Here is a 114,583-nt window from a genome sequence, read left to right as displayed (position 1 = left end):
GACCCGGCATTGGCCGCCCGGATGATCAAAGTTGCGAATAGTGCCTTTATGGGCCGCTCGATCAAAGTTTCTACGCTGAATCAGGCAGTAACGCGAATTGGCCTAAGCCAAATCCGCAATATTGCTATTGCCATGGCACTAGAGCAGGTGTTTGTGTCTAAACATAAACAAGTGCAGCAACAACTGGATGCATTGTGGCAAAGCAGTGTGCAGGTGGCTAGCATCGCTGTAGCCTGTTTGTCGTACTACAATAGCCGTGAGGCGCGTACCGGTTTAAATAAAGACGTACTGACATTAATGGCATTGGTGCACAATATTGGCGCTTTGCCTATAGTTGCCGAGGCAGAGCGGCAGGAAGCATTACTCGGCGATCCGCGTTTTTTACTGCACCTTGCAACCAGTTTATCTACAGAGGTCAGCCTTAGGATCATGTATGCCTGGGCTTTTGCTGAACCATTTCAGCAGGTGGCATCAAGCTGGCAGAAATTGCAGCCGGATAAACCAGGGCCGGGCTATACCGATTTTATCCGTTTAGCAGTAATTGCCAGAGATGGCTATGCAGATAAAGAACTACAGCAGCGTTTATTGCGTTATTACATGACGATGCAGATGGTGCCACAGCAAGATTTTATGCAACACCCTGATATACAAGCGGTATACCAGGATGTGCGTGCTGTTTTCAGTTAAGCTGAGTTTGCTTATTCAGCCGTGCCAAGTTGTTGGCTGATACTCAGTAAGGCCTTATTCAGCGCAGCAGCCATTAACATAAGGTCGGCATCCAGCCTTGCTGTCAGATCTTCCCAGCCCAGTTCGTCGTTCTGGCTGGTTAGCAAATCATGGAATTTAATCCGTTTTATTGCACCGTCATCAGTTATCTGCACCGACAAACCTTCGCTTTGTTCCAGGCTGATACTGGTTACCAGTTTATCCTGTAAGTGGCTTTGCACTTCATCAGCAGTTAGCAGATGGTTGCTGAATTTTACCTTGGCACCTTCTTCATCGGGCGCTTTTAGCTCAGCATCACTGCCCTGGACAAAACCTTGTGGCAATGCCTGATTTTGCAGCCACAGCTGTAAACTAGCATTTAGTTTATGGTTATCAAGCCAGGGTAGTGCAGGCAGTGAGCCCAGTGCTTTACGCAGTAAAGCCAGCACATCTTCTGCTTTGCTGGCACTGCTGGTGTTGATCACCAGCCACTGATTTTGCGGATCATAATAGCCCTGAGTTAAAGATGAGCGGCTAAACGCTCTTGGCAACAAGCTTAGTTGCAATTCTTCTTTCAGGCTTTGTTTTTCTTTACGGCTGAGTGGCCGGCCTTTTTCCTGCTCCATAGCTTCCAGCTTAGGTTGCATTTCTTCATTAATTACAGCTGCCGGCAGTATTTTCTCCTGCCGTTTTACCGCAAAAAACACTAAGTGATCACACTGATGGCAGTATTGTTTAATACTATGGTGCAATGGAAAACTAAACCCTGTTCTGACCGCTTCCTGCGCGGTTAGCGGGGTAAATTTGAATTCAGTAAGGGCTTGCTCCCACTCAGCAACATCAGTACTGAGTGGTGCACTTAGCTTATAAACACGAACATTCTTAAACCACATAATTCACTCTAAACAATAAATCCGGAGCGGCAGTATAACGTGGATCAGCCTGACATTTTCAGGTTTTTTGGAAAGCAGATATGGTAGTGCAAACCTTTGCCTGGCTCACTGCTGACCTGAATACTTCCGCCTAACGTCTGGCGTACCAGGTTATAAGTGATATGGGTGCCAAGGCCGCTGCCGCCTTGATCACGTTTGGTGGTAAAGAAAGGATGAAACAGTTTTTCCAGTTGCTCCGGGGCCAGGCCTTTACCGTCGTCGCTGTACTTAATGTCTACGTTGTCGTCTTCGTCCAGCACGGTAATACGGATCAGGCCATTGTCCATATCTTCAAAGCCATGGATCAGTGAATTCATCAGCAAGTTGGTAAAAATTTGCGAAATAGCACCCGCCGGACAATTGAGCATAATATTGTCCGGGCAGTTTACTTCAATATGGTGATGGGTCTTTTTAAAATTAGGCTGCAAAGAGCGGATAACTTCGTGCAGATATTCGGCCAGATTTATCGTCCGAATGGCTTCGCTGGTTTGATCTACGGCAATTTGCTTAAAGCTGGCAATCAGCTCAGATGCGCGGATCAGGTTTGATTGCAGCAGTTCAGAGCCTTGCTTGGCTTCTTCAATAAAATGCTCCAGCGCTTTGGGCGACAAGGTTTTATCATGATAGGCCTGCTCCAGCGCATGAATTTTCTCAGCCAGAAAGCTGGTTGCGGTAACACCAATGCCAACAGGGGTATTCACTTCATGGGTAATGCCGGCAACCAGGCCACCGAGTGCGGCCATTTTCTCCGATTGCACCAGCCTATCCTGCGCCTGTTTTAAATCATCAACAATTTTTTCCAGCTCGGTTTGCTTACCGCGTAGCGCATCTTCAGTATGACGGCGACGTTCTATTTCTTCACGCAGGCTTTGTTGCTTTACTTCAAGCTCTTGTTTTTGTTGCTGCAAATCCATCATAGCCTGGCTCAGGCCAGAGGTTTTACGCGCAACTTCCTGCTCTAACATCAGGTTTTGCTGATCCAGCTTTTCATTTGACAGCATCAGCTGTTTTTGCGTGGTTTCCAACTGATGTTTGTAGTCTTGTACCCGGCCAATTAAGCGGTTAAAGGCATCGGCCATGACACTTAATTCTGAAGTGTCGCCATGTTGTATTTCGACTTTGGCGCCATCGAGCTGATCCAGCTCTAAATCTTCAATTTGTTGAGTCAACTCTGTCAGAGGCACGGTGAGCTGCCGGCGAAACGCCAGTAAAAACAAGATAATAAGGAAAGTGGTTTTGAGCATGGCATTGCCAATCAGGAAATAAATACCCACTTTTATCCTGTCTATCACCACGGCCCGGCTTGAGAATAGCGTGACGTCGCCTACCTGGGTTGCCCGGCCGGAAAACTCAAAAATAAGCGGGAAAGTATAGCCAAAAATACCGGATTGTTGTTCGGTAAGGCGCACGCCCTCCCTGACCAGCTGGGTGCTGAAACGCTCCTGTATATCAATATAACGGCCCAGTTGGGTGATTACTGCGCCGCTGTCATCGCGCACTATAATGCCTTCTATTGCCGGTATGGCCAGTAAACCATCGGCAATAATCAGTGCCTGCTGGGTATTCAGCTCCCATATTGCGCGTGTAAGGCTACCCGAGAAGGTTTGTTGCAAGGTTTCAAGTTCGCCGTTGATATGATTCTTAGTATTAAAATACTCCGCAACAATTTGTCCCAGTGTTACTACAAATGTCAGGATAAAATAAACTGACAACACCTTAGTCAGGAGCTTACGGGATAAGCTTTTATGTTGCATGAATTAACCTTGAGTAACGAAACATTATTAGTATTATACCGCTACCATAACCAATAACCTGAACTTTGAAAATAGCATTACTGTGGGATACGGTTAGTTGTTACAGCTTGTGTCAGCTATTTATAGCTCAGATATTGCTTTATAGCGGCACCCTGTATATATTTTTTAACCTGTTTACGCCAAATTCATTATAATAATACAGGCTGCTGTAAATGGCTTTAACTGCACTTATTTGTGATGATTCCCTGCTTGCCCGGAATCAGCTGAAGAAATCTCTGCCATCGGTTTTTGATGCCGACATTATTACCGCCAGTAACGGGGTAGAAGCACTTTCTATTCTCAGAGCACGCGAAGTCGGGCTGGTATTTCTTGATTTGACGATGCCGGAGCTTGACGGTGTAGGGGTGCTTGAAGCTATCAAAGCTGATGCAATGGACTGCCTGGTTATTGTGGTATCTGCCGATATTCAGCCGGAAATGCAAAAGCGTGTCATGGAACTTGGCGCGCTGGCGTTTGTACAAAAGCCTGCTACCGCCGATAAACTTGCTGATGTTATGCACAAGTACGGTTTGATATGACAGAACTGCATTTCACCGATGTGCAGCGTGATTGCCTACAGGAGTTAGTTAATGTTGCCATGGGGCAGGCCAGTGACAAGCTGGCGCGCTACCTGGGCACTTTTGTACATTTGCAGGTGCCGGCTATTGCTCTGGTAGAAGCCGCCCTGTTATCACAGCATTTTGCCAGCCGCTATCAGCAGCAAAGCGCAACACTGGTGAGCCTGGGGTTTTTTGGTGATCAGGGCCTGCGCGGTGAAACCATTATGCTGTACCAGCTGGCGAATGTCGGGGTTATTGCCCAGTTGCTGGGTTACAGCGATGACGCGGTTTCTGAGGCAGAAATGCTGACCGATATCAGCTCGGTGCTGACAACCACCTTTCTAAGCGGGCTCGCAGAGCAACTGGAAAACAGTTTTTCTTATGCCGCCCCGCGTATTTTATCCAGCCGCGATCAGTATTTTGCTGACAAACTGGCTTACACTGCTGAGCAGTGGCAACTGGCGCTGCAGGTAGATATCCGCTATCAGTTAACCGACTACAGTTTTAACTGCGACATGATTCTGCTTATTCCCGGAGAAGCGGTACTGCGGTTGCGCCAGACGCTGGATAACATTCTGGCAGATTTCTGATGCAACTGGACTGGCTACTGCAACCTTTACTGACTCAGCTTAATACCGGTGTGCTGGTATTGGATGCGCAATACCGGGTAGTATTTTTTAATCAGTTTATTGCCCGCCGTGCCGACGTAGATTTGGCTAAAGTGCAGGGCAACTTGCTGGAAGATGTTTTTGCTGATTTACCTCTGGCCTGGCTGCGGCGCAAACTGGATAGCGTATTGCATTTGCAGGTTCCGGCGTTCAGTAGTTGGGAGCAGCGGCAGTACATTATTAAATTAGCCCATCTGCGCCCTCTTAGCAGCGACAGCCAGTACATGGCGCAGAACTGCAGCATGTTACCTCTGACTGCACCGGATGGCGTATCGCGCTACATTTGCTTGCTTATTGAGGATGCCACCGACGCTTATGTATATCAGCAGCAATTACAGCAAAGCGTAATACAGCTCGAACATGCCAATCGCACCGATGGTTTAACCGGCGTGTATAACCGTCGTTACTGGCAGCAGCAGCTGGGGTATGAAATTCAGCGTGCCGGGCGTTATCAGCATCCGTTATCTTTGTTGTTATTCGATCTGGATAAATTTAAAGATCTTAATGATCAATATGGCCATCAGGGCGGCGATTTTGTGCTGGTCGAGTTATCACGACTGATTGGTTCATTGCTACGGGATACCGACCTATTTGGCCGTTATGGCGGCGAGGAATTTGGCATTATATTGCCCGAGACAGGCATGACTGGTGCATTGCAGGTGGCTAACCGCATTTGCGACACCGTTGCCCGGCATAAAATGCTGTATAACCAGCAGACACTCAAAGCCACTATCAGTATTGGTGTGGCGTGTTATTTTGCACAGAGTGTTGATGAGCTGATCCAGCGCGCCGATACCGCGCTGTATTGCGCCAAACGACAGGGGCGCAACAGGGCTGTTGCCTACCAGCCAGAGCTTGAAGGTTACCTGAAAAAGGTAAAATAGCCGGTGTTAAAAATTAGCCGTTGACAGACGTCTACAAGTCTGTGCATAGTGAAGCCATGAAAATAAAAACCACTACACTCACCACCATTATTATTACCACCAACCCTTCGGGGTAGGAGGTCGGCGGTGTGTTGTCTGTAGAAAAGACCCGTGACCTCAAATGTCACGGGTCTTTTTTTTGGCTCTGTTGTGCAGGGCTGTTACCGAATAAACCAAGTATCGCGATAACTGACAATAACAGTAAATTAAGCGAAGGAGTTTAAAATGAGGGTGCTCAAGTTTGGCGGATCGTCACTGGCGTCAGTAAGCCGTTTTGCCGGAGTCGCACAGATAGTGCAGCAGCAAACAACAATAGACAGTATTTGTCTGGTGTTATCGGCGCCACAAGGCGTAACCAATACGCTGGTTGAGCTGACCGATTTGGCTTATCTGGGATCGGATTTCAGCCCGCTGTTACAACAATTGCAACAGCGTTATCAAACGCTGGCCAATGAAGCACTGGCGTTATTTCCAACAGCAGAGCTAAGCGGTTTAAATGATGTTATTAGCCGGCAGCACGAACAGCTGCAGGCTCAGCTTACCGGTATTCAGTTACTCAGGCATTGTCCGGACCATATTAAGGCGCAAATTCTGGGGCTGGGTGAGCAATTCAGCGTTGCTCTGATGACAGCGTTACTCACTGCTAAGCAGGTGCAAACGGTTGCACTGGATGGCGTGAAACTGGTTAAAAGCAGTGGTGATTATTTAAATGCCACGGCAGATATTGCCGCATCAGAGCTGACGTTACAGCACGCTATCGCCAGCCAGAGCGCACAGGTGTATGTGATTGCCGGTTTTGTATCCAGTAATGCCCAGGGCGAAACCTGTTTGCTGGGGCGCAACGGCTCAGATTACTCCGGCGCTATTGTTGCTGCCAGTATCCGCGCCAGCGCCTGCGAGATTTGGACCGACGTAGATGGTGTATACAGCGCCGATCCACGCCAGGTTAAAAATGCCAAGTTAATTGATAAATTGTCTTACGACGAAGCCATGGAACTATCGTACTTCGGCGCCAAGGTACTGCATCCGAAAACCATAGGCCCGCTGGCACGGTACAATATTGCCTGTTTTATCAAAAACACCCTTAATCCGTCAGCTCCTGGCACCTGCATTGATAATAACGGCGAAGGTGACGCCCTGGTTAAAGGCATTTCCAGCCTTGAGCATCTGGCACTGGTCACGGTATCCGGCCCGGGTTTAAAAGGCGTGGTGGGGATGGCCAGCCGGGTATTTGCCTCTATGGCGCGGGCACAGATTTCTGTCAGCCTGATCACCCAGTCATCATCAGAATTTAGTATCAGCTTTTGTGTCCCGCAGTTACATTTAACGGCGGCAAAAAATGCCCTGCAACAGGAATTTGAATTAGAACTGCAAACCGGTTTACTGCGCCCGCTGAGTATTTTGTCTGATATGGCAATTGTTAGCCTGGTAGGTGATGGTATGCGCCAGCACCGCGGTGTAGCAGCGAAGTTTTTTGCTTCCTTGGCGCAGGCGCGGGTTAATGTAGTGGCCATAGCACAGGACAGCAGCGAACGTTCTATTTCTGCGGTTATTGAGCAGGCCGCCTGCAAAAATGCCGTAAAAGTGTGCCATGAAAACTTTTTCAGCCATATCCCCAGTATTGATGTGTTTCTGGTCGGCTGTGGTGTGGTGGGTAGCGAACTGCTGCAACAAATTCAGCGCCAACAAGCCTTTTTACATAGTCGCCAGGTTAAGGTAACGGTGTACGGTATTGCCAATAGCAAGGCGGTATTGTTGCACAGTGACGGCATTGATTTATCGCAGTGGCAACCTCAGCTGGCTGAGGCTAAACAGGCGTTTTCTCTGGATACGCTAAACCAGTTTGCCCAGCAACATCATCTGACAAATCCGGTACTGGTAGATTGCACCAGCTCAGAGCAGGTTGCGGCGCAATATGCCGATTTTATTGCCGCGGGCTTTCATGTGGTCACACCGAATAAAAAAGCCAACACCGCCTCTTATGCTTATTACCAGCAACTGCGACAGCTGGCGCAGCAACATCGGCGCCGGTTTTTGTATGAAACTACAGTGGGCGCCGGTTTACCGGTTATTGATACCTTACAGGGGTTGCTTAATGCCGGTGACGAATTACTCGCCTTTGAAGGTATTTTGTCAGGGTCGTTATCTTACATTTTTGGTGAATTGGAAGCCGGCGTCAGCCTGTCTGAGGTTACTAAAAAAGCCCGTTCAATGGGCTTCACCGAGCCGGATCCACGCGATGATCTATCCGGCATGGATGTCGCGCGCAAGCTGTTAATTCTGGCGCGTGAAGCCGGTATGGCGCTGGAGCTGAGCGATGTTGAGGTAGAATCGGTATTGCCGGCAGATTTCGCTGCCGGGGCCTGCACAGATGATTTTATCGCCAGCTTACCGCAGCTTGATGACAGCTTTGCCAAACGTATTGAGGCTGCTAAAGCCGAGGGTAAAGTGCTCAGGTATATTGGTGAAATTGCAGACGGCAAGTGCCGGGTAGCCATTAAAGCGTTGGTGGCAGATCATCCGTTGGCTAAGGTAAAGGATGGCGAAAATGCGCTGGCTATTCATACCCGCTATTACCAGCCTATTCCGTTTGTACTGCGTGGTTATGGCGCAGGTGCGGCGGTAACATCGGCAGGCGTATTCAGCGATATTATGCGCACCCTCGGCTGGCAACAACAGGTGTAATAACGATGCAGCAGTTTTCTTATTTAAAGCGTTATTACGCCCCGGCCTCTACCGGTAATTTCTCGGTGGGTTTTGACTTGTTAGGTGCGGCTTTTGAGCCGGTAAACGGCGAATTGTTTGGCGATGTACTGGATATCTGCGCTGAGCAGGCAGAGCTGAGCTTAGAAATTGTTGGCCGTTATCTGCATCAGTTACCGGCAAATAGTACAGATAATCTGGTACTCAGCTGCTTTTATGCTTTTGAACAAAAGCTGGGCCGCACCTTGCCGCGCCTGGCGCTGCGGTTGCATAAAAACCTGCCGGTGGGCAGTGGCCTGGGCTCCAGCGCCTGTTCGATAGTGGTGGCGTGTTATGCCTTTAATGATTACTTTGGTAAACCACTATCTGAGGCCGAATTGCTGCAGCTGATGGCGCAAGCTGAAGGCGGTGTCAGTGGCAGTGTGCATTATGATAATGTCGCGCCATCTTATTTTGGGGGCCTGCAACTGATGTTGCCGCAAAGTCCGCATATTTGCCGTACTTTGCCCTGGTTTGAGCATTGGCGGGTGGTACTGAGTTACCCCGGCACGGTGTTATCGACCAAAGCGGCGCGCGCGGTGTTGCCGCAGCAGTTAAGTTTGTCGCACAGTATTGCTTTTGCCGGTATGTTAGGCCGTTTCGTCAGTGCGCTGTATGCCGGTGATGAAGCTGACGCTGCTGCGGCGCTGCAAGATCTGGTAGCAGAACCGGCCCGCACACCGCTTATACCAGAGCTGCCCCCGCTCAGAGCCGCTTTAATGGCAAAAGGGATTTTGCATGTGGGTATCTCAGGGGCTGGCCCCACCTTATTTGCATTGTGCCGCAATGAAGCGCAGGCTCAGCTTGCCGCTGACTATTTATCACGGCATTATGAAAAGAATCAGGACGCGACCACGCAAATTTGTCGCTTATCATTGGCTGGCGCACGGACGCTGTAGGAAAGAATAATGATGTTAACGAATATTAAGATACCTGCCGAGCAGGTGAGTTTTTTACAGGCAGTACGCCAGGGGTTGGGGCAGCAGCAAGGCTTATTTTTCCCTACCAGCTGGCCTAAACTGGATATTGATAAACTGCTTGGCATGTCACTGGTAGAGCGCAGCAGTGCTATTTTGCAGGCGTTAATTGGTGACGAGCTAAGCCAGGCAGAAGTCACGCAGATGGTTAGCAGTGCTTTTACCTTTCCTGCGCCACTGGTGCCGGTAACCGACGATGTAAGTTGCCTGGAGCTATTTCACGGCCCGACTCTGGCATTTAAAGATTTTGGCGGCCGTTTTATGGCTCAGGCACTGGCAAAGGCGCAAGGCGGCAAGAAAACCACCATTGTTACCGCAACGTCAGGTGACACCGGTGCTGCCGTGGCGCATGCATTTTATCGTCAACCCGGGGTGCAGGTGGTGATTTTATTCCCCAAAGGCAAAATCAGCCCGTTACAGGAAAAGCTGTTTACCACCCTGGGTGAAAATATTACCACGCTGGCGGTAGAGGGCGATTTTGATCAGTGTCAGGCACTGGTAAAACAGGTGTTTGATCACCAGGCATTGGTAGAAAAACTCAGTATTAATTCGGCTAACTCGATTAATATCAGCCGCTTATTCGCCCAAATCTGTTACTACTTTGAAGCGGTAGCACAGGTGCCTGCCGATAAACGTGACCAGATAGTTATTGCTGTGCCCAGTGGTAACTTTGGTAATTTAACCGCCGGTTTAATTGCCAAGACGCTGGGTTTGCCCATTAAGCGTATGGTTGCAGCGACTAATGCTAATGACACAGTACCGCGCTATTGGCGCAGTGGTAACTGGCAGCCGAAAACGACCGTTGCCACACTGTCAAATGCAATGGATGTAGCCGCACCGAATAACTGGCCAAGGGTAGAGGCGTTACTGGCACAAGGCGTAATTAACCGCACAGATATTGAAGCGGTAATGGTAGATGAAGACGACACCGTGTTTGGTGTACGGCAGTTGTCACAGCTTGGCTATTTAAGCGAGCCGCATGCTGCGGTGGCTTTTAAGGCGCTAAAGCGCAGCTTGCAGGCAGGCGAGTACGGTATTTTCCTCGGTACTGCTCACCCGGCTAAGTTTAAAGAACAGGTAGAGAATATTCTCGGTACTCCTATAGCGTTACCGGAAGTGCTGGCGCGCTGTGCCTCAGAGCAGGGGCTGAGCAAAGACATTCCGGCAGATTTTGCCGTGCTGCAGCAAGAGCTGTTAAAACTGGAGCAAGCCTGATGCCGTGGCAGCAGTTATTGGGGCAGGAGAAAACCCAGCCCTATTTTATAGAGACGCTGGAGCAGGTAAAGCTGGCGCGTCAGGCCGGGCAGGTAATATATCCGCCTGAAAGTGATGTGTTTAATGCCTTTAAGTTAACCGGGTTGGACAACCTGAAAGTGGTGATCCTGGGGCAGGATCCTTATCACGGGCCGAATCAGGCGCATGGTCTGGCATTTTCTGTACGCCAGGGCGTGCGGGTGCCACCATCACTGCAAAATATGTATAAAGAACTGGCACTGGAGTATGCCGATTTTCAGATCCCGCAGCATGGCTGTCTGGAAAGCTGGGCCCGCCAGGGAGTATTGTTGCTTAATACTGTGCTGACTGTAGTGGCAACTCAGCCTAATTCACACCGCCATTTAGGCTGGGAGCAATTTACCGATAAGGTTATTGCCCAAATCAGCGCACAGTGTCAGGGTATCGTATTTCTGCTTTGGGGCTCGCATGCGCAGAAAAAGGGCCGCCTGATCGACCGGCAACGCCATTTTGTGCTGGAAGCACCGCATCCGTCACCGCTGTCTGCTCATCGCGGCTTTCTTGGCTGTGGCCACTTCAAACAGGCAAATGAGCTATTGGTTAAGCAGGGTAAAACCCCAATTAACTGGCAGGTGTAACCTGGCCCAAAAGCAAAAAACGCCCGCTGCTGCCAGCGGGCGTTTTTTTACAATTCGATATCAGCCAGTTCAGGTTCAATGGTCCAGTCAATATCGCTCAGCTCCCTTTTCAGGCGCTGGCGCTCTTTGAGCTGTTCAATTTCACGCCATTTACGCTTTACTGCACGCGGTTTAGCAGCTGGGCGCTCCAACATATTCAGTAAGTCTTCGAAGCTTTCCATAGTTTGGCCTCTCTGATAGTTGTTGTTCAATAGTTGTTGTTATTTTCAACAAATGATTTACCACATTTTGCATCAAAATAAAACAACTAAGTGACAAGACTATGACAGGCCCGCACTATTTACCTTACTTATGTTGAGAGAATGCCGCTATTAACGCCTGGGTTGAACTGTCCAGTTTACTGGCATCAGAGCCGCTTAACGCCTGATAAATAGGGCCGGACAGCTGTTTACCCAGTTCCACGCCCCACTGATCAAACGAATTAAGGCGCCATATTACACCCTGACAGAATACTTTATGTTCATACAACGCGATTAAAGCGCCAACATAATATGGCGATAATTCCGGCAGCAGCAGGGTATTGCTGGGTTTATTGCCAGGCGATACTTTATGCGGCGCTAACTCTGCAGCCTGTTGGGCAGTCATACCTGCTGCCAGGCATTCGTCTGTGGCTTCCTGCAGTGTTTTACCCTGCATTAATGCCTGCGTCTGGGCAAAACAATGCGCCGCCAAACGCTGGTGATGATCGGTTAAACTATGCGCCGGTTTCAGTGGCAAAATAAAATCGGCAGGCACAGCTAACGCGCTTTGGTGCAATAACTGATGGTACGCATGCTGACCATTGGTACCGGCATCGCCCCAAATTACCGGCGCGGTAGCGTCAGTTAATGGCTGGCCGTTAATATCAACGCTCTTGCCATTAGATTCCATGTCCAGCTGTTGCACATAAGAGGGCAGTAAGCGCAGATAATGGCTGTACGGCAGTAAAGCCTGTGCCTGACAACCAAAGCCATTGATATACCAAATGCCCAGCAGTGCCAGCGTCAGCGGCATATTCTCGGCCTGCGGGGCGTTGATAAAATGCTCGTCCATTGCTTCAGCGCCTTTAAGCAACTGAGCAAAATGCTCGTTGCCAATCATCAGTGCTACCGGCAAGCCTATAGCCGACCACAGCGAGTAACGTCCGCCTACCCAATCCCACATCGGCAGAATATTTTGCTCGACAATACCAAACTCTGCTGCAGCGGCAATGTTAGACGACGTCGCCCAGAAATGCCGGGCAATAGCTGCGGCATCTGCGCCATTGTCTTTAAACCATTGGCGTACAGCCAGCGCATTTTGTTTGGTTTCTTCAGTACCAAAGGATTTAGACGCAACAAACACCAGGGTAGTGGCCGGGTCGAGGTTTTTCACCACATCCGATACCACTGCGCCATCGATATTACCGGCGAAATGCAGTTTAACCGGGCTGCAATGATAAGGCGTTAATGCCTCTACTGCCATTTGCGGGCCAAGTAATGAACCGCCAATGCCAACCCAAATCAAATCGGTTATGGCTTTGCCGCTGTAACCTTTGTATTCACCCTGGTGTAACTGGCTGACCAGCGCTGTCATTCTGGCGCGGCAATCGGCGATGGCGGCGCCGATATCTTCGCCATCAAGCTCAAGCCCTTGCACATCCGTTTTGCGTAGCATGGTATGCCATACCGTGCGTTGCTCGGTGTTGTTAATTTTGTCGCCGGCCAGCATCGCCTGCAGCACCGCATTAATATTACTTTGTGCGGCCAGTTGCTGCAGCGCCTGCCAGCTTTGGTCATCAATCAGGTTTTTCGAGTAATCCAGGGTAATGCCACAAGCTTTGGTGCTAAAGCGGCTGGCCCGGCCGGGATCGGTATTAAACGCCTGCCGTAACGAAATGTGTTTTGCTGCCAGCTGTTTAAGACCAGACAATGCGGAACCTGACATACTCTACTCCCCTGAAAATTATGTGATTAAAGTGCCTGCTGGATCAGTTGCTCCAGCTTACGTTGGTCAATAGCAAATTTACGGATACCTTCTGCCAGCTTTTCTGTCGCCATAGCATCTTCATTCAATGCCCAGCGGAACTGGCTTTGGCTCAGTTGCTCCGGTGCAGAGCGGGTGGCACCGGTATCGGTTAAATGCACGGTCAGCTCGCCTTGTTGTTGGCTCAGTTCGGCCAGTAAGCCGGGGCTAATGGTTAAGCGGTCACAACCGGCCAGGGCTAATACTTCACCCACGTTACGGAAACTGGCGCCCATCACCACAGTTTTAAAACCATGCTGTTTATAGAAGCGGTAAATTTCCCGTACTGATACTACGCCCGGATCGGTTTCAGCAGTGTAATCCTGTCCGGTGCTGGCTTTGTACCAATCCAGAATGCGGCCAACAAAAGGCGAAATTAAATAGACACCGGCTTCAGCGCAGGCGCGGGCCTGAGCCATATGAAACAGCAGTGTCAGGTTACATTGAATACCTTCCTGCTCTAACTGGCGTGCAGCCTGAATACCTTCCCAGGTAGAGGCAATTTTTATCAGAATGCGATCAGTGCCTATGCCGTTTTCTTTGTACAGCGCAACCAATTGGCGGGCTTTGGCTATGGTAGCATCAGTATCAAAAGACAAACGAGCATCCACTTCGGTCGATACCCGGCCTGGCACCAGCTTACTGATAGCAGTACCGATATCGACGGCAAATTTGTCTGATGCCAGGCTAAGCTGCGCTTCAGCTGAGCTGGTTTTGCTTTTGGCGTAGGCTACAGCACCGGCTAATACAGGTTTGGCAAACTCCAGCTGACTGGCATTTAACAATAAGCTGGGATTAGTGGTAGCATCTACCGGACGGAACTGCTCAATGGCTGTCAGGTCGCCGCTGTCTACAACTACAGTGGTAACCGCTTTTAACTGGGTAAGTAAGTCGCTCATATTGTTTTATTACCGTATTTTTGATCACATTCTAGTGATGTAGCGTTTAATAAGCAATTAATGTAGGAATATTACAACAAAGTTCGGTGCTAACCGGATTTTAACTACATTAGCGTTGCGTGACGTAAAGTAAGTTACTATATTGCCTGTTTTTGTCGGGCTTAAAAGGCCATATTTTGTTTCAGTGTAAATTAGCACAGGATCTCAATGATCTTCCAAGCCAGCTTTTATAAAAGTAAAAAACTTCTGTTAATCGAAGACTGTGAGCCTGTGCGTGCCTCTATTAAGGGCATGTTACAGCAAATAGGTTTCGACGATATTACCGCTGTTGCTGATGCTATGCAGGCTATTTCTCCGGCCAGACGGCACAGCTTCGACTTTGTTCTGGCTGATTTTAATCTGGGCGACGGTAAAGACGCGCTGCAACTGTTTAACGAACTTTCTGCACTGGGGGCTATTAAAACCGCCTGTTGTTTTGTCCTGATGAGCTCTGAACCTCAACGTTTACCGGTGTTTGGCGTACTGCAAGGCACACCGGATCACTTTGTGTTAAAGCCGTTCTCCTATCTAGAGCTGGAAAAACGGCTGGCCAAAGCCTGGCAAAACCGCACCGCACTGCGCAAAGTGTACCAGGCCATCAAGCAGGCCGATCTGGCTAACGCCTTGCTGGAGCTGGATGAGGCGATAAAAGCCGGTTCTGCGAACCCCTTGCAGGCCTTGCGCTTAAAAGGCGAACTGCTGCTGGCACAAGGCGAATATAACGCCGCAGCACAGCTGTACAGTAAAATTCAGCAACAACGCGATTTTAGCTGGGCCAGGCTTGGTGCTGCCGCCACCATGGTAAAACTGCAGCAATGGGACAATGCTGAGCAGTTATTGCTACAACTGGCGGAGCAGGACGATATTCGCCCGGAGGCTGTAGAGTGGCTGGCACGGTGTTATTTATTGCAGGCCGACTTAGCCAAAGCACAGGAACAATTAACCGAGTTGCTGAAACTACAACCTACCAATATGGCTGCACATTACGCCCTGGCAGATGTATTACAGCTTAATGGCCAGCAGGAAGATAGCAGCAGATATTTACAAAAATTAATTCAGCAGTTTCGTTTTTCAGCTTTCGACGCGCCCGAGTGCTATTTACAATTAAGCCGCTTATTGCTGGAACAGGCGCAGTTCACTGAGTTGGGTGCCTTTAGTGCTGCACTGAAAAAAAGCAGTGAAGCACTGGCTAATATGCCGCAAAAGCTGGCCACAGATATTATAGAACCCGAAGTGGCAGTACTGCGTGCGCGCATTAGTTTATTGCAAGGCAATGTGGCTGATGCCAAACAGCAATTAAACCTTGTTACCGTTGCCAGCAAACCGGTACATGTTGCCGCCGAGCTGGACAAAGCCCGTCTGGCTTTTGCTCTGGGCGATACTAAACAGGCTGAAGCGCATCTTGCGCTGTTAAAAAGTGCCGATTTTGCTGCTGATGATCTGTCGGGTTGTTGTCAGCGTTTATTAGCCAAACAAGCTCTACTGCGTGAAACAGAACTTAAAGCGCAACTGCGTGATTTAAACCAGACTGGTATGGACGCTGCGCAAAAAGGCAATGTAAAAGTGGCACTGGTTAAATTACGCCAGGCGTTTTTACTGATGCCCTGTAACGCCGGGCTGGCACTTAACCTGCTGCAGGTATTAAGCCAGCTGCCAGCGCACAAAGCCTTGTTGCCGTTGGCTAAAGCCGTGCTCAGTGCGCTGGAAAACACCGCATTAACCAGTGCAAACCAGCAGCGGCTGGCTCAGCTACTGCCGCAGTTGCCGGAGCTGTACGTTGATTAACAAAGGTTCTATTAATAGTGCTTGAATAATATCGGAATTATCTATGTTGTTGCTTGTATCTCCTGCAAAGGATCTTGATTTTCAGCCATTGGCAGAGCCACTGCCGGTTACCCAGCCAGACATGTTGGCGCAAAGCCAGCAACTGGCAGAGATCTGTAAAACCCTGACGCCGGCTGATTTATCGTCGTTAATGCATATCAGCGATAAACTGGCGGGGTTAAACGCTGCCCGTTTTGCGCAGTGGCAATTGCCTTTTACAGAAAAAAATGCCAAAGCAGCCTTATTCGCCTTTAACGGTGATGTGTATCAGGGGCTGGACGCTGCCAGCTTAACGGCAGACGATATTGCCTTTGCCCAGCAGCACCTGCGCATTTTAAGTGGCTTGTATGGCGTGCTCAGGCCGCTGGATTTAATGCAGCCTTACCGGCTGGAAATGGGCACCAAACTGGCCAATCCAAACGGTAAAGACTTATATGCGTTTTGGCAAAACAGCATTACAGAGCAGCTAAACCAGCAGTTAGATAAACTGCAAAGCGATGTAGTGGTAAACCTGGCGTCGCAGGAATACTTTAAGGCAGTAAAACCTAAGTTGCTGCAGGGCTGTTTAATTACGCCGGTATTTAAAGATTTTAAAAACGGCCAGTACAAAATTATCAGCTTTTTTGCCAAAAAAGCCCGCGGCTTAATGGCGCGTTATATTATTCAGCAGCGTTTAACCGCGGCAGAGCAGTTAAAAGGCTTTAATCTGGCAGGCTATGGTTACAGCGCTGAACACTCTACGGCCAACGAACTGGTATTTTTACGTCATAGCGCAGAATAGTTTTATCTGCGCAACCAGCCGGTTCTGCTGACTGATTCAACATTACCTTCAGCCGTTTTTTTGTTACAATGCCGCTCTTTGCCGGTAGCGGCTTTGCAGTGGTGTAACAGATGAAATTTCCCGGCCTGCGTAAAATTAAACATTATTTCCCGGTATCCCAGCCCAAGCCTCAGTTGCCCAGCTTTGAAGTACGGCCAGAGCTGGATACCTATATCGTTGGCCTGGATCAAACCATTGTGGATGTGGTCGCCAGCGTTAGCGATGAATTTCTGCAAAAGTATAATATCCGCAAAGGCTTATCTAATCTGGTAGAACACGGCAAAGCTAATTTAATTTATCAGGAGTTGGTGGCGCAGCAGGCCATATCGGATCATTTCGCTGGCGGTACTATTGGCAATACCATCCACAATTATTCCGTACTGGCTGATGATAAATCGGTGTTGCTGGGCGTCATGTCAGCCAATATTGCGCTGGGATCTCCGGCATATCACTATGTTTGTCATACCAGCTCGAAAGTGGATATGAACCATTTACAGGGCGTGGCCGGTGATATTGGTCGGGGTATTACCATGATAACGCCGGACGGCGAGCGTACCTTTGTTATCGACCCCAGCGATATGGATGAGCTAAGCCCGGATTACATTCCTACTGATATTATCGCCGGAGCCGCGGCTTTTGTGGTGAGTGCTTACCCGCTGCGTGCCACAGATCAGCCGATTCAGCAGGCGATGTTTAAAGCCCTGCAGGATGCCAAAGCGCATAATGTGCCGGTGGTGATGAGCCTGGGCACCCGGCATTTGGTAGAAGAAAATCGCGAGCAAATTCTTAGCACTATTAAAGATTACGTTAATGTGCTGGCAATGAACGAACTGGAAGCTGAAGCCTTAACCGGCTGTGCCGATCCGCTGAAAGCCGCCGAAGCGATATTGGATCACACTGATATGGTGCTGATCACCGCCGGGCCGGAAGGGTTATACCTGTGTGGCCACACCGACGATAATGTAAAGCGTGAAAGCAGTAACCCGATAAAATCGGCCAGCCTGGCCGATTTTAACCAGTATGAATTCAGCCGGCCGATGTTGCATGCGAACTGTGACAAGCCACTGAAAGTGTATTCGCATATTGATCCGTATTTAGGCGGGCCGGAGCGGATTAAAAACACTAACGGCGCCGGTGATGGCGCGCTGTCAGCTATTTTGCATGATATGGCGGCGAATCATTTTCATAAGCAGGTGCAGCCGTTATCCGGCAAGCATGAGCAGCCGTATCTGGCGTATTCATCTTTCGCACAAATTTGTAAGTATGCTAACCGGGTAAGTTATGAAATTCTGGTGCAAAACGCGCCGCGCTTGTCCAAGGGCCTGCCGGAGCGTGAAGATAGCCTGGAAGAAGCTTACTGGGAGAGATGATAGCTGGTGCGCAACGCGCTAAGCTGGTGTCCCGATAGCGCAGCCACAGAGTGTCTGAGCAAGCCATGGATGGCTTGCGAGTTGCTGTGGCGAGCATAGCGGGATTTCCAGCTTAGAAGTTCAGTAGTAAGAGGATCCGCATTACTCACACCGACACGCCGTAAATACTTCCCTGTAGGCTCGATTATAAACTTCATCCTTGCTGGGGAACAGCTGTGCTGGCCTGCAACGGTCGGCTTAGAGTAATCCGAATCCTCTACTGGTCAGCATTAACTTTGAAACACACTTTCCAGCAAACGGAAGGTACCGGCATCGGCATCCAGCTCAACGCGGCCACCCACCGGCACAATAAACTGCTGGCGGATGTGGCCAATCATGGCGCCGCGGTATGCCGGTATATTCAGCGGTTTAATATGGTCTTCAAAAATCTGGTCCATCGTTAGCCAGCCATAACCACCGCTGGGGCGGCATGCAGTGCATTCCCCGAAAATAAAACCGGCTATTTTATCCAGCGCGCCCATCAGTTTTAGTGTGCTAAGCATACGGTCGATGCGGTAGGGGGCTTCTTCTACATCTTCTAAAAATAAAATTTTACCGGTGAAATCAGGTAAATAAGGCGAGCCTGCCAGTGCGGTTAGTACCGTAAGATTCCCCCCAACCAGCTCGCCCTGAACTTTACCACCGGTAATGGTTACGGTGCGGTTTTGCCGTGCTACCAGCTCGTCTTTGGCGTCCAGCACATTTTGGTACTGCATTAATTCGCGATCGAAAAATACCCGCTGAAACTGATCGGCATTAAAGCTGTTCCAGCTGCCGGTGCCGTTCGGGCCATGGAAACTGATTAAACCGGTCTGGGCATGAATGGCATTGTGCAGCGCGGTAATGTCTGAATAACCCAGTAAAACCTTGGGGTTGTTGCGAATAAGCTTGTAATCCAGCAGGGGCAATAACCGTGCGGCACCCGAGCCACCGCGCAGGCAAATAATAGCTTTTACTTCTTTGTCGGCAAACATGGCGTTAATATCGCTGGCGCGCTCAGCGTCGGTACCGGCCAAATGGCCACGGCGCGCGGCAAGGTGTTTGCCGGTTTTTACCTTAAAACCAAGCGCCTGCATCACCTCTTGGGCAATTTGTAAATCCAGGGCTTCATCGGTGGCTTTAGAGGGGCTAACCAGGGCGACGGTATCGCCTTTGTTTAATGCCAGTGGTAACAGGCGTTTGTTATTACCGCCTGCAGGGGCGGCCATTACGCTGCTGCAACCGGCCAGCGGTAACAGGGCGGCGGTCAGGGCACAGCTTTTTATAAATTGTCTTTTGTCCATTAAGCAACTCCACTGGCTATCAATTCACTGGGCTAATAATTTATTCAAACTACCAATAGCAGCTTAACTAAATAATTCCAAGATTGCACAGCAAAAATGCGATAGCCGCCGCTGTTTTTGCGAGCGGCGGTTGCCGGTGGTTAAGCTTATTTTTTCGTGTTTTTAGCGGCTTTTTTCGCTGCGGCCTTGGTGGGCTTTTTCTTTTTCACCGGCACTTTGGCTTCTTTGTTTTTCGGCCGCAGCGCTTCTATCACGCGGCGCTTTAGTTTTTGCTCTACATAGCGTTCTACTTTGGCCAATATGGCCATATCGTGCGCTTCAATCAGCGATATCGCCGTGCCTTTTTTACCGGCGCGGCCGGTGCGGCCAATGCGGTGCAGGTATACGTCGGCACTGCGCGGCATATCAAAGTTAATTACATGGCTTACATCGTCAATATCCAGGCCGCGGGCGGCAATATCGGTTGCCAGTAAAATATTAACCCGGCCAGAGCTGAAACGCTCAACTGCCTGCATGCGTTTATCCTGTGGCATTTCGCCCTGTAACCAGCCGCAGCGCAAACCGGCGGTTTCCAGCTGGCCGGTTAAGCTGGCCAGGCGCTCACGGGTTTTAATAAATACGATGGTTTTGGTCACATCCGGCTGTTTTAGCAGATGAATAAGCAGTGCCAGTTTATGCTGGGCGTCATCAGCTAAATGTACCCATTGCAGAATTTTAGCGTTTTCTTTACGCGATGGTATGGCTTCAACCCGCTCGGGCTCTTTTAACGCACGTGCGGCAAAACGTTCTAAATTAACGCCTTCCAGCGTGGCAGAGAATAAAAACGTCTGCCTGCGGCGGCGCGCCTCCAGCACTATGCGGTTCATCTCGCCGATAAAGCCCATATCCAGCATGCGGTCGGCTTCATCCAGAATCAGCAGTTCTACTTCATCGGCCTGAAAGCTTTCTTCGTCCAGGTATTCAGTTAACCGGCCGGGCGTGGCGATAAGAATATCGTTGTTTTTTTCCAGCGTATCTTTATGGCTGCCGTAGTTAATACCACCGGTGATTACACCGACATTAAGCTCGGTAAACTGGGTAAAATGCTTAAACTCGTCGTATACCTGATACGCCAGCTCGCGGGTTGGTGTCATAACCAGCACGCGGGCAAAGCCAGGGTCTTTGCGGCCAAAGTCGAGCAGGTACTGAATGGCAGGCAACACAAACGCCAGCGTTTTACCGGTGCCGGTAGGGGCGCTGGCCAGTAAGTCTTTACCTTCCAGTGCCAATGGGATCGCCATTTCCTGGATCAGCGTGGGCGCCTCGAAACCGCGCATACTGATGGCGCGGTTAATATCATCGTCCAGTTGAAAATCTGCGAATGTTGTCATCTTGTCCTCAGCATTGTTGCCTGCCCGGTGACACTGCGCCCGATTCGCCGTAAACTGGCGGCGGAGGTGCTGATGTCGGCCGGATTTCAATGTAAAAAATTCTATGTAGCTCATGATCGGTGCGCGATGAAAGTAGGCACCGACGGTTTATTGCTTGGCGCCTGGGCACCTGTGCCTGCAGCGGGCAATATTCTGGATATTGGCAGCGGCAGTGGCCTTATCAGCCTGATGCTGGCACAGCGCAGCAACGGGGCTTTACCCATTACCGCAATTGAACTGGACCCCGACGCCGCAGAGCAAGCCTGCGAAAATGTGGCACTTAGCTGCTGGCCCGACACTATACGGCTGATAAAGGGCGATATTCTAACGTATCAGCCCGGTGAACGTTACCGTTTAATTGTGTCTAACCCACCTTTTTTTCAGCAGGCGCTGGGCGCTAAGGATGCCAAACGGCATCAGGCACGGCATACCGACAGTTTGCCCTTTGGCGCTTTATTGCAAAAGGCGGCTGAGTTGTTGCACAGCGAAGGTGTTTTTGCGCTTATCTTACCGCTTAGTAGTGCACAAAGCCTGTTAGCACTGGCACAGGCGCAAGGCTGGTTTGTGCCGCAATATTGTGCGGTGCGCAGCAACGACACTAAGCCGGTGCAGCGGGTGCTGTTGTGCTTAAGCCGTTACCCGGCAGATACTGAATACAGCAGCCTGACTATTCGTCAGTCGGGTCATCAGTCAGGTCATCAGGCCGATGGTGGTTACAGCGCACAATACAAAGCATTATTAAAAGATTTTTATCTGAAGTTTTAGCCGCGTTTATCTAAAGCTGGCTGGCAATTTCCTGCAAAATCTGGCTTACCCAGTCATTTAAACGGGCGTCGGTTAAGTCGTACTGGTTTTCATCGTCCAGCGCCAGGCCATAAAACAGCTCACCGTCTGCTGTTAGCGCTTTAGAGGCAATAAAGTCGTAACCGGCGGTGGGCCAGTAACCAATGCGCTGCGGGTTTTGTGGCGCTATGGCGTCGTGCAGCATACCCACGGCATCAATAAACCATTCGGCGTAGCCCAGTTGGTCGCCCATGCCGTAAATGGCCACAATTTTGCCGCTTAAATCTACGCCGCTGATGTCGTCCCAGTGCGCTTCCCAGTCTTCCTGAATTTCGCCAAAATCCCAGGTCGATAAGCCAAGAATTAAAATATCGTAGTCGGCCATTTTGCTTAATGGCACCTGCTTGATATTGTGCAGATCTATTGTGTCGGCACCAATTAATGCCTGAATTTTCTCTGCAACCATTTCGGTATAGCAGGTGGTAGAGCCATAAAATAAACCGATTTTCATGTCTGTCTTATTACACCATAACGCCAACAGTAAAGACGCGCAGTGTAGCAGAATAGCAGCACCGGCAAAATCCCGGCTTTGCCTGCACTGTGCTATGCGCTAACATAACGGCAGTATTACAGGCGGAATGCCATGTCAAAAACAGTATCAGAAACCATGTCAGAAACTGCGCAACCCCAGGCGGCCGATTTACAGCTTATCAGTGCCTTTCTTGATCAGCTGTGGCTGGATAAAGGCGTCAGTGAACATACGCTTAGTGCCTATGGCACCGATTTAAAAAAGTTTGCCGCTTTTATCGCCGGGCAAAACCAGCAGTTGCTCAGCACCGACAGCATGTTGGTAAACCGCTATCTGGCGCAGCGTTATGACAAACAGTACAGCCCGCGCAGTACCTCACGCGCGCTGAGCAGTTTGCGCCGTTTTTACGCTTATGCGCATCAAAGCGGCAAAATTGCCAACAACCCGCTTACGCAGCTGTTAAACCCGAAACTGGGCCGCAGCCTGCCTAAAAGTTTGTCAGAGCAAGATGTAGATGCCCTGCTAAATGCGCCTGATTTAACTGACCTTATTCAGTTTCGCGATAAAGCCATGCTCGAGCTGTTGTACGCCAGCGGTTTGCGGGTTTCTGAATTAGTGGGCTTGTCGATGCAACAACTTAACCTGCAGCACGGTCTGGTAAGGGTAGTGGGTAAAGGCCAGAAAGAGCGGCTGGTGCCGATGGGCGAAGAAGCCGCGCACTGGCTGACACGCTATTTACGCGAAGCGCGGGTACAGTTGCTCGGCGGCCAGATGCTGGATGTGGTATTTCCAAGCAATCGTGCACAGCAGATGACGCGGCAAACCTTCTGGCACCGTATTAAGTTTTATGCCAAAGTAGCGCACATTCAGGCCGAGCTGTCGCCGCATACATTGCGCCACGCTTTTGCCACCCATTTACTGAACCATGGCGCAGATTTGCGTGTAGTACAAATGTTGCTGGGCCACAGCGACTTATCTACCACACAAATTTATACCCATGTCGCGCAGGCAAGGTTACAAAGCCTGCATCAGCAACATCACCCGCGCGGTTAGGCGCAGAACAGGAAACAGTATGAACAAGTTTGTATCAGCGTTATGTAGCCTTGGATTTATTGCAGCAGCCAGTGCGCAAAGCAGCGATATTGATGCCCAGCACAATCAGGTGAAGCAGCAGTTTGCTATGCTGAATTTATCGGTAAATGCCATCTCTGAGGCACCACTGGACGGCCTGTTGCAGGTATTTACCAATAAAGGCCTGTTTTTTACCTCAAAAGATGGCCAGTATTTTATTGAAGGTAACATTTATGACTTAACCAACAAAGTGCTGGTTAACGACGAGCAAATGCGGCCTTATATTCAGCAACAGGTGGCGGCAAATAAAAGCGGCACTATTGAATACAAAGCCAAAAAGGAAAAATACGTCATTAACGTATTTACCGATCCCAGCTGTGGCTATTGCCGCAAATTACACAACGAGATGAAGGATTATAACGATGCCGGTATTACAGTACGTTATATGGCATTTCCGCGGGGCGGCCTGACATCTGAAACCTATCTGCAAATGCAGCATATCTGGTGTACAAAAGACAGCCGGGGCGCGATGAACGCTGCAAAAGACGGTAAGAATGTTAAACCCGCTATGTGTAATAATCCGGTGAAAACTCAGTACGAATTAGGCCAGTCTTTTGGCATTAACGGTACACCGGCCATTATTTTACCCAGCGGCCGTTTAATTCCGGGCTATCAGCCTGCCAAGGCGCTGTTAGCCCAACTGCAGGCGGAATAACAACCGCCTATGTCTGCAGTAAACCGCTTTATTCAACGCCGGGTAATGCCCGGCGTATTACCTGACTTACCTGATAACACCCACCCCGTGCTTAAGCAGCTGTATGCCTGTCGCGGGGTAGTGCATTCCAATGAGCTTGAACGTGGCGCCGGCCGCTTATTGCCGTTTCAACAGCTAAAAGGTATTGATGCAGCCACAGCGTTATTAATTGAAGCCCTGCAACAACAGCAACATTTAGTCATTGTCGGCGATTTTGATGCCGACGGCGCCACCAGCACTGCGGTTCTGATCAGTGGCTTGCGCGCTTTTGGCTTTAAATCACTGGAATATCTGGTGCCTAACCGCTTTGAATACGGCTACGGTTTAACCCCCGAAATGGCCGAGCTGGCAGTAGCGCAGGGCGCCGAGCTGATAGTTACCGTGGATAATGGCATATCCGCCCTTGAAGGCGTGGCACTGGCAAAAAAAGCCGGCGTTAAAGTGCTGGTAACCGACCATCATCTGGCTGGCAACGAATTACCCAATGCTGATGCTATTGTAAACCCGAATCAGCCAGGCTGTAGTTTTCCCAGCAAAGCGCTGGCGGGCGTTGGTGTCGCTTTTTATCTGCTGCTGGCACTGCGTGCTGCACTGCGTGAGCAAAACTATTTCACCGAACGGCAGCTTAGCGAACCCAACTTAGCTGAGCTACTGGATTTAGTCGCGCTGGGCACAGTTGCTGATGTGGTGCCACTGGACAGCAATAACCGTATTTTGGTACATCAGGGCTTAATGCGTATTCGCAGCGGCAAATGCCGCCCCGGTATTCAGGCACTGATTGATGTTGCCAACCGCAGCGCAACCAAGCTGACCGCCAGCGACTTTGGCTTTGCCTTAGCGCCACGGTTAAATGCTGCTGGCCGGCTGGATGATATGTCGCTGGGTATAAGCTGCCTGCTGGCAAATGATTTGGGGTTGGCACGTCAGTACGCCGCTGAGCTGGACAGCCTGAATGTAGAGCGCCGTGCCATCGAGCAAAGCATGCAACTGGAAGCGCAGGCGTTTTTAAGCCAACTGTCATTTGATGGCGCCGAACTGCCGGAAGCCCTGTGTTTATACCGGCACGACTGGCATCAGGGCGTAATTGGGATTTTAGCCGGGCGCATTAAAGAGCAGTTTCACCGGCCAACTATAGTGTTTGCCCAGGGCGATGAGGGCGAGCTTAAAGGCTCGGCACGCTCGATAAGCGGCCTGCATATTCGCGATTTGCTGGAAGAAATTTCCAGCCACTATCCTGGCTTAATTAAAAAATTTGGTGGCCATGCCATGGCGGCAGGTTTAACCATCAGTGCAGATCGTTTAGATACGTTTAAACTGGCGCTGAGCTTAACGGCAAAAAAACACCTGACAGCAGAGCAGCTTACAGCAGTGATCTATAGCGATGGCGAGCTGCCTGCAGACTGCTTTGATATTGGCTTTGCCCAATTGCTGCAAAACGCCGGCCCTTGGGGCCAGGCCTTTCCCGAGCCGGTATTTGATGGCGAATTTAACCTGATCAGCCAAAAGATGCTGGCGGATCGCCATTTGAAAATGATGCTGCAAACAGCTGGTGGCAAGCTGGTCGATGCCATCTGGTTTAATGCCGACAACAAAGCCTGGCCTGATGTAAATGTGCAAAAAGTACAATTGGCCTATCAGCTGGATATTAATGAGTACCGTGACAAGCAAAGTTTGCAGTTAATCGTGCGGCATATGATTGCAGTTTGACCGGCTACAGCAAAAGCCTTGCTGTAACCCCTGCGCCCTGCTAAACCTTAAGCTGAATATAAGGAAATTGCTCGGGGCGTAGTAATGGACTCCACTTCAGCTGCAACGCAAACCTCTGCTGCTACTGCTGCACGGCAAGGGCCGCAATTGCTCGCACTGCAGGCCAGAATACTGGCCTCACCGTTGTTATTTTCCAGTGACACCAACCTGGCATGGCAATTTCTGACTAAACAAATCAGTAAGACATTGTACGCAGACCGCGTCAGTATCTGGCTATTTAGCCAAAGCGATGTACTACAGTGCACTGACTTATATCAATACCAGCTTAACAGCCACAGCAGCGGCGTGTGTTTGCAGCGCAGTAACTACCCGAAGTACTTCAATGCCTTAAAGCAACATGCGCTGATTGCTGCGCCGGATGCAGCCAGCCATCCCGCGACGGCCGAGTTTAACGACGGCTACTTGCAAAGTACCGGCATTCGTTCAATGTTAGATGCTGTTATCCAGTCTGAATACGGGTTTGGCGGCGTGATCTGTGTCGAGCAGGTGAGCGAACAACGCAGTTGGTCGGTAGATGAGCAACATTTTATTGCTGCTATGGCATCAATGGCCAGCACCGTACATACCTTTAGCCGGCACGTGCAGTTGCAGCGTGAATATCAGTTGGTGTTGGAGCGGCAAGAGATGGCCAGCCGCAATGCCCGCATTGGTTTTTGGGAAGCGAATATCAGTAGTGGTGAGCTGTGGTGGTCGCCGATGGTGTATGACATCTTTGGCGTTGACCCAAAGCTGTTTTCTCCCAGCGTCGAGCTGTTTTATCAGTTGGTACACCCGGATGACAGGGCCATGGTGCAGCAGAGTGAGCAACAGGCACAGCTGCTGGGTGAACAGAATGTAGTACATCGTATAGTGCTGCCGGATGGTCGTTTGCGCTGGGTACATGAAGTGGCAAAGTGGACTACGCCGCAGGGCAGCGCACCCGCGCGGCTGATTGGCTCAGTGCAAGATGTTACTCAGCAGCAGCAAACCAGTGGCGAACTGCAGCAGTTCTTTTTACTGTCACGCGATATTCTCTGTATTGCCAACCAGCAGAATTATTTTGAACGGGTTAACACAGCTTTTAGCCGGATAACCGGGTATAGCGAGGCTGAACTGCTAAGCCGGCCTTTTACTGATTTTATCCACCCTGACGATCTAACCAGTACCGATGCTGAAGTGACAGAGCAACAACAAGGCAGAGTAACGTCCGGCTTTTGCAACCGCTACCAGCATAAAGATGGCCATTATGTCACCTTGCAGTGGTCTTCAGTGCTCGACCCTGTCACCGGCAAGTTATATGCCTCGGCGCAGGATATTACCGAGCGTTTGCAGTTAGAGCGGATAAAAAACGAGTTTGTCTCTACGGTAAGCCATGAGCTGCGTACGCCTTTAACGTCGATTAACGGCGCCTTAGCACTGGTTAATTCCGGCTGTGTCGGCACCTTACCTCCTCAGGCCTTGCAGTTGCTTCAACTGGCTAACAATAACTGCCAGCGCCTTACCAGTTTGATAGACGATTTACTGGATATCGAAAAGTTATCTGCCGGTATGATGCAAATTGTGCTACAACCGCAGCCGGTGTTGACCATGGTGCAGCAAAGTGTGGTTGATAACAGCCCGTACGGTAGGGACAGGAATATTCAGCTACAACTGCACAGTACCGGTTGTGATGAGCAGCTGTTAATTAATGTCGACAGCCTGCGTTTTGCTCAGGTAATGGCTAATTTACTATCCAATGCTATTAAGTTTTCACCTGATGCTGCGACCGTAGAGGTAAAGATTGAGCAGCATCAGCAGCAGGTACGGATCAGTGTTACGGATATTGGGCCGGGCATAGCTGATGCTTTTAAAGCGGCAATTTTTCAGCGCTTTTCGCAGGCCGACAGCAGCGATACCCGGCAAAAAGGTGGTACCGGGCTGGGGTTGGCGTTGTCAAAACAACTGACAGAATCTATGCAAGGCAGTATTGGTTTTAGCTCCAGCACAGGCGCAGGTGCCTGTTTTTATATTGATTTTCCGCTCTGGTCAGGCAAAGCTGAAGCAGGTGACTGAGGTAAACTAAACCAGAACAGGCTGCCGCCTTCTTCTGTTACACGGTAGCCAACCTCGCCACCCAAACGGGTGACAATACGTTTTACGATAGATAAGCCTAAACCATGGCCATCGGCACTTTGTGGCGAGAAGCGCTGGAAAGTACTGAACAAGCCTGCCTGCTGCTGTGCACTGAGCGGCACGCCGTTGTCGCGGATCCAGAAGATCACCATACCGTCCTGCGTAGTATCAGCACTTAGCCGGATAACCGGTGGCTGGCCGCCGTATTTAATTGCGTTAGACAGGTAGTTTACCCAGACTTCTTCTACCCACTGCGGATAACCGGTTGCTATCGGCCAACTGCTGGGCACTTCGATAGCGGCCTGATGTTGGCGGGCAAAGTTTTCTAAGCGCTGCTGCGCGTTGCTGACCAATAGCGCCATATCCAGTGGTTGCAGTGTGACATTTTGTTGTTCGCGCATGCTGGCTAATAACAACAGGGCATTGATAATGTCATTCATTTTGCGGGAGGTGGTATCAATGGTGGTCAGGGCAGCATGTTTTTGCTCTTCGGACAGCTCGATAAAAGTAGCGTTGAGCAAGCGGCTCATACCTATCAGACTGGTTAACGGATGTTTTAAATCGTGTGCCACGGTATGGGCATAGGCATCAAGCTCTTCATTTTGTCTGGCTAACTCTGCCGATTGCTGTTGCAGTAAACTGTTTTTATGCTGCAAATCGGTGGTACGCCGTGCCACCTGCTGCTCTAACTGAGCGGTATTGTTGTTTAGCTGCAGTTCTATTTCATTGCGTCTGGCCAGTTCATGCTTAATGCGATGTTGCAGCCGGTTAATGGCGTCGACTACCTGGTCCAGCTCGTCGTGCCGTACCGGCCGTTTTAATTGCAGCGGTTGCTCCAGCCGGTTCAGGTCCAGGTGGCTGGCAAATTGCGCCATAGCGCGTAGGTGGCGGCTGACCGCAAAGCGAAAAATAAGTAGCATCAGCCCCGTGCTGAGTAATAAGGCACTGACCGTAACCAGAGCAATATTGCGGCTTTGCTGCCATAGTTGTTGCACAATGTCATCGGCCATTAACTGTACCTGCAGTGTCCCGACCGGGTGTTGCTCACCATCTATCTGATAGTAAATCGGGTAATGTTTACTAGCCAGTGGGGCGCTGAACTGCGGATGTTGCCGATTGATCTGTTGGTGTAATTCATCTTTCAGGCTGACTGCACCGACATGCTCCAGTTGGGCAATGCCGTCCAGCAAGGTATGAATACGGTGGATATCAACCTCCCACAGGCCGGCAGCCAGGCTTGGCAGATAGCTTTTTTCAATATTGTCAAACTGCTGCTGTACGGTGGTCATTTCATGGCGGTATAGGCTGTAACTTAAACCGGCTGTCAGTAAGGTCGACAGCAGCAAAGCTGCCAGCACCATAGTAATCACCACTCTGGTAGCCAGGTGATGGCGTAGCGGCTGGGAGGGTAAACTGTAGGGCATTAGTATCCAAGCTCCGGGTTAAACCACAGGTTGTCATCCTGCAGTGGCGTATCCGGGTGCAAAAACGGATTATCAAGGCGGATAACCCGGCGTTTGGCTAGCTCAGCCTGTGCAATAGTGCCGGCGAAATGCTGCAGAAATAACTGCCGCATGCTGCCATCGTGCAGAGCAGAGCGCAGGCCTTGTTCAATCGCCTGGGCCAGCTGCGGTCGGTTGGGGTTAACAAAATAATACAGCGGTGCCGGGTAATACAGCACCAGATGGTCTGCGATAGCCAAATGGTGCCCGGCCTTTGTTTGCAACTCAGACTGTATTTCGCTTATCGACCTGGGGAAATAATCTGCCCGACCCAGCTGCAACATGGTAAACATGCCAGCGTAATGTGTGCTTGGTATAACATTAAATTGATTATGCTGCAGTATCTGCAGATCAGGCCAGTCGTGGCCTTGTACAGCGCGCAGTGCTTGTAATTGCTCAGCAGTGGTAATGCCGGCAAAACGGCCGGCATCTTGCTGGCGGATCAACAGCAAACGCCAGCCCAATAAACCGCGGTCTATCGGGATCCGCACCGGCAGCAGCTTTTGCTCACGTTCTGCTGACGCAAAGGTCCATACCACATCCATACCATTACCGTTTTCCAACTGACGCAAAGTCCGCCACTGCGCCTGGTCGCGTTTACTTGGTTCCGGTTTGTAATGGCTGGCGGATTTCTCCAGCGCCAAATGCAGTAAGGCTATCGGATAATGGCCGCGGGGGTCGTCCAGCATGGTAGCAGGCCAGGAGTAAATCACCGGCTCGGCAGCACAGCGCAGGGCGCTAATCAGCATTATGAAGAACAGATACTGCTGTATGGTGGGGTAGGAGCGCAATATACCGTGTCCCTGCAGTGCTTTTGCCAAACAGCATAGCGGCTTAACTCTGTTGCGGGCAAGTTAACCGCGGCAAATTCCGGTGGAATTTACCGCGCTGGAAAAATCCGCTACAGATGGCTGCACTGCCAGCGATAAATTTGCTACAATCCACGCCTATTTTTTCTCCCTATATTCAAGGTTACGGCTAACAGCATGTTTGAAGTTAATCCGGTGTACAACAGCATTAAAGATCTTACTGAACGCACTAACGTGCTTCGGGGGTATCTTTGACTACGATGGCAAAAAAGAACGCTTAGAAGAAGTCTCACGCGAGCTGGAAGATTCGGCTATCTGGAATACGCCGGATAAAGCTCAGGCGCTGGGTAAAGAGCGTTCGGCACTGGAACAGGTGGTTGGCACCATTGACAAGCTAGATCGCGGCCTGGAAGACGTAGCCGGCCTGGTAGAGCTGGCGGTAGAGGCCGATGATGAAGAAACGTTTGAAGAAGCCAAAACCGAACTGGCCGATTTAGACAAACAGCTGAGCCTGCTGGAATTTCGCCGCATGTTCTCCGGCAAAAACGATCAAAACCACTGCTATCTGGATATCCAGTCTGGCTCTGGCGGCACTGAAGCGCAGGACTGGGCCAGTATTTTAATGCGTATGTACCTGCGCTGGGGTGAAGATAAAGGCTTTAAACCTGAGCTGTATGAAGTAACAGACGGTGATGTGGCCGGCATTAAAGGCTGTACCATTAAATTTACCGGCGAGTATGCTTACGGCTGGCTGCGCACCGAAACCGGTGTACACCGCCTGGTACGTAAAAGCCCGTTCGATTCCGGCAACCGCCGCCATACCTCGTTTGCTTCGGTGTTTGTCTCGCCGGAAATTGACGACGATATTGAAATTGATATCAACCCGGCCGATTTACGTATTGATACCTACCGCGCCTCGGGTGCCGGTGGTCAGCACGTTAACCGTACCGACTCTGCCGTGCGTATTACTCACTTACCCACCAATATCGTGGTGCAGTGTCAGAATGACCGCTCGCAACATAAAAACCGCGACAATGCTTATAAGCAATTGCGCGCCAAGTTGTACGAGTTTGAGCTGCAAAAACAGAATGCCGAAAAACAAGCACTGGAAGATACCAAGTCGGATATTGGCTGGGGCAGCCAGATCCGCTCTTATGTGCTGGATGACTCGCGCATTAAAGACTTACGCACCGGTATCGAAACCCGTAACACCCAATCGGTGTTAGATGGCGATCTGGACAAATTTATTGAAGCTAGCTTAAAAGCCGGCCTGTAATGTTTACTTTAACTTTCTCTCTCAATCAGGAAACGCACTATGTCTGACCAACAGCAACCACAAGAAGAAATTCAGGACGTAAATAAACTGATTGCTGAGCGCAAACATAAGCTGGCCGCACTGCGTGAAGATGGCTTTATGTTTCCGAACGATTTTCGCCGTGACAGCATCTCAAGTGAGGTAATTGCCAAGTACGATCACTTAACTAAAGAAGAGCTCGAAGCGCAGAACATTACTGTAAGCCTGGGCGGCCGTATTATGACACGCCGTATTATGGGTAAAGCCAGTTTTACCACCATTGCCGATATGGGTGGCAAAATTCAGCTGTACGTCGCACGCGACAGCCTGGCCGAAGGCGTGTACAACGACCAGTTTAAAAAGTGGGATTTAGGCGACATTATCGGCGCTACCGGGCATTTATTTAAAACCCAGACCGGCGAGCTAACGGTGTGGCTAAGCGATATCCGCCTGCTGACCAAGGCGCTGCGCCCGTTGCCGGATAAATTCCACGGCTTAACCGATAACGAAGCGCGTTACCGCCAGCGTTATCTGGACCTTATTTCCAACGAGCAGTCACGCCATACCTTTTTAGTGCGCAGCAAAACTGTGGCTTACATCCGTCGCTTTTTTAACGACGAAGGCTTTTTGGAAGTTGAAACGCCGATGCTGCAAGCTATTCCCGGCGGTGCTTCAGCACGGCCGTTTGAAACGCACCACAATGCACTGGATATGCAGATGTTTTTGCGTATCGCGCCCGAGCTGTATTTAAAGCGCCTGGTAGTTGGCGGCTTTGAAAAAGTATTCGAGCTTAACCGTAACTTCCGTAACGAGGGCGTGTCCACGCGCCACAACCCGGAATTTACCATGCTGGAGTTCTACTGGGCCTACGCCGATTACAACGACTTAATGGACTTAACCGAAAAGTTATTCCGCGGCTTAGCGCAGCATGTATTGGGCAGCACTGAAGTGCCGTATCAGGGCGAAGTGTTCGACTTTGGCAAACCGTTTGCGCGAATGTCGGTGACTGAGTCTATTTTGCATTACAACCCGGACCTGACCAAAGCGCATCTGGAAACGCGTGAAGCAGTAGCCGAGCTGGCTAAATCACTGGGTATTGAAGTAAAAGCCAACTATGGCCATGGCCGTATTTTAATGGAAGTGTTTGACGAGCTGGTAGAAACCAAGCTGCGCCATCCAACCTTTATTACCGAATACCCGGCTGAAGTGTCACCACTGGCACGCCGTAATGACCATAACCCGGAAATTACTGACCGCTTTGAATTCTTTATCGGTGGCCGCGAGCTGGGCAACGGCTTTAGCGAGTTAAACGATGCTGAAGATCAGGCCGAGCGCTTCCGTGAGCAGGTAGCACAAAAAGACGCCGGTGATGATGAAGCCATGTTTTACGATGAAGACTTCGTTACCGCGCTGGAGCACGGTTTACCACCAACAGCAGGCCAGGGCATCGGTATCGACCGCCTGGTAATGCTACTGGCCGACGCTGCGTCAATCCGCGACGTTATCCTGTTCCCGCATATGCGTTTGCACCACGAAAAGTAAAACTCCCTTACTGAAAAAGCCAGGCTCCGGTCTGGCTTTTTACCTTCTAATACCCTGTAAAGATTACTGATAGTGGGTAACTTCTACAGTTTGTACTGCTGTTTTTCTGCTTATAAAAATAACAAAAATTTAATAAGTACCTGTTTTTATTATTCTATTCTATACTGGTATGGCCATTGCATTTACCTTACTGGCATATTGCAGCATTTTGCTGCTTTCCTCGTGTTAACCAAGGAGACATATTATGGCTATTTCACAAAATGCAACAGCCCAGGCTACAGGTACTACCAATAGTGGTTTAAATTCACCGGTGACAGAAAGAGCCAGTGAAGCCGCGCATCATGCAGTCGATGCTATGGCAATAAAAGCGGCAGCGGCAGAAGATACGCTGCGTAAAACAGCGGCCAGCTCGCAGGAAACCCTGGCACATAAGCAAGAAGAGATTAAACAGCAACTGCAAACAACTTACAGCAAAACGCATGAGTTAGCGGCCCAAAACCCGTTGGCAACTGCTGGTATTGCTTTCGTTGCCGGTATGCTGGTAACTGTTTTGCTACGTCGCTCTTAAGGTTGCCGCATGCAAAATCGCGAAGCTTCTGGGGCGCCTTCAGGGGCGCCAGACCAAGCTGCTGAGCAACAGCAGGCCGCATCAGAGCAAGCTAAGCAGAAAAAGCCGCTCGTCGAACAAACGTTAGACCAACTGGCAGAAATGGCAGCGCTGGGTTTGTCGGTGAAGCAGCGTTATATTGGCCAGGTAAAACTGGCCGGTAAAACGGCTAAAGCTGAATGGCAGTTAACCGCGCGCAGCCTGACTATTGCTGCAGCACTGGTGGTATGTTTTGGCGCTGGCATAATTTTGCTTTGGTGCAGCATTTTGCTGTTGCTGGGTTATTTGTTATTTCAACTTATCAGCTCAATTTTAATTACCGCAGCGGCGTTATTGTTATTGCAGTTTGCCCTGTTGTTCTGGTGTTGGCGTAGTTTGAGCCATCTGTTGTCTCAGGTGGGTTTTTCACATACCTGGCAGCAATGTCGCCGGTTATTTTTTGTGTCTGAAGAGGAAGACAAAGATGCTGATTGATCAGTTACTGATAGAGCAGCGGCTGAAAGTAGCAGATTTGGCAGAGCAAGGGCGACAGCAACAAAAGCTGCTGCAGGCAGAAAACTGGCTGCTTGGCCAGCGCGCTAAATCTTTTATCGGTTCCGCGCCCGGCCTGATGCTTAGCTTCAGTGCAGGGTGCTTATTTCAACTGCGACATAACAGCGCGGTAAAACTCCTGCGCAGTGCTGTTGGCTTTCGCTGGGTAGCGCAGTGGTTTTAACAGCATTTTATGGCTGAAGCACCGTTAAGCCCAACCAGGTTGCGACACCACGCCTCTACTAATGCAATGAAGCTGTTAGCTGCATTAGCACTTGCCTACACCTTTTACTTTTGCCGAAGTCTTATTTTGCCGTTATTACTGGCTGGCCTTGTAGCGTTATTTGCCAGCCCGGTTGTGCGCATCCTAAACAATAAATTTAAAGTACCCAGAGCGCTGTCAGCTGCACTGGTATTGATTTTATTGGTAATGCTGGTGGGTTACAGCATCAGTTTATTATATGAGCCTGCGTCACAATGGCTGCAACGTCTGCCACTGCTGGGTATCAAGCTTGCCGAGCACGTTGAAGGTATGACTGATTCTTTTGATGCATTAAAAGATAATGTGTTGCCAGGCGGCTCGTCCAAAGAGTCGTTGAAAAATGCTATGGGTTCAGGTTTATTACCGGTATTGTCGATAATGGCAGCAGCAACGGCGACGATGTTATTTCAGCTGGCCGCCATTTTGATGCTAACGTACTTTTTTCTGGTATTTGGCGATACCCTGCTGCGCAATATGGTGCGGGCGCGGCCCTCACTTAATGCGAAGAAGAATCTGCTGTCGATGTTTCATACCATCCGTGATGATATCTCGCGTTATGTGCTGGTAGTTAGCGCCATCAATATTCTGCTGGGTTTAACTACTGCAGTTGTGTTTTATCTGCTAGACGTGCCAGACCCTCTGTTGTGGGGCGCGTTGGCTGCCATTCTTAATTATGCACCTTATCTTGGCCCTTTTTTATTAACTGTATTACTTACCGGTGTGGGGTTTATTGAGTATCAGCAACTAAGCCAGATTTTGCTGTTGCCAGGCGTGTTTTTGCTGCTGAATATAATTGAATCACAGCTTATTACACCGCTAGTGCTGGGAAAGCGGTTTAATATGAACCCACTGCTGGTGGTGATCTGGATGTTTATCTGGGGCTGGATCTGGGGCGCTGTCGGTGTATTGATCGCCATTCCACTGCTGGTATGCCTGAAAATAATTGCCGGCCATCTGGATATAGCGCCAAACTGGTTAATACTGCTGGACGATAAAACCGTTAGCTAGTACCTCTGTAATACTCATACGCCACTACATAAAATTCCTGCCTGTCTAAAAACACCATAGTAACTGTTTGAAATTAAACAGCTTAATTTTTATGCAATTTTCTTTATGGCAACGGCTTGCTTTTATACTGTGTGCCACCTAGTATTGTGCTGTGTGTCGCACAGTATGTGGTGCACAGTATAGGAAGCAAAGGTTATGACAACTGCACAACTGGATAAAATGCGGCTGGAACTGCGCCGTGGTGTGCTGGTGCTGGCGGTGCTGGCATCATTAAAGCAGCCACATTATGGCTATTCATTGCGCAAGCAACTGCAGGATGGCGGCATTGATATTGACGAAGGCACCTTATACCCGCTGATCCGCCGTCTGGCCGAGCAAGGCCTGCTCGACAGCGAATGGCAGCAAGGGGAGGGGCGTGAGCGGCGCTACTATCAGTTATCAGAGCTGGGCACACAGTTGCTTAGCCAGCTTACTGACGAGTGGCAGCATCTTAATAATTCTCTGAGCAATTTACTGGGCACAGCATCACAGGAGACTAAATAATGGAACTGGTTAAGCGTTATATTGCTGCTGTGCAGCGTGAGTTACCCGAGACAAAACGCGACGAGATTGGCCGCGAGCTAAACGCCAATATTATGGATCAGCTGGATATGTTAGCTGAGCAGCAAGGCGGGCTGACCGACACCGATATTGCCGCAGTATTAAAGCAAATGGGCCACCCGCGCACAGTAGCGCAGCAGTTTGTACCGCCACAGCCGCTGATTAGCCCGGGCTATATGGCGCTGTATAAAAACACCTTGTTTATGGTGCTGGGTATTTTGTTTTTGCTACAGGTGGTCGACAGCACCTCAGCCTGGCTAAGTAGCCAGATGAGCTTTTTGCTTTATATGAAAAGCTTAGCCAGCGGCTTTATGCAGGACTCACTGCTGGGCTTTACCAGCATTACCCTGGCATTTTGGTTGATGTCACGGCATGAACCCAAACAGCACAGCCGGTGCGAACAAAGCTGGCAGCCGGAACAATTACCAAAAGCCGGCCCACACTGGCAGCATATTTCACTGCAGGATATTTTTACTGACCTGGCAACCTATGTATTTTTACTGATCGTAATCTGGTATCCGCTATGGTTGTCGACGGAGCAGTTGGCCAACAGCCGCTTTTTGTTTACCGACAATGCGCATCAACTATTAAAATGGGCCAGCCCGCTTGCACTGCTTGGTATTGCAAGCAGCCTGTGGCAGTTGCGTAAGCGATTTTGGAGCCAAAGCATGTTGCTGGGCAATATTGTACTGAATGGCGCTTTTGCCGCAGTAATACTGCTGTTAGCTACCTTCAGCCCGCTATTAAAACTTGAGCCTGAAGTTTGGCAAGGTGTATTGCAGTTAGAGCAACTGGAACGTGCCGCCGTTACCGGTCTGGTAATTACCGCTATGTTTCCGCTGTGGGAAGTAGTGCGGGATATACTGCGGCTGAAAAAGTTAGGTTAAACCATGCCATGGCCGGCTGGAGGCGGCCTTTGGAGCGGGTGGCGGGAATCGAACCCGTGTCTAAAGCCTGGGAAGTAACGGGCATCAGTTGAGCTACATTGTTATAAGCAGTATGCTTGCAGTAAAGCAAAGCGGAGTATTCAGATGTTAAATATACAGATAGACAACCCTGTGTTGGAAGCAGATCTAAAGCAAGCATTTGGTGACAACCCACAATCTGTTGCCCGAGCTTTTGCTGAGTTTGTTCAGGCAAAGCGCATTAGTGATGATATTAAAGTGTCCGTTACTCAGCTAGAGCAAGGGCTGGCGATTAAATCTACCGATGTGTTTAGCAGCATTCGCGCTAAGTATGAATAAACCTGAGTTGGAGCGGGTGGCGGGAATCGAACCCGTGTCTAAAGCTTGGGAAGCTTTCGTTCTACCATTGAACTACACCCGCAGTGCACTACCGTGTAGAGCAGAGCGCTAAGTTACTGTACTGCTGGTGCAGCCGTCAACTACCGTAAAATACTTTTCTATTACCTGTTACGTTAAAGCCATTTTAGTTCATCATTTAATCTGTCTATTTCAACGTCAATTGCCCTGTGCTCATTGTGGCAGCCGCTTCATCAGAACTGGCGTGGCTTCGAAGTTGAACCGGCTGTGTTATTTCATCTCTGGAATAATCAGTTATCTGAGCATCTTCACTGCAGGGGATCTGGCTATAAGTGATAACGCTGTTTACAGTTGGCAACTATACTTTTAGCTGCATTATTGTCACACTGAAAACATCCGATATAAAAAGCATCAAGGGCGTTATATGCGTTTCATTTTAAGTATGTTGATAGGCCTGATGTCTTGCCTGACACATGCCACGCCACAATTTACTCAGGCGGAATGCCAGATGTTAAATGAGCAGCGGCTTGAGATACGCAGGCAGTTGCGCCAACCGTATAACCCTGATCATGGCCAGCAGTTGCAGGCGCGGCTAAAAGAGCTTGAGCAGTTGCTAAAACAACATTGCCGCAAGCCGGTTAAAAATCCGCCTGCAGTTGTGGCGCCGGTGCCGCAACCGTTACTGTAAAGCGGGCCAGGCCGATAAGCTGCTCTGATTCTGTTACCACCTCTACCTGCCATTTGCCTTCTGCATTGGCAGGGAAATTAAGCTTGTGGCTCCAGGCGCGATAACCGCTTGAACTAACGCCGGTGATATTCAGTTTAATGCGATCTACCTCTTTGCCATTGTGCAGCCAAACATGAAATATCTGTTCGTTAAGGCCGCGCGGCACTGTTACTGCGGTAAAACTATACAAACCTTGTTGCTGTAAATCGTAGCTGTTTACCTGGCTGATGCTGTCGCCGGGTTTACGTTGTTCGTAATCCATTTCGTGCGACAGGGTTATAGCATTAAGGCGCATAGCTGCTGGGGGTACCCAGCTGCGTAGCTGCCATAAACCGGCGCTAAGTATAGTAAGTAAACAAAGTAAAAAGGGTACCCGCCACCAGCGGCCACCCGGCATTATGGCGCCCAGGCTGGGTAAACTCAGCAGCACGGCAATACCCAGGGCGGCGGCCATGCTTTGGCTGGTGGTAAGTTGCATTAATACCGGCAGCACAATTAACAGTACAACAAACAAAGCAAAAGCATGGAACACCACAAACAGGGTGCGATGGGGGGCCAGCTTTTTGTAATACAGCGGATCTACTACAGAAACCAGCGCGCAAAAAATAATCAGGATGGTAAACGCCGCCTGGCCATGGTGCCAGCTGGTCACAGCAAGAAAAAACGGTAGGGCGAAAAACAGGCTTTCCTGGTGTACCGTTTGCAGCGCAAAACGCACCAGAATGGGTGATAGCACTATGCCAAAGCGTTGTTCTATGCGCTCGCGCAGCCAGTTGTCCAGCAACAACCACAACCAGCTAAGCAATAAAAATACAGCGATTAGCTGAGCCAGTGATTCTTTGCGCTCTACCAGAATATAACTGGCGACACCACCGGCAAAGGCCAGCACAGCCATCAGGCCTGGCCAGCGCTGCATAAAGGCTATGGTTTTGTGCATCAGGTTTATCGGCGATATCATTCGGGCAACAGCTCCATACTGCCCGCTGGGTGCGGCGCAAATACAACATCATTCAGGCGCTGTAGCATAAGCTGTTTAGCCCCCTTATTGCCAGCGCAGATTGGCTGGCAATTGCCTGATGCTGCGTGCGGCTGAGTTAAGGTTGATTAACCAGGCCTTTGCTTGTCATTAGTTGGGCAATTTCGGCTATGCTGGCCGGGTCGTCTATGGTTGACGGTACGCTGTACTCGCTTCCGTCTGCAATTTGCCGCAGCAGTTTACGTAAAATTTTGCCGCTGCGGGTTTTGGGCAGGCGTTTTACCACTATGGCTTTTTTAAAGCAGGCCAGAGCGCCAATTTCCTGCCGCACCATAGCTACCAGTTCGGCTTCAAGTATGGTTTCGTCAATCTCTACGCCGTTTTTCAGCAATACCAGCGCCAGCGGTTGCTGGCCTTTAATGGCCTCGTGAATACCAATAACACAGCATTCGGCAATGGCCGGATGGTTAGCAACAATTTGCTCCATTTCGCCGGTAGATAAGCGGTGCCCGGCAACGTTGATCACATCATCTGTGCGGCCCATAACAAACAGATAGCCGTCTTCATCAATATAGCCGCCATCACCGCTGGCGTAGTAGCCGGGGAAGCTATCCAGATAACCGGCAATAAAGCGCTCGTCGTTGCCCCAGATAGTGGTTAAACAGCCCGGTGGCAGTGGCAGTGCAATGGCGATAAAGCCTTGCTCATTAGCGCGCAGCACTTTGCCGCTGTCGTCCAGTATTTGCACGTTAAAGCCCGGCACCGGCACGGTAGCTGAACCGGGTTTGGCGTTCATTAATTCCAGCCCGGCCGGATTGGCAGCAATGGGCCAGCCGGTTTCAGTTTGCCACCAGTGATCAATAACCGGTTTTTGCAGTTTTTCGGCTACCCATTGGTAAGTGGCCGGGTCCAGCCGTTCACCGGCAACAAACACAGCGCGCAGGGCGGATAAATCATAGCGCTGCAGTGCTGCGTCGGGGTCTTCTTTGCGAATAGCCCGAAACGCCGTTGGTGCGGCAAATAAGATATTAACCTTATACTCGGCACATACGCGCCAGAAGGCACCGGCATCGGGGGTAAACACCGGTTTGCCTTCGTATAATATACTGGTGCAGCCGGCAATCAGTGGGCCGTACACAATATAAGAGTGGCCGACTACCCAGCCGACATCAGACGCAGCCCAAAATACATCGCCTGGTTTGGCGTTATACACCGCCTGCATACTGTAATTAAGAGCTGCGGCGTGGCCGCCGTTGTCGCGCACTACGCCTTTGGGCTTGCCGGTTGTGCCAGACGTATACAACACATACAACGGATCGGTGGCTTTTACCGGCACACAGGGCGCGCTTTCTGCTGCGGCCATGGCCTGGTGCCAGTCCAGATCGCGGCCGCTTTGCATAGTTGCCAGCAGTTGTGGCCGCTGATAAATAATGCAGTGCTGTGGTTTATGTTCTGCTTTGCTGATGGCGTCATCCAGCAGCGGTTTGTAGGCGATGAGTTTGCTGATTTCAATACCGCAGGATGCACTTACCACTACTTTGGGTTTGGCGTCGTCTATTCGCATAGCCAGTTCATGGGCTGAAAAACCGCCAAACACCACTGAATGCACGGCACCTAGCCGTGCAACCGCCAGCATGGCAATGGCAGCTTGGGGGATCATCGGCATATAAATAACTACGCGATCGCCTTTGCTAACACCCAGTGCTTTTAACACGCCGGCAAATTGGGCCACTTCATTGCGCAGTTCACGGTAGCTAAATTGCTGCTTGCTGTTGGTTACCGGTGAGTCGTAAATCAGGGCGGTTTGTTCGCCTCGGCCTTGCTCAATGTGGGTGTCCAGCGCCAGATAGGCAGTATTTAGCACGCCGTCGCTAAACCATTGATAATGATGTGCATCTTGTTGCTGTAAAATGCTGCGTGGCATTTTATACCAATTAAGCTTTGCTGCCTGCTGCTGCCAGAACGGTTCGGGGGCGTTAATGGCGCGTTGGTATTCGTTGTGATATGGGCTGTTGGCTGTGCTGGCCATGTTGGTATCCTTACGTCGGTAGTGGTAACGACAATGGCATTACTGTAGCTAAAAATTGCAGTTAACGAACTTAGACTTAAGGTGCATAGACTTTAGGCGTATACCACAAAGTGCTGTAGGTATTGGCTGTTAAACTTGTGTCACGGCGGTGCTTGTGGTCTGATCGGGGTATTAACGCAGCAACTTATAGCGACAGCATGGCAATTCAGATTTCAGCTAGTGTGGTTCTTAATGACAATGAACTGGAGTGGCAGTTTATTCGCTCCAGCGGCGCCGGTGGCCAGCATGTTAATAAGGTGTCTACTGCGGCGCAGCTTATTTTTGATATTAACGCCTCCAGCTTGCCGCAGTTTTATAAAGATAAGCTGCTGGCTAAGTCAGACCATCGTATTACGCAAAGCGGCAAAATTATTATTAAATGCCAGCAGAGCCGCAGCCAGGAGATGAACCGCGAGCAGGCATTAGCGCAGTTTATTGAGCTGGTGCAGTCAGCCGCCAGGGTGGCAAAAAAACGGGTTGCTACCAAAGCTACCTATGGCAGCCAACAGCGGCGGCTGGAACATAAAAAGCAGCGTGGTGCTACCAAGGCATTGCGCCAGGGGAAGCCGCAGATCTAGTGTGCAGAACGGTGATGGGGTTTATGCGCGAACCGGTTTGCCCACGCAAACGCGCCGTGAATACTTCCCTGTAGGCTCGATTCAGGCATCCATGCCTTCAACGGTTCGCTTAGGGCAAACCGGTTCTCGCTTCGCGGCAATTGTCGTCATTATTACAGTGCCCGGGCGCGGATACTTTTGCCTTTAATTTTACCTTGCTGGATCAGCTGCAGTGCCAGCTTTACGGCTGTACGTTTTACCGCGACAAAGCTCCAGACATCGTGCAGCTGAATTTTACCCAAGTCGTCATTGGTCAGCTGTTTGCTGGCTGTGAGGGCGCCAACAATGTCACCAGCACGGATTTTATGCTTTTTACCGCCATCCAGTTGCAGCGTGGCCATTAACGGCTTAGCCGGTTTTAACACGGCAATATCTACAGCCGGTAGCTCAGCTGCATCAATTTTAATACCTAAGCCATCTTCCAGCGGGAGCAGTTTGCCGGCATCACTGGCGGTAAATAAACTTAGTGCAATACCGCTTTGGCCTGCGCGGCCGGTACGGCCAATACGGTGGGTGTGGGTGTCGGCATCGTGCGCCAACTGGTAGTTAAATACCGCATCTACACTGCTGATATCCAAACCGCGGGCGGCGACATCGGTGGCAACTAAAATACAGGCGCTGCCATTGGCAAACTGCACCAGGGTTTGGTCACGATCTTTTTGCTCCATATCGCCATGCAATGCCAGTACGCTAAAACCAAACTGATGCAGGGCGTCGGCAACGTCTTGTGTTTCGCGCTTGGTATTACAAAACACCATGCTGCTTTGGCCCTGATACTGCAGTAATAAGCTACGCAGTGCACTTAAGCGGGCGTTGTTGTCGGCTACCTGAAAAAACTGCTGCTGTATGCTGCTGGTGCTGTGCTGCTCGGCTACTGTTACCTGCAACGGGTTGTTTAGCAGGCGCTCACTTAGCTTGGCAATAGCGCTAGGGTAGGTGGCGCTGAACAACAGTGTTTGGCGCTTAGCCGGCGCTTTAGCTATAACGTTATCTAAATCTGCCTGGAAGCCCATTTCCAGCATGCGGTCGGCTTCGTCCAGCACCAGCGTGGTTAAATCGTCCAGGTTTAGCCGGCCTTTGTCTAAATGATCAACCACCCGGCCCGGCGTGCCAACAATAATATGGGCGCCGTGCTCCAGTGAGCCGATTTGTGGGCCAATTGGCACGCCACCGCACAGGGTAAGAATTTTTATATTGTGAATACTGCGCGCCAGTTTACGCAGCTCTGCTGCGACCTGATCGGCCAGCTCACGCGTGGGGCACAATACCAGCGTTTGCACGCGAAAATACTTAACATCTAATTTGGCCAGCAGACCCAAACCAAAAGCAGCTGTTTTGCCTGAGCCGGTTTTAGCCTGGCCGATAACATCCTGCCCGGCCAGAATTGCCGGCAGTGCCTGTGCCTGAATGGCTGTCATGGCACTGTAGCCTAAATCGTTAAGATTACTGACTAGCGCCTCGGGTAAATTCAGGCTGGAAAAAGAGGTGTTGCTCATGCTGGTGCTCCGCAAAATAAAAAACTGCGGGCCTTGGCCTGCAAAAGGGGCGGCATTGTAGCAGAATGGTGCGGCTTTGCATTAGTTTGATGGTGAAAATTTCAGCAAGACGGTCACGCTTTGCCACGGTATACAGAGGTTAGGTTTTTGGCATTAAATCCAGTAAGGCGATCACAGTGGCTTCCACGCCCTTGGTTACCGCAGGTTGTGGGCTGATTTTAAACAGCGGGCTATGGTGGCTGGGTACTGCCGGGCCACCGGCTTTCTCGGCAGCAAAAGCTTCAGCCGGTGTGCCGCCAACTGCAAAGTAAGTGCTGGGGATATACGGCTTAGTGGTAAAAAACGGGAAGTCTTCTGCACCCATACCTAAGCGTCTGTAGTTCTCATCAAACACCGGCTCGCCCATTTTGGCCGCCCAGGCTTTTTTCAGCCGTTGTGTTAGCGGAATATCGTTCACGGTGGGTGGGGTAGGCTCATCGGTAATGCGTACTTCTGGCAGTTTATCTTCCGGTAAACCGGCAGCCCGGCCCAGGTTTTCGGCTACCCGTTTAATGGCAGCGATTAAATATTCCCGCGTCTCCCAGTTGTCGTTACGCACAGTTAGCTGTAAGTGGGCTTTATCGGAAATAATATTGTGTTTGGTGCCGCTGTGAAAGGCGCCTACGGTAATTAATGCCGGCTCCTTCGGGGCTATTTCACGGCTGACGATGGTTTGCAGCGCCAGCACAATTTGCGCGCCCAGCACTATAGGGTCTTTACCGCGGTGCGGGCTGGCGCCATGAGCACCCACGCCGTGCACAATAATGTCCACGCTGTCTACGCCAGAGTAGGGCGAGCCTTCTACTGCGACAATTTTGCCGGTTTCAATTTCAGAGGAAACATGAAACGCCAGCGCATAATCGGGCTGGCCAAAGCGGCCCCAGATATTGTCCTGCATCATGCCTTTGGCGCCGCCAACCCGTTCTTCTGCCGGTTGGCCCACCAGCATCAGGGTGCCTGACCATTGATCTTTCATCGCTGCCATGCGCCTTGCGGTACCTACCAGGCTGGTAATATGTACGTCGTGGCCACAGGCATGCATAACGTATACTTCATTGCCGTCCCAGTCGGTTTGTTTAGCTTTGGAGGCATAAGCCAGGCCGGATTTTTCTTCTACCGGCAAGCCATCCATATCGGCACGCATCATTACCAGCGGGCCGGGGCCGTTTTTCAGCATGGCTACCACACCGGTTTTGCCTACACCTTCGGTAACGTCAAACCCGGCATCACGCAGCTCTTTTGCCAGGCGCTTAGCGGTTTGGGTTTCCATATGTGACAGTTCAGGATTTTGGTGAAAGTGGGTGAACAGCGCGCCCAGATGTTGCTGGTAATCTTGCTGAATTTGTTCAGGTAAGGAGTTTGCGGCCGCAGCACTGAGGCTGCTAAGGCAAAGTAAACTGGCCAGAAGCGTTTTTTTCATTGTTATACCGCCGTTAAGTTTAAAGACATTATCAACTTAACGGCGTAACGAAAAAAACACCAGCCTTTGCGACCAACGGTAAAGGCTGAGCGGTATTAACCGGTTTCGGTTTTGCTCTCCAGCGATGGGGTATTACGCTCACCAGCTTCAGTTTTAGGCAGGCTAATGATCTGCTCGGTAGAGGTAGGCATGGTTTTACCAATAAAGCTGCCGCCGCGCTCAATGCTTAAATCGTCGCAATGGATCACGCCATGCGCTTTGCCTTGGGGCAGTATTTCTACCGTATTGGCAAAGCAATCGCCTTCAAATAAACCGTTAATAATCACTTTGTCGGCAGTAAGCTCGCCTTTTATGCGGCCGGTGCCACTGATCACTAAGGTTTTTTCGCTGACAATTTTACCCTCGACATAACCATCTACCTGCATATCGCAGCTTAGTCGGAGACTGCCGTTAACTGTGCATCCTTGTGCAACGACAGTTGTAACTGCGTGCTTGCTTTGGTTTCCAGCATGCTGACTAAAGAATCCCATTTAATGCTCCTTTCCTTCTCAAACACCAGATCGAAATTAGTGGCATCCCAGTCCATAAAGCTTTGTGGATTAAGTGCCCGATCAAGGAAATGTACTTCGTAATGTAAATGCGGTGCGGTAGATAAACCGGTATTGCCTGAGGTGGCGATTAGCTCGCCTTTATGTACAAAGTGGCCACTTTTTACTTTAAAAGAATCCAGGTGTGCATAAAGGGTTGAAAAACCAAAAGCATGGCGAATTTTTAACAGGTTGCCGTAGCCATGTTTATTAGACAGAACAACTTCAACCACGCCATCAGCCGGTGCATAAATAGGCGTGCCGCGGCTGGCGGATAAGTCTACCCCTTTATGGTGCTGTTGTTTGCCAATAATAGGGTGTTCGCGCACACCAAAGCGTGATGAGCGGCGTCTGAACTCCAGTGGCGAGCCATTGGGTACCAGTTGCAGCATGGCCTGGCGCGCTGCCGAGTTTACGCTGGCGGTATCAAGCCGGTTTTCTAAATTTTGCGGATATTGCTGTTCTAACCCCAGCGCCAGTTCAATTTCGCCAACCCGGCTGGTAACCAGCTGCATTTCATCCTGCTTAGCACTCAGTTCCAACTCAAGTTGCTGTTTGCTGTGATTAAGCGCATCAATCTCTGCGCGCAGGCTGGCGGCCTGTTCGGTAAGCGCTGTGCGCTGGTGCTGGCTTTTATCTACGGTGCGCAGCAGATAATCTATAACGGCTGCGGTAATGATCAGCCCAAACAGCATGGCCCACATAGCAATAACGGCATTGCGTTTAAACAGCTTGCTGACATTAAAATGGCGGGTCCCATTGATGGTTGAGACAGAAATGATAATACGATCTTTCATTCAGGCCGGTCGCTCTCAATGGAAAAAATTCTGACAGTCGGTAAAAATATGTGGCTTTGCGCTCAGTGTCAAGAATTTACTGCGGGTGCTAATGTGCTGTTACTAACCGGCAAAATGCTATTTGCCAAAGTTGGGGCTTGATCTGAAGTAAGTTTTTTGCCTTTAAGCAGGGTAAATGCTGAAGAAAAAAGTAACCGCTGTTGGCAGCAATTGCCGGCCTTTGCAGACCGGCTTTGGGGGCCGCTTAGTTAGTGGCCGGCGTGGCCATCTATGCCATGCACATGGCCGTGGCTGAGTTCTTCTTCGGTGGCATCACGTACCAGCAGTACTTCAACATCAAAGCTTAAATCGATACCAGATAACGGGTGGTTACCATCAACCACTACTTCATCTTCGGTTACTTCCAGCACGATAACCGATTGCTCACGTCCATCGGGGCCGGCGGCACGAAAACGCATGCCCACGGCAACGTCCATACCTTCAAACATCGATTTTGGTACGGCCTGCGTAAGTGCATCATGGCGTTCGCCATAAGCCTCGGCAGCTGCAATATCGGCTTTAAATTTGTCACCGGCGGCTTTGCCGGTTAACGCCTGCTCTAAACCCGGAATAAGTGAACCGTGGCCAAATAAGAAGACTAAAGGCTCGCCGCCAACGGAAGAGTCCAGTTCGTTACCCTGTGGATCGGTAACGGTGTAGTGCATGGCGACAACTTTGTCCTGAGATATGGTCATGAAAACCTCTTTAATTTAACGAGTAAGGTAACGGCACTATACGAAGTGCCGGGGCACTGTCGCTGCTAAGCCGTAATGAGTCTGCCGGTGTTATGTCGTTAGGTAATACCGCAATTAACCATAATTGGTTATGTATATTTGCGGCATTGACAACCTGGCCGCTCCGGCGCCAGTTCTCACCTAGTTGAATTTCTATATCAGTGCCTGCTTTTGGCACTTCGTCTGTGTCGGCTGTTAAAATATACGCGGCTCTTTTATTGCCGCCCCGGTATTTTAGCCGGGCTACTGTTTCCTGGCCGATATAACAGCCTTTGGTAAAACTAATGGCGTTCAGCGCCTGTAAGTTAAGCATTTGCGGCACAAATTCGCCAATTAAGCCCTGCTCCAGGTAACTAAAACCGTGCTGAATATGCCGAGCCAGCCAGACGTTTGGTGCAGCAAAGGGCAGTTTTTGCTGCATTAATTGTTGGGCTTCTGCTACCGGCATCAGCAGCATAAAATGATCAATTGCCAGCGCCAGCAGTAAGGCGCCATTATGCCGGGCCAGTTCACCGCGTTGCGGTAGCTTAAAGCCCAGTTGCGACACCAGTGTTGCTACGTTTTCGCCACCCAGACCAAATACGGCAAAGTGTTGCTGGCCCGCTTCGAAACTCACTTTAGAAAACACGCCAAATTTTTTCCACTGCGCGCCAGAGGCGTTAAGTTCGTCCCGAAAGGCAATGCTGATCAGCTGCTGCGCATGGCTGACCAGATAAAACTGCGACCACATTTTACCTTTAGCGTCACAGTGGGCACCGTGCAGAAAATTGTCATCGTTTAGCTGATCCAGATCGCAGGTGGTTTGGCCCTGCAAATATTTGCGGTTGTCGGGCCCGCTTATCAGCAGGCTTTCAAATGCCGGCAGTGGTGAAATAAAAGCGCCCTGAACCTGAGTGGATAATGCGGCGTATTGTTCTGCTGTTAACCAGGATGTGTGCATAGTGTGCCGTAGCGAAGCTCAGTATTAAAACGAATATTGCTATCATTGGGGGAAAGCCGGAAAAGCTCAACCCCGTTTGCTAATTTTTGTTAGAATCAGCCGCTGTCCTGTCGGGTTCGGTATACCAAAGCGCCTTTTGCAAAGCAAAACTATTTATAAAGGAAACATATGGCAGAGTTAATGATTAAACCAAGGTTACGCTGGGCGTGTCGTCGCGGCATGCTGGAGCTTGATGTATTGCTGGCACCTTTTGTTGAAGACGGTTACGATGCGCTGACACTGCAGCAAAAACAGGATTTTGAGCGTTTACTGGCGTGTGATGATCCAGACTTATTTTCCTGGTTTATGGGCCATGCCAAATCGTCTGATGCGGCTATTCAGGCGTTGATCCAGGTTATTCTGGATCGTGTCCGCGTATAACCTCAGCTTGTCGGCCAGCCGGTTGTGTCAGCGTGGCATGTTGCTGCTGGCGGCACTACCGGTGCTGGTATTGGCCGTTACGCCGCTGGAGATAACCGGTGTTATCCTGGTTGCTGCGGTATTACCGCTATTTTACTGGCACTGGTACGGTGTTTTGCAACAGTTACAACAAAGCGCGGCGCTAACCATAACGGACAATAACCAACTGCGCTGGTTTAACTCTAACTTACCGTCCGGCCGGTTATTGCCCGGCGGATTAGTTAGCCAGCATATGTTACGGCTGCAGTGGCAGGCCGATACCGATCAGCGCTGCTACCGTAAGTGGATTTTTGCCGATCAATGTTCTGAGGCGCAGTTTCGGGCGCTGGCCAGAGCCATCAGCCAGCAAAACTGGCAGTCTGGCGCTGGCGTATAGCTAACTTTAAACACTGGCTTTGGGCGTAAGTACAGTTGGCTTGCTGTCGGGCTGGGTGTCAGGGTAGTCCAGGTTGTAATGCAGGCCACGGCTTTCTTTACGCTGTAGTGCACAGCGGATAATCAGCTCGGCTACCTGCACCAGATTACGCAGCTCGAGTAAATTATGGCTGACACGGAAATGGCTGTAATACTCCTGAATTTCCCTCTGCAATAACTCTACCCGGTGCAGGGCACGCTCCAGCCGTTTGTTGGTGCGCACTATGCCAACGTAATCCCACATAAATAACCGCAGTTCATGCCAGTTGTGGGTAATCACCACTTCTTCGTCTGAATCGCTGACCCGGCTGTCATCCCATGGTGGCAATACCGGCAGCTCGCTGCTGCTATCGAGCTGCGCCAGTATATGGCTGGCCGCAGCCTGCGCAAACACCACGCATTCTAGCAGCGAATTACTTGCCATACGATTAGCGCCGTGTAAGCCGGTATAAGCAACTTCGCCAATGGCATACAGGTTGCTGATATCGGTTTGGCCATTTAAGTTAGTCATTACGCCACCGCAAGTGTAATGCGCGGCAGGTACTACCGGGATAGGCTGGCGGGTGATATCAATACCGACGCTTAAGCATTTGGCGTAAATGGTAGGGAAGTGCTCAATAACGAAGTCTTTCGGTTTATGGCTGATATCCAGATAAACACAGTTGGCGCCAAGGCGTTTCATTTCATAGTCGATAGCTCGGGCGACGATATCGCGCGGGGCTAATTCAGCGCGCTCGTCAAAATCCGGCATAAAGCGGCTGCCATCCGGCCGTTTTAAATAGGCACCTTCACCGCGCATGGCTTCGGTAATTAAAAAATTTGGCGCATCCGGATGATACAAACTGGTGGGGTGAAACTGGTTAAATTCCATATTAGCTACCCGGCAACCGGCGCGCCAGGCCATGGCAATACCGTCACCGCTGGCAACATCAGGGTTGCTGGTATACAGATACACTTTGCTGGCACCGCCGGTAGCCAGCGCAATAAAGCGGGCCCGCACCAGTTCAACTTTTGCTGCGTCTTTATTCCAGACATAGGCACCATAACAGCGCTTTGGCTCGCGGCCAATTTTACGGCCGTTAATTAAGTCGATGGCGTTGTAGTTTTCCAGCAGCTGAATGTTCGGATGGTTTTTTACCTGATCTACCAGGGTGATCTGTACGGCCTGCCCGGTGGCATCGGCAGCATGCAAAATTCGCCGGTGGCTGTGGCCACCTTCACGGGTCAGGTGATACTTCAGGCTGCCGTCTTCATCTTTATACTGATCAAACGGCACGCCCTGAGCAATCAGCCACTCCATCGCGACTTTGGCATTGCCTGCGGTAAACTGCACTGCGGCTTCGTCACACAAGCCGGCACCGGCAATCAGGGTATCGTCAACATGCGATGCAATACTGTCGTTTTCATCAAACACAGCAGCTATGCCACCCTGAGCATAGAGCGTAGAGCCTTCACGAAGCGGGCCTTTACTGAGTACCAGCACACTGGCTTTATCTGCCAGTTGCAGCGCCAGCGACAATCCGGCAGCACCGCTGCCGATAATTAATACATCACAGAGATATTCTTTTGCTTGCGTCATGCGATACACTTGCCATCAGTCAATGTCGGGCTATTGTAGCTTTTTTGCCAAACTTAGCAGAACTATTTCTGTGCATCCGAGTCATAGCAACACGCTAGACCAGCGCCAGTTAATAGAACGATTAGTATTACAGGGGATTAGCTCGGATATGAGCGAGCAAGAATTGGACTGGCAGATTGTCCAGCGTGTACAACAAGGTGATAAAGCGGCGTTTAATGTATTGGTGCGAAAATATCAGCACCGGATTGCGAACTTAATTTCCCGTTATGTCTCTAACCACGGAGACGTAGCAGATGTCGCGCAGGAAGCCTTTATTAAAGCGTACAGGGCTATCCCTGGGTTTCGTGGCGAAAGCGCGTTTTATACCTGGCTTTACCGTATTGCGGTAAACAGTGCAAAGAATTATCTGGTTGCTAATGGCCGTAAGCCACCGGCAACCGATGTTGATGCGGAAGATGCTGAATACTTTGAAGGCAGCGATGCATTAAAGGAACAAGATTCACCGGAAAAGTTGTTATTGTCCGATGAAATTCGTAATGTGGTGTTCAGCACCATTGAAAAATTGCCCGACGAACTTCGCACTGCTATTACGCTGCGTGAACTTGAAGGGTTAAGCTATGAAGAAATTGCGGAAGTAATGGGGTGCCCGATAGGCACCGTAAGAAGCCGTATCTTCCGGGCGCGTGAGGCAATTGATTTGCAGCTTAAGCCGTTAATAAGCTAGCAGTCAGGGCAAAAACCAGTAATTTTAAGACAGGAAACATTATGTCGTCAGAAAATCAGGATTGGCTCTCTGCTGCCAGTGATAACCAGCCACTGAGTAAAGCACAACTGGACAGTTTGCTTAATGATGCTCAGTTGCAACACCAGCTTGAACGCTATCACTTGATCGGTGCTGTATTACGTCGTGAACCGCAAAGCCCGATAACGGCTGATTTTGCAGACAACTTTGCTGCCCAGCTGGCTGATGAGCCGGTGTATCAGTTGCAATCTGATCGTAACCTGCTAAAACGGCTGCGCAATACTGTGTCAGTTGCTGCTAATGGCCGCTGGTTACAGCCGGTAGCCCAAGGTGCGGTAGCGGCGGGTGTCGCTTTAATGGCCGTGTTTGGTGTGCAGCAGTATCAGCAGTCACCACAGCAGGATGCCTTTGCGCCATTGCCGGTGTTACAAACCCAGCCGATAGCAGGTTTTGCCACGCCGGTAAGTTTAAGCCAGACCACAGTTAACGACCGTTTTGCCGAGCAGGAACAGCAGGCAATGCTGGAGCAGCAAAAACGCCTGCAGGCGCTGTTAAATGCGCACCGCCAACAGGTACGGGTGATGGAACACTCTCAGCAGGCTAAACAGACTGGCAACAACGCTGATGGAAAAGATCAAAACGAGCAACAATGATGCGATTCACTGGCTTTTGTAGTGCCATAGTGTTGGTTGTAGTATCCGGGCTGGTTCAGGCCGAGCCATCGGCGTGGGCCTTGTTCGACAAAGTACAAAATGCGGTAAAACAGTATAATTTTGATACCTCTTTTGTGGTGTTAAAGGGCAGTAAAGTAGACACTTACCGCTGGATACATGGCCGCACCGCTGAGCATGAAATTGAACACCTTATTCCGCTGGATACCAATGGCGTAGATATTCTGCGCCGCGATAACCAAATTTATTATCTGCTGACCGACCGGCCTGCTTTCGTCACTCAGGGCTCCAGTATTCCTGAATTACCGGCATTACTGTTTGAAGCAAAAGATAATATCAGCCGTTTATATAACGCCGTTGCCGGCAGCAGTTTGGTGATGTCTGGCCGCAGTGCGCAATTATTGCGTCTGACAGCTAAAGATGCCGGCCGGTACAGTTACTGGTTATGGCTGGATGATGAAACCGGTTTTCCGCTGCGTATCGACACCTTATCCGATCAGCAAACGGCACTGGAGCGCTGGCTGGTTACCCATATGCAAATTAGCCCTGAACTGCCAGAGAACTTAAATGCGCTGATGGCAGCAGAGTTGCCGCAACCGGCAGATACAGTAACCAAAGCCGCCCCCGAAGCCCGGCACAAACTGACCTGGTTGCCACAAGGCTACCAGCCAATTGTTGACCCGGCTGGCATACCACAGCTTGAAAACAGTTTGTTAAGCTATTGGCTGCTAACTGACGGTTTGCATCAGGTATCAGTTTTTGTGCAGAATTCTCAACAGTTGCCTACTCAGGCTTACCGCGATGGTGCCACGACTATTTACGTGCAAACCAGTAATCAGCTCGAAGTTACCGTTATCGGCCCTGTAAGTATTGAAACTGCCCGTCAGTTGGCAGCAGCAGTACACTGATGGTAGAAGAAATTGCTACTGTGGCGTTTTGTGAGGGCGACGGGGTTTGGCTAACCACCACGCCTGTTGCCAGTTGCAATGCCTGCAACGTCAGCGATGACTGCGGTACCGGCATAGTAGCTAAAACCCTGACACCGCGACAGCAACGTTTTTTTGTCCCTACCGCTTTATCATTATTACCCGGCGAACAGGTTAAAATTGGCCTGAATGAGCAAAGCCTGATTATGGCCGCGCTGATGGTATATTTATTACCCTTAGTGCTGCTATTGCTGCTGGCGCTGCTTGGCAATGCTGCGGGTTTAGCTGAAGGCTGGATTATGCTGCTGGCGCTGGGTGGTACCGCAAGCGGTTTTATGCTGGCCCGGCGTTACGGCCAGCAGCAGGAAAAACGTACCCAGATTGTTATCCTCGAAGTTCTGCCTTCCCTTGGTGTGCAACAGCACGCCGTGTCGTAACACTTTTGCCTGCAGGATAGCGCAGCGCTTTGAATAACACATAGCAAGCTGCCGCCGGATAGAGTACAATTCGCGCTAATTTTCGGAATAACCCGCGTCAGCGCAGGAGGTTGCGACTTGTCGTTATCGAGTTTGCTGCTTTGCGTTACGCCCACAGTTTTGCGGACAACATGCCTAAACTAAATCACATCAGAAACTTTTCTATTATTGCCCATATCGACCATGGTAAATCTACGCTGTCTGATCGTTTAATCCAGTACTGTGGCGGTTTATCTGATCGTGAAATGCAGCAACAGGTGCTGGATTCGATGGATCTCGAGCGTGAGCGCGGTATTACCATTAAAGCTCAGAGCGTTACGCTGTATTACCCGGCTGATGATGGCAACACCTACCAGTTAAACTTTATCGATACGCCTGGCCACGTTGACTTTACTTATGAAGTAAGCCGGTCACTGGCGGCCTGTGAAGGCGCATTACTGGTAGTAGACGCCGGCCAGGGCGTAGAAGCGCAAACGGTGGCAAATTGCTACACCGCGCTGGAAATGAATTTAGAAGTATTACCGGTACTGAATAAAATTGACTTGCCGCAGGCAGATCCAGACCGGGTAGCAGAAGAAATTGAAGATATTATCGGTATTGAAGCCATTGGGGCGGTGCAGTGTTCTGCCAAAACCGGCCTTGGCATAAAAGATGTGCTGGAAACTATCGTTAAGAAAATACCGCCACCGGAAGGTGAACCCGAGCAGCCAACCCAGGCGCTGATTATTGACTCCTGGTTTGATGCTTATCAGGGTGTGGTATCACTGGTACGGGTAAAACACGGCAGCATTAAAGCCAAAGATAAAATTAAAGTGATGTCTACCGGCCAAAGCTACGAAGTAGACAAAGTAGGCGTATTCAGCCCTAAAGCCACTAACACCGGCGAGTTAAAAACCGGTGAGGTAGGCTTTGTTATTGCCGGTATTAAAGAGATTAAAGGTGCGCCGGTAGGCGATACCTTAACCCTGGCAAAAAACAGTGCTGAAAAACCGCTGCCGGGTTTTAAACGTATTAAGCCGCAGGTTTATGCCGGGGTGTTCCCGGTGTCCAGTGACGATTACGAAGATTTCCGCGATGCGCTGGCCAAACTTAGCCTGAACGATTCGTCGCTGTTTTATGAGCCGGAAAACTCTGGCGCACTGGGCTTTGGTTTCCGCATTGGTTTCCTTGGCATGCTGCACATGGAAATTATTCAGGAACGCTTAGAGCGTGAGTACGACCTGGACCTTATCACCACAGCCCCTACCGTAGTGTACGAAGTGCTGAAAAAGAACGGTGAAACCGTGCTGGTAGACAACCCCAGTGCGTTACCAGCGGTAAACGATATTGATGAAATTCGCGAACCTATAGTAGAAGCGCATATTCTGGTGCCGCAAGAATACCTGGGTAACGTTATTACTCTGTGTATTGAAAAGCGCGGTGTACAAGTTAGCATGAGCTACCATGGCCGCCAGGTGGCGGTGGTGTACGAGCTGCCAATGGCTGAAGTCGTGATGGACTTCTTTGACAGGTTAAAATCAACCAGCCGTGGTTATGCTTCACTGGATTACAGCTTTAAGCGCTTCCAAACCTCGAACATGCAGCGGGTGGATATTTTGATCAACGGCGAGCGTGTAGATGCGCTGGCTATTATCAGCCACATCGATTTTGCCCAGGGCCGTGGCCGGCAACTGGCAGAAAAGTTAAAAGAGCTGATCCCGCGGCAGATGTTCGATATCGCTATTCAGGCGGCAATTGGTAACCATGTTATTGCCCGCACCACCATTAAGCAGATGCGTAAAAACGTATTGGCAAAATGCTATGGTGGTGACATCAGCCGGAAGAAAAAACTGCTGCAAAAGCAAAAAGAAGGTAAAAAACGCATGAAGCAGGTAGGTAATGTGGAAGTTCCACAGGAAGCCTTCCTCGCCATTCTGAAAGTGGGTAAATAAATAAGGGATTTACATGGCAGGTTATTTTGCAATCTTCCTGGTGTTATTGACACTGGCCAGTGGTTTAATCTGGTTACTGGATGCTTTGGTGCTGGCGCCAAAGCGTCAGCAAAAACTGGTTAACGCTCAAACCGCAGCTGGCGGTGAGTTGCCGCTTGAAGCCGGTGAAGAGCTACTCAAAGAGCCGCAACTGGTAGAAACAGCAAAATCTATTTTTCCTGTTATTGCCCTGATCACTATTTTCCGCTCTTTTATTTATGAGCCGTTTCAGATCCCGTCAGGCTCGATGATGCCAACCTTGCTGGTAGGTGACTTTATTCTGGTAGAGAAATTCTCTTACGATGTAAAAGACCCGGTATGGCGCAAAACGTTATACAGCAATAATAAGCCTCAGCGTGGCGATGTGGCGGTGTTTAAATACCCCGAGCAACCCACCATAGACTATATTAAACGGGTTATTGGCGTGCCGGGCGACAGAGTTATTTATCGCAATAAACAACTGTTTATTGAAAAAGCCTGTACCGGTGCAGAGCAGGCCGATTGTGGCAAGCTGGAAATGGTAGAGCTGAACCTGAAAAATGAGGGTGAGTTTTACCATGATCAAAGCCCGCAACGCCGTTACACCGAACAGCTTGGCAAAGTCACGCACGATATTCTGCAAACACCGGCACGGCGCGAGCATACCGAGTTTTTCTTTAAACAGCGCGGCACCGCAATTGACGAATTCGTAGTACCGGAAGGCCATTATTTTGTGCTGGGAGATAACCGCGATAACAGCCGTGACGGCCGTTTTTGGGGCTTTGTACCAGAGCATAACATGGTAGGCAAAGCGGTATTTATCTGGATGAGTTTTGAATTTAATGAAGACCCCAACAGCTGGTTACCGGGTTGGGTGCCAACGGGTGTGCGTTTTGACCGGCTTGGGCCTATTCACTAAGCCGTACAGGTAGCACTAAGAGACAAGCATGCAAAAATCGTTAACACCGCTGATGGCCCGTTTGGGCTATCAGTTTCAACAACCGGCGCTGCTGGAACAAGCATTAACCCACCGCAGCTGCAAAGGCCAGCACAATGAACGGCTGGAGTTTCTTGGTGACGCAATACTAAGCTTAGTGATTGCCGAAACCTTATACGATAACTTCCCCAAAGCACGCGAAGGCGATTTGACCCGCATGCGCGCCGCGCTGGTCAAGGGCGTCACGCTGGCTGAAATTGCGCAGGAGCTGCGGTTATCAGACCATTTGCGGCTTGGGCCGGGTGAGCTTAAAAGTGGTGGTTTTCGCCGCGAATCTATTTTAGCAGACACCGTTGAAGCTATTTTGGGCGCTATTTACCTCGATGCCGGTATGGCTGCCTGCAAAGAGCGCATTCTGCTGTGGTTTGGTTCGCGGCTTGACACTATTACACCAGGTGAGCAGAAAGACTCTAAAACTCTGTTGCAGGAATACCTGCAAGGGCTACGCTTAGCGTTACCGCTATACGATGTAATAGCAACCGCTGGCGAAGCGCATCAGCAAACCTTTACCGTGCGCTGCACCATAGCCGGCATGGCACCTTTTACCGCTACCGGCAGTTCACGCCGTAAGGCAGAGCAAGACGCCGCTCATATGGCGCTGGAAAAAATCAAGCATGACAGATAACACTCAAACGCCAACCTATGCTGCTTTGGTGGCGATTGTGGGCCGGCCTAATGTGGGTAAATCGACATTACTAAACAAGCTGGTAGGGCAAAAAGTAAGTATTACCTCAAAAAAGCCACAAACCACCCGCCATCGTATTGTGGGTATTGATACCCGTGACAATTACCAGACGGTGTATGTAGACACCCCGGGCCTGCACAGCGAAGAGAAACGCGCTATTAACCGGCTGATGAACAAGGCCGCCGCCAGCTCTATTTTGGATGTGGAGTTTGTGCTGTTTGTGGTGGAAGGCACCCGCTGGACCGACGATGATCAGATGGTGTTAAACCGGCTGATTGCGTCGAAAAAGCCGGTGATCCTGGTAGTAAATAAAGTTGATTTGTACCGCGATAAAGACACCCTGTTGCCACATTTACAATGGCTGGGCGCGCAACTGAACTTTGTTGACGTAGTGCCACTGTCGGCAGAAACCGGCGACAACGTTGAGGCGCTACGGGCCGTGGTACAACAGCATTTACCGCCATGTGAATTTTTCTTCCCGGATGATTATGTTACTGACCGCTCTATGCGGTTTATGGCAGCAGAAATTGTGCGGGAAAAACTGATGCGCTTCTTAGGCGACGAGTTACCTTACTCGGTGACAGTAGAAATTGAGCGCTTTAAGTGGGAAGAAAAGCACTATCACATAGCGGCGTTGGTGCTGGTAGAGCGCGAAAGCCAAAAGCGTATGGTTATTGGTAATAAAGGCGAACGGATAAAAACCATTGCCACTGAGGCCCGTATCGATATGGCTGCCATGCTGGAGCAGCCGGTATTTTTACAGGTATGGGTTAAAGTGAAATCTGGCTGGGCTGATGATGAGCGGGCCTTGCGTAGCCTGGGTTACGGCGAAGATTAAAGCGTTATGCACGCTGAGCTTTGGCCTGCTTTTATTTTGCACAGCCGCCAGTTTGGTGAAGACAAGCTGATTTTGCAGTTGTTGCTGCCAGAGCAAGGCCGTGTTTCTGCAGTGGTACGTAAACGACAAGGTAAGCAGCGCCTGGCATTACAGCCGTTTCAACAGTTTATGTTGCAGCTTAGCGGCCGCACTGAGCTAAAAACGGTAAAAAGCATAGATGAAGCCGCTGCCGCTTTTTTATTTAGCGGCAAGGTGCTATACAGCGGCATTTACCTCAATGAACTGGTATGCCGTTTGTGGCCGGATAACCTGGCGGCTGAGCAACTGTTTAATGTTTATCAGCACAGCCTGCAACAGCTTATGCTGGTGCAGCAGGGCAGCGCCGAGCTTGAACCCTGTTTACGTGAATTTGAATTTGCGCTGCTAACTGAGCTTGGCCAGCCGATAGACTGGCAGCAAGATGCGGATGGCAATCCACTGGAGGCAGCTTTGTGTTATCAGTGGCAACATGAGCAAGGTTTTGTGGTGGCGGCAAATGGCTTTAAAGCACAGCATTTATTAAATATTGGCAATGGCCAGTGGCAAAGCGCTGATACCCGGCGCTGTGCCAAACAGTTAAGCCGGCAAATTCTGGCACCTTTGCTTGGCAGTAAACCGCTGGCCAGCAGAGCGCTGTTTGAAGGCGGCTAATTTTTTATTTTTATCGTCCGGAGTCTGCTATGCATAACCCTGTTTTTCTTGGTGTAAATATTGACCACGTAGCCACGTTGCGTCAGGCCCGTGGCACCTATTACCCGGAGCCGGTGCATGCCGCCTTAATGGCAGAGCAGGCCGGTGCCGATGGCATTACTGTGCACCTGCGCGAAGATCGGCGGCATATTATTGACCGCGATGTGTTTGTACTGCGCCAAACCATTGCCACCCGGCTGAATTTTGAAATGGCGGTGACCGAGGAAATGTTAGCTATCGCTACTGAACTTAAGCCTCACTTTGCCTGTTTTGTGCCGGAAAAGCGCCAGGAGTTGACTACTGAAGGCGGGCTTGAAGTAGCGGGCCAGTTAGGCCGTATTACTGAAGCGGTTAGCCGGATGCATCAGCAGGATATTCTGGTGTCATTGTTTATTGATGCTGATCATCGTCAGATTGAAGCTGCCGCCAAAGCAGGTGCGCCTTATATTGAAATTCATACCGGCAAATATGCAGAAACCAAAGATGCCGCAGTGCAGGCTGCAGAGCTTGCGCGTATTCGTGAAGCGGCTGAGTTTGCTTCATCTTTAGGTTTAATTGTTAATGCCGGCCATGGTTTGCATTACCATAACGTACAGCCTATTGCGGCGATACCGCAAATGCATGAGCTGAACATTGGCCATGCCATTGTGGCCCGTGCAGTGTTCAGTGGCCTGGATGCTGCGGTGCGCGAAATGAAACGTTTAATGGTTGAGGCCCGCCGCTAAATGGCAATTGTTGGCCTGGGTACTGATATAGTTGAAATTGCCCGTATCGAGCAAAGCCTGGCCCGCAGCCCGGCACTGGTAAAGCGGGTACTGACAACAGACGAGCAGGCTATTTATGCCGGGTTGGCGGATAACCATCCGGCCAATGCTGCGCGTTATTTTGCCAAGCGCTTTGCCGCCAAAGAAGCTGCCGCCAAAGCGCTGGGTACCGGTATTGGCCGCGGAGTGTCGTTTCAGCATATCAGTATCAGCAATAATGCCGATGGTGCACCTAAACTGGCATTAACAGGTTATGCCAGCGAACTGGCTGCCACTATGGGTGTCAGCCATATCTGGTTATCTATTACCGATGAGCAGGCCTATGCCGCGGCAACCGTTATTCTGGAGCGGCAATAGCGCTATTACCAGTCAGGCCATTGCTGGCTTTCCTGCCACAGCGCCTGTAGTACGTCATCCAGTTCAAGCAACTCGGGTTCCAGTTCAGCCAGGCTTTTACCTTGCTTTAGCTGGGTTTCCAGCAGCTCAGCCAGGTTTTTTAGTCGTGGCACGCCGGTATAGCAGCATGCACCATGCAGTTTATGTACCTGTTGCAATACCTGGTTTTCATCATGTATCGTCAGTGCCTGCTGCAGTGCGTTGCGGGTTGGCGTAATGCTGGCTATCAGCATTTGCAACATCTCTTTCATTAAGTCGTGCTTGCCTGCTGCCCGTTCTATAGCGGTGGGCCAGTGTATCAGTTTGCTGTCAGGCCAAGCCGGTGTGGTGTGTAGTAAACGGCTGGCCGGGCAAAACTCCTGCAAGCTGCAGTGCAGCATGGTTTCATCCAGCGGTTTACTTAAAAATTCGTCAAAACCCAGTGTTAGTAAGCGGTCACGTTCGCCATCAGCGGCCTGTGCTGTCACGGCAATTACTGGTGTATGTTCGTTCAGCGAGCTTTGCCGGATGCGCTGGCAGGCAGTTACGCCATCCATTACCGGCATATTAATATCCATAAAAATAATATCGTAGGCATGCTGGGTGGCTTTGTGCCAGGCTTCGGCTCCGTCGCGGGCAGAATCAATATGATCGACCTGCTCAGCCAACAGGGTATTAATTAACTTCAGGTTGGCGTCGTTATCGTCTACGGTAAGCACTTTTAGGCTGACCTTTTTCTGTCTTGTTTGCGGTAATACCGTGCTGTATTGCTGCAAATAAGGCTGGGCCAGTGTCAGCGCCAGCTTGCGGATATGTGGTGGTTTAGACAAACAGGCATTTGCGCCTGAGCTAAGCAGCGTTTCGCGCAGGTGCGGTGACAGGGTATTAACCAGCAAATAAGTATTATCGCACTGGGGTTTTACCTGCTGGATCAGGTCCAGCACCTGATTCACCTGATTAATGGCAATAGTGCGGCCAATCAGGCCGATATCATAATGTTGCTGATGCGCCAGTGCTTGTTGCAGCTGGCCTTTGGTAGCGCAGGTGGTAACCTGCAACCCCCAGTGGTGTAGCAGGCTTAACGTGGCTTCACGTGAATGCTGCTGGGGTTCGAAATACAGCAGTTGTTTATTGTCCAGTACGTCCAGTGGCAGGCTGTCGGCAACCGACAAATGATGGCGCTGGCATTTAAGGGTAAACCAGAAGGTTGAGCCTTCGGCCTGTTTGCTTTCAAAGCCCAGGTTCCCGCCCATGGCCTGCACCAACCGCTGCGAGATCATCAGGCCCAGGCCTGAGCCGCTTTGGTGGCTGCGTGGATCTTTGCTGGTAAACCCCTGAAACAAGAGTTGTTGTTGCTCGGTGCTGATGCCGCGCCCGGTGTCCTGCACGGAGCAATGCAGAATAAGCTGGTCTTCATTGAGTAAGGTACCCGACACGCGAATCACAATACTGCCGTGATCGGTAAATTTAATAGCGTTCCCTGCGATGTTCATCAGTACCTGTACAAAACGTCCCGGATCTGCAATTAAATCGTCCGGGCAGTCTGGTTCAATCATCAGCACCAGCTCCAGATGCTTATCGAACGCATTGGCCGCCAGTAATTCAGTAGCGTCGTTCAGCACATCACGCAGTGAAAATGGCTCCGGATTAACAGATAAACGGCCTTCTTCCAGCTTGGAGAAGTCCAGCACGTCATTGACCAGATGCAGTAAACTATTGGCTGACTTTTGGATAGTGGTCAGGTAATCGTGCTGGCTGCTGGACAATTGGGTTTTCAGTAACTGACGGGTAAAACCAATAACCCCGTTTAGAGGCGTACGTAGTTCATGGCTCATTTTGGCTAAAAACTCAGATTTTTGCCGGTTTTCTTCCTGTGCTTTGCGTTTGGCAAAATCAAGCTGAATATTCTGTACTTCCAGTTGTTCCATACTTTGTTGCAAATCGCTGGTAACCTGCTCAATTTGCTGCTGCATATCCTGTTCCTGGCTGGCCAGAAAATTACCTAACTGGTTTAAACCCTGTTGCAGCTGGGCCAGCTCCTGTACCATAGCCATGCCACGCGGCGCGGTATTGCCACTGAGCAGTTGTTGCAAATGTGCCTGTAACTGACGCACGGGCCGGTGAATACAACGCAGTAAATACAATACCGGTATAGCCGCCAGCAGCAGACATGCCAGCAGCATCAGCAAAGCATTAAAGCGTACAGCCTGTTGTTGTAACTGCAACTGAGATTGCTGCAGCTGCACCAGCAGATAAGCGCTATCACGCGGTTGCCCCGGCAGGGTGCCTATGGCTAAAGGCTGGTATAGCAATAAACTGCTGCCATCAGATATCACCATATCAGTGTTGTTAAGCAAGGTTGGTGCTGCCAGCAATTGGTCCTTACTAAAATGCTGTGGATTGGTGCTGAAAATCAGTTCGTTGTCGCGGTTGATCAGGCTGATATTGCTAATCAGCGGGGAGTTTAGCCTGTGGCTGTTGTCCAGTAATTGTTGTAATGCCGCGGTGTTGCCACGGCTGAGTAAGTCATGGCTGCTAATAGCCAGTGGCAGGGCGATATGCCTGGCACGGTCTGTTAAAGAAAGTGCTAACTCATGATAGCGAACATAGCTAAAATAGCTGACGCAGAATACACTTACCAGTACAGCTGGCAGCAAACTGCAAAGCAGTAACCAGGAACGTAAACCTATTTTCGTCATCTATGCAGGCTGTTTAGTAAAGACTCTTGCTGCGATAATGACATAAGACGTTGCGCTTGCCTATAACCCGATAGAGAACCCATGCTTAACGTATATAAAGCCAAACCTAAAGCCAGTTTACTGGGCAAAACCTTTACCTTTCACATAGATGACAGCGATTATGAGGTACATGGCATCAGCAAGCATGAGCAAAAAATTGCTTTTGTCAGTGCTGCGCTACCGGGTGAAAAAGTACAGGCCAGGGTATTGGAAGATAAAGCCGGTTTTCTTAAAGCCAGTACAGTGAAAGTACTGCAGGCCTCAGCACTACGCATTACGCCGCCATGCCGTTTTGCGGTGCAATGTGGCGGGTGTCAGTTGCAGCATATCAGTATTAACAATCAGCGCGAGTTAAAACAGCAGGGTATTGATAAGCTTATTCGCCATCAAACCGGTTTGGTTAATCTGCCGTGGCAGCCTATGTTAACAGCAGCTGACAGCGGTTATCGCCGCCGCGCCCGCATTGGCATCTGGTATGACAAAAAACAGCGCCGTCTTAGCGTAGGCTTTCGCCAAAGTGCCGATAAGCAGATTGTGGCAGTAGATAACTGTATGGTGTTGTCACCAATGCTGGCGCCGGTATTTAAAGTATTAAATCAGGTGTTGAGCCAGCTTAAAGATCCCACTGCGATAACTCACGCCGAGGTGCTTGAAGCTGGCGGTAATGCTTTTGTGATACTGCGGCATATCAAGGCACTTACGGATGCCGAGCAACAGTTGTTTATTAATGCCTGGCCAGAGGCCGTTTGGCTGGGGGAAGCTGAGCCGGGGGCATTCAACTATTGGCAGCAGCCTGTGGTGCCGCAATATCAGTTGACCGAGCAACAGCTTAGCCTGCAATTTGCACCGGATGATTTTATTCAGGTAAATGCTGCACTAAATCAGCAAATGGTAACGCAAGCGCTGAACTGGCTGAATATCTCTGCCAATGACACTGTGCTGGACTTATATTCCGGTATTGGTAATTTTACTCTGGCACTGGCGCAGCGTGCCAAAACAGTGCGCGCAATAGAAGGTGTTGCCAAAATGGTGCAACAACTGGCAACCAATGCTAAGTTAAACGGTCTTAGCAACGTAGAAGCGTACCAGGCCGATTTACACCTGGCCTGGCCAAAAGCGCAGTGGAACAGGCCTGTGTATAACAAAGTATTGCTGGATCCGGCCAGAGCCGGTGCCCAGGGTGCCACAGAGCAGATAGTAAAGCTAAAACCGGCACAGATATTGTACGTGTCGTGCAATGCCGCCACCTTCGCCCGTGATGCCAGAGTATTGCTGCAAGGCGGCTACAAGCTGGATAAAATAGGTGGTGTTGATATGTTTGCGCATACCAGCCATCTTGAATTAATGGCGTTGTTCAGCCGGTAGTAAAAAAGAGGGAACAGCACATGGTTAGGGTTCGCCAGTCGCACAGCACTGATTATAACAGTGGTGAAACGCTGGAATGGTTATGCTCACTAGGGCTGACTGAGAAGAAAATCAGCAGCTTAATGACAGCTGCCGAATGGCTGAAGCAGCATCAGTTGGTAGAACCTATACTGGCTGTTCGCACCGGCTGGGAGATGGTAGAAATTCTGGCAGAGCTGCGCATGGACAGCGACTCTTTGCTGGCAGCTTTATTATTTCCGTTACTGGAGGCCGGGCTGGTCAGCCTTGAACAGCTGGAACCGGCATTTCCGTCTAATGTATTAACCATGCTGCGTGCAGTGCAGCAGATGGAGGCTATCCGTAGCATTCCTACCGGGCCTAATCAGAGTGTTAACCCGCAACAAGCCGATAATCTGCGCCGTATGTTGCTGGCAATGGTTGAAGATGTACGCGCGGTAGTCATTAAGTTGGCGGCGCAAATTTGTTACCTGCGTGAAGTAAAAAACGCCGACGAAGAAACCCGGGTACTGGCAGCCAAAGAAACCAATGCGATTTTCGCCCCGCTGGCCAACCGTTTAGGGATCGGCCAGATCAAATGGGAGCTGGAAGATTTCGCGTTTCGGTATTTGCATCCGCAATTGTACAAACAAATTGCCAGCTTGCTGGAAGAAAAGCGCCTTGACCGCGAACAGTATATGCAGGATTTTGTTGCTGCTGTGCGGCAGAAAATGGCAGATGCCAATCTGGCTGTAGAAGTGTACGGCCGGCCCAAACACATTTTCAGTATCTGGAAAAAGATGCAGAAAAAACAGCTGGCCTTTGACCAGCTATATGATATCCGCGCGGTACGTATTGTTACTGACAGAGTGCAGGATTGCTACGGTGCGCTGGGTATAGTGCATACCAGCTGGCGGCATTTGCCAAAAGAATTTGATGATTATATTGCCACGCCAAAACAAAACGGCTATCAGTCGATCCATACCGTAGTGCTGGGGCCGCAGGGCCGGGCGGTGGAAATACAGATCCGTACGCGGCAGATGCACGAAGATTCAGAGCTTGGCGTAGCGGCACACTGGCGCTACAAAGAAGGCGCGGTGAACGCCAAAGATGGCGCCAATGATGAGAAAATCGGCTGGCTGCGCAAATTACTGCAATGGCAGGAAGATGTGGTCGACAGCAGCGATTTAGCCGAAGAGCTGCGCAATCAGGTGATTGAAGATCGCGTCTATGTTTTTACCCCCAAAGGCGATATTGTCGATTTACCGATGGGCTCCACGCCGCTGGATTTTGCTTATTATGTGCATTCTAATGTAGGCCACCGCTGTATTGGTGCCAAGGTGTCCGGCCGTATTGTGCCTTTTACCTACCAGATGAAAACCGGCGATCAGGTAGAAATTCTTACCGGCCGTGAACCTAACCCCAGCCGCGACTGGTTAAACCCGCATTTGGGTTATTTAAAATCCAGCCGCGCCCGGTCAAAAGTGCAGTACTGGTTTCGCCTGCAAGACCGCGATAAAAACCTTGCCGCCGGCAAAGAGCTGCTTGATACCGAACTAACACGGCTGAATCTTGTGATGGAGTACCCGGCCAAAGTACTGACCCGGTTTAACGTCAACAGTATGGACGAGCTGTTGGTAGGCATTGGCGGTGGCGAAATTAAAGTCACCCAGGTAGTGCACTTTATTCAAAGCCAGTATGTAAAAGAAGAACCGGAAATTGATCCGCGCTTAATTACCAAACCGTTGCCTTCTACCAAAGCAAAAAGCGATGTAGTGGTGCAGGGGGTGGGTAACCTGCTGACGCATATGGCCGGTTGTTGCCATCCGCTGCCGGGCGATGCCATTATCGGCTATATAACGCAGGGCCGCGGTATCGCTATTCACCGCGACGATTGCGACCAGTTTAAAACCCTGCAGGACAGCCACCCAGAGCGGGTGGTAGATGCCACCTGGGGCGATAAATACGCCTCAGGCTATGAGGTGGATATCCGTATCGTGGCGCACGATCGCAACGGCTTACTACGCGATATCACCAGCATTTTGGCCAATGAAAAAGCCAACGTGACCAAAATGAGCAGCAGCTCGGATATTAAAGCGCAAACCGCGGTAATTAATATGACGATGGAGCTGTATAATCTCGACTCGCTGAATAAGTTATTAAGCAAAATCAGCCAGATAGATGATGTGGTAGAAGCCAAGCGCTTCCATCATTAATCCGTAGCAGTAAAAAATATAAAGAGATTAGCGTGTCAGATAATATAACCCGGTTATTAAGCATTATGAGCCGCTTGCGCGACCCGCAAAGCGGCTGCCCGTGGGATTTAAAACAAAGCTACGCCACTATAGTGCCGTACACCCTGGAAGAGGCTTACGAAGTGGCCGATGCCATAGCGCGTGAGAGCTTTGACGAGTTAAAAGATGAACTGGGCGATTTACTGTTTCAGGTGGTGTTTTACGCTCAAATGGCCAAAGAGGAAGGCCGCTTTGAATTTGATGATTGCGTCGCGGCGATTTGCGACAAACTGGAGCGGCGCCATCCGCATGTATTTGGCAACCCGGGGGCGGATGCTACTGATACCCTCAATGCAGACAAAGTGCTGCAAAACTGGGAAGCGCTAAAAAGTAATGAGCGTAAAGATAGCGGCCTGCATAGCGTGCTGGACAATATTCCGCAGGCAATGCCAGCGTTAAGCCGGGCTTACAAGCTGCAAAAACGCTGTGCGAATGTCGGTTTTGACTGGCCCGATGTTGAAGGCTGCTGGGATAAAGTAAAAGAAGAAATTCTTGAAGTAGAGCAAACCCAAGCCGGTAGCGCTGAGCTTAGCGAAGAGCTGGGCGATTTAATGTTCGCGCTGGTTAACGTGGTGCGTAAACATAAACTTGACCCCGAAGCGGTACTGCGCGCCGCCAACAGTAAATTTGAAACACGTTTTCGTGCAGTAGAACAGGCATTAGCCGCAGAAGGCAAAACACCGCAGCAATCTAACCTGGATGAAATGGAAGCGCTGTGGCAGCTGGTGAAGAAAAAGGCATAGTAATAACTAATAGCAAAAGGGCGCCGCTGACAGCAAAATGCGGCGCCCCACTTTAATTTAATTAACTGACTTCGTCAGGCTCGACAAAATCCGGGCTGGCGCTACGAACATGTTTATCGCGTAATTTACCCACTACAGAGCTGAGCTTACGTTGCAGTTTGTCTGCGGCGCCGCTAACCGCCTGGCCAACAGTAGCCGCATGCTCAGTAATCGCTACCGGATCCAGCCCTTCTGGGCGTGCTTCAAGTAAACACCGTTTATCGTTGCCGTCATGCTTGGTGTTGCCGTTTTCATCACTTAAATGCACTTCAATCCTGGTTACGTGCTCGGCAAAGCGGCTGAGTTTGTTGTGTAATGTATCGCGGACAAACTCAGCAAGGCGCTCGTCGGCCTGGATATGACGGTCTGTATTAATTTGAATTTGCATAGGCTACTCCTGTTGTTGACTCTGTGGCGGGATACATAACTTACAGACCCCGCCGGCGTCGAATGGTTTCCATCTGCTACTACTTATCTGGAGACTGTGAGCGGCACACTCAAGGGGAGGAGGCTAAAAATTTCTGTTGCAAGGCAATTGTTGGTTGAATGCAAATACAGTGAGAATCGGCTTGCTCTAAACCAACCGTTGCAGGCCAGGATGTGCTGACAAATTCGTCCGGAACGAATTTGAACAGCAAAGCTGGTCCGCAGGATAAACTTCATGGATGAAGTTTATAATCGAGCCCCCAGGGACGGGTTCACGGCGTGTTGGTGTGAGCAAACCGGTTCGTATCGGAGAAAGATAACTGACTAAATCACGTTAGCCAGCAGCTTTACGTTGAGTGCCGATGCGCGCTTTGCTATACTTTCCTCCCGTCCTGATACCAATTCTTGAACAGCCGTTGTACCCCAGTGTTTATGCACCGGGCGCTTGGTGTTTTTCTGTTTTGGTATTCATCTATTGATTAACATTGTCTCAGGGGTCTCATGACTACAAGATATATCTTTGTGACGGGTGGCGTGGTTTCCTCCTTAGGTAAAGGCATTGCTGCGGCATCACTGGCAGCTATTCTGGAAGCGCGTGGCCTTAAGGTCACCATCCTCAAACTTGACCCCTACATTAACGTTGACCCGGGCACTATGAGCCCTATTCAGCACGGCGAAGTGTTTGTTACCGAGGACGGTGCCGAAACCGACCTTGACCTTGGCCACTACGAGCGCTTTATCCGCACCAAGATGACCAAGCGCAATAACTTTACCCAGGGCCGTATTTATGCCGACGTATTGCGCCGCGAGCGCCGTGGCGATTACCTGGGGGCCACTATTCAGGTTATTCCGCACATTACTAACGAAATTAAAAGCCGCGTAGTCGCCGGTGCGGAAGGCTACGATATTGCTATCGTTGAAATTGGCGGTACTGTTGGTGATATTGAATCGCTGCCGTTTTTAGAAGCTATTCGCCAGTTAGGTACTGAAGTGGGCCGCGAGCGCACTCTGTATATGCACCTGACGCTGGTGCCATACCTGGGCACCGCCGGTGAGATAAAAACCAAACCCACCCAGCATTCGGTAAAAGAGCTGCGCTCTATCGGTATTCAGCCGGATATTCTGGTGTGCCGTTCAGACCGTGCTATTCCATCCAACGAGCGCGCCAAAATAGCGCTGTTTACCAATGTCGAAGAAAAAGCAGTTATCTCGTTAAAAGACGTTTCCAGTATTTACCAAATCCCGGCGCTGTTGAAATCACAAGGCCTGGACGATTTGGTTTGCCGCCGTTTCTATATTGAAGCGCCGGAAGCCGACCTGGTTGAGTGGGAACAGGTGCTGTACCAGGAGTCAAACCCAACCGGCGAGATAACCATTGGTATGGTAGGCAAGTATGTTGAATTGCCGGATGCGTATAAATCGGTTAACGAAGCACTGGGCCACGCCGGCTTGAAAAACCGTGTTAGCGTGCATATTAAATATATCGACTCGCAAGATGTTGAAAGTAAAGGTGTTGGCATTTTAGCCGGGCTGGACGGCATTTTAGTGCCGGGTGGTTTTGGCGAGCGTGGCGTTGAAGGTAAGATTCTGGCAGCGCAATATGCCCGCGAACATAAAGTGCCATATCTGGGTATCTGTTTAGGTATGCAGGTGGCACTGATTGAATTTGCCCGTAACGTAGTAGGCATGAGCCATGCGCATTCGACTGAATTTAACAAAGATACACCTTACCCGGTAGTGGGTTTAATTACCGAATGGCGCGATGCCGACGGCTCAGTGGAAACCCGCTCAGATAAATCTGATTTGGGTGGCACTATGCGCCTTGGCAGCCAGAACTGTAACCTCGTTGATAATACCAAAGCCCGTGAAATTTATGGCAAAGCGGTTATTCAGGAGCGGCACCGTCACCGCTATGAAGTGAATAACAACTTACGGCCACAATTAGAAGAGGCAGGATTAGTGGTATCGGGTTTATCGGCCGACAACCAGCTGGTTGAGATGATAGAAATACCGTCACACCCGTTTTTTGTGGCCGGGCAATTCCACCCGGAATTTAATTCGACACCACGAGATGGTCATCCGTTGTTTCAGGCCTTTGTCGCCGCGGCGTACAAAGCGCAGAAGCAGCAACGCGTATAACTTGTGCTAAGCCGTGTCAGTTAACACGGCTTTTTCGTTTTAGAACAGGGGACTTAAAGCATGTCTGAGATCGTAAAAATTATCGCCCGCGAAATTATGGATTCACGCGGCAACCCAACAGTAGAAGCTGATGTGTACTTAGCCAGCGGCGCTATGGGCCGTGGTTGCGCCCCGTCTGGTGCCTCTACCGGTTCACGCGAAGCGTTAGAATTGCGCGACGGCGATAAAAGCCGTTACCTGGGTAAAGGCGTGACTAAAGCCGTAGCCAATATTGACGGCGCCATTCAGGCGGCGTTAAAAGGCAAAAATGCTTATAACCAGGCCGAGATCGACCAGATTATGATCGATTTAGATGGCACTGAAACCAAAAGCAAGCTGGGCGCCAATGCTATTCTGGCGGTGTCATTAGCGGTAGCCCGCGCGGCCGCTGCGGATAAAAAAATCCCGTTGTACCAGCATATTGCCGATTTAAACGGCACCTCTGGTGTATACAGCATGCCGCTGCCGATGATGAATATTATCAACGGTGGCGAGCACGCTGATAACAACGTGGATATTCAGGAGTTTATGGTACAGCCGGTGGGCGCCAAAACCTTTGCTGAAGCACTGCGCATGGGCGCCGAGGTTTTCCACAGCCTGAAAAAAGAGCTGCAAAAGCGCGGCTTAAATACGGCAGTGGGTGATGAAGGCGGTTTTGCGCCGGATTTAAAATCAAACGAAGAAGCGCTGTCGGTTATTGTTGAAGCAGTAAAAGCTGCTGGCTACCAGATGGGTAAAGACATCACCTTAGCGCTGGACTGTGCCGCCTCTGAGTTTTACAAAGACGGCAAGTACGTACTAAGCGGCGAGAATAAGAGCTTTGATTCTTACGGCTTTAACGACTATTTAGCCGGCTTAAGCCAACGTTATCCTATCCTGTCCATCGAAGATGGTCTGGATGAGAGCGACTGGGATGGCTGGAAAGACTTAACCAATAAAATCGGCAGCAAAGTGCAGCTGGTAGGTGATGATTTATTTGTTACCAATACCAAAATTTTAACCCGTGGTATTGAGCAGGGCATTGGTAACTCTATCCTGATCAAGTTTAACCAGATTGGTTCGTTAACCGAAACTCTGGCAGCGATTAAAATGGCCAAAGACGCTGGCTTCACTGCCGTTATTTCACACCGCAGTGGCGAAACCGAAGATGCTTTTATTGCCGATTTAGCCGTAGGTACCGCTGCTGGCCAAATCAAAACCGGCTCGCTGAGCCGCTCGGATCGGGTATCTAAGTACAACCAGTTACTGCGTATTGAGCAAGAGCTGGGTAGCAAAGCGCCGTATAAAGGCCGCAGTGAAATTAAAGGTCAGTAATTACTGACTGTCATATAAAACAAAGCCACCGCGAGGTGGCTTTGTTTTATCCAAGTATAAGCCATGTACTCAAGCTGGGCTGTGCAGCAGTATATTTAGCTCATCAATAATTTCACACCACTCTGCATTTTGGTGTAACGACTCGTGCAAAAACCTGGCTTGTGCGCTATTCCAGAACGGTGCTTCCCAGATCGGTGTCTTGGGCGCCAATGTATGTTGTTGCACAAATTTTGTGATGGACTGCTCATCATTGGGCAAACCAAGCTGAGCGAATAAAGTACTCATGCGATGCTGTTCTGCTTCCATAGTTAGCTCCTTTGCTTAGTGGTAATAAAGCATAGACGTTAATACTGCTTTTGCTGTTTACTGTAGCTTGGCAATGTTAGACCTTACTGCTATTGTGGATAAAAAAACAACAATAACAGACGGGGTATGTATGTTGGCTGAACTGAATACGGTAGAGCTGGACCGGCTAAAAGCAATTTTACTTAGTGCAGATGAATTAAAACTGGCAGCATCGTTGCTGTATCAGTCTTATCATGATGATCCGCTGTTTATGGAAATTTTTCGCGCCGATAAAACAGATTATGAACAAAGGCTGCGCGCCGCTATCCGCGAAGAGTTAAATACCTTCTGGCAGGCAAAGCAGCCAATAATTGGTTTGTTTTCTGCTGAGCAGTTGCTGGGGGTGGCCTGTGTTATCACGCCTGACTCGGGCATCGGTGCCAGCCGGTTGTGGCACTGGCGGCTGAAAATGTTGCTGACAGCAGGCTACGTTTCCACCAAACAGTTGCTGGAAAAAGAGCAAAAAATTCATGCTGCCATGCCGGCTGAGCGTTACCATATGTTGGCATTTATTGCTGTCGCACCCAAGCAGCAACACTTAGGGTTAGGGCATTATCTTATTCATGCGGTGGATTCGATAGTGGATAAAGATCAACACTCTGCCGGCATTGGTGTCTTTGTTACGCTGGAAAAATACCAGGCTTTTTTTGCCGATGATAAATATCAGCCGGTAAGTGAACTGGCGTTTAATACAGTAAGTGGTACCCTGATGTTCCGGCCGCGGCAACAGCTGGCCGGCTGATTTAGCAGGGGAGAACGCCGATGAATAAATTCAGCAGTTTCGCAGAGTTTTACCCGTATTATTTAAGCGAACACCAAAACCCGGTGTGCCGTGCGCTGCATTACACAGGTAGCACTTTAGTGATTGCTGTGCTGTTATATGCGTTAATTACGCAGCAATGGGCCTGGTTATGGTTATTGCCGGTTATTGGCTATGGTTTTGCCTGGGTTGGCCATTTTGCCTTTGAACACAATAAACCGGCCACCTTCCAATACCCGTTTTACAGCCTGGCGGCCGACTGGGTGATGTTAAAAGATTTTTTAACCGGCCAGCTCAAACATAAGCTGCCGGTTAAGTCGGCCTAGTTAATCCGGTAGGCCGGCAGGTTAAATTCTGCCAGCCGCATGCCGCTCAGTAACAATTCAGCCTGATAGCGGCTTTCGCCGTCACCGCTGAAATCTACCTGATATGAGGTAATAAAGCGTAAACGGCCATTGATCTTACGAAAACTATGACCACTGCGGCCACAGTCAAGCATTTGCAGTTGCTGCTGCTGACAAAGCTGGCGCGCCACAACCACTGCGCGCTCATCTTGTTTACGTTGCAGCCAGAAGGCATAACAGATACTGCTGATTATCAACAGTAGTAATACTGGACCCATAGATAACTCCCAAAACTATTGGCAGATAATGCTGATTAACAACGCTTTTTACAAGGGCTGGTTGCAGCTTTAGCTTATGTTAAACTGTGCCGCTTATTACGAGGTAGTTATGTCAGACGTGGTTAAAACCCTGCTTGTTGAACTGGAAACAGAGCTGAAACAGCAACAGCTTTGGAGCACAATACCGCCGCAACCTGCGGCCATGGCAAGCACAGTGCCGTTTTGTTACGACACTATGGCGCTTGAACAGTGGTTACAATTTATCTTTTTGCCACGGATGCAGGCATTGCTGGATGCCAGGTTAGCTTTACCGAACAAAATCAGTGTGCTGCCGGTTGCAACCGAGGCATTTAAAGCACATGGCGTACGTGTGGCGCCATTACTAAGTATTATTGCACGTATAGATAGCACCTTGTCAGGTGAGAAATGAGTGCAGCCGAACCTTTTGTGCTTAATGCGCCCCTGCGCATTCTGTATCAGGACGAGCATATAGTAGCGATAGATAAACCCAGTGGTATGCTGGTGCACCGCTCATTTCTTGATAAGCATGAAACGGTGTTTGTTATGCAAACGCTGCGCGATCAGATTGACCGGCATGTGTTTCCGGTGCACCGGTTAGACCGGCCAACGTCCGGCGTGTTGGTGTTTGCCTTATCCAGCGAGGTTGCGCGCCTGTTAGGGGCGCAGCAGGAAAAACAGCTGTGGCGTAAGTATTATCTGGCCGTGGTGCGCGGTTTTTTACCGCAGGGTGGTGAGCTGGATTATCCGCTCAAAGAAGAACTGGATAAAATTGCCGACAAATTCAGCCGTGATGATAAAGCGCCGCAGCAGGCCGTTACCCGTTATCAGCCGTTACAGCAGGTAGAACTGTCAATACCGGTAAGTAAATACCCGGCGGCGCGTTACTCGTTAGTGGCGCTGCGACCCTTAACCGGGCGTAAACACCAGCTGCGCCGTCATCTGGCGCATTTACGCTATCCGATAGTCGGTGACACCAGCCATGGTGATGGTAAGCATAATGCGCTGTTTAAACAGCATTTTAATTGCCGCCGCTTGCTGTTAATTGCCAAGCAGCTGCAGTTACCGCACCCGGTCACCGCGGAAACTTTGCAGTTTAACGCTGGTCTGAACGAGCTTGAACCGTTGTTTAGCCAATTTGGCTGGCCGGTAGATGACGCTTATTATCAGCAACAATTTGCTGAGCTTTTTATGGAGGAAAAATGGCAAAAATAGCCCTGATCGTCGGTACCGTATATGGCGCCGCCCAATATGTTGCTGAAGAGGCTCTACCGTTATTAACCGGCCTGGGGCATGAGGTAGCGCTGTATGATGAAGCTAAACTGGATGACGTGTTGAGCTTTAATGCCGATATCTGGCTGGTGGTAAGCTCCACCACCGGTCAGGGGGATATACCTGACAATGTGTTTCCGTTTTTCCTTGATGTACAAAACCGTTTCCCGCTGTTAACCGGCAAAAAGTTTGCTGTCATAGCGCTGGGAGACAGTAGCTACGACACCTTTTGTGCTGCTGGCGAGAAGTTCCGCGAGCTGTTACTGGAAATTCAGGGCACGGAGCTGGCGCCGATGCTACGCATCGATGCCGGCGAAACGCTGGAGCCGGAAAGCATAGCTCTGCCGTGGCTTAAACAGCAATTTGCACTCAAAAGCGAAAAGTAAGGTGTGGCAGAAGCTGAAGAACTTAATGACGCTAATGCTAATTAAGTTCTTCCAGTGTTTTATTGTATTTGTAAATTGCTGGGATCAGTTGTCTGAATAAAAATGGCTTTATAAATATAGACGCCGGTGTCGTCTTGGCTAATGTTGGTAAATGTATAACTTGTTGTGAAGTCTTTAACTGATTCAACGTTTTGCTCGGGCTGCATTGCTTTAAAAGTCAAGGCGCAAACGCTTCCAGCACAAGAATAGCTTTCATCAAAAACTTTGCTGCTTAATGTGCGCAGCAAATGTTGCTCTAACGTTGCTTCCAACTCGAAGCTCGCTGAATTTTTGTCTGCGTTTTTAATTGCATTTACTAGCTGGTTAAAGTCATTATTGGAAAATGACATTTCCAGTGCATCTCTTGATACAATACCCTCGTAATTCAGATAAGCTGCGTTTACGGTTTCAGCAGACTTAAATGCCGGGCTGTTGAAAAATGCTATTGCTTTACTGTGTGCTATCGTTTCAGGATCTGAACTGGCTAGTTGCTCAGGAGTCTGTGGGGTTGCAGATAAGGAGGTAAAATCATTATCATGTGGCGTAACAAATTGTAAAGCCGGAACGACATCGCTTCCAGTAGTTTCGCTATTCTTTGAAGCTGCCTGTTGCTCTGAGGGCCTGTTTACTATCTCAACATTGCGATCGAAGATATAGAAAAGTAGGGTTGCAGCTACCATAAATATTGCTAGCATTATGTAAGTAATTGTTTTCATAACTTGCTCTGCTTGGAAAAGGGCTTTTAAATCAAGCCCTCGATTAATATTACCCAATCTTGCAGCTAACTCGTCCGCCACCTGAACAGCTCATCTTAGTGGTGCCTCCAGAAACCTCAACTACCATACTTCCTGAGGTGCATGTACATTTCATCGGTAGTGAAAATGCAGAAGCTGAGAATAATAATGTAACTAAAAATAGACTAAATGATTTCACCTTTATATTTCCTTGTTGATTTAAATGTTATTTAATGAAATATAACTGTATTTTTAAAGGTTTTTTTTGTCAATATTTTTCGTAGATGTTGAGATCAAGTATCAAATTAAACTCTGCAGTTCAGCACTTGACAGGGTGATATTTCGGAGAATCCGCTGCCATTTTTCATGGATGTACAAATTGGGTCCCCGCAGCTAACCGGCAAACTGTTCGTGGTAATTACGCTAACAAAACGCTGGAAGCTGAGATTATCACTTTACATTGGCTTACGGTGTGGTTTATCTATAAAGCTAACAATATTTATCCAGCTTGTTATAAGCTTTAGTGCCCGGTGCTTTTAGCGCCGGGTCATTTTGTGCTGCCAGTTTATCTACCCACATGGCCGTGGCACCGCATACTGCTATTGGCATCACAAACAGATTAAACAGTGGGATCATGCAGGCGATATTTACTGTAATACCAAAGGCAAAGCTGTTGCCGGGCTGGCTGCGTAATTGCGTGCGCATGGTACGAAAGTCTATTTTGTGGTTATCAAACGGGTAATCGGCATACTGTATCGCCAGTAACCAGCTGGTAAATAAAAACCATAAGATCGGGCCAATAAGAGGCAAAAATAAAAACAGCACAAACAATACTATTGCACGTGGCAGGGCGTAAATAAACTTTTGCCATTCGCGTGCCAGCATACGCGGTATATCTTTAATAAAACCAGCCATTCCAGTGTCAGGTATTGTCCGGCCAGATAAATGCGCTTCTACTTTTTCGCTTAACAGGCCATTAAAAGGCGCGGCGATAAAGTTGGCCACCATGGTAAAGCTGTATGCCAGGCCTATTACCAGCGACATTACACCGAGCGGGATTAATAAATATTCCAGCCAGTGCAGCCAATCAGGCAGGTACTGTTGCACAGCGGCCACCATAGCACTGACTTGCTGCAATAAAACATAAAACGCTAAAGAGAACAGCACCAGATTAATCAGCAGTGGGATCAGTACAAAACGCTTCAAACCTTTGGTATGGATCAAAGTTAAACCACGAAAAAAGTAGTACATTAAAACCTCAGCTAAAATAGCGGCAACAGCTATGCTGGCAGTATAAGGTGTCAGGCGTGAATTCTGCTGTATTAGCTCAGGTTTTTTGGTAACAGAATATAACGCTGTAACACAGAGCTGGCGTGTCAGCAGGGTTTTTATGCTAGAATGCGCGCAGTTTTTTTGCCGCGGCGCGGTTTAACCGGTTTTAACAGCAACTAAGGGTGATATATGGCGATGTTAGGTTCTGCATTGGTATTTGGGGTAACCACACTGTGTTTACTGGCAGGGTTAACCTGTCTTATTTCGGCCTTGTTGGTACCTGCGGCAGAAGGCTCAGAGAAGCAATTTGAAAAACGCCTTGAATACAGCATGTTTGCTGCTGTGGGTTTAGTCAGTTTTGCGGTGTTGCTGTTTATCGGCTAAAGCGGTGGTAGCCTAATAAAAAAACGGCAGGAACAACCTGCCGTTTTGCTTTTGTAACTGTAAGTTATTCTATGCTGCGCAGCAGGGCGTTAATGCCTACTTTGGCGCGGGTTTGTGCATCGACTTTTTTCACAATAATAGCGGCATATAAGCTGTGGCTGCCATCTTTCGACGGAATTGAGCCTGGCACGACTACGGCGCCTGCAGGTACGCGGCCATAGCTGATTTCGCCGGTTTCACGATCATAAATGCGCGTGCTCTGGCTGATATACACACCCATTGACAGCACTGCACCTTCTTCAACAATCACGCCTTCTACCACTTCAGAGCGGGCGCCGATAAAGCAGTTATCTTCAATAATGGTCGGGTTAGCCTGCAACGGCTCTAACACGCCACCAATACCGACGCCGCCGGATAAATGCACGTTTTTACCAATTTGTGCACAGCTGCCCACGGTCGCCCAGGTATCTACCATAGTACCTTCACCGACATAGGCGCCGATATTCACATAAGAGGGCATCAATACCACGTTTTTTGCCACATAACTACCACGGCGCACCGCCGCCGGTGGTACTACGCGCACACCATCTGCACGGAATTGCTCATCAGTGTAGCTGGCGTATTTCATTGCTACTTTATCAAAAAAGCGGTTTTCGGCGCCGTCCATTACCTGGTTGTCGTTGATACGAAACGACAGCAATACGGCTTTTTTCAGCCACTGATGCACCACCCATTCACCGGCAATTTTTTCTGCCACCCGGGCGCTACCGTTGTCCAGCATACTGATCACGCTGTCAACGGCGTGTTTTACGTCAGCACTGACGTTAGCCGGTGTGATATCGGCGCGTTGTTCAAATGCTTGTTCGATAATGCTTTTTAACTCTGACATTGTCTTTGTTAGCCTTCTGTTTGCTGTGAAAGTTGCTCGATCAGGGCCCGTTTCAGCGCGCTTTGTTGCTCACTGCTCAGGGCTTGATCGTCGCTATTTGAAATCATAAAAAAGTCTTCGGCCCGCTCGCCGATAGTGGTGATTTTAGCTGCATGAATATTGACATCGCAGCGCTGAAATACTTCACCGATATTAGCCAGCAAGCCGGGGGTGTCCAGTGCTGCTAATTCAATCATAGTGCGTTTACTGGTATTGCCGGGTAAAAATACCACTTTGGGCGGCACATTAAATTGGCGCATCTGGCGCGATAACTTGGTTTTTTGCCGCGATAAATCCGGTTTGTCCTGAATATACAGCTCTAACGCCCGTTTAATACTTTGCTGGCGTGATGGCGAATTAACCGCCTCGCCGTTTTGCTCCAGAATAACAAAGGTGTCCATGGCATAACCGTCTTTGTTGGTCATGATCTGGGCATCGAAAATATTCACTTTTTTGCTGTCCAGCGCAGCCACTAAACGGGCGAATAACTTGGGCTGATCTTTAGTGTAAATAAATACCTGAGTACCGCCACGGATGGGAGCTTTACTGATCAGCACCAGCGGTTCGTCCGGGTTTTTATGCCGCAAAATATGTTCGCAGTGCCAGGCAATTTGCCGTGCGCTGTAGCGGGCAAAATAATCGGCTTTGATCCGGCTCCATAACTGCAAAATTTCGCTTTCGCTAAAGGTTTGCTTCAGTAGCAGCGGCATGGCTTCGCTTTGGTTTTCGCGGATTAAATCGCGCAGGTCCATCGGCTTTTCCAGCCCGCGGCGAAAGGCTTTTTGCGTGGCCAAAAACAGCTCACGTAGTAAGGAGCCTTTCCAGTCATTCCATAAATTATCGTTAGTGGCGCGGATATCGGCCAGCGTCAGGCAGTACAGATAATTCAGCCGGGTTTCGTCGCGTACTTTTTCGGCAAATTCGGCCACTACTGCCGGGTCGTGAATATCGCGGCGCTGCGCAGTAACTGACATCAGCAGGTGATGCTCGACCAGCCAGGCAATCAGTTTACTGTCAAACTCGCTAAGCTTATGCAGCTTGGCAAACTCGCGCACGTCCATAGCGCCAAGCTCAGAGTGATCACCACCGCGGCCTTTGGCAATATCATGGAAAATACCGGCTAAATACAGCAATTCCGGTTTTTCCATTTTTCTGACAATATCGCTACAGAGCGGAAACTCGCTTTCATGTTCGCTTAGCGTGTATTTATACAGGTTTTTCAGCAGGCGGTGCGTATGCTCATCCACAGTGTAGGCGTGAAATAAATCAAACTGCATCTGGCCGACAATATTACGCCACTGCGGCAAATAAGCTGCCAATACGCCGTAGCGATGCATTAAGGTAATGGCTTTATCCATGCCACGCGGATGGCGGATAATAGCTAAAAACAGCTGGCGGCAGGCTTCATAGTCCTGTAAATCGCCCATTAAACGCCGCCGCACCTGGCGTATCAACCGCATGGTAGAAGAATGCACACCGGTAATATTGGAATTATTGGCAATATGCCAGAACAGCCGCAGCAGGTTATCGCGCCTTGCAAACACTGCGTTGTCGCGGGCCACGATCAAATGGCCCTGCAGCTCAAAGTAGTCATCCAGGATCAGCGTTTTAACTTTTTCTTTGTGGTTTAAAATGCTGCCGTCAAAGTGCTGCAGCAGCATTTCGTTCAGCTCGCTAACCCGTTGCACGGTGCGGAAAAACCGCTTCATCATCCGTTCCACCGAGGCTTTGCCATCGGCGCCAAAGCCCAGCCGTTCTGCCACCGCCGGTTGATAATCAAATAAAATACGGTTTTCGTTGCGCCCGGCTTCCATATGCAGCGCAAAACGCATTTGCCACAAATAGGCTTCACACTCCATCAGTTCCTGATATTCATCTTCAGTCAGGTATTGATAGGCCACCAGCTCGCGCATGGTGCGGGTTTGAAAATGGCGTTTGGCGACCCAGCCGATGGTTTGAATATCGCGCAGGCCGCCCGGATTAGCTTTTAAGTTCGGCTCAAGGTTGTAGGCCGTGCCGTGATACTGCGCATGGCGCTGTTGTTGCTCGTGGCGTTTGGCCTGAAAAAATGCCTGACTGGTCCAGAAACTGTCTTTACTGACTTCAAACTGCAGCTGTTCAAACAACGGCTTATTGCCGGTTAACAAACGCATTTCCAGCAGGTTAGTGGCGATGGTGATATCGTCTTTACCCAGTTTTATTGATTCTTTTACCGTGCGTACACTGTGGCCAACTTCAAGGCGTAAATCCCACAGTGTGGTAATAAACTGGGCGATGGCCTCTTGTTGCGCCGCGGATAACCGGCCATCGGCCAGGATCAGTAAGTCGATATCAGAGCTGGGATGCAGTTCGCCGCGACCATAGCCGCCCACAGCAATCAGGCTTAAATCTTTGCTTTTATGCAGCTCGTACTTATGCCACAGCTGTACCAGAACCTCGTCAATAAAACGGGCGCGGGCTTTTACCAGCGCATTGACCGGATGCTGCGAAAAGCTGCGGCCGAGCCAGTCGTGAAAGTCAGCGAAATGTTTTTTGTAGCTCTCCAGACTGTAACTGTCAGGCAGCGCTTTGCTAAAGGTTACGGTCTGGGTCATGTCGCTTACTCCATTATAGCGGGCTTATTCGGCGGTCAGAATGCGCTCTATCGTATCGTCACTGCGCAGCGTTAAAATTTCACAGCCGGTATCGGTGACTAAAATAGTATGTTCAAACTGGGCGGATAAACTACGATCTTTAGTGACTACTGTCCAACCGTCGGCCAATAATTTGCTGTGGCGGGCGCCGGCGTTAATCATCGGCTCTATGGTTAAACACATACCGCTTTTTAATACTTCACCGGTGCCGGGTTTGCCGTAATGTAACACCTGCGGGTCTTCGTGAAATACCGCACCTATGCCGTGGCCGCAGTATTCGCGCACCACTGAGTAACTGTGTTTTTCAGCGTGTTGCTGAATAACATGGCCGATGTCGCCCAAACGCACACCGTCTTTTACTTTTTTTAAACCCAGGTACATACATTCCTGCGTTACGCGGATCAAGCGCTCGGCCATGATGCTGGCTTTACCAACGACAAACATTTTTGACGTATCGCCGTGGTAGCCATCTTTAATTACCGTAATGTCGATATTAATAATATCGCCATCTTTAAGTTTTTTGTCCGCTGGTATGCCGTGGCAAATCACCTGATTAACTGAGGTACAGATAGATTTGGGAAAACCATGGTAGTTCAGCGGCGCCGGTACGGCCTGCTGCTCGTTAACGATGTAGTTGTGGCAGATGGTATTCAGCTCATCGGTAGTGACACCGGCTTTTACATAAGGCTCAATCATTTCCAGCACGTCGGCGGCAAGGCGGCCAGCGACACGCATTTTTTCAATTTCGGCCGGGGTTTTGATGGTTGCTGTCATGCCTGTTCTCTCTTTGGTACCAAAGGGCAAAGTTGCCCGTTGTACTGCTGCAAAAATACACATTTGATTGTGTTTGTAAGGTGCCTATGGTATAAAGCGCGCCGCAAATTAGCAAATCGCTTTATCTTTTATTGCAGAACCTTTTGTTCTTAGATAGAGATAAAGCCGGGCTGATAGGCGGAATTTAAACAAAACACACATGTATCGACACATATTCCGGGGTGCTTTGCTTTGCGCTGAACAACAGCCAGACCAGAGTCGGCATATGGGATACATGGAGGCTTAACCCCTTATACAGGAAAATAAATCATGGCAAAAGTTTCTATGCGCGACATGCTCCAGGCGGGCGTGCACTTCGGTCACCAAACCCGTTACTGGAATCCAAAAATGAAGCCATTCATTTTCGGTGCGCGTAACAAAGTACATATCATCAACCTGGAACAAACTGTTCCTATGATGAACGATGCACTGGCATTCATTCAGCAAGTAGCAGCGAAAAAGGGCAAAATCCTGTTCGTTGGTACTAAGCGTGCGGCTTCTGAAGCAATCAAAGAAGCGGCAAGCAAAGTTGATCAGTTCTACGTAAACCACCGCTGGTTAGGTGGTATGCTGACTAACTGGAAAACTGTTCGTCAGTCAATCAAGCGTTTAAAAGATCTGGAAGCGCAAAGCCAGGACGGTACTTTCGACAAGCTGACCAAGAAAGAAGCTTTAGACCGTACCCGTGAAATGGAAAAGCTGGAAAAGAGCTTAGGCGGTATTAAAGACATGGGCGGCTTGCCAGACGTGCTGTTCGTGATCGACGCTGACCATGAACACATCGCGATCAAAGAAGCTAACAACCTGGGTATTCCGGTTGTATCTATCGTTGATACCAACTCTGATCCAAAAGGCGTTGACTTTGTAGTACCAGGTAACGATGACGCGATCCGCGCTATCCAGTTATATCTGGCTGCTGTAGGTCAGGCTATCCTGGAAGGTCGTGACAAAAACATCGAAGTACAGGCTGAAGCCGAAGCCTTCGTTGTTGAAGCAGAGTAATTTCTCTGTCATTAGCGCAGGTTAAACTTGCGCTAACACAGTGCAAAATTGCGACAGGGGCCACGGCCCCTGTTTGTCCAACCCGAATTATTACGAGGAAGCTCCCATGGCTGTAACTGCCGCTTTAGTAAAAGAACTTCGCGAGCGCACTGGCGCTGGCATGATGGATTGTAAAAAAGCATTGGAAGAAACTGCTGGCGATATCGAAGCAGCAATCGATGCAATGCGTAAAAGTGGTCTGGCCAAAGCTGCCAAGAAAGCAGGCCGTATTGCCGCTGAAGGTACTATTTTAACCCGCGTAGCTAACGGTTACGGTTTAGCTATCGAGTTTAACTGTGAAACTGACTTCGTAGCCCGTGATGCCAGCTTCCTGGCGTTTGCTAATGCCGTTGCTGATTTAGCCCACGCTAACAAGCTGTTCACTGCTGAAGCGATTTTAGCCGCTGATTTAAACGGCACTTCAGTTGAAGACACCCGTGCAACTTTAGTTGCTAAAATTGGTGAAAACATCAACGTACGCCGCGCTGCGGTAGTTGAAGGCGCTGTGATTGGTTCTTACGTGCACTCTGGCCGTATCGGTGTATTAGCCGTGCTGGAAGGTGGTAACGAAGATATCGCCAAAGACGTAGCGATGCACGTTGCGGCTAACAACCCAGGCTTCTTAACACCAGAAGATGTACCAGCTGATGTTGTTGAGCGTGAGCGCGTTATTCAGATCGATATCGCAGTAAACTCTGGCAAGCCAAAAGAAATTGCTGAGAAAATGGTTGCCGGTCGTATGAGTAAGTTCACTGGTGAAGTGAGCTTAACTGGTCAGCCATTCGTGAAAGACCCATCAGTTTCTGTTGGCGATTTCCTGAAGCAAAACAGTGCTAAAGCTGTTTCTTTCATTCGCTTAGAAGTGGGCGAAGGTATCGAGAAGAAAGAAGAAGACTTCGCAGCTGAAGTTGCAGCCCAAATCGCGGCGGCCAAGAAGTAATTTATTCTTCTGCAAACTGGCAAAACCCGCTAGAATAACCGCGGCTTCAGGTCTAACAACCTGGCCGCGGTTTTTTTTACCCGCAATAATCCTAATTAACCACGCACTATGGGGATCTCATGAGCACGAATCCAAAACCAACTTACCGCAGGATCTTATTAAAACTCAGTGGCGAAGCACTGATGGGCGATGAGGGCTTTGGTATTGATCCCAAAGTACTGGACCGGATGGCGCAGGAAATCAAAGAACTGGTTGAACTGGGCGTGCAGGTAGGCATTGTGATTGGCGGTGGTAATATCTTCCGTGGCGAAGGCCTGGCTAAAGCCGGTATGAACCGCGTAGTGGGCGACCATATGGGTATGCTGGCTACGGTAATGAATGGCCTGGCAATGCGTGATGCGTTGCACCGTGCCTACGTAAATGCCCGCATGATGAGCGCCATTCCATTAAACGGTGTTTGCGATAATTACAGCTGGGCTGAGGCCATCAGTTTATTAAAATCAGGCCGGGTAGTAATTTTTTCTGCCGGTACCGGTAACCCGTTTTTCACCACTGATTCTGCTGCCTGTTTACGCGGCATTGAGATTGAAGCCGACGCCGTATTAAAAGCTACCAAAGTTGATGGCGTGTTTTCGGCCGATCCGGTAAAAGACCCTACTGCCACGCTGTACAGCCAGTTGACTTATAATGAAGTGCTGGATAAAGAGCTTAAAGTGATGGATTTAGCTGCCTTTACGCTGGCTCGGGATCATAATCTGCAAATCCGCGTGTTTAATATGAACACCGCAGGCGCATTAAAGCGGGTAATTATGGGCGAGCCGGAAGGCACAGTCATCGACCACGCCGAAAATTTACAGTAAACTAGAGCGCTGAGTAAGGCGGGCTGAATAGACGCCATGAATAAAAAAGGATACCGATCGTGATTAACGACATTATTACAGACAGCAAAGTCCGGATGGAAAAAAGCGTTGATGCGCTTAAAGTACAATTAACCAAAGTGCGCACCGGTCGCGCGCACCCAAGCTTATTAGATGGTATTTCTGTATCTTACTATGGCACCGATACACCGCTGCGCCAGGTAGCCAACGTATCTATCGATGACGCCCGCACTCTGGCTATTACCGTGTTTGACAAGAGCATGACGGCTGCAGTAGAAAAAGCCATTATGGCGTCAGATTTAGGGTTAAACCCGATGTCTGCCGGCACTATTATTCGTGTGCCGTTACCGGCCTTAACGGAAGAGCGCCGTAAAAGCCTGGTTAAGCTGGTACGTGGTGAGGCCGAAAACGGCCGTGTTGCCGTGCGTAATATTCGCCGTGATGCCAACGCTGATTTAAAAACACTGCAAAAAGATAAAGAAATCAGTGAAGATGATGAGCGCCGTGCTGCTGAAGAAATTCAGAAAATTACCGACCTTTTCGTCAAGAAAATTGACGAAGTACTGGCCGACAAAGAAAAGGAATTAATGGAAGTCTGATTCAGCCTTCTGTTAGCATTACAGCGTCGTGACGCTTGGGCATTACGGCGCTTTTTTCTATTTGGCAGATTTTTTCGTCACAACGTAATTCAGTAAATCAGCAGCAGACTGGTTATCATAAAGTTTAAGGACAGGTCGCACTGTATGACTGCAGAGTCGCAGCTCAAACCGCACAGCTTACCTCAGCATGTGGCAATTATTATGGATGGCAATGGTCGCTGGGCTCAGCGTCAGGGTAAGCCTCGGGTGTGGGGCCATAAAAAAGGTGTTGAAGCGGTACGACGCAGCGTGAGCTTTTGTCGTGAGCTGGGTATTAAGTCGTTAACCTTGTTCGCTTTTAGCAGTGAAAACTGGCGCCGGCCGGAAGATGAAGTCTCAACCTTAATGCAGCTGTTTCTGATGGTGCTGCAAAGCGAGGTTAAAACCTTGCATAAGCATAATGTCAGGCTGAAGATAGTAGGAGATTTATCTGCCTTTAGCGACAAGCTCAGAGCCAGCATTGATAAAGCTGAACAGTTAACGGCAGCTAATACCGCCCTGACACTGAATATTGCTGCCAATTATGGCGGGCGCTGGGATATGGTAAATGCCGCCCGGGCGCTGGCAACACAAGTACAGCAAGGTACACTTGCTGTGGATCAGATTAACGAGCAGACATTTGCTCAGCAGGTGCAGATGCACGAACAGCCAGAGCTGGATTTACTTATTCGCACTGGTGGTGATTTACGCATCAGCAATTTTTTATTGTGGCAGGCCGCTTACGCTGAATTCTGGTTTACTGAAACACTCTGGCCAGACTTTGATCAGCAGGTTTTCTCAGAAGCGATAGCCGCCTTCGTCAACCGAGAGCGTCGTTTTGGCTGTACCGGCGAACAAATCCGGCAGCTGGCGATGTTGGGTAAAGGATAACGGTATTGTTTAAACAACGGGTTATTACTGCGCTAATTTTGGCGCCACTGGCGTTAATGGCGGTATTTTATTTACCGCTTGCTGGTTTTGCGCTGTTTATTTCTGCGGCATTTTTACTGGGTGCCTGGGAATGGAGCGGCTTTTGCGGTTTGGCAACTAAAGCTATGCGTTGGGTATATGTGGCTTTAACGGCGCTGATCCTGGTCTTACTATACTGGCAACTGCCGGTACAAACTAACTGGCCGGTAGAGGCCAATACCTTGTTAACCAGCTTACTGCTTGCCGGTAATGCCTGGTGGTTGCTGGCGATTGTGTTAGTGCTTACTTATCCGCGTAGCCAGAAATTATGGGCTCAAAGCGATTGGGGTAAAGCATTAATGGGCTGGCTGACATTAATACCGGCTTGGGCTGCGGTCATGTTTATCCGCTCTACTGACTACGCCGCTTCAACCTTTACCGGTGCCTGGCTGATTTGCTGCTTGTTATTACTGGTATGGGCCGCAGATATTGGCGGCTATATTGTTGGCAAACCTTTTGGTAAACATAAGTTGCTGCCTAAAGTCAGCCCCGGTAAAACTATCGAAGGTATGCTGGGCGGCTTGGCGTTAGTCGCCATAGTGGTGACAGTTGTGGCACAGCTGCAGGACTGGCCGCCTCAGGTAGGCATTTGGTATATTGCTGCGTTTTTACTGACAATTCTGTCGGTATTTGGTGATTTAACCGAAAGCATGTTTAAGCGTGTTGCCGGTAAAAAAGACAGCGGTGCGTTTTTGCCGGGCCACGGCGGTATATTAGACCGGATTGACAGCTTAACTGCCACGGCACCGTTATTTGCCATTATTGTGGCCATTTACGGCGGTTTTTATTAATGCGTAATGTGGTGATCCTCGGTTCAACCGGCTCTATAGGTATCAGCACGCTGTCGGTGCTGGCAGCTCATCCAGAGGATTATCAGGTGTTGGCGCTTACCGCTGCCAGCCAAACCGACAAGCTGTTACAGCAATGTCTTGCGGTAAAACCACGTTATGCCGCTATGCTCGACAGCAAGGCTGCCAGTGAGCTGGCAACAGAATTAAAACTGGCTGGTAGCCGCACAGAAGTGCTTAGCGGCATTGACGCCTTATGCCAGTTAGGGGCGCACCCGGACGCCGATATTGTAATGGCGGCTATTGTGGGCTCTGCCGGGCTGTTGCCAACACTGGCGGCGGTAGAGCAGGGTAAAACGGTATTGCTTGCTAACAAAGAAGCATTGGTGATGAGCGGCGAGTTGTTTATCAGCAAAGTAAAACGCCATGGCGCGACTTTATTGCCGATAGACAGTGAACACAATGCTATATTTCAGTGCTTACCGGCGCCATTACAGCAGCATACCCATGATCAGCAAATCGCTGATTTTGGTATCAGTAAATTATTACTGACCGGCAGTGGCGGCCCTTTTCTGACCACTGCTTTAACAGAATTTGACAATATTACCCCGGCACAGGCCGTGGCGCATCCAAACTGGAGCATGGGGCATAAAATCTCCGTCGACAGTGCCACCATGATGAATAAAGGCCTGGAGTTTATTGAAGCACGCTGGTTATTTAATTGCCAGGCGGCAGATATCGACGTGGTTATTCATCCGCAAAGTATTATTCATTCTATGGTGCAGTACACGGATGGCTCTGTGCTGGCGCAATTAGGCCAGCCGGATATGCGCACGCCAATTGCGCATGCGCTGGCGTTTCCAAAGCGCATTGCCAGCCCGGTGCCTCCGCTTAGTTTTAAGCAGATGCGTGATTTTACTTTTACCGAACCTGAGAAAGCACGCTACCCGAATTTGTATCTGGCTATTGCCGCCTGTGGCTGTGGTCAGGGCGCCACCACGGCGCTTAATGCGACAAATGAGCTGGCTGTAGCGGCTTTTTTAGCGCACAAAATTCGTTTTACCGATATAGCGCGTGTTAATGAGCAGGGCCTTGAACATTTTGCTGACTTTCGTGTCAGTACGCTCGATGATATATTGGCGCTGGACAATGAAGCGCGCCATTATGCGCAGACACTACTGAGGAAGCTAACTTGATGTCGGGTGCGATTTGGAATTTGCTGTCGTTTATCGTCGCGCTGGGTGTATTAATTACTGTACATGAGTTTGGCCATTTCTGGGTTGCGCGTAAAAATGGTGTACTGGTTAAGCGGTTTTCCATAGGTTTTGGTAAAGCGTTGCTGAGTTGGCGTGATAAGCAAGGTACGGAATTTGTTATCGCGGCTATTCCGTTGGGTGGTTATGTACGCATGCTGGATGAGCGGGTTGATCCGGTGCTGCCGCAGTTTAAAGATCTGGCGTTTAACCATAAAACCGTATGGCAACGCATGGCCATTATTGCCGCCGGCCCTGCTGCCAACTTTATCTTCGCCGTGTTTGCTCTGTGGCTGATGTATATGCTTGGCGTGCAAACTATGCGCCCGGTAGTTGCCAGTGTTACGCCGCAGTCTATCGCAGCCCAGGCTGGTATTACGGCACAACAACAAATTATTTCAGTAAATCAGCACAATGCCACCGATGCCAGTAGCGTGAATTTGCTGTTGGTAGAGCAGATTGGCAGCCACAGTATTACCCTGGGGTTACAGGACATCGTTACGCAGCAGCGACGTTCAGTAACGTTGAACACGGCTGAATGGCGGTTCGACCCGGAAAAACAAAGCGTATTTGACAGCCTTGGGCTTAATTTAGCCCGGCCTCAGGCCCTGACGGAAATTGCGCGGGTAGCACCAGATTCAGCAGCAGAGCAGGCTGGCCTGCAGGTAAATGATAAAATTATCCGCATTGATGGCACTGATATTACGCAGTGGACGCAGCTACAAGCGTTAATCAGCAATGCACCAGAGCAACAGCTATCGGTTGAGGTTGAGCGCAGCGGCGCTGTGCTTAGCATTGATGTCACGCCAACATTGCTTATTACAGCTGATGGTTTTTCCCAAGGTGTGTTGGGTATTACGCCTAAAGTAAGTGATTGGCCCGAAGGTGTGCTTTATACCCGGCAATATGGTGTTATTGATGCTTTTGGTGCTGGTGCAGCCCATACCTGGCAATTTATCCGTCTGAGTGTATCGATGATTGGCAAGCTGCTGACAGGCGATGTTTCTGTCAAACATTTGAGCGGCCCTATCTCCATTGCACAAGGCGCAGGTACAACGGCAAGCCTCGGTTTAGTAGCATTTCTGTCGTTTTTAGCCCTGATAAGTGTTAACTTAGGCGTTATCAATTTGCTGCCATTGCCGGTGCTGGATGGTGGCCACTTAATGTATATGTTGGTGGAACTAATACGAGGCAAACCTGTCTCTGAAAAGACGCAGGAAACAGGTTTCCGGTTCGGAGCGCTGATCCTGCTAATGTTGATGGGAATTGCGCTGCTCAACGATATTTCTCGTTTGTAAATAACTAATCATAAGTAGTTCAAATAATGACAATTAAACGATTAGTAGCTGCGATGTTTCTTGCTTCGGCAAGCAACTCGGTGCTCGCTGAAGAATCATTTACGGTTCAGGATATTCAAGTTGAAGGTTTGCAACGTGTGGCGCTGGGCGCTGCGTTGAATAATCTGCCTTTTAACGTTGGCGATACCGTGACAGAGTATAATTTGTCACGCAGTATCCGCACGCTATACAGCGCTGGGCACTTCGATGATATTCAGGTGCTGCGTGATGGTAATACGGTAATTTATCGTTTGCGCGAGCGGCCAACCATTAACGCCATAGAGTTTGATGGCAATAAAGACATCAAAGAAGATCAGCTGAACGAGAGCCTGGCTGGTAACCGCATTGAAGTCGGTGAGCCGCTGGATAAAACTATTCTGAAAAATATCGAGAATGGTCTTACAGAGTTTTATCACGGTGTAGGTAAATACCAGGCCAGCGTTGAAATTGAAGTCACTTATTTACCGCGTAACCGGGTTAACCTGAAGATTAAGTTTGATGAAGGCGATGCAGCCTCTATCCGCCAGATCAACGTGGTGGGGAATAAACTGTTCTCCGATGAAGAACTACTCAGCAATATTGAATCGAAGCAGGATCTACCCTGGTGGCGCTTTTTATCGTCAGACCGTTACCAAAAGCAAACCCTGCAGGGCGATATAGAAAAGATTAACAGTTACTATCTGGACCGCGGTTATCTGCGCTTCAATATTGATTCTTCACAGGTATCGGTTAGCCCGGATAAAGAGTCGGTGTATGTAACGCTGAATGTCACTGAGGGTGAAAAATACACCATCAGTGGGGTGAAGTTTGTTGGTGATTTAATCGGCCAGGATGAATTTATCCGTCAGATCATGCCGTTAAAACAAGGCCAGTTATATAACGGCGCTCTGGTAACTTATACCGAAGAAAGTATTGCCAAACTACTGGCGCGTTTTGGCTATGCTAATTCCAAAGTCCGCACCATTCCGAATATCAACGAAGATACCAAAGAAGTTGAATTAACCATCAGCGTGGATCCTGGTAAACGTGTGTATGTACGTCGTATTAATATGTCAGGCAACAGCAGTACTAAAGATGAAGTACTGCGCCGTGAACTGAGACAGATGGAAGGCGCCTGGTTATCCAATGACGCACTTGAATTGTCCAAGCAACGTATTCAGCGTTTGCCATATATTGCGTCAGTGGATTTTGCTACTGCGCCGGTAGCGGGTGTTGATGATCAGGTCGATATTGGTTTTACCATTAAAGAGCAGCCATCAGGCAGTTTTAATGCCGGTATCTCTTATGGTAACTATATGGGGATGTCGTTTCAGATTGGCGTACAGCAGGAAAATTTCTTCGGTAGCGGTAATAGTGCCGGTATCAGCTTAAGTACCAATAAATACCAGAAATCAATCAGCACAACCTACACTAACCCTTATTTTACACTGGACGGCGTTAGTCTGGGCGGCCAGGTGTTTTATTCTGATACCGATTATAGCAGTGCATCGTCTAACCTTGAGGCTTATAACCAGCAGCGCTATGGTTTCGGCGCTAGTATCGGTTACCCGATTAACGAATATAACCGGTTAAATTTTGGCGCCAACTATGTGGTGAATAAGATTAACTCGATTAATGAGTATGATCAGTTACGCCACTTCCGCGGTGTATTATTAGATGCGCAAAACCCGGACGGCGGTTATCAGTTTACTAACTATGAATTGTCGGCCGGTTGGGTAAGAAGTACGCTAAACCGCGGTTTATTCCCGACAGCAGGGCTTTATCTGGGAGCAACAATACGGGCCACTACGCCCAACTCAGATCTGACCTACTACAAAGTGATGTTTGAAGCGCGTAACTATATTCCGCTTAGTAACGATCATGCCTGGTCATTCCTTAGCAAGCTGGAAACAGGTTATGGTAACGGTTATGGCTCGAAAAACGGTTATGACTATACTTTACCCTTTACTGAAAACTTCTATGCTGGCGGCGATAATATGCGCGGGTTTGAGAGCCGTATTATAGGCCCGCACGCTATCTTCCGTTATGCCCAAACCGTACCTGGCTTGCCGGATCCTAATTATGGTTCAGGTGGCATCCCAAGCGGCCCGGAGAATGACAGTTATCAGGTATCTCAACGTTCGATCGGCGGTAATGCTAAAGCCGTGGCAACGCTGGAACTGATTACACCAACTCCGTTTTTAAGTGACGACTATCGTAATTCAGTGCGTACCAGTATATTTGTCGATGCCGGTAATGTCTGGGATACTGAGTTTGATATTAACCGCTATGCCGGTTTAACAAAGTTAGTGACCAACCAGAATCAACCGGAGCTGATCGATTACTCAGATGCCAGTTTGATTCGGGCAACAGCTGGTGTATCTTTACAATGGATTTCGCCGATGGGACCATTAACGTTCAGTTTGGCAAAAATCATCAAAAAATATGATGGTGACTTACAAGAAAACTTTAGTTTCAATATTGGTACAACTTTCTAGATTAGAATAATAGGGAATATAAGATGTTTAACCGTAAAATTGTAAAATCTGCTGTGTTACTGATTGCCGGTTTAGTGCTGGCGGGTAATGTGGCTGCAAAAGAGATGAAAATTGCTTTTGTTGACGTACAAGCTGTTGCCGCACAAATTCCTCAGTCGGCTGCAATGCAGGAAACCATCAAAAATGAGTTTGCCAAGCGTATTGAAGCGGTAGGAAAGCTGGAAAAAGATATTAACTTCAATATTGAAAAACTGCGTCGCGATGGCCCTACCATGAGCGAAAAGCAGCAAGACGAGCTGAAAACTGCGTTAACCAATCAGCGTCAGCAATATGAGCAATTAGCCCGGCCACTGGATGAAGAAATCCGTAACCGTCAGGCTGAAGAGCGTAATAAAGTATTGGCGTTGATTAAAGCGGCTATTGATGTGGTAGCAGAGCGCGAAAAGTTTGATATGGTGCTGAATTCCGGTGCAGCAGTGTATGCCAAACCAGAATATGACATTTCTGAAGCTGTTGTGGCCCAGGCAAGTAAAGCAAAATAATGGCAAGTTATACCTTAACAGAACTGGCTGAGCAGGTAGATGCTCAGCTAATTGGCGATGCTGCTTGCAGCATCGTTTCAATTGCAACGCTGGAAAATGCTGGCAGTGGCCAGATTAGCTTCCTGTCTAACAGCAAATACCGCAAATTCTTAACCGAAACTTCTGCCTCTGCTGTGCTTATCACTGCAGATGATGCCCCGTTTCTTGCGCCAGGCGTTAACGCTCTGGTGGTAAAAGACCCTTACGTTGCTTTTGCCCGGGTGGCCCAGCTGTTGGATTCAACACCAACCGCAGCAAAGGGTATTCATCCGACGGCAGTGATTGATGCCAGTGCAACCTTAGGCATCGGTGTATCGGTTGGCGCTAATGCTATTATTGCTGCCGGTGCTGTCATTGGCGATGCTGCGCAAATTGGAGCAGGCTGCTTTATCGGTGAACAGGCAATTATTGGCGACGGTAGTCGGCTTTGGGCTAACGTTACCGTGTATCATCGGGTGAATATTGGCAAGCGTTGTATAGTGCACAGTGGTGCTGTAGTGGGCGCAGACGGTTTTGGCTTTGCTAACGAACGTGGCAACTGGGTTAAAATACCGCAAACCGGTACCGTGACTATTGGCGACGATTGTGAAATAGGTGCCAATGCCACTATAGATCGCGGTGCGATTGAAGATACCGTTATCGGCAACAACGTAATTATCGATAATCAGTGCCAGATTGCACACAATGTCCGCATTGGTGATCATACAGCAATTGCCGGTTGTACCGTGGTTGCCGGCAGCACCAAAATTGGCCGTTACTGTATTATTGGTGGCGCGGCGGTGCTTAATGGCCATATTGAGATTTGTGACGGTGCGCATATTTCCGGTATGGCAATGGTAATGAAGCCGATCACAGAGAAAGGCGTATATACTTCAGGTATTCCGGCAACAACCAATGCTGAATGGCGAAAAAACACCGTTAAGCTGCGGCAAATAGACCAACTTTATCAGCGGGTAAAGCAACTGGAAAACCAGCTTGCGACTGTGCAAAAAGCACAGGATGCTGACCACTAGACAGAGGAATAGCTTTGGCTAACCAACTTAATAGCCTGCAAATTCAGGAAATTATGGCATTATTGCCACATCGTTACCCGTTTTTACTGATTGATCGTGTACTGGATTTCACGCCGGGCGAAAGTCTGACGGCGCTTAAAAATGTCACTATTAATGAGCCTATTTTTACCGGTCATTTTCCGGGAATGCCTATTTTTCCTGGTGTGCTGATCTTAGAAGCCCTGGCTCAGGCTACAGGCATTCTGGGTTTTAAAACCGTTACCGAGCGTTCAGAGAATGAACTTTACCTGTTCGCCGCTATAGATGAAGCGCGTTTTAAAAAGCCGGTATTGCCAGGTGATACGATGATACTGGAAGTGAAATTTTTAAAAGAGCGCCGCAACATGTGGAAGTTTTACGGCGAAGCTAAAGTTGAAGGCCAGATTGTCTGCTCGGCTGAGCTGATGTGTGCCAGAAGAGAGTTATAACGTGATCCATCCAACTGCTGTAATTGAAGCCAGCGCTAAGCTTGGTAATAACGTTAAAATTGGCCCACTTTGTTATATAGGCCATAACGTTGTGCTTGGGGATGACTGCATACTCGAATCGCATGTAGTGATTAAAGGCCCCAGCACAATCGGTAAAGGTAATCATTTTTTTCAGTTTGCCAGCATTGGCGAAGCTTGTCAGGACAAAAAGTATAAAGGTGAAGCCACCGAACTGATTGTTGGTGACTATAACGTGTTCCGTGAAGGCTGCTCTGTACACCGTGGCACGGTGCAGGATCAGGGTAAAACCATTATTGGTAACCATAACCTGTTTATGAATACCACACACATTGCCCACGACTGCGTGATAGGTAACCACACCATTTTTGCCAGCAGTGCTCAGGCTGCCGGCCACGTACATGTTGGCGACTGGGCTATTTTAGGTGGTATGACCGGTGTGCATCAGTTTGTACACATCGGCGCGCACAGTTTCTGCGGCGGCGGCTCTATTGTATTAAAAGATGTACCGCCATATCTGATGGTACATGGCGCACCTTGCGTGCCCGGCGGTATTAATACTGAAGGTTTAAAACGCCGTGGCTACAACAGCGAAGCGTTGCTGGAGATACGCCGTGCCTACAAAGAAGTGTACCGCAAAGGCCAGACAGTAGCAGAAGCTCTGGCGGCACTGCAGGATAGAGCCGCAGAAGTGCCTGAGTTAAAACTCTTTACCGACTTTATCGCTAATGCCAGCAGAGGCATAGTGCGCTGATGGCGATTACTGAGACGCCTTTAAAAATCGCCATTATCGCCGGGGAACACTCCGGCGATATTTTAGGTGCTGATCTGATCAGCGCGCTTAAAGCTATGCATCCGGATGCGGTGTTTTACGGCATTGGCGGGCCGCGTATGCAGGCACTGGGTTTTAACGCGCTGTTTGATATGGAAGAGCTGGCGGTGATGGGCATTGTTGAGGTGCTTGGCCGTTTACCACGCTTACTGCAGGTTAAACGCGAAATTCTTGCTGCTTTGCTGGCTGATAAACCCGATGTGTTTGTGGGTATCGATGCACCCGATTTTAACCTGCCGGTTGAATTAAAACTGAAACAAGCCGGCATTAAAACCGTACATTACGTTAGCCCGTCAGTGTGGGCATGGCGGCATAAACGTATTTTTAAAATTGCTGCCGCCACCAATATGGTGTTATCCCTGCTGCCATTTGAAAAAGCTTTTTACGATAAATATCAGGTACCCTGTACTTTTGTTGGCCACACCATGGCCGATACGATGCCGCTGGACGTGGATAAAGCCGCAGCAAAAGCCGAATTGGGGTTACAGCCGGATAAGCTGGTACTGGCGATTATGCCTGGCAGCCGTACCAATGAAATTAAACTGCTGGCGGGTGATTTTCTGCAGGCCGCATTACTGCTACAACAACAGTTCCCCGATATACAGTTCGTTACCAATATGGTGACGCAGGCAAAGGCCGCACAGTTTAATGCGATTAAACAGCAGATTGCGCCAGAGCTGCACATCACCGAATTTACCGGCCAGGCCCGACAGGTATTGTTAGCGTCTGATGCAACTTTTATTACCTCAGGTACCGCCACACTTGAAGCCATGTTAGCCAAGTGCCTGATGGTGGTGTCTTACCGGGCTAATTGGCTTACTTATCAAATTGGCAAACGGCTGGTAAAGCTGGCGCATTTTAGTTTGCCAAATTTGCTGGCCGGGCGTGGTATGGTTACGGAATTATTGCAGCATCAGGTGACGCCGCAGGCTCTGGTAAATGCGATGGTACCCTTACTAAGTTCAGAGCGGGCTACCTTGTTGCAGCAGTACCGGGTTATTCATCAAAGTATTAAATGTAATGCCAGCATCAAAGCGGCAGAAGCAATTTTACAGGTAGCAGATGATGTTGTATCAACGACCTGACGTACAGCTGATTTGCGGCGTGGATGAAGTTGGCCGCGGCCCGTTAATTGGTGCTGTGGTAACCGCTGCAGTGATATTAGACCCTAATAAACCCATTGCCGGGCTTACCGACTCAAAAAAATTGTCTGAAAAGCGCCGCACTGAGCTGGCTGAACTCATTAAGCAAAATGCTCTGTGTTGGGCGCTTGGCAGGGCTGAGCCTGCAGAAATTGATCAGCTTAATATTTTACACGCCACTATGCTGGCAATGCGCCGCGCCGTGGCTGCGCTGAGTATTCAACCAGAATGGGTACTGGTAGACGGCAACCGCACCACAGATTTTGGCGTGCCAGCCAGTGCTGTAGTAAAAGGTGATTTACTGGTGCCGGAGATCAGTGCCGCTTCTATTTTGGCCAAAGTGGCACGTGATACTGAAATGCACACTTTGCATCAGGCTTACCCGGATTATGGTTTTGCTGCGCACAAAGGTTACCCCACAGCTGCTCATTTGGCTGCCATTAGTGCCCATGGTGTATTAAGTGAGCACCGGCGTAGCTTTAAGCCGGTACGACAGATGCTGGAGCAACAGGAGTTATGAGTTCTCCTGCCTTTATCCATTTGCGCGTACACAGCGATTTTTCGATGATCGACGGTGTCGCCAAAGTTAAGCCCATCGTTAAAGCAGCACAAAAGCTGGCAATGCCAGCACTGGCGCTGACTGATCAAATGAATTTTTGCGGTCTGGTGCGGTTTTACAGTACAGCCCATGAAGCCGGTATTAAACCTATCATCGGCGTTGATTGCTGGGTGCAACATCCGTTATTTGGCAGCGAGAGCAGCCGCATGCTGCTGCTGGCAGCAGATAACACCGGTTATCAGAATCTTAGCCGGCTTATTTCCAAAGCCTATCTGCGTGGTCATGTTGAAGGCAAACCACAAATTGAGCATGACTGGCTGGCTGAGTTTGCCCAGGGCGTGATTATCTTATCCGGTGCTAAGGATGGCCTGGTTGGTAAAGCACTGTTAAAAGAAAACGGCCAAAGCCTGACCCAGCTACTGCAGTTTTATCAGCAGCATTTTCCCCAGCGCTTTTATCTGGAAATTACCCGAACCGGGCGGCCGGATGAAGAGTTGTATATTCAAAAAGCCGTTACCTTAGCCGAGCAATATGACTTGCCGCTGGTGGCTACCAACGAGGTGGTGTTTTTACAACCGGAAGACTTTCCGGCCCATGAGATCCGGGTTGCTATTCACGACGGCTTTACGCTGGACGATAAGCGCCGGCCTAAATTGTATTCTGAACAGCAATACCTGAAGTCTGAGCAGGAAATGCAACAGCTGTTTGCTGATTTGCCAGAAGCACTGCAAAACTCCGTTGAGATAGCCAAACGTTGTAATGTCACCATCCGGCTGGGGGAGTATTTTCTGCCGGCGTTCCCTACCGGCGGCATGACAGACGCTGATTTTCTGGTAATGAAATCACGCGAAGGCCTGGAAGAGCGCTTGCTGCAGTTGTTCCCTGATGCCAGTGAGAGGGCACAAAAACGTGTCGAGTATGATGAGCGGTTACAAATAGAACTGGACGTTATTAACCAGATGGGGTTCCCCGGCTACTTTCTGGTAGTGATGGAGTTTATTCAGTGGAGTAAAGATAATGATATTCCGGTAGGGCCGGGGCGTGGTTCAGGTGCCGGTTCATTAGTGGCGTATGCGCTTAAAATTACTGATTTAGACCCGCTGGAATTCGATCTGCTGTTCGAGCGGTTCTTAAACCCTGAGCGGGTATCAATGCCCGATTTTGACGTCGATTTCTGTATGGACAGGCGCGACGAAGTAATAGATCACGTTGCCGATATGTATGGCCGTGAAGCAGTATCGCAAATTATTACCTTTGGTACTATGGCCGCCAAAGCGGTGATCCGTGATGTTGGCCGGGTGCTCGGCCACCCGTATGGTTTTGTTGACCGCATCTCCAAGCTGATCCCGCCCACACCCGGCATGACGCTGGAGCAGGCGTTTAAAGAAGAACCGCGCCTGCCGGAGTTGTATGCTCAGGATCAGGAAGTAAAAGATCTGATTGATATGGCGCGTCAGCTTGAAGGTGTAACCCGTAACGCCGGTAAACACGCCGGTGGCGTGGTTATAGCGCCAACTAAAATTACCGATTTCTCCCCGCTTTACTGCGATGATGAAGGCAACAACCCGGTTACCCAGTTTGATAAAAACGATGTGGAATATGCCGGCCTGGTTAAATTCGACTTCTTAGGCCTGCGTACCCTGACCATTTTGCAATGGGCAGTGAATATGGCCAATACGCGGCTAAAGAAAGAAGGCCGCGACAGCATCGACATTAACAGCATTCCGCTGGTAGACAAACGAAGCTTCGATTTACTGCAAAAAGCCGATACCACGGCAGTATTCCAGCTCGAATCGCGCGGTATGAAAGACTTAATCCGCCGCCTGCAACCAGACTGCTTTGAAGATATGATAGCTCTGGTAGCATTGTTCCGGCCCGGGCCGTTGCAATCGGGCATGGTAGATAACTTTATCGACCGTAAGCGTGGCCGTGAAGCTATCTCTTATCCGGATGCGACCTGGCAGCATGATTCATTAAAGCCAATTCTTGAGCCGACGTACGGCATTATTCTGTATCAGGAACAGGTAATGCAGATAGCTCAGGTGCTGTCGGGTTACTCGCTTGGCGGCGCCGACTTATTACGCCGGGCTATGGGTAAGAAAAAGCCCGAAGAGATGGCCAAACAGCGCGATACCTTCCAGGAAGGTGCGGCGAAAAATGGCATAGACCCGGATCTGGCAATTAAGATTTTCGATCTGGTAGAAAAATTTGCCGGTTACGGCTTTAATAAATCGCACTCTGCCGCTTATGCGCTGGTGTCATACCAAACGCTGTGGATGAAGGCGCATTACCCGGCCGAGTTTATGGCAGCGGTAATGTCGGCCGATATGGACAACACCGATAAAATTGTAACGCTGGTGGATGAATGCGAGCGGATGAAACTAAAGCTTATTCCGCCCGATGTTAACGCCGGGGTGTATAAGTTTACCGTTAATGAGCAAGGCCACATTGTTTACGGCATAGGTGCCATTAAAGGTGTAGGTGAAGGCCCGATAGAAGCTATTCTTGAAGCGCGCAACAAACATGGCAGCTTTAGCGACTTATTTGATTTTTGCGCCAAGGTTGATCTAAAAAAGCTTAACCGTCGTGTTATAGAAAAGCTGATTTTGTCCGGCGCCATGGATCGTTTAGGCCCGCACCGTGCTGCGTTGTCAGCCACGCTGGAAGAGGCAATGAAAGCCGCCGAGCAGCACGCTAAAGCACAGGCCGTAGGGCAGGATGACTTATTCGGTTTGTTAAGCCCTGAGCCGGAGCACGCTGCGGCAGCGTTTAAGCAGGTAGAGCCGTGGGCAGATGAAGTCTGGCTGGAAGGTGAGCGTGAAACCTTAGGCTTATATTTAACCGGCCATCCGATAAACCGTTATCTGGAAGAAATTCCGCGCTATATTAATTGCCGGTTGGTGGAACTGCAGCCAACCAGGAAAGATCAAAGTGTCACTGTTGCCGGCTTAGTGGTATCAGTGCGGGTGATGATTAACAAAAAAGGCCGGCGCTGGGCTATTGTTACGCTCGATGATAAGTCTGCGCGGCTTGATGTACGGTTTTTCCCGGATTTACTGGAAAACTTCGAACAACAGCTACAAAAAGACCGGATCCTGGTAATAACGGGACAGGTCAGCTTTGATGATTTTAACGGTGGCCTTACAATGACCGGCCGCGATGTCAGCGAGATTACTCAGGTAAGGGAAAAATCTCTGAGATCGTTGAATATCACTGTACAATCGGCACAAATAGACCACAATTACCTGCAAAGATTGCAGCAGGTACTGGGTGAATTTAAAGCAGGTACGGTGCCGGTTAAACTCCGCTATCAACGCCAGGAAGGCGAAGTGATGTTACAGCTTGGGACACAATGGTGGATAACGCCAGCCGACGCTTTGTTGCACCAGTTAAAGCAATTGGCAACAATAGAACTGGAATTTAATTAATTAGGTAGTGACAGTCGATGATGCTGAATTATTTAGAGTTTGAGCAACCTATTGCTGAACTTGAAGCAAAAATAGACGAATTACGTAACGTCAGCCGCAATGGTGACTACGATTTGGGTTTAGAAGAAGAGATCAACAAACTAAAAGAAAAAAGCCAGGGGCTGACGAAAAAGATCTTTTCCGAGTTAGGTGCATGGCAGGTCGCGCAGCTGGCGCGTCATCCGCTTAGGCCCTATACACTGGACTATATTCAGCATATGTTTACCGATTTTGATGACTTAGCCGGTGACCGTACTTTTGCTAATGATCAGGCTATTGTTGGTGGTACCGCACGGTTAGGTGATATTCCGGTGATGGTGATTGGCCACCAAAAGGGCCGTGACACGCGTGAAAAAATCAAACGTAATTTTGGTATGCCCCGTCCGGAGGGTTACCGTAAAGCGCTGCGCCTGATGGAAATGGCCGAGCGTTTTAAGCTGCCGATAGTGACTTTTATTGATACACCAGGTGCTTACCCGGGTATTGGTGCCGAAGAGCGCGGCCAGTCTGAAGCTATCGCCCGTAACTTAAAGGTAATGGCAGGGCTTAAAGTACCGGTGATTTGCACCGTGATCGGCGAAGGCGGCTCCGGTGGCGCTTTGGCGATTGGGGTTGGTGATAAAGTCAATATGCTGCAGTACAGTACTTACTCTGTTATTTCGCCGGAAGGCTGTGCCTCAATCCTGTGGAAAAGTGCTGAAAAAGCGCCACTGGCTGCTGAAGCCATGGGCATTACCGCCGAGCGGATTAAAGAGCTGAAACTGATTGATGAAGTGTTGCCTGAACCCTTGGGTGGCGCGCACCGCGCACCAGAGCAAATGGCGCAGACATTAAAACAGGCGCTGCTGCGCGATTTACAAAAACTGCAGCAAATGAGCAGCAAAGAGCTGTTAGATGTACGTTATAAGCGTCTGATGTCTTACGGTTACTGCTAGGCAGTAATTTATTGCTGATAAGCCAGTGCCTCTGCACTGGCTTTTTATTTTGTGTTAGCCTTAGCCTCTTTTATGTAACCGGTTATTCCTGCCGATGTCCGATCTTAGCCCCGACAGTTTACTTCAGACTTTGCAACTGCAACCTGACAGCCATGTAGTACTGGCACTCAGTGGCGGGCTGGATTCTATGGTATTGCTCGATTTATTGGCCAAAGCCCGGCTACTGCAGCCATTTGCACTACAGGCTGTTTATATTAATCATGGCATAAGCGCCTCTGCCGCTCAGTGGGGCGACTTTTGTGCCAGGCAGTGCACGGAGCGGGGTATAGCATTTGTGCAGCGCAGCGTAGCGCTGACTGGCCGTGACAACCTTGAATTAAAAGCCCGTACGGCACGCTATCAGGCGCTGGCAGAATTTATTTGCTCAGACAAACACTTATTATTAACGGCACATCATGGTGATGATCAACTGGAGAGCCTGATATTAGCCTTAAAGCGCGGCTCAGGGCCCGCCGGCTTAAGTGGTATTGCCGCGCAGCGCAGTTTTGCCGCAGGTATGCTGTCCCGGCCTTTGCTACCCTTTAGCCGGGCTGAACTTGCGGTTTATGCCGGGCAGAATCAACTGAACTGGGTGAACGATGACAGCAACGAAGATACCCGCTTTGAGCGTAACTTTATCCGTCAGCATATTACCCCGGTGCTGCTGCAGCGCTGGCCGCAATTTATTGCTACTGCGCGGCGTAGCATGCAGCATCTGGCAGATTTGCAGCAACTGGCTGACTATTACACCGAACAGGCACAACAAAGTTGTGTACGTAATAATACCTTGCTGCTGACAGAGCTGGCAAAACTGATACCTTTGCAGCAAGATTTAGTGATCCGCCGCTGGCTGCAGAATTATGCATTAAACCCACAAACTCATTGGCTTACTACGCTAAAACAGCAGGTTATTGCCGCCCGTGGCGATGCTACACCTGTGTTGGTATGCGGTAACTATCAGTTACGCCGCTTTGCGGACAAGCTTTACCTGCTAACGGATGCGCAGGTCGCGGCACCGGTGCAAGGTTTAAGCTGGCAGGGGGAAGCAAAACTACAGCTGCCCTGTGGCAGCAGTTTGTATTTTTCTGCACAGCCACAGCCTGACGCATTGCCGCTGGCAGCAATGTCAGCAGAGATTGTATTTGGCCAGTTAAGCTTGCGGTTTAAGCCTGCGGGCAGTGCGGTAAGTAAGCCATTAAAACAGTGGTTTAAGTTATGGCAGGTGCCGCCCTGGCTGCGGCTGCAGGTGCCGCTGCTGTTGGTTAATGGCGAACTGGTTGCAGTAGCAGGTTTCGCTTCAAGCACTGATCCGCAGCAGGCAAAGTGCTGGTTGAGCTGGCAAAAACAGGATTAGGCCACCCGTACCGTGCTTTTACCTGCGTCTTTCGCTGAATATAAAGCGTTGTCAGCGGCAGCAAACAATTGCTTACTGCTTTGCTCCGGTGTGCTAAGTAAAGCCAGGCCAGCACTGGCACTTACCTCATATTGTTTGCATAGATGATGCTGGTTTATTGCACGCAGTAATCTGCGGGCAACCAGCTCAGCACAGTTGGCATCCTGTGCCGTTAAAATCACTGCAAATTCATCTCCGCCGAAGCGAAATAAGCTGTCTGTGGCGCGCAACGTATCACGCAGACAATCCGCTACCGCCAACAATACGTCGTCGCCTGCGCTGTGGCCAGCAACGTCATTAACCTGCTTAAAGTTATCTAAATCCAGTAACAGTAAGGCACAAGGTTCAGTATGGCGTTTTGCCAACTGTATGGCCTTATCAAAACTGTCGTCAAAAAAGCGGCGGTTGCCAAGGCCGGTTAGCGTGTCTTTCAGCGCCATTTGTTGTAACCGGCATACCACCAGAGCATTGCGCAGCGCAAACAGCCATTCGCTTTCAAGCAGTAACAGCTCGCGTTGAATCATCGGGGTAAAGGCATATTCGCTCTGATAAATCAGTTCGGCCAGGCATTGTTGGTTTAGCACCAACACACTGCGATGCTCAATATCCGCAGGCCTTGAACCGATGGCCTCGAAGTCACCAACCGCGGTTTTTAACGTCAGGGCCGACAACGGCAAAACTTTGCCTACCGCCATAGAAATAATATTCAGCTGTTGCTGAATATCCAGCGTGGTTTGCAACTGGCTGATCAGGCTTTGTTCTGCGCATTCTGCCAGCTCAGGCCAGTGCTGCAGTTTGGTCATAGCTGCGTAGCTGGGGGCGTTACTTAGGGCAACCTCGTGTACTAACAGGTATTCCATATGGGGATCCGTTGATGCTTTTTTTCTAATAAAGCAAATAACAGGCCAGAAATATTATAGTAATAATTATCAGTGTGATAGCAAATTTGCTAAACAAAGCTGTGGCCAAAATGCCAAAGCTTTGACAGCTAATTAGTGGTTGTCATCGGCAAGAAACTGCAAAATAGTGTCCATTTGAGCTGTGGCATCTTCATAACCGAGGGTAATTAGCCGGCGGGTATAGCGCTGTTCAAACAGTAAATAGCTGGCCAGGCTGGAATCTGAATGCTGGCGAATGCCGGTCATTCTCAAAATGGTACGTACCGCCATGGGCAGAGATAAAAAATGCTCGCTGGCAATCTGGCTAAAGTTTTGGCTGGGGTTGATAAACAGGCTTTGTACCGGCTTAAGATCCGTTTTTATGCCGTGCTGTTGCATCGTCTGAATGGTGTTATTAACCCGCTGCATGCGTTCAAGATCCGAGTTTAAACTGTCGGTAAAAACAGTATCAAGCAAATGCCCGGCAATGGTTGCCAGCCCCGGATGATGCATCATCCGCTGGTTGTGTTCATTCTTACGCGGATCGGCCACGCCAATAATCAGTATTTTATCTGCGCCAAGGTGAATAGGAGCGCTAAGTGGTGCCAGCTGATTTACTGAGCCGTCGCCAAAATACTGCTGATGAATACGCACTGACGGAAATACCAGTGGAATAGCCGCAGATGCCATTAAGTGATGCACACCCAGCAAGGTACGCTGGCCACAACGTTTAGCCCGGCGCCATTCCTGCGCCTGATCTGACTGGAAAAAAGTGATTGAGTCGCCGTTGTTATAACACGAGGCGGTAACCGAAATACTGGACAGATAGCCGCCCATAATATTGCGGTCAATCCTTTTAAGATCCAATACTTTGAGCAGCATCTGTCGCAGTGGTTTGTTGTCAAACAGGCTAACCGCTGTTTTATTGGCGTAGTCAGCCTGAAATGCACTGAAAATGCCGCGCAGTATCTGCCGGAACACCCTGGGGTAGTCAGAGTAATACACCTGATCAGTATGAAAGTTGCGCCAAATCCACTCCAGCTTTTTAACGCCAAGATGAAAGCAGGAGGCATAACATGCCATCGCGGCACCATTAATGGCCCCGGCAGACGTACCACTGATGATCTGAAACGGCAATTTACTGCTACGGGGGTACTGCTGTGCTATCGCTTTTAACACCCCGACCTGATAAGCCGCCCGGGCTCCGCCGCCAGTTAATAATAATGCCGTCTTTTTTGCGGCTTTTACATCGTGTTCAGACATAACAGAAGTTGAACTTTTTCCAGACAACAGGCTCATTGCTTAGTATATTGCTGGAATCGTTAAAGAATGCAACGCTTAATCGCGTTACACCGTCAGATCGCTACCGAGGTTGTTATGGCAGAACAAAAACCGAACAATAATCAGCAGTTATATTACGCAGGCATAGCCGCTATCGTCATCGTAGTACTTATTGCCCTATGGCTGTTACTGGCCAAAGATGACGAGCAGGAGCCGGCAATTAATTTATTGCCGCCTGCAATCACAGAGCCTGTAACGCCACAGCCTGAAACAGAACCAGAGCAAGATACGTTAGAACCTGATACTACTGAACCCTCGCCAGAGCAAGTAACTGAACCAGGGGTTACAGAAGCTGTTGCAGAGCCTGAGGTGGCGTTACCAGTGCTGGATGAGTCAGATGCTGAGGTTAAACAACGTTTATTGGCATTAAACTGGCGCTCCGGCCTGGCTGGCCTTTTTGTTACCGAAGAGATGTTGCGTAATTTTGTTGTGCAAACCGACAATATCGCGCAAGGGCAGCTTGCTACCGGTCATCGGTTGTTACGCCCGCTGGAGCAAAAATTTGCCCTCGGTGAAGGTGACCCCATGCAACTGAATGAAAGCAGTTTTGCCCGTTATCAGCCGTATATTCAGTTGATTGAAAGCGTGCCTGCTGAGCAGATGCTGGCCCTGTTTAACCGTTACGAGCCATTACTACAGCAAGCTTATGCTGAGCTGGGATACCCGGACGAGTTATTTAAACACAAGCTGATAGCGGCTATCGACGTACTGCTGGAGACACCAGAAGTAAGTTACCCGCTGACACTGGAGCGGCCCTCAGTAGTATATGTATTTGCTGATCCGGCGATAGAGCAGCTGCCAGCGCCGCAAAAGCAAATGCTGCGGCTGGGGCCGGACAACCAACAACGCTTTAAAGCGGTATTACAGCGCTACAAACAATTGCTGCAGTAGCCAATTTTGCCAAAAGCAGGCTTGCAACAACGCCTGCTTTTGCGCATAATGCGCGCCTGTTGAGGATTCAGCAGTTCAATGGTAACCCCATTGGTCCTCTCGCAATACTAGTAAGCGAACCTGGTCAGGTCCGGAAGGAAGCAGCCACAGTTTATGACGTATGTGCCGGGATGTGGCTGGTGGGGTTGCCACCCAAATCCCGCTTCTGTTCAAAATCTTTTTTCACTATATCTAATGCCAAAAGTGCGGTATTGGCATCTATCTGATGTTGCTCCAGCAGCATAATTAAATCTACTGCCAGTTGCACATGCGCGGGAGCCTGAGCAAGCTCAGTACTCACGCGTTATTGTCCAGAAACTGGCACGCTCTGGCAACGGCTTCTTTTACTTTCATCCGCATCTCAAAACGCTCGCTTTGTGGCAGATAAAACGCCATATCTACTTCGTAGCGGATATAACGCGGCGGTAGCAGGTTTAACGAAATACAGCATAGATCGGCCAGATACTCAGCATCTTTCTGCTGGTCCAGCCCCAACTCAACAATATGATCCAGTGTCAGTTTTTCATAATAGTTGTGGATATCGTCGTCCAGTTTCATACTTGCCTCAATCTTGTTTACAGTCAGCTCAAAGCATAATCAGCTTTACGGCAAAAGACCACTGAAAGATTGAGTTAGCTCACTTCGCTGTTACAATGCGCGACAGGATCATGACAGAAGAACTGCAATGCAAAAAAATACCACTCCCTGCTACTACGGCGATTATCTGCAACTGGACAAAATACTGACAGCGCAGGCGCCGGAGAGTGCCAAATACGCTGCTGAGGCTCACGATGAAACTTTGTTTATTATTGTGCATCAGGTTTATGAGCTGTGGTTTAAGCAAATTTTGCACGAACTAAAGGCCGTGATGGATGTGTTTGCCGGTGAAGAAGTTAAAGATGAACAGCTTACCGGCATAGTACATAAATTAAAGCGGGTGATCACGATTCAGCAACTGCTCAATCAGCAGATTGGTGTGATTGAAACGATGACACCACAGGATTTTATGTCATTTCGTGATTATCTGGTGCCGGCATCCGGCTTCCAGAGCATTCAGTTTAAAATGCTGGAAATTGGCCTGGGCTTAAAAAGTGATTTTCGTATCGACTTTGATAAAAACTCTTTTTACAGCCGGCTGAATGAGAAAGATCGTAACTTTTTACAGCAACTGGAGCATGAGCCCAGCTTGTTTGAGCGGATTGAAAAATGGCTGGAACGGATGCCGTTTCTTGAGCTGGAAAACTTCAGCTTCTGGCAGATGTATCAGCAAGCCACCGAGGCCATGCTATCAGAAGATAAAAGCACCGTGCAGGCCATTGAACAGATTGCCGAACATGAACGCGAACTGCAGCTGGCCGAAATTGCCCGCACCGCGGAGAAGTTTGCTGCACTGCTGGATAAAGATAAGTATGCGCAACTGCAACAATCCGGTGCATTCCGGTTAAGCCAGCGGGCGATGTTATCGGCGCTGTTTATCAGCCTGTATCAGGAAGAACCGGTTTTTAATCTGCCGTTTCAGTTGCTAACCTGTTTAACCGAAATTGATGAGCTGCTAACCATTTGGCGCTACAAACATGCCATGATGGTACAACGTATGCTGGGTACCAAAATTGGCACTGGTGGCTCGTCCGGGCATGATTATTTAAAACGCACGACAGAGAAAAACCGTATTTTTACCGACTTGTTTAATATGGCAACCTTCTTGTTGCCAAAAGCAGACTTACCCGTGCTGCCAGCCCAGGTAAAACGGCGCTTAGGTTTCTATTTTGCCGGCGAAGTCTGAACCGTGCAGCGTAAAAGCAGCTTTAAACAGCTGCAGGTGCAGTTGTACCAGCGCATCAATGTTGCGCTGGTAACCTCCGCCGATAACGGCGGCAACCGGTATCCCCTGTTCAACACAGCTTTGCAGCACCAGCAAATCGCGTTGATATAAAGCCCCGGTAGAGATATTCAGTAACCCCAGTTCATCCTGTTGGTGAATATCTACACCGGCGTCAAAAATTACTAAATCCGGCCTGTGCCAGTTAAGTAAGGTTTGCAGGCTTTGCTGCACTGCCTGTAAATAGTCAGTGTCGGAGCAATCTATTGCCAGCCCTATATCCCAGTCTGAATGTTGTTTGCGCGACGGGAAGTTTTTTTCACAATGCACAGAGCAACTAATAATGCGCGGCTCGTCGGCCAGTAGCAGCGCACTGCCATCGCCCTGATGTACATCCAGATCCAACAGCAGAATTTTATCCAACCCCTGTGTCAGCATGGCCTTAGCGGCCACCACCAGATCGTTAAATAAACAAAAACCCGAGCCTTCGGCATAAAAAGCATGGTGATAGCCACCGCTTAAATGCAGCGCTATACCACTGTTAAGGGCCGCCTGAGCTGTTTGCAGCGTGCCGCCTAAAGAGCACAGTGAGCGCTCAAATAGTTGCTTCGACCAGGGAAAACCAATACGGCGCATGGCTTTGGCCGCAATAGTGCCATCAGCCAGGCTTTGAATATAAGCACGGCAATGTACCTCTGCCAGTTGCTCTGCAGTTACAGGTACTGACAGGGTAAAGGCGCTCTCGGGCAGCCCGATATCCAGCAGGCGCTGATACAAAGTACGGTATTTGGCAATGGGATAACGGTGCCGGTCAGGCAGGTTAAGCTCACTGTAACAAGGGTGATACAACATGGCAGGCAGCGCGCTGAGCTTTGGTTTAGCTATTAACATCAGATCAGTTCCGCCGTTCCAGATCCTGAATTTGCCGCTCTATGTCTGACAACGCTTTGCGACAGCGGCCTAAACGGGCATGTAAAGCCAAAGTGCGCTGTATGGCTTCGGCCGAATTTTCCCGGTTAGCCAGGCTTATCATATCCTGTAAGCGGCGCTCAAACTCCTGGGTATCACTCAGTTGCTGGTACAACTGCTGGCTGCTGGCGCTTATTTGTTGTACCACAGCTTTAAGCTTGCCGCCTCTGCTGTTAGTTTTCCGTCTTACATCAACATTGCGAAATGCCTGGGTCAGGGCTGCGGTTTGTTCGCTTAAACGTTGCACCAGACGTTGCTTAGTCATGGCACTGATGCCGCTGTCCTGCACATGGCGCAGGTTGCGTTGTGCTTCGCCAACGTAGTCAGTCAAGTGTGGCGAGCGGCAACTGAACAGGGCGCTGTCAAACCAGTTTTGCGGCCTGCCAGCCACCTGTTGCTGATCAATATTCTCAGCCTGTTGCCGCAGCTGTTGCAGTTGATGGGTTAACGTAGCCAGTAAATCCATTTAGCTGCCCCAGGCCTGCCAGGCCAGACGCAGGGCTATAGCAATAACCACACAGATAAACACCGGGCGGATAAAGCGGCTGCCAAATTTAATAGCTGAGTGCGCACCCAGCCAGGCGCCCAGCATCAGGCATAATCCCATGGCAATACCCAGGGCAAAGTTCACGTGGCCCAAAGCAATAAAAGCTACCAGCGAAAAACCATTGCTGACAAAATTCATCGTGCGCGCCACGCCGCAGGTTAGCAGCAGGTTGATTTTGTACAGTGCCATAGTGGACACCATCCAGAATGCCCCGGCACCCGGACCGGCAATACCATCATAAAAGCCCAGAGTCAGGCCCTGCGCCCGTTGTTGCCAGAATAACTTAGCGTTTTGCGGCGGTAGCTTTAAGGCGTCGTCCGGTTGCATGCGGTTAAACAGGGTATAGATGGCAGCCAATAAAATAAGCAGCGGCAATATTTTTTCCAATGCTTCTTTACTGATCATGTCTACAACCAGCGTGCCCAACACTGCACCGATAGCGGTATAGAATAAACTGCGGCGCCAAAAAACCGGATTAAACAGTTTTTTACGGTAATAGGTAACGGATGCTGTAAGAGAGCCAAATGTTGATGCCAGCTTATTGGTGCCCAGCACCACATGCGGAGGCAGGCCCGCGGTAAGCAATGCCGGTACTGTCAGCAGGCCGCCACCGCCGGCAATAGCGTCAATAAAACCGGCACTGAATGCAACAGCGCAGAGGATCAACAATACAGAAGGTTCTACAGCTAATTCAGCGAACAAAGCAGGTTCCTGTTAATACTCAATTTGACGACGAAACGGTGGCAAGGCATTTAACATTGCGCTGCCGTAAGCTTTAGTTACCAGACGCCGGTCAAGGATCACTATTCTGCCTTCGTCTTGCTCCTGGCGTAGCAGTCTACCACAGGCTTGCACCAGTTTCTTTGAGGTAGCAGGAATAGTCAGTTGCAAAAACGCATTACCGCCTTTTTTGGTAATCGCCTCCGCTAAGGCTTCTTCCAGAGGCGAGGTAGGTACTGCAAAAGGCAGTTTGGTAATAACCAGATTGGTTAGCAGTTTACCCGGTAAATCCAGTCCTTCAGAAAAACTCTGGGTGCCAAATAAAATGCTGGTGCGGTTATGTTTACAGTTTTCGCCGTGTAACTGCAGTAAAGCCTGGCGCGAAGCTTCGCCCTGTACCAATAGCGAAAACTTCTTTTTACGCAGTACTTCAGCGACTTGCTGCATTTGCCAGTATGAGGCAAACAACACCAGGCTGGCCTGATCGTCGGGCAAATAAGTAGGCAGCAGTGTTGCCAGTTCGTCGGTATAGGCCTGTTCTGTGGGATCTGTCTGCATTTTCGGAATAACAATCCGGCCTTTTTCTGCGTAGGCAAAAGGCGATGCAACCTGCAATGTTTGTACACCTTCAAATTGTGTTAAGCCCAAATCGTACTTAATATACTGAAATGAATTCAGGGCCGTAAGTGTTGCAGAGCAAAGGAGCACCGCAAAGGCGTCGGTAAATAGCAGTTGCTCCAGCTTATTTGCCACGCCAAGCGGGCAAGCATGGCCAATAACGTATTGGCTTTGATTTTGCAGCTCAACCCAGCGTGCCTGATAAACATTTTTTTCCTGCTCTGCAGCATACAGTTGCCACAGTGCTTGTTGTTGCTCCATTTTTTGGCGCAGGTATGCTAACTCCTGCAACAGGTTCATGCTTTGCTTTAGCGGTAGTTGCTGTTCAGTGACGTTTTCCTGCAAATGCTGCTGAATTTTTTCCAGTTGCGTCAGCGCCTTCTGGCTTATTTGTGCCAGTTGCTCGGCTTGCTGCTGAAACAACTTTGGCAGAGCGGCGTCTGTAAAACGAAACTCCGTTTTTTCACCAAACCAGCGCGGCTTAAATTCGCTTACACAGCGCTCGATAGGTTTAAGTAAACTGTTAAGTTCATTGCAGCTATCATCAAAGCGTAATAACTCTTTCATCACGGTAGCCGGCAGCAGGGTAATCAGCTGTTGAATGGTTTTAGCCGCCTTTTCCAGCCAAACACTATTGTGAGTAAGCTGGGCCTGAGCGGCAAAAAACTCCCGCGCGCTATCGGGTAAATGGTGCGCCTCATCTATCACATAAAGCGTTTCTTCGGGAGGCGGTAATATACTGTTACCACTGGATAAATCTGCCAGCAGTAAGGCATGGTTTACCACCAACACATCGGCGTTACTTACCTCGGCCCGGGCTAGGTGAAACGGACAGTTCATATGGCGGCGGTCTGTTTTACTGCAATGCAGCGGATCAGCAACAATACGCTGCCACAAATCTTCAGTTAATGGTGTGGCCAACGTATCCCTGTCGCCCAGCCATTTCCGCTGCTGCCAGTTATCCAGCAACTGTTGCCAGTCAAAAGCTGCATCGTTAGCAGTTGCAAATAACTCAGGATGCTTTTGCTGCTGGCATACACGTTCAATACAAGCATAGCGCTGTCGCCCCTTTACCAGGCTGAACTCAAACAACAGTTTACTGTGCTGCTGAAAAAACGGCAGATCTTTATTTACCAATTGTTCCTGCAGCGCCACCGTAGCCGTGGCAATCACCACTTTTTTCTTCTGCGCTAGTGCATAAGGGATAACCGCCAGCATGTAAGCCAGGGATTTACCGGTACCGGTGCCAGCTTCGATTAAACCAATACGCTCATGGCGGTGATAAGTGCCAGAGACTATTTTAGCCATCTCAGCCACTAACTGATTCTGCCCCGGCCTGGGTTGGTAATTAGGCAGGGTAGTCTTTATGCGCGTATGTATAGCGCGAATTTGGCTTTTTAGCTGGTCACTTAACATGTTTGATGTGTATTTATATACAGTTGTTTAATTGTATACGTAATGCGCTTTACTGGCAAAGCATTCAAGTTCAGATGCAAATGGCAGATTGGCTCTTACACATTCACTGTTTTCGTGGCGTAGGCGTTGCACGTATCTGAGCATTTTTTTATCTAATGGTATAAATGTGCTTTATTTTGCTGTGTATTTAACATATGTTTTTTTGTGTGATTTAAAAGTGATTTTTTATGATGAATATCCAATGGCTAAAAATAGTTTTTTAGAAAATGTTGCTACATCAGAAATACTAGAGCTAAGATAAATGCGTCAATATGCCATTTATCTATGATGAAGTGGTGTTTTTTGACGATGGGTGGTTTTGGGTAAAAATAAAATTGCTGCTGAACAGTGATCCAGGGAGAAAACATGTATACAAATAATAAATTAACAAAAGCTGTGCGACTAGCGATAGCTTTCGGCGCAGCCTCTGCTGCAACCTCGGCTTTTAACGTGGTAGCACAAGATACAACTGAGGCCCAAAAAGTTGAGCGCATCTCTGTAACCGGGTCGCGCATTATGCGGGCAGACTTAGTCTCTAACAGTCCGATTCATACCGTTGATGCCGAAGAGCTTAATGCCAGGGCTGATATTACTATTGACACTTATCTGAATACCTTGCCACAGGTCAACCCTGCAGGAGGTACCACTTCGAATAACCCCGGCAATAGCGGACAATCAAATGTCAACCTGCGAGGCTTGGGTTCAAACCGTAACCTGGTGTTAGTGGATGGTCGTCGGGTTATGGTATCTCAGGCAAATATGACGGTGGATTTAAATACCATTCCTGCAGCAATGATCGAAGGTATTGAGGTCATCACAGGGGGCGCCGGTGCTGCTTACGGCGCAGATGCGGTGTCAGGAGCAGTTAACCTGAAGTTAAAGCGTAACTTTGAGGGTTTCGATTTCCGTGCTACCCATTCGAACCATGACAAGAACCGTGATGCACGTGAAAACGGCTTTTCTGCAGTGCTGGGATCAAATTTTGAGGGTGGTAAAGGTAACGCGATCATTGCCTTTGACTATTCAGAACGACAGGAGCTGATTAAGGCGCAGCGGCCTTTTGCCGCTATGGCTACGTCAACCACTACCTTTTTTCCGGAGGGCTTGTATTTTTCACCAGGTAACTCGCCTACCCAGGCCGCAGTGGATGCAGTTTTTGCAGGCTACGGCGTTCCTGCCGGTAGTGTGCCAGCGAATGCAAACCTGATTGGTTTTAACAGTGATGGTAGCTTGTATTCACGTGGAGTGCCACGGAATGAGAATGTAAACGTTGAGAACTGGCGTTATCCGGTAGATTTATCAGTTAATCAAAAATTTTTCCCGGACTTTTATAGTTATAACTTCGATGAAGTTAACTTGTTAGTGTTGCCACTGGAGCGCAAAACGTTTAGTAGTAAGTTTGATTACGATCTCTCTGACAGTTTACGGGTATTTGCTTCGGTATCCTGGACTAATTATGAATCGCAGACGGCATTGGCACCAACACCATTCCCTACTGTAAACAGTCAAAGTCTAACCGGTACTAATCCACAAACCGTAAAAACAGGTCTTATTACTCCAGGCACTACGATAGCGGGTAATTTAGTTGTTCCTGTAACAAACCCTTTTATTTCTAACGATTTCAGAACAATTTTAAATTCACGCACCGGCGACAACCCAGGTTTGGTGGGTAGTGGTGCAGACGAACCATTCCAGATCCGTTCTCGCTCATTATGGGGGGGCTACGTAGTTCAATCCAGGATAATACCGTTATTCAGTATATGATGGGTTTCAGTGGTGACATCGGTGCTGACTGGACATGGGATGCGTACGCGATGGAAGGTAAAACCACTATTAGTACTGCACAGACCGGTAATTTGAATACTCAACGGATCCAAGAATTGCTTGAAGCCCCCGATGGTGGTGCCAGCCGCTGTGAAGGGGGCTATAACCCATTTGGCCGTCAAACTGTATCCCAAGCATGTATTGATTATGTGAGTATTGATAATACCACCGTAAACGAGCTGAATCAGAGAATATGGCAGGCGTATGTCTCAGGTGATGCTTTTGAATTACCAGCAGGTATGCTAAGCACCGTGTTTGGTATTGAGTCACGTAAATTTGAGTATGACTTTAACCCAGGCGCATTAAGTGGTCCCGTCTCTGGTTTGAACGCTGCCGCTCCGGCAGGAGGTAATAATAATTTCTTTGATATATTCGCAGAAGCTTTTATACCGGTATTGGAAGGAGTTGCTTTTGCCGATTCATTGGACTTATCTCTTGGTTTTCGGATTTCAGAATCTGAATTTGAAGATACCGTTAAGAACATTAAGAGTAAAAAAGATAGAAATAACGCTTTTAAAGCGGAATTAAGCTGGGTTGTTACGTCAGATTTGCCGCGGATCCGTACATCGTTCCAAAAAGCTGTACGCGCCCCTAACTTCGGTGAGTTGTTCAATCAGTCGCTGTCTGCTCCGCAGTATTTTGACCCGTGCTCGGTTGGTACTGATTTCCGTAACATTACTGGTGCTGCAGGCGCAGCCTTGTGTCAGGCAACAGGCGTAAATAATACTAACGTGTATGTTCAGTCTCCGGGTAGCCAAACGCGTACCGACCTGACAGGCAATACAGAGTTGGGGCCTGAAAAAGCAAATACCTTTACATTGGGTGCTGTGCAGACATTTGATTCAGGCTTGGTAATTGCAGTAGATTATTACAACATTGATATTAAAGACGCGATCATTTCTCCTAACCCACAGCTGGTGATTGCAGATTGTTACAATTATTACGGTAACAACCCGAATCTGAGTGCTGATTATGCTCCATGCCGCGCTTTGGTACGTGGTGGTGGTGGTGATGTAACTCAAGTTAATAACCCGGTTACGCAAGAGGGGACTACGCCAACTATTAATGGCGGGTACATTAAGACTTCAGGTATTGATGTACAGGCGGCATGGAGTTTTGAACCAGCTTGGTTGCAAGGTAATCGCCTCAAAATGGATTTATATGTGAACCATTTGCTGGAATATGAAACGCAACAGCGTGATTATCTACCTGCAGTAAAATATGAAGGCACAGTTGGTTACTTCGGCGCTGGTTTAGGCGAGTCGTTCCCGGAGTGGAAAGCTAACCTGAATACTCGTTTGACCTTAGGAGACTTTGATATCGCGTTACGGGGCAGATATATTCATGGGATGGACAACCGTCTGACTCCAGAGTTTCCTCTTGAAACCAGCCCGCAAGGCGTAGGGTCAGTAACTTACTGGGACTCATCAGTTACTTATAACATTGGAACTAACTATTCGTTCCGCCTTGGTTTGAATAACATGTTTGATAAAGCCCCGCCAGTATATTCACCGAATGTCCAATCGGGCACAGATCCATCTCTGTACGATGTTGTTGGCCGCAGATACACATTGTCGGCTAATATTAAGTTCTAATAGAAACCATGCTTTGTGTCTGAGAATAAATCCCGGCTTTGCCGGGATTTTTTGTCGGCCTTAAACCACCTCCTATGGAGGTGGTGATCGTTCAGTCGGGGCTATGCCCGTAGAGTACCCATGTTAGATACTTCGCTCGTTTGTAACCAGCAAATGATGCGTATTTCGGTTTGTCCGGCCACCTGTTCCGGTTTCATCCGGCCAGGCGTTTCGGTGTGATCCGGCCAGCATGATCTGACCTTCGTTTATGCTCTCTTTTTACCCGACTTCTTCACCCTGAACCAGTGTTTTTTTACGTTGTGACTCACCTGTTAATTCTAGTCGGTGGGCGTTGTGGATCACTCTGTCTAATAGCGCATCTGCGACAGTCGGGTTATCCATCAGACCGTACCATTCTGAGACCGGTAACTGACTGACGATGATCGTGCTGCGTTGCTCGTAGCGATCTTCAATCACGTCCAGTAAATCACTGACTTGCTTACCTTTAA

At 49.3% G+C, this 114,583-nt stretch carries 109 protein-coding genes, 1 tRNA gene, 1 other RNA gene and 1 pseudogene (1 of these 112 cut by a window edge); 74 read left to right on the top strand and 38 right to left on the bottom strand.

The window, feature by feature from the left end:
* On the top strand, positions 1-687 hold the 3' portion of the coding sequence (locus BLW68_RS10990) for an HDOD domain-containing protein (RefSeq protein ID WP_092793211.1). 156 nt of this gene lie to the left of the window's left edge; 687 of the gene's 843 nt are visible here — the last part of the coding sequence; its start codon lies off the left edge, out of view; its stop codon occupies positions 685-687.
* An 11-nt stretch (positions 688-698) separates the two neighbouring features.
* On the opposite strand, the gene BLW68_RS10985 is transcribed toward BLW68_RS10990, so the two are convergent.
* On the bottom strand, positions 699-1,598 hold the full coding sequence (locus BLW68_RS10985) for a recombination-associated protein RdgC (protein WP_092793209.1): 900 nt from the start codon (positions 1,596-1,598) through the stop codon (positions 699-701).
* 44 nt (positions 1,599-1,642) lie between these two features.
* The gene (locus tag BLW68_RS10980; RefSeq protein WP_092793205.1) at positions 1,643-3,391 is read right to left on the bottom strand and encodes a sensor histidine kinase; all 1,749 of its coding nucleotides are present in this window, start codon (positions 3,389-3,391) and stop codon (positions 1,643-1,645) included.
* Positions 3,392-3,603: 212 nt separating this feature from the next.
* Between BLW68_RS10980 and BLW68_RS10975 the strand changes: the two genes are divergently transcribed.
* From BLW68_RS10975 to ung, 7 genes are all read left to right on the top strand, one after another.
* On the top strand, positions 3,604-3,969 hold the full coding sequence (locus tag BLW68_RS10975) for a response regulator (RefSeq protein ID WP_092793202.1): 366 nt from the start codon (positions 3,604-3,606) through the stop codon (positions 3,967-3,969).
* Positions 3,966-4,580, top strand: coding sequence for a chemotaxis protein (locus tag BLW68_RS10970; RefSeq protein WP_092793199.1), 615 nt, complete (start codon positions 3,966-3,968; stop codon positions 4,578-4,580). Before BLW68_RS10975 ends, BLW68_RS10970 begins: the two co-directional genes overlap by 4 nt.
* Positions 4,580-5,542 (top strand): GGDEF domain-containing protein, encoded by a 963-nt coding sequence (locus BLW68_RS10965; RefSeq protein WP_092793197.1) that lies wholly within the window; start codon positions 4,580-4,582, stop codon positions 5,540-5,542. The genes BLW68_RS10970 and BLW68_RS10965 overlap by 1 nt, the downstream gene beginning before the upstream one ends.
* A gap of 264 nt (positions 5,543-5,806) precedes the next feature.
* A complete protein-coding gene (thrA, locus tag BLW68_RS10960; protein ID WP_092793195.1) occupies positions 5,807-8,266 on the top strand; it encodes a bifunctional aspartate kinase/homoserine dehydrogenase I in 2,460 nt (819 codons plus the stop codon).
* A 5-nt stretch (positions 8,267-8,271) separates the two neighbouring features.
* Complete coding sequence (gene thrB, locus BLW68_RS10955) at positions 8,272-9,222, top strand: homoserine kinase (protein ID WP_092793193.1); 951 nt, start codon at positions 8,272-8,274, stop codon at positions 9,220-9,222.
* Positions 9,223-9,231: 9 nt separating this feature from the next.
* Complete coding sequence (thrC, locus tag BLW68_RS10950) at positions 9,232-10,515, top strand: threonine synthase (protein ID WP_092793191.1); 1,284 nt, start codon at positions 9,232-9,234, stop codon at positions 10,513-10,515.
* On the top strand, positions 10,515-11,171 hold the full coding sequence (ung, locus tag BLW68_RS10945; protein ID WP_092793189.1) for a uracil-DNA glycosylase: 657 nt from the start codon (positions 10,515-10,517) through the stop codon (positions 11,169-11,171). Before thrC ends, ung begins: the two co-directional genes overlap by 1 nt.
* 47 nt (positions 11,172-11,218) lie before the next feature.
* Here ung and BLW68_RS10940 read toward each other — a convergent pair whose 3' ends face one another.
* The 3 genes from BLW68_RS10940 to tal all read right to left on the bottom strand — a co-directional run bounded on the left by BLW68_RS10940 (position 11,219) and on the right by tal (position 14,113).
* Positions 11,219-11,392 carry a DUF3545 family protein gene (locus BLW68_RS10940; RefSeq protein ID WP_082694730.1) on the bottom strand — a complete coding sequence of 58 codons (174 nt, stop codon included), beginning with the start codon at positions 11,390-11,392 and terminating at the stop codon, positions 11,219-11,221.
* A gap of 124 nt (positions 11,393-11,516) precedes the next feature.
* Complete coding sequence (gene pgi / locus BLW68_RS10935; RefSeq protein WP_092793187.1) at positions 11,517-13,136, bottom strand: glucose-6-phosphate isomerase; 1,620 nt, start codon at positions 13,134-13,136, stop codon at positions 11,517-11,519.
* A gap of 26 nt (positions 13,137-13,162) precedes the next feature.
* On the bottom strand, positions 13,163-14,113 hold the full coding sequence (tal, locus tag BLW68_RS10930) for a transaldolase (RefSeq protein WP_092793185.1): 951 nt from the start codon (positions 14,111-14,113) through the stop codon (positions 13,163-13,165).
* Positions 14,114-14,320: 207 nt separating this feature from the next.
* Between tal and BLW68_RS10925 the strand changes: the two genes are divergently transcribed.
* The 3 genes from BLW68_RS10925 to BLW68_RS10915 all read left to right on the top strand — a co-directional run bounded on the left by BLW68_RS10925 (position 14,321) and on the right by BLW68_RS10915 (position 18,166).
* Complete coding sequence (locus BLW68_RS10925) at positions 14,321-15,937, top strand: tetratricopeptide repeat protein (RefSeq protein ID WP_092793183.1); 1,617 nt, start codon at positions 14,321-14,323, stop codon at positions 15,935-15,937.
* A gap of 43 nt (positions 15,938-15,980) precedes the next feature.
* Positions 15,981-16,757 carry a peroxide stress protein YaaA gene (gene yaaA, locus BLW68_RS10920; RefSeq protein ID WP_092793182.1) on the top strand — a complete coding sequence of 259 codons (777 nt, stop codon included), beginning with the start codon at positions 15,981-15,983 and terminating at the stop codon, positions 16,755-16,757.
* A 110-nt stretch (positions 16,758-16,867) separates the two neighbouring features.
* A complete protein-coding gene (locus BLW68_RS10915) occupies positions 16,868-18,166 on the top strand; it encodes an inosine/guanosine kinase (protein WP_092793180.1) in 1,299 nt (432 codons plus the stop codon).
* A gap of 269 nt (positions 18,167-18,435) precedes the next feature.
* Here BLW68_RS10915 and BLW68_RS10910 read toward each other — a convergent pair whose 3' ends face one another.
* Together BLW68_RS10910 and srmB are read right to left on the bottom strand one after the other, a co-directional pair.
* Positions 18,436-19,488: a S66 peptidase family protein gene (locus tag BLW68_RS10910; protein ID WP_092793178.1), complete on the bottom strand. Its 1,053-nt coding sequence runs from the start codon at positions 19,486-19,488 to the stop codon at positions 18,436-18,438.
* Positions 19,489-19,634: 146 nt separating this feature from the next.
* Entirely contained in the window at positions 19,635-20,858 is a 1,224-nt protein-coding gene (gene srmB, locus BLW68_RS10905) for an ATP-dependent RNA helicase SrmB (protein ID WP_092793176.1), read from the bottom strand.
* A gap of 126 nt (positions 20,859-20,984) precedes the next feature.
* On the opposite strand from srmB, the gene BLW68_RS10900 reads away from it, so the two are divergent.
* A complete protein-coding gene (locus BLW68_RS10900; protein ID WP_245728317.1) occupies positions 20,985-21,662 on the top strand; it encodes a tRNA1(Val) (adenine(37)-N6)-methyltransferase in 678 nt (225 codons plus the stop codon).
* 10 nt (positions 21,663-21,672) lie between these two features.
* Here BLW68_RS10900 and fldB read toward each other — a convergent pair whose 3' ends face one another.
* Positions 21,673-22,191, bottom strand: coding sequence for a flavodoxin FldB (fldB, locus tag BLW68_RS10895; protein ID WP_092793174.1), 519 nt, complete (start codon positions 22,189-22,191; stop codon positions 21,673-21,675).
* Positions 22,192-22,347: 156 nt separating this feature from the next.
* Between fldB and xerD the strand changes: the two genes are divergently transcribed.
* The 4 genes from xerD (at position 22,348) to BLW68_RS10875 (ending at position 27,832) form a co-directional block, all read left to right on the top strand.
* A complete protein-coding gene (gene xerD / locus BLW68_RS10890) occupies positions 22,348-23,262 on the top strand; it encodes a site-specific tyrosine recombinase XerD (RefSeq protein WP_092793345.1) in 915 nt (304 codons plus the stop codon).
* Between the two features lie 19 nt (positions 23,263-23,281).
* The gene (gene dsbC / locus BLW68_RS10885) at positions 23,282-23,995 is read left to right on the top strand and encodes a bifunctional protein-disulfide isomerase/oxidoreductase DsbC (protein WP_092793172.1); all 714 of its coding nucleotides are present in this window, start codon (positions 23,282-23,284) and stop codon (positions 23,993-23,995) included.
* Positions 23,996-24,004: 9 nt separating this feature from the next.
* Complete coding sequence (recJ, locus tag BLW68_RS10880; protein WP_177172214.1) at positions 24,005-25,741, top strand: single-stranded-DNA-specific exonuclease RecJ; 1,737 nt, start codon at positions 24,005-24,007, stop codon at positions 25,739-25,741.
* 84 nt (positions 25,742-25,825) lie between these two features.
* Positions 25,826-27,832 carry an ATP-binding protein gene (locus BLW68_RS10875; protein WP_092793170.1) on the top strand — a complete coding sequence of 669 codons (2,007 nt, stop codon included), beginning with the start codon at positions 25,826-25,828 and terminating at the stop codon, positions 27,830-27,832.
* Here BLW68_RS10875 and BLW68_RS10870 read toward each other — a convergent pair.
* Positions 27,784-29,316, bottom strand: a complete 1,533-nt coding sequence (locus tag BLW68_RS10870; protein WP_092793168.1) for a sensor histidine kinase — start codon at positions 29,314-29,316, stop codon at positions 27,784-27,786. The genes BLW68_RS10875 and BLW68_RS10870 overlap by 49 nt on opposite strands.
* Positions 29,316-30,215, bottom strand: coding sequence for a type 2 periplasmic-binding domain-containing protein (locus tag BLW68_RS10865; protein WP_143039949.1), 900 nt, complete (start codon positions 30,213-30,215; stop codon positions 29,316-29,318). The genes BLW68_RS10870 and BLW68_RS10865 overlap by 1 nt, the downstream gene beginning before the upstream one ends.
* Before the next feature lie 165 nt (positions 30,216-30,380).
* Here BLW68_RS10865 and prfB point away from each other — a divergent pair.
* The 9 genes from prfB to BLW68_RS10820 all read left to right on the top strand — a co-directional run bounded on the left by prfB (position 30,381) and on the right by BLW68_RS10820 (position 37,291).
* Positions 30,381-31,479, top strand: a protein-coding gene (gene prfB, locus BLW68_RS21645; protein WP_143039948.1) for a peptide chain release factor 2 whose coding sequence is annotated in 2 segments (ribosomal slippage) — positions 30,381-30,455 and positions 30,457-31,479 — 1,098 coding nt in all. Because the reading frame shifts where the segments join, the coding sequence is not laid out codon by codon here.
* Positions 31,480-31,518: 39 nt separating this feature from the next.
* Entirely contained in the window at positions 31,519-33,039 is a 1,521-nt protein-coding gene (gene lysS, locus BLW68_RS10855) for a lysine--tRNA ligase (protein WP_092793164.1), read from the top strand.
* Positions 33,040-33,283: 244 nt separating this feature from the next.
* Positions 33,284-33,607 carry a DUF883 domain-containing protein gene (locus BLW68_RS10850; protein WP_092793162.1) on the top strand — a complete coding sequence of 108 codons (324 nt, stop codon included), beginning with the start codon at positions 33,284-33,286 and terminating at the stop codon, positions 33,605-33,607.
* 9 nt (positions 33,608-33,616) lie between these two features.
* A complete protein-coding gene (locus tag BLW68_RS10845; RefSeq protein ID WP_092793160.1) occupies positions 33,617-34,120 on the top strand; it encodes a hypothetical protein in 504 nt (167 codons plus the stop codon).
* Positions 34,110-34,361 carry a hypothetical protein gene (locus BLW68_RS10840; protein WP_092793158.1) on the top strand — a complete coding sequence of 84 codons (252 nt, stop codon included), beginning with the start codon at positions 34,110-34,112 and terminating at the stop codon, positions 34,359-34,361. The genes BLW68_RS10845 and BLW68_RS10840 overlap by 11 nt, the downstream gene beginning before the upstream one ends.
* A gap of 9 nt (positions 34,362-34,370) precedes the next feature.
* Positions 34,371-35,447 carry an AI-2E family transporter gene (locus tag BLW68_RS10835; protein ID WP_092793155.1) on the top strand — a complete coding sequence of 359 codons (1,077 nt, stop codon included), beginning with the start codon at positions 34,371-34,373 and terminating at the stop codon, positions 35,445-35,447.
* Positions 35,448-35,642: 195 nt separating this feature from the next.
* On the top strand, positions 35,643-35,990 hold the full coding sequence (locus BLW68_RS10830) for a PadR family transcriptional regulator (protein WP_092793153.1): 348 nt from the start codon (positions 35,643-35,645) through the stop codon (positions 35,988-35,990).
* Positions 35,990-36,934 carry an HAAS signaling domain-containing protein gene (locus BLW68_RS10825; RefSeq protein WP_092793151.1) on the top strand — a complete coding sequence of 315 codons (945 nt, stop codon included), beginning with the start codon at positions 35,990-35,992 and terminating at the stop codon, positions 36,932-36,934. Before BLW68_RS10830 ends, BLW68_RS10825 begins: the two co-directional genes overlap by 1 nt.
* Before the next feature lie 144 nt (positions 36,935-37,078).
* Positions 37,079-37,291, top strand: a complete 213-nt coding sequence (locus BLW68_RS10820; protein WP_092793149.1) for a hypothetical protein — start codon at positions 37,079-37,081, stop codon at positions 37,289-37,291.
* 8 nt (positions 37,292-37,299) lie between these two features.
* Here BLW68_RS10820 and BLW68_RS10815 read toward each other — a convergent pair.
* Positions 37,300-37,373, bottom strand: a tRNA-Gly gene (locus tag BLW68_RS10815).
* 360 nt (positions 37,374-37,733) lie between these two features.
* On the opposite strand from BLW68_RS10815, the gene BLW68_RS10810 reads away from it, so the two are divergent.
* On the top strand, positions 37,734-37,997 hold the full coding sequence (locus BLW68_RS10810; RefSeq protein ID WP_092793147.1) for a hypothetical protein: 264 nt from the start codon (positions 37,734-37,736) through the stop codon (positions 37,995-37,997).
* Here BLW68_RS10810 and BLW68_RS10805 read toward each other — a convergent pair.
* A complete protein-coding gene (locus BLW68_RS10805) occupies positions 37,948-38,994 on the bottom strand; it encodes a DUF5924 family protein (RefSeq protein ID WP_218141353.1) in 1,047 nt (348 codons plus the stop codon). The two genes, BLW68_RS10810 and BLW68_RS10805, sit on opposite strands and share 50 nt — an antisense overlap.
* A 136-nt stretch (positions 38,995-39,130) precedes the next feature.
* Positions 39,131-41,041: a propionyl-CoA synthetase gene (locus BLW68_RS10800; RefSeq protein WP_092793144.1), complete on the bottom strand. Its 1,911-nt coding sequence runs from the start codon at positions 41,039-41,041 to the stop codon at positions 39,131-39,133.
* A gap of 197 nt (positions 41,042-41,238) precedes the next feature.
* On the opposite strand from BLW68_RS10800, the gene arfB reads away from it, so the two are divergent.
* Positions 41,239-41,658, top strand: a complete 420-nt coding sequence (gene arfB, locus BLW68_RS10795) for an alternative ribosome rescue aminoacyl-tRNA hydrolase ArfB (RefSeq protein ID WP_092793142.1) — start codon at positions 41,239-41,241, stop codon at positions 41,656-41,658.
* Positions 41,659-41,810: 152 nt separating this feature from the next.
* Here the strand turns inward: arfB and dbpA are convergent, their stop codons facing one another.
* The 6 genes from dbpA to ygfZ form a co-directional block, all read right to left on the bottom strand.
* Complete coding sequence (dbpA, locus tag BLW68_RS10790) at positions 41,811-43,193, bottom strand: ATP-dependent RNA helicase DbpA (RefSeq protein WP_092793141.1); 1,383 nt, start codon at positions 43,191-43,193, stop codon at positions 41,811-41,813.
* Between the two features lie 139 nt (positions 43,194-43,332).
* Positions 43,333-44,652: an amidohydrolase gene (locus tag BLW68_RS10785; RefSeq protein WP_092793140.1), complete on the bottom strand. Its 1,320-nt coding sequence runs from the start codon at positions 44,650-44,652 to the stop codon at positions 43,333-43,335.
* Positions 44,653-44,747: 95 nt separating this feature from the next.
* On the bottom strand, positions 44,748-45,077 hold the full coding sequence (locus tag BLW68_RS10780) for a bactofilin family protein (protein WP_245728316.1): 330 nt from the start codon (positions 45,075-45,077) through the stop codon (positions 44,748-44,750).
* Positions 45,078-45,085: 8 nt separating this feature from the next.
* Complete coding sequence (locus tag BLW68_RS10775; RefSeq protein ID WP_092793137.1) at positions 45,086-46,036, bottom strand: M23 family metallopeptidase; 951 nt, start codon at positions 46,034-46,036, stop codon at positions 45,086-45,088.
* 248 nt (positions 46,037-46,284) lie between these two features.
* Positions 46,285-46,770: an FKBP-type peptidyl-prolyl cis-trans isomerase gene (locus tag BLW68_RS10770; RefSeq protein ID WP_092793135.1), complete on the bottom strand. Its 486-nt coding sequence runs from the start codon at positions 46,768-46,770 to the stop codon at positions 46,285-46,287.
* A 10-nt stretch (positions 46,771-46,780) separates the two neighbouring features.
* Positions 46,781-47,749, bottom strand: coding sequence for a tRNA-modifying protein YgfZ (gene ygfZ, locus BLW68_RS10765; protein WP_092793133.1), 969 nt, complete (start codon positions 47,747-47,749; stop codon positions 46,781-46,783).
* A gap of 168 nt (positions 47,750-47,917) precedes the next feature.
* Here ygfZ and BLW68_RS10760 point away from each other — a divergent pair, with 168 nt between their 5' ends.
* Both BLW68_RS10760 and BLW68_RS10755 read left to right on the top strand, forming a co-directional pair.
* The gene (locus tag BLW68_RS10760; RefSeq protein ID WP_068232485.1) at positions 47,918-48,169 is read left to right on the top strand and encodes an FAD assembly factor SdhE; all 252 of its coding nucleotides are present in this window, start codon (positions 47,918-47,920) and stop codon (positions 48,167-48,169) included.
* On the top strand, positions 48,156-48,584 hold the full coding sequence (locus tag BLW68_RS10755) for a protein YgfX (protein ID WP_143039947.1): 429 nt from the start codon (positions 48,156-48,158) through the stop codon (positions 48,582-48,584). The genes BLW68_RS10760 and BLW68_RS10755 overlap by 14 nt, the downstream gene beginning before the upstream one ends.
* Before the next feature lie 6 nt (positions 48,585-48,590).
* Here the strand turns inward: BLW68_RS10755 and nadB are convergent, their stop codons facing one another.
* Positions 48,591-50,201 (bottom strand): L-aspartate oxidase, encoded by a 1,611-nt coding sequence (nadB, locus tag BLW68_RS10750; protein WP_092793130.1) that lies wholly within the window; start codon positions 50,199-50,201, stop codon positions 48,591-48,593.
* Positions 50,202-50,349: 148 nt separating this feature from the next.
* Here nadB and rpoE point away from each other — a divergent pair, with 148 nt between their 5' ends.
* From rpoE to acpS, 11 genes are all read left to right on the top strand, one after another.
* Complete coding sequence (rpoE, locus tag BLW68_RS10745) at positions 50,350-50,925, top strand: RNA polymerase sigma factor RpoE (RefSeq protein WP_068232476.1); 576 nt, start codon at positions 50,350-50,352, stop codon at positions 50,923-50,925.
* A gap of 41 nt (positions 50,926-50,966) precedes the next feature.
* A complete protein-coding gene (locus tag BLW68_RS10740) occupies positions 50,967-51,596 on the top strand; it encodes a sigma-E factor negative regulatory protein (protein WP_092793128.1) in 630 nt (209 codons plus the stop codon).
* Positions 51,593-52,522 carry a MucB/RseB C-terminal domain-containing protein gene (locus tag BLW68_RS10735; protein ID WP_245728315.1) on the top strand — a complete coding sequence of 310 codons (930 nt, stop codon included), beginning with the start codon at positions 51,593-51,595 and terminating at the stop codon, positions 52,520-52,522. Before BLW68_RS10740 ends, BLW68_RS10735 begins: the two co-directional genes overlap by 4 nt.
* Positions 52,522-52,977 (top strand): SoxR reducing system RseC family protein, encoded by a 456-nt coding sequence (locus tag BLW68_RS10730; protein ID WP_177172213.1) that lies wholly within the window; start codon positions 52,522-52,524, stop codon positions 52,975-52,977. Before BLW68_RS10735 ends, BLW68_RS10730 begins: the two co-directional genes overlap by 1 nt.
* 170 nt (positions 52,978-53,147) lie before the next feature.
* The gene (gene lepA, locus BLW68_RS10725) at positions 53,148-54,947 is read left to right on the top strand and encodes a translation elongation factor 4 (protein ID WP_092793337.1); all 1,800 of its coding nucleotides are present in this window, start codon (positions 53,148-53,150) and stop codon (positions 54,945-54,947) included.
* Positions 54,948-54,960: 13 nt separating this feature from the next.
* Complete coding sequence (lepB, locus tag BLW68_RS10720; protein ID WP_092793122.1) at positions 54,961-55,884, top strand: signal peptidase I; 924 nt, start codon at positions 54,961-54,963, stop codon at positions 55,882-55,884.
* 28 nt (positions 55,885-55,912) lie between these two features.
* A complete protein-coding gene (rnc, locus tag BLW68_RS10715) occupies positions 55,913-56,587 on the top strand; it encodes a ribonuclease III (protein ID WP_092793120.1) in 675 nt (224 codons plus the stop codon).
* Entirely contained in the window at positions 56,577-57,485 is a 909-nt protein-coding gene (gene era / locus BLW68_RS10710; RefSeq protein WP_092793117.1) for a GTPase Era, read from the top strand. The genes rnc and era overlap by 11 nt, the downstream gene beginning before the upstream one ends.
* A 6-nt stretch (positions 57,486-57,491) precedes the next feature.
* Positions 57,492-58,175, top strand: a complete 684-nt coding sequence (recO, locus tag BLW68_RS10705) for a DNA repair protein RecO (protein ID WP_092793115.1) — start codon at positions 57,492-57,494, stop codon at positions 58,173-58,175.
* 29 nt (positions 58,176-58,204) lie between these two features.
* On the top strand, positions 58,205-58,939 hold the full coding sequence (pdxJ, locus tag BLW68_RS10700; protein ID WP_092793113.1) for a pyridoxine 5'-phosphate synthase: 735 nt from the start codon (positions 58,205-58,207) through the stop codon (positions 58,937-58,939).
* Positions 58,940-59,335, top strand: a complete 396-nt coding sequence (gene acpS / locus BLW68_RS10695; protein WP_092793112.1) for a holo-ACP synthase — start codon at positions 58,940-58,942, stop codon at positions 59,333-59,335.
* A 5-nt stretch (positions 59,336-59,340) separates the two neighbouring features.
* On the opposite strand, the gene barA is transcribed toward acpS, so the two are convergent.
* Positions 59,341-62,052, bottom strand: coding sequence for a two-component sensor histidine kinase BarA (barA, locus tag BLW68_RS10690; protein WP_092793111.1), 2,712 nt, complete (start codon positions 62,050-62,052; stop codon positions 59,341-59,343).
* A gap of 81 nt (positions 62,053-62,133) precedes the next feature.
* On the opposite strand from barA, the gene rlmD reads away from it, so the two are divergent.
* From rlmD to mazG, 3 genes are read left to right on the top strand one after another with little or no spacing between them, the layout of a single operon-like run.
* Entirely contained in the window at positions 62,134-63,456 is a 1,323-nt protein-coding gene (gene rlmD, locus BLW68_RS10685; protein WP_092793110.1) for a 23S rRNA (uracil(1939)-C(5))-methyltransferase RlmD, read from the top strand.
* Between the two features lie 20 nt (positions 63,457-63,476).
* On the top strand, positions 63,477-65,669 hold the full coding sequence (gene relA, locus BLW68_RS10680) for a GTP diphosphokinase (RefSeq protein ID WP_092793109.1): 2,193 nt from the start codon (positions 63,477-63,479) through the stop codon (positions 65,667-65,669).
* Between the two features lie 32 nt (positions 65,670-65,701).
* A complete protein-coding gene (gene mazG / locus BLW68_RS10675; RefSeq protein ID WP_092793108.1) occupies positions 65,702-66,490 on the top strand; it encodes a nucleoside triphosphate pyrophosphohydrolase in 789 nt (262 codons plus the stop codon).
* A 61-nt stretch (positions 66,491-66,551) separates the two neighbouring features.
* On the opposite strand, the gene BLW68_RS10670 is transcribed toward mazG, so the two are convergent.
* On the bottom strand, positions 66,552-66,917 hold the full coding sequence (locus BLW68_RS10670; protein WP_092793107.1) for an HPF/RaiA family ribosome-associated protein: 366 nt from the start codon (positions 66,915-66,917) through the stop codon (positions 66,552-66,554).
* Positions 66,918-67,456: 539 nt separating this feature from the next.
* On the opposite strand from BLW68_RS10670, the gene BLW68_RS10665 reads away from it, so the two are divergent.
* Both BLW68_RS10665 and eno read left to right on the top strand, forming a co-directional pair.
* Positions 67,457-69,094, top strand: a complete 1,638-nt coding sequence (locus BLW68_RS10665; RefSeq protein WP_092793106.1) for a CTP synthase — start codon at positions 67,457-67,459, stop codon at positions 69,092-69,094.
* Between the two features lie 60 nt (positions 69,095-69,154).
* On the top strand, positions 69,155-70,447 hold the full coding sequence (gene eno / locus BLW68_RS10660; RefSeq protein ID WP_092793105.1) for a phosphopyruvate hydratase: 1,293 nt from the start codon (positions 69,155-69,157) through the stop codon (positions 70,445-70,447).
* Between the two features lie 69 nt (positions 70,448-70,516).
* On the opposite strand, the gene BLW68_RS10655 is transcribed toward eno, so the two are convergent.
* Positions 70,517-70,753 (bottom strand): DUF2789 domain-containing protein, encoded by a 237-nt coding sequence (locus BLW68_RS10655; protein WP_092793104.1) that lies wholly within the window; start codon positions 70,751-70,753, stop codon positions 70,517-70,519.
* 130 nt (positions 70,754-70,883) lie between these two features.
* Between BLW68_RS10655 and BLW68_RS10650 the strand changes: the two genes are divergently transcribed.
* Together BLW68_RS10650 and BLW68_RS10645 are read left to right on the top strand one after the other, a co-directional pair.
* Complete coding sequence (locus BLW68_RS10650) at positions 70,884-71,534, top strand: GNAT family N-acetyltransferase (RefSeq protein WP_092793103.1); 651 nt, start codon at positions 70,884-70,886, stop codon at positions 71,532-71,534.
* Positions 71,535-71,554: 20 nt separating this feature from the next.
* Positions 71,555-71,878: an Mpo1-like protein gene (locus tag BLW68_RS10645; protein WP_092793102.1), complete on the top strand. Its 324-nt coding sequence runs from the start codon at positions 71,555-71,557 to the stop codon at positions 71,876-71,878.
* Here the strand turns inward: BLW68_RS10645 and BLW68_RS10640 are convergent.
* Positions 71,875-72,174, bottom strand: a complete 300-nt coding sequence (locus BLW68_RS10640) for a DUF3301 domain-containing protein (RefSeq protein WP_092793101.1) — start codon at positions 72,172-72,174, stop codon at positions 71,875-71,877. The genes BLW68_RS10645 and BLW68_RS10640 overlap by 4 nt on opposite strands.
* Before the next feature lie 109 nt (positions 72,175-72,283).
* Between BLW68_RS10640 and BLW68_RS10635 the strand changes: the two genes are divergently transcribed.
* Genes BLW68_RS10635 through BLW68_RS10625 form a run of 3 tightly spaced genes read left to right on the top strand, consistent with a single transcriptional unit; the run spans position 72,284 to position 73,850 of the window.
* A complete protein-coding gene (locus tag BLW68_RS10635) occupies positions 72,284-72,604 on the top strand; it encodes a YqcC family protein (RefSeq protein WP_092793335.1) in 321 nt (106 codons plus the stop codon).
* Positions 72,601-73,407 (top strand): tRNA pseudouridine(65) synthase TruC, encoded by an 807-nt coding sequence (truC, locus tag BLW68_RS10630; protein WP_092793100.1) that lies wholly within the window; start codon positions 72,601-72,603, stop codon positions 73,405-73,407. The genes BLW68_RS10635 and truC overlap by 4 nt, the downstream gene beginning before the upstream one ends.
* Entirely contained in the window at positions 73,395-73,850 is a 456-nt protein-coding gene (locus BLW68_RS10625) for a flavodoxin (protein ID WP_092793099.1), read from the top strand. Before truC ends, BLW68_RS10625 begins: the two co-directional genes overlap by 13 nt.
* Positions 73,851-73,909: 59 nt before the next feature.
* On the opposite strand, the gene BLW68_RS10620 is transcribed toward BLW68_RS10625, so the two are convergent.
* Together BLW68_RS10620 and cysZ are read right to left on the bottom strand one after the other, a co-directional pair.
* The gene (locus tag BLW68_RS10620) at positions 73,910-74,686 is read right to left on the bottom strand and encodes a hypothetical protein (protein WP_143039946.1); all 777 of its coding nucleotides are present in this window, start codon (positions 74,684-74,686) and stop codon (positions 73,910-73,912) included.
* A 426-nt stretch (positions 74,687-75,112) separates the two neighbouring features.
* Complete coding sequence (gene cysZ, locus BLW68_RS10615) at positions 75,113-75,874, bottom strand: sulfate transporter CysZ (protein WP_092793097.1); 762 nt, start codon at positions 75,872-75,874, stop codon at positions 75,113-75,115.
* A gap of 210 nt (positions 75,875-76,084) precedes the next feature.
* On the opposite strand from cysZ, the gene BLW68_RS10610 reads away from it, so the two are divergent.
* On the top strand, positions 76,085-76,279 hold the full coding sequence (locus tag BLW68_RS10610; protein ID WP_092793096.1) for a hypothetical protein: 195 nt from the start codon (positions 76,085-76,087) through the stop codon (positions 76,277-76,279).
* A 64-nt stretch (positions 76,280-76,343) separates the two neighbouring features.
* Here the strand turns inward: BLW68_RS10610 and dapD are convergent, their stop codons facing one another.
* From dapD to map, 3 genes are read right to left on the bottom strand one after another with little or no spacing between them, the layout of a single operon-like run.
* Entirely contained in the window at positions 76,344-77,168 is an 825-nt protein-coding gene (dapD, locus tag BLW68_RS10605) for a 2,3,4,5-tetrahydropyridine-2,6-dicarboxylate N-succinyltransferase (RefSeq protein WP_092793095.1), read from the bottom strand.
* A gap of 8 nt (positions 77,169-77,176) precedes the next feature.
* Positions 77,177-79,801, bottom strand: a complete 2,625-nt coding sequence (gene glnD / locus BLW68_RS10600; protein ID WP_092793094.1) for a bifunctional uridylyltransferase/uridylyl-removing protein GlnD — start codon at positions 79,799-79,801, stop codon at positions 77,177-77,179.
* A 24-nt stretch (positions 79,802-79,825) separates the two neighbouring features.
* Positions 79,826-80,614 (bottom strand): type I methionyl aminopeptidase, encoded by a 789-nt coding sequence (gene map / locus BLW68_RS10595; protein WP_092793333.1) that lies wholly within the window; start codon positions 80,612-80,614, stop codon positions 79,826-79,828.
* Between the two features lie 309 nt (positions 80,615-80,923).
* On the opposite strand from map, the gene rpsB reads away from it, so the two are divergent.
* From rpsB to tilS, 18 genes are all read left to right on the top strand, one after another.
* Entirely contained in the window at positions 80,924-81,655 is a 732-nt protein-coding gene (rpsB, locus tag BLW68_RS10590; protein ID WP_068232391.1) for a 30S ribosomal protein S2, read from the top strand.
* 106 nt (positions 81,656-81,761) lie between these two features.
* Positions 81,762-82,634: a translation elongation factor Ts gene (tsf, locus tag BLW68_RS10585; RefSeq protein ID WP_092793093.1), complete on the top strand. Its 873-nt coding sequence runs from the start codon at positions 81,762-81,764 to the stop codon at positions 82,632-82,634.
* Positions 82,635-82,753: 119 nt separating this feature from the next.
* Complete coding sequence (gene pyrH, locus BLW68_RS10580) at positions 82,754-83,494, top strand: UMP kinase (RefSeq protein ID WP_068232385.1); 741 nt, start codon at positions 82,754-82,756, stop codon at positions 83,492-83,494.
* Positions 83,495-83,553: 59 nt separating this feature from the next.
* Positions 83,554-84,111 (top strand): ribosome recycling factor, encoded by a 558-nt coding sequence (gene frr / locus BLW68_RS10575; RefSeq protein ID WP_068232381.1) that lies wholly within the window; start codon positions 83,554-83,556, stop codon positions 84,109-84,111.
* Positions 84,112-84,255: 144 nt separating this feature from the next.
* A complete protein-coding gene (gene uppS, locus BLW68_RS10570; RefSeq protein ID WP_092793092.1) occupies positions 84,256-85,020 on the top strand; it encodes a polyprenyl diphosphate synthase in 765 nt (254 codons plus the stop codon).
* Between the two features lie 5 nt (positions 85,021-85,025).
* The gene (locus tag BLW68_RS10565; protein ID WP_092793091.1) at positions 85,026-85,889 is read left to right on the top strand and encodes a phosphatidate cytidylyltransferase; all 864 of its coding nucleotides are present in this window, start codon (positions 85,026-85,028) and stop codon (positions 85,887-85,889) included.
* Positions 85,889-87,082: a 1-deoxy-D-xylulose-5-phosphate reductoisomerase gene (ispC, locus tag BLW68_RS10560; RefSeq protein WP_092793089.1), complete on the top strand. Its 1,194-nt coding sequence runs from the start codon at positions 85,889-85,891 to the stop codon at positions 87,080-87,082. Before BLW68_RS10565 ends, ispC begins: the two co-directional genes overlap by 1 nt.
* Positions 87,082-88,437: a sigma E protease regulator RseP gene (rseP, locus tag BLW68_RS10555; RefSeq protein WP_092793086.1), complete on the top strand. Its 1,356-nt coding sequence runs from the start codon at positions 87,082-87,084 to the stop codon at positions 88,435-88,437. Before ispC ends, rseP begins: the two co-directional genes overlap by 1 nt.
* Positions 88,438-88,463: 26 nt before the next feature.
* A complete protein-coding gene (gene bamA, locus BLW68_RS10550) occupies positions 88,464-90,953 on the top strand; it encodes an outer membrane protein assembly factor BamA (protein WP_092793084.1) in 2,490 nt (829 codons plus the stop codon).
* Between the two features lie 23 nt (positions 90,954-90,976).
* Entirely contained in the window at positions 90,977-91,495 is a 519-nt protein-coding gene (locus BLW68_RS10545) for an OmpH/Skp family outer membrane protein (RefSeq protein ID WP_092793081.1), read from the top strand.
* Positions 91,495-92,547 (top strand): UDP-3-O-(3-hydroxymyristoyl)glucosamine N-acyltransferase, encoded by a 1,053-nt coding sequence (lpxD, locus tag BLW68_RS10540; protein WP_092793079.1) that lies wholly within the window; start codon positions 91,495-91,497, stop codon positions 92,545-92,547. The genes BLW68_RS10545 and lpxD overlap by 1 nt, the downstream gene beginning before the upstream one ends.
* A gap of 14 nt (positions 92,548-92,561) precedes the next feature.
* Positions 92,562-93,014 carry a 3-hydroxyacyl-ACP dehydratase FabZ gene (fabZ, locus tag BLW68_RS10535; protein WP_092793077.1) on the top strand — a complete coding sequence of 151 codons (453 nt, stop codon included), beginning with the start codon at positions 92,562-92,564 and terminating at the stop codon, positions 93,012-93,014.
* On the top strand, positions 92,995-93,786 hold the full coding sequence (gene lpxA, locus BLW68_RS10530) for an acyl-ACP--UDP-N-acetylglucosamine O-acyltransferase (protein ID WP_245728314.1): 792 nt from the start codon (positions 92,995-92,997) through the stop codon (positions 93,784-93,786). The genes fabZ and lpxA overlap by 20 nt, the downstream gene beginning before the upstream one ends.
* Positions 93,786-94,949 (top strand): lipid-A-disaccharide synthase, encoded by a 1,164-nt coding sequence (lpxB, locus tag BLW68_RS10525; protein WP_092793073.1) that lies wholly within the window; start codon positions 93,786-93,788, stop codon positions 94,947-94,949. The genes lpxA and lpxB overlap by 1 nt, the downstream gene beginning before the upstream one ends.
* Entirely contained in the window at positions 94,927-95,526 is a 600-nt protein-coding gene (gene rnhB, locus BLW68_RS10520; protein ID WP_218141352.1) for a ribonuclease HII, read from the top strand. Before lpxB ends, rnhB begins: the two co-directional genes overlap by 23 nt.
* On the top strand, positions 95,523-98,993 hold the full coding sequence (gene dnaE / locus BLW68_RS10515) for a DNA polymerase III subunit alpha (protein ID WP_092793068.1): 3,471 nt from the start codon (positions 95,523-95,525) through the stop codon (positions 98,991-98,993). The genes rnhB and dnaE overlap by 4 nt, the downstream gene beginning before the upstream one ends.
* Before the next feature lie 17 nt (positions 98,994-99,010).
* Positions 99,011-99,967 (top strand): acetyl-CoA carboxylase carboxyl transferase subunit alpha, encoded by a 957-nt coding sequence (gene accA, locus BLW68_RS10510; RefSeq protein ID WP_092793066.1) that lies wholly within the window; start codon positions 99,011-99,013, stop codon positions 99,965-99,967.
* Between the two features lie 94 nt (positions 99,968-100,061).
* Positions 100,062-101,360, top strand: a complete 1,299-nt coding sequence (gene tilS / locus BLW68_RS10505; protein ID WP_092793063.1) for a tRNA lysidine(34) synthetase TilS — start codon at positions 100,062-100,064, stop codon at positions 101,358-101,360.
* Here tilS and BLW68_RS10500 read toward each other — a convergent pair.
* Both BLW68_RS10500 and BLW68_RS10495 read right to left on the bottom strand, forming a co-directional pair.
* Positions 101,357-102,259, bottom strand: a complete 903-nt coding sequence (locus BLW68_RS10500; protein WP_092793061.1) for a GGDEF domain-containing protein — start codon at positions 102,257-102,259, stop codon at positions 101,357-101,359. The two genes, tilS and BLW68_RS10500, sit on opposite strands and share 4 nt — an antisense overlap.
* Positions 102,260-102,391: 132 nt before the next feature.
* Positions 102,392-103,540 (bottom strand): patatin-like phospholipase family protein, encoded by a 1,149-nt coding sequence (locus BLW68_RS10495; RefSeq protein ID WP_092793331.1) that lies wholly within the window; start codon positions 103,538-103,540, stop codon positions 102,392-102,394.
* A gap of 66 nt (positions 103,541-103,606) precedes the next feature.
* Here BLW68_RS10495 and BLW68_RS10490 point away from each other — a divergent pair, with 66 nt between their 5' ends.
* Both BLW68_RS10490 and ffs read left to right on the top strand, forming a co-directional pair.
* Positions 103,607-104,509, top strand: coding sequence for a DUF3014 domain-containing protein (locus BLW68_RS10490; RefSeq protein ID WP_218141351.1), 903 nt, complete (start codon positions 103,607-103,609; stop codon positions 104,507-104,509).
* 88 nt (positions 104,510-104,597) lie between these two features.
* Positions 104,598-104,694: signal recognition particle sRNA small type (ffs, locus tag BLW68_RS10485), an RNA gene on the top strand.
* Positions 104,695-104,723: 29 nt separating this feature from the next.
* On the opposite strand, the pseudogene BLW68_RS21680 reads toward ffs, so the two are convergent.
* Positions 104,724-104,849, bottom strand: a pseudogene (locus tag BLW68_RS21680) (DUF2496 domain-containing protein); the annotation flags it as partial.
* On the bottom strand, positions 104,846-105,106 hold the full coding sequence (locus BLW68_RS10475) for a late competence development ComFB family protein (protein WP_092793059.1): 261 nt from the start codon (positions 105,104-105,106) through the stop codon (positions 104,846-104,848). The pseudogene BLW68_RS21680 and the gene BLW68_RS10475, both read right to left, overlap by 4 nt.
* 127 nt (positions 105,107-105,233) lie before the next feature.
* Between BLW68_RS10475 and BLW68_RS10470 the strand changes: the two genes are divergently transcribed.
* On the top strand, positions 105,234-106,331 hold the full coding sequence (locus tag BLW68_RS10470; protein ID WP_092793057.1) for a tryptophan 2,3-dioxygenase family protein: 1,098 nt from the start codon (positions 105,234-105,236) through the stop codon (positions 106,329-106,331).
* Here the strand turns inward: BLW68_RS10470 and BLW68_RS10465 are convergent.
* From BLW68_RS10465 to dinG, 4 genes are read right to left on the bottom strand one after another with little or no spacing between them, the layout of a single operon-like run.
* Positions 106,302-107,258, bottom strand: coding sequence for a histone deacetylase family protein (locus BLW68_RS10465; protein WP_092793056.1), 957 nt, complete (start codon positions 107,256-107,258; stop codon positions 106,302-106,304). The genes BLW68_RS10470 and BLW68_RS10465 overlap by 30 nt on opposite strands.
* Before the next feature lie 4 nt (positions 107,259-107,262).
* Entirely contained in the window at positions 107,263-107,802 is a 540-nt protein-coding gene (gene priC, locus BLW68_RS10460; RefSeq protein ID WP_092793053.1) for a primosomal replication protein PriC, read from the bottom strand.
* Positions 107,803-108,585, bottom strand: a complete 783-nt coding sequence (locus tag BLW68_RS10455; RefSeq protein WP_092793050.1) for a sulfite exporter TauE/SafE family protein — start codon at positions 108,583-108,585, stop codon at positions 107,803-107,805.
* Positions 108,586-108,597: 12 nt separating this feature from the next.
* Positions 108,598-110,637 (bottom strand): ATP-dependent DNA helicase DinG, encoded by a 2,040-nt coding sequence (gene dinG / locus BLW68_RS10450; RefSeq protein ID WP_092793048.1) that lies wholly within the window; start codon positions 110,635-110,637, stop codon positions 108,598-108,600.
* Positions 110,638-111,042: 405 nt separating this feature from the next.
* On the opposite strand from dinG, the gene BLW68_RS10445 reads away from it, so the two are divergent.
* Together BLW68_RS10445 and BLW68_RS10440 are read left to right on the top strand one after the other, a co-directional pair.
* Positions 111,043-112,440 (top strand): TonB-dependent receptor plug domain-containing protein, encoded by a 1,398-nt coding sequence (locus BLW68_RS10445; RefSeq protein WP_092793046.1) that lies wholly within the window; start codon positions 111,043-111,045, stop codon positions 112,438-112,440.
* The gene (locus tag BLW68_RS10440; protein WP_092793045.1) at positions 112,389-114,095 is read left to right on the top strand and encodes a TonB-dependent receptor domain-containing protein; all 1,707 of its coding nucleotides are present in this window, start codon (positions 112,389-112,391) and stop codon (positions 114,093-114,095) included. Before BLW68_RS10445 ends, BLW68_RS10440 begins: the two co-directional genes overlap by 52 nt.
* Before the next feature lie 258 nt (positions 114,096-114,353).
* Here the strand turns inward: BLW68_RS10440 and BLW68_RS10435 are convergent.
* Positions 114,354-114,583 (bottom strand): ATP-binding protein (locus tag BLW68_RS10435; protein WP_177172210.1); only part of this gene is annotated, 230 nt, incomplete at its 5' end.

Origin of the sequence: Rheinheimera pacifica, from assembly GCF_900108485.1 — a bacterium.
Lineage (GTDB): Bacteria > Pseudomonadota > Gammaproteobacteria > Enterobacterales > Alteromonadaceae > Alishewanella > Alishewanella pacifica.
This window is presented reverse-complemented; position numbering and strand designations above follow the sequence as displayed.

Excerpts from the sequence above, each read along its gene's own strand:
- BLW68_RS10985 (WP_092793209.1), bottom strand. The coding sequence starts at position 1,598 with ATGTGGTTTAAGAATGTTCGTGTTTATAAGCTAAGTGCACCACTCAGT.
- BLW68_RS10980 (WP_092793205.1), bottom strand. The coding sequence starts at position 3,391 with ATGCAACATAAAAGCTTATCCCGTAAGCTCCTGACTAAGGTGTTGTCA.
- BLW68_RS10975 (WP_092793202.1), top strand. The coding sequence starts at position 3,604 with ATGGCTTTAACTGCACTTATTTGTGATGATTCCCTGCTTGCCCGGAAT.
- BLW68_RS10970 (WP_092793199.1), top strand. The coding sequence starts at position 3,966 with ATGACAGAACTGCATTTCACCGATGTGCAGCGTGATTGCCTACAGGAG.
- BLW68_RS10965 (WP_092793197.1), top strand. The coding sequence starts at position 4,580 with ATGCAACTGGACTGGCTACTGCAACCTTTACTGACTCAGCTTAATACC.
- thrA (WP_092793195.1), top strand. The coding sequence starts at position 5,807 with ATGAGGGTGCTCAAGTTTGGCGGATCGTCACTGGCGTCAGTAAGCCGT.
- thrB (WP_092793193.1), top strand. The coding sequence starts at position 8,272 with ATGCAGCAGTTTTCTTATTTAAAGCGTTATTACGCCCCGGCCTCTACC.
- thrC (WP_092793191.1), top strand. The coding sequence starts at position 9,232 with ATGATGTTAACGAATATTAAGATACCTGCCGAGCAGGTGAGTTTTTTA.
- ung (WP_092793189.1), top strand. The coding sequence starts at position 10,515 with ATGCCGTGGCAGCAGTTATTGGGGCAGGAGAAAACCCAGCCCTATTTT.
- BLW68_RS10940 (WP_082694730.1), bottom strand. The coding sequence starts at position 11,392 with ATGGAAAGCTTCGAAGACTTACTGAATATGTTGGAGCGCCCAGCTGCT.
- pgi (WP_092793187.1), bottom strand. The coding sequence starts at position 13,136 with ATGTCAGGTTCCGCATTGTCTGGTCTTAAACAGCTGGCAGCAAAACAC.
- tal (WP_092793185.1), bottom strand. The coding sequence starts at position 14,113 with ATGAGCGACTTACTTACCCAGTTAAAAGCGGTTACCACTGTAGTTGTA.
- BLW68_RS10925 (WP_092793183.1), top strand. The coding sequence starts at position 14,321 with ATGATCTTCCAAGCCAGCTTTTATAAAAGTAAAAAACTTCTGTTAATC.
- yaaA (WP_092793182.1), top strand. The coding sequence starts at position 15,981 with ATGTTGTTGCTTGTATCTCCTGCAAAGGATCTTGATTTTCAGCCATTG.
- BLW68_RS10915 (WP_092793180.1), top strand. The coding sequence starts at position 16,868 with ATGAAATTTCCCGGCCTGCGTAAAATTAAACATTATTTCCCGGTATCC.
- BLW68_RS10910 (WP_092793178.1), bottom strand. The coding sequence starts at position 19,488 with ATGGACAAAAGACAATTTATAAAAAGCTGTGCCCTGACCGCCGCCCTG.
- srmB (WP_092793176.1), bottom strand. The coding sequence starts at position 20,858 with ATGACAACATTCGCAGATTTTCAACTGGACGATGATATTAACCGCGCC.
- BLW68_RS10900 (WP_245728317.1), top strand. The coding sequence starts at position 20,985 with ATGAAAGTAGGCACCGACGGTTTATTGCTTGGCGCCTGGGCACCTGTG.
- fldB (WP_092793174.1), bottom strand. The coding sequence starts at position 22,191 with ATGAAAATCGGTTTATTTTATGGCTCTACCACCTGCTATACCGAAATG.
- xerD (WP_092793345.1), top strand. The coding sequence starts at position 22,348 with ATGTCAGAAACTGCGCAACCCCAGGCGGCCGATTTACAGCTTATCAGT.
- dsbC (WP_092793172.1), top strand. The coding sequence starts at position 23,282 with ATGAACAAGTTTGTATCAGCGTTATGTAGCCTTGGATTTATTGCAGCA.
- recJ (WP_177172214.1), top strand. The coding sequence starts at position 24,005 with ATGTCTGCAGTAAACCGCTTTATTCAACGCCGGGTAATGCCCGGCGTA.
- BLW68_RS10875 (WP_092793170.1), top strand. The coding sequence starts at position 25,826 with ATGGACTCCACTTCAGCTGCAACGCAAACCTCTGCTGCTACTGCTGCA.
- BLW68_RS10870 (WP_092793168.1), bottom strand. The coding sequence starts at position 29,316 with ATGCCCTACAGTTTACCCTCCCAGCCGCTACGCCATCACCTGGCTACC.
- lysS (WP_092793164.1), top strand. The coding sequence starts at position 31,519 with ATGTCTGACCAACAGCAACCACAAGAAGAAATTCAGGACGTAAATAAA.
- BLW68_RS10850 (WP_092793162.1), top strand. The coding sequence starts at position 33,284 with ATGGCTATTTCACAAAATGCAACAGCCCAGGCTACAGGTACTACCAAT.
- BLW68_RS10845 (WP_092793160.1), top strand. The coding sequence starts at position 33,617 with ATGCAAAATCGCGAAGCTTCTGGGGCGCCTTCAGGGGCGCCAGACCAA.
- BLW68_RS10840 (WP_092793158.1), top strand. The coding sequence starts at position 34,110 with ATGCTGATTGATCAGTTACTGATAGAGCAGCGGCTGAAAGTAGCAGAT.
- BLW68_RS10835 (WP_092793155.1), top strand. The coding sequence starts at position 34,371 with ATGGCTGAAGCACCGTTAAGCCCAACCAGGTTGCGACACCACGCCTCT.
- BLW68_RS10830 (WP_092793153.1), top strand. The coding sequence starts at position 35,643 with ATGACAACTGCACAACTGGATAAAATGCGGCTGGAACTGCGCCGTGGT.
- BLW68_RS10825 (WP_092793151.1), top strand. The coding sequence starts at position 35,990 with ATGGAACTGGTTAAGCGTTATATTGCTGCTGTGCAGCGTGAGTTACCC.
- BLW68_RS10820 (WP_092793149.1), top strand. The coding sequence starts at position 37,079 with ATGTTAAATATACAGATAGACAACCCTGTGTTGGAAGCAGATCTAAAG.
- BLW68_RS10810 (WP_092793147.1), top strand. The coding sequence starts at position 37,734 with ATGCGTTTCATTTTAAGTATGTTGATAGGCCTGATGTCTTGCCTGACA.
- BLW68_RS10805 (WP_218141353.1), bottom strand. The coding sequence starts at position 38,994 with ATGATATCGCCGATAAACCTGATGCACAAAACCATAGCCTTTATGCAG.
- BLW68_RS10800 (WP_092793144.1), bottom strand. The coding sequence starts at position 41,041 with ATGGCCAGCACAGCCAACAGCCCATATCACAACGAATACCAACGCGCC.
- arfB (WP_092793142.1), top strand. The coding sequence starts at position 41,239 with ATGGCAATTCAGATTTCAGCTAGTGTGGTTCTTAATGACAATGAACTG.
- dbpA (WP_092793141.1), bottom strand. The coding sequence starts at position 43,193 with ATGAGCAACACCTCTTTTTCCAGCCTGAATTTACCCGAGGCGCTAGTC.
- BLW68_RS10785 (WP_092793140.1), bottom strand. The coding sequence starts at position 44,652 with ATGAAAAAAACGCTTCTGGCCAGTTTACTTTGCCTTAGCAGCCTCAGT.
- BLW68_RS10780 (WP_245728316.1), bottom strand. The coding sequence starts at position 45,077 with ATGCAGGTAGATGGTTATGTCGAGGGTAAAATTGTCAGCGAAAAAACC.
- BLW68_RS10775 (WP_092793137.1), bottom strand. The coding sequence starts at position 46,036 with ATGAAAGATCGTATTATCATTTCTGTCTCAACCATCAATGGGACCCGC.
- BLW68_RS10770 (WP_092793135.1), bottom strand. The coding sequence starts at position 46,770 with ATGACCATATCTCAGGACAAAGTTGTCGCCATGCACTACACCGTTACC.
- ygfZ (WP_092793133.1), bottom strand. The coding sequence starts at position 47,749 with ATGCACACATCCTGGTTAACAGCAGAACAATACGCCGCATTATCCACT.
- BLW68_RS10760 (WP_068232485.1), top strand. The coding sequence starts at position 47,918 with ATGGCAGAGTTAATGATTAAACCAAGGTTACGCTGGGCGTGTCGTCGC.
- nadB (WP_092793130.1), bottom strand. The coding sequence starts at position 50,201 with ATGACGCAAGCAAAAGAATATCTCTGTGATGTATTAATTATCGGCAGC.
- rpoE (WP_068232476.1), top strand. The coding sequence starts at position 50,350 with ATGAGCGAGCAAGAATTGGACTGGCAGATTGTCCAGCGTGTACAACAA.
- BLW68_RS10740 (WP_092793128.1), top strand. The coding sequence starts at position 50,967 with ATGTCGTCAGAAAATCAGGATTGGCTCTCTGCTGCCAGTGATAACCAG.
- BLW68_RS10735 (WP_245728315.1), top strand. The coding sequence starts at position 51,593 with ATGATGCGATTCACTGGCTTTTGTAGTGCCATAGTGTTGGTTGTAGTA.
- BLW68_RS10730 (WP_177172213.1), top strand. The coding sequence starts at position 52,522 with ATGGTAGAAGAAATTGCTACTGTGGCGTTTTGTGAGGGCGACGGGGTT.
- lepA (WP_092793337.1), top strand. The coding sequence starts at position 53,148 with ATGCCTAAACTAAATCACATCAGAAACTTTTCTATTATTGCCCATATC.
- lepB (WP_092793122.1), top strand. The coding sequence starts at position 54,961 with ATGGCAGGTTATTTTGCAATCTTCCTGGTGTTATTGACACTGGCCAGT.
- rnc (WP_092793120.1), top strand. The coding sequence starts at position 55,913 with ATGCAAAAATCGTTAACACCGCTGATGGCCCGTTTGGGCTATCAGTTT.
- era (WP_092793117.1), top strand. The coding sequence starts at position 56,577 with ATGACAGATAACACTCAAACGCCAACCTATGCTGCTTTGGTGGCGATT.
- recO (WP_092793115.1), top strand. The coding sequence starts at position 57,492 with ATGCACGCTGAGCTTTGGCCTGCTTTTATTTTGCACAGCCGCCAGTTT.
- pdxJ (WP_092793113.1), top strand. The coding sequence starts at position 58,205 with ATGCATAACCCTGTTTTTCTTGGTGTAAATATTGACCACGTAGCCACG.
- acpS (WP_092793112.1), top strand. The coding sequence starts at position 58,940 with ATGGCAATTGTTGGCCTGGGTACTGATATAGTTGAAATTGCCCGTATC.
- barA (WP_092793111.1), bottom strand. The coding sequence starts at position 62,052 with ATGACGAAAATAGGTTTACGTTCCTGGTTACTGCTTTGCAGTTTGCTG.
- rlmD (WP_092793110.1), top strand. The coding sequence starts at position 62,134 with ATGCTTAACGTATATAAAGCCAAACCTAAAGCCAGTTTACTGGGCAAA.
- relA (WP_092793109.1), top strand. The coding sequence starts at position 63,477 with ATGGTTAGGGTTCGCCAGTCGCACAGCACTGATTATAACAGTGGTGAA.
- BLW68_RS10670 (WP_092793107.1), bottom strand. The coding sequence starts at position 66,917 with ATGCAAATTCAAATTAATACAGACCGTCATATCCAGGCCGACGAGCGC.
- BLW68_RS10665 (WP_092793106.1), top strand. The coding sequence starts at position 67,457 with ATGACTACAAGATATATCTTTGTGACGGGTGGCGTGGTTTCCTCCTTA.
- eno (WP_092793105.1), top strand. The coding sequence starts at position 69,155 with ATGTCTGAGATCGTAAAAATTATCGCCCGCGAAATTATGGATTCACGC.
- BLW68_RS10655 (WP_092793104.1), bottom strand. The coding sequence starts at position 70,753 with ATGGAAGCAGAACAGCATCGCATGAGTACTTTATTCGCTCAGCTTGGT.
- BLW68_RS10650 (WP_092793103.1), top strand. The coding sequence starts at position 70,884 with ATGTTGGCTGAACTGAATACGGTAGAGCTGGACCGGCTAAAAGCAATT.
- BLW68_RS10645 (WP_092793102.1), top strand. The coding sequence starts at position 71,555 with ATGAATAAATTCAGCAGTTTCGCAGAGTTTTACCCGTATTATTTAAGC.
- BLW68_RS10640 (WP_092793101.1), bottom strand. The coding sequence starts at position 72,174 with ATGGGTCCAGTATTACTACTGTTGATAATCAGCAGTATCTGTTATGCC.
- BLW68_RS10635 (WP_092793335.1), top strand. The coding sequence starts at position 72,284 with ATGTCAGACGTGGTTAAAACCCTGCTTGTTGAACTGGAAACAGAGCTG.
- truC (WP_092793100.1), top strand. The coding sequence starts at position 72,601 with ATGAGTGCAGCCGAACCTTTTGTGCTTAATGCGCCCCTGCGCATTCTG.
- BLW68_RS10625 (WP_092793099.1), top strand. The coding sequence starts at position 73,395 with ATGGCAAAAATAGCCCTGATCGTCGGTACCGTATATGGCGCCGCCCAA.
- cysZ (WP_092793097.1), bottom strand. The coding sequence starts at position 75,874 with ATGTACTACTTTTTTCGTGGTTTAACTTTGATCCATACCAAAGGTTTG.
- BLW68_RS10610 (WP_092793096.1), top strand. The coding sequence starts at position 76,085 with ATGGCGATGTTAGGTTCTGCATTGGTATTTGGGGTAACCACACTGTGT.
- dapD (WP_092793095.1), bottom strand. The coding sequence starts at position 77,168 with ATGTCAGAGTTAAAAAGCATTATCGAACAAGCATTTGAACAACGCGCC.
- glnD (WP_092793094.1), bottom strand. The coding sequence starts at position 79,801 with ATGACCCAGACCGTAACCTTTAGCAAAGCGCTGCCTGACAGTTACAGT.
- map (WP_092793333.1), bottom strand. The coding sequence starts at position 80,614 with ATGACAGCAACCATCAAAACCCCGGCCGAAATTGAAAAAATGCGTGTC.
- rpsB (WP_068232391.1), top strand. The coding sequence starts at position 80,924 with ATGGCAAAAGTTTCTATGCGCGACATGCTCCAGGCGGGCGTGCACTTC.
- tsf (WP_092793093.1), top strand. The coding sequence starts at position 81,762 with ATGGCTGTAACTGCCGCTTTAGTAAAAGAACTTCGCGAGCGCACTGGC.
- pyrH (WP_068232385.1), top strand. The coding sequence starts at position 82,754 with ATGAGCACGAATCCAAAACCAACTTACCGCAGGATCTTATTAAAACTC.
- uppS (WP_092793092.1), top strand. The coding sequence starts at position 84,256 with ATGACTGCAGAGTCGCAGCTCAAACCGCACAGCTTACCTCAGCATGTG.
- ispC (WP_092793089.1), top strand. The coding sequence starts at position 85,889 with ATGCGTAATGTGGTGATCCTCGGTTCAACCGGCTCTATAGGTATCAGC.
- rseP (WP_092793086.1), top strand. The coding sequence starts at position 87,082 with ATGTCGGGTGCGATTTGGAATTTGCTGTCGTTTATCGTCGCGCTGGGT.
- bamA (WP_092793084.1), top strand. The coding sequence starts at position 88,464 with ATGACAATTAAACGATTAGTAGCTGCGATGTTTCTTGCTTCGGCAAGC.
- BLW68_RS10545 (WP_092793081.1), top strand. The coding sequence starts at position 90,977 with ATGTTTAACCGTAAAATTGTAAAATCTGCTGTGTTACTGATTGCCGGT.
- lpxD (WP_092793079.1), top strand. The coding sequence starts at position 91,495 with ATGGCAAGTTATACCTTAACAGAACTGGCTGAGCAGGTAGATGCTCAG.
- lpxB (WP_092793073.1), top strand. The coding sequence starts at position 93,786 with ATGGCGATTACTGAGACGCCTTTAAAAATCGCCATTATCGCCGGGGAA.
- rnhB (WP_218141352.1), top strand. The coding sequence starts at position 94,927 with ATGATGTTGTATCAACGACCTGACGTACAGCTGATTTGCGGCGTGGAT.
- dnaE (WP_092793068.1), top strand. The coding sequence starts at position 95,523 with ATGAGTTCTCCTGCCTTTATCCATTTGCGCGTACACAGCGATTTTTCG.
- accA (WP_092793066.1), top strand. The coding sequence starts at position 99,011 with ATGATGCTGAATTATTTAGAGTTTGAGCAACCTATTGCTGAACTTGAA.
- tilS (WP_092793063.1), top strand. The coding sequence starts at position 100,062 with ATGTCCGATCTTAGCCCCGACAGTTTACTTCAGACTTTGCAACTGCAA.
- BLW68_RS10500 (WP_092793061.1), bottom strand. The coding sequence starts at position 102,259 with ATGGAATACCTGTTAGTACACGAGGTTGCCCTAAGTAACGCCCCCAGC.
- BLW68_RS10495 (WP_092793331.1), bottom strand. The coding sequence starts at position 103,540 with ATGTCTGAACACGATGTAAAAGCCGCAAAAAAGACGGCATTATTATTA.
- BLW68_RS10490 (WP_218141351.1), top strand. The coding sequence starts at position 103,607 with ATGCAACGCTTAATCGCGTTACACCGTCAGATCGCTACCGAGGTTGTT.
- BLW68_RS10475 (WP_092793059.1), bottom strand. The coding sequence starts at position 105,106 with ATGAAACTGGACGACGATATCCACAACTATTATGAAAAACTGACACTG.
- BLW68_RS10470 (WP_092793057.1), top strand. The coding sequence starts at position 105,234 with ATGCAAAAAAATACCACTCCCTGCTACTACGGCGATTATCTGCAACTG.
- BLW68_RS10465 (WP_092793056.1), bottom strand. The coding sequence starts at position 107,258 with ATGTTAATAGCTAAACCAAAGCTCAGCGCGCTGCCTGCCATGTTGTAT.
- priC (WP_092793053.1), bottom strand. The coding sequence starts at position 107,802 with ATGGATTTACTGGCTACGTTAACCCATCAACTGCAACAGCTGCGGCAA.
- dinG (WP_092793048.1), bottom strand. The coding sequence starts at position 110,637 with ATGTTAAGTGACCAGCTAAAAAGCCAAATTCGCGCTATACATACGCGC.
- BLW68_RS10445 (WP_092793046.1), top strand. The coding sequence starts at position 111,043 with ATGTATACAAATAATAAATTAACAAAAGCTGTGCGACTAGCGATAGCT.
- BLW68_RS10440 (WP_092793045.1), top strand. The coding sequence starts at position 112,389 with ATGGGGGGGCTACGTAGTTCAATCCAGGATAATACCGTTATTCAGTAT.